This window comes from Cryobacterium sp. Y82 (assembly GCF_002929495.1).
Taxonomy (GTDB): Bacteria; Actinomycetota; Actinomycetes; order Actinomycetales; family Microbacteriaceae; genus Cryobacterium; species Cryobacterium serini.
In genome coordinates this window covers 56,959-139,777 of sequence record NZ_PJJJ01000026.1, presented here as the reverse complement: position 1 = coordinate 139,777, position 82,819 = coordinate 56,959, and the positions used below count along the sequence as shown (strand labels likewise).

At 64.9% G+C, this 82,819-nt stretch carries 77 protein-coding genes, 1 pseudogene and 1 riboswitch (1 of these 79 cut by a window edge); of the genes and pseudogenes, 40 read left to right on the top strand and 38 right to left on the bottom strand.

Translation table 11 applies throughout. The features are described from left to right. Positions 1-386: 386 nt before the first annotated feature. A pseudogene (locus CXY70_RS04705) lies at positions 387-1,518 on the bottom strand (transposase). A 280-nt stretch (positions 1,519-1,798) separates the two neighbouring features. On the opposite strand from CXY70_RS04705, the gene CXY70_RS04700 reads away from it, so the two are divergent. Then, positions 1,799-2,872 (top strand): tellurite resistance/C4-dicarboxylate transporter family protein, encoded by a 1,074-nt coding sequence (locus CXY70_RS04700; RefSeq protein WP_233205738.1) that lies wholly within the window; start codon positions 1,799-1,801, stop codon positions 2,870-2,872. A 154-nt stretch (positions 2,873-3,026) separates the two neighbouring features. Here CXY70_RS04700 and CXY70_RS04695 read toward each other — a convergent pair whose 3' ends face one another. From CXY70_RS04695 to arsM, 5 genes are all read right to left on the bottom strand, one after another. Next, entirely contained in the window at positions 3,027-3,851 is an 825-nt protein-coding gene (locus tag CXY70_RS04695) for a F510_1955 family glycosylhydrolase (protein WP_104191223.1), read from the bottom strand. A gap of 121 nt (positions 3,852-3,972) precedes the next feature. Continuing rightward, positions 3,973-4,824, bottom strand: a complete 852-nt coding sequence (locus tag CXY70_RS04690; RefSeq protein ID WP_146066053.1) for a M23 family metallopeptidase — start codon at positions 4,822-4,824, stop codon at positions 3,973-3,975. Positions 4,825-4,961: 137 nt separating this feature from the next. Continuing rightward, positions 4,962-5,555, bottom strand: a complete 594-nt coding sequence (locus CXY70_RS04685) for a DUF305 domain-containing protein (protein ID WP_104191221.1) — start codon at positions 5,553-5,555, stop codon at positions 4,962-4,964. A 94-nt stretch (positions 5,556-5,649) separates the two neighbouring features. Continuing rightward, positions 5,650-6,108, bottom strand: a complete 459-nt coding sequence (locus CXY70_RS04680; RefSeq protein ID WP_104191220.1) for a hypothetical protein — start codon at positions 6,106-6,108, stop codon at positions 5,650-5,652. Between the two features lie 156 nt (positions 6,109-6,264). After that, entirely contained in the window at positions 6,265-7,017 is a 753-nt protein-coding gene (gene arsM, locus CXY70_RS04675; protein ID WP_104191219.1) for an arsenite methyltransferase, read from the bottom strand. 95 nt (positions 7,018-7,112) lie between these two features. Here arsM and arsD point away from each other — a divergent pair, with 95 nt between their 5' ends. After that, the gene (gene arsD, locus CXY70_RS04670) at positions 7,113-7,505 is read left to right on the top strand and encodes an arsenite efflux transporter metallochaperone ArsD (protein WP_104191235.1); all 393 of its coding nucleotides are present in this window, start codon (positions 7,113-7,115) and stop codon (positions 7,503-7,505) included. 4 nt (positions 7,506-7,509) lie between these two features. Further along, the gene (gene arsA / locus CXY70_RS04665; protein WP_104191218.1) at positions 7,510-9,261 is read left to right on the top strand and encodes an arsenical pump-driving ATPase; all 1,752 of its coding nucleotides are present in this window, start codon (positions 7,510-7,512) and stop codon (positions 9,259-9,261) included. Here the strand turns inward: arsA and CXY70_RS04660 are convergent. Further along, positions 9,258-9,527: a hypothetical protein gene (locus CXY70_RS04660; RefSeq protein ID WP_104191217.1), complete on the bottom strand. Its 270-nt coding sequence runs from the start codon at positions 9,525-9,527 to the stop codon at positions 9,258-9,260. The two genes, arsA and CXY70_RS04660, sit on opposite strands and share 4 nt — an antisense overlap. 58 nt (positions 9,528-9,585) lie before the next feature. On the opposite strand from CXY70_RS04660, the gene CXY70_RS04655 reads away from it, so the two are divergent. From CXY70_RS04655 to CXY70_RS04635, 5 genes are read left to right on the top strand one after another with little or no spacing between them, the layout of a single operon-like run. Continuing rightward, on the top strand, positions 9,586-10,968 hold the full coding sequence (locus CXY70_RS04655) for a DHA2 family efflux MFS transporter permease subunit (protein ID WP_104191216.1): 1,383 nt from the start codon (positions 9,586-9,588) through the stop codon (positions 10,966-10,968). After that, positions 10,965-11,951 carry a Gfo/Idh/MocA family protein gene (locus CXY70_RS04650; protein WP_104191215.1) on the top strand — a complete coding sequence of 329 codons (987 nt, stop codon included), beginning with the start codon at positions 10,965-10,967 and terminating at the stop codon, positions 11,949-11,951. Before CXY70_RS04655 ends, CXY70_RS04650 begins: the two co-directional genes overlap by 4 nt. A gap of 32 nt (positions 11,952-11,983) precedes the next feature. Then, on the top strand, positions 11,984-13,462 hold the full coding sequence (gene dacB / locus CXY70_RS04645) for a D-alanyl-D-alanine carboxypeptidase/D-alanyl-D-alanine-endopeptidase (protein ID WP_233205737.1): 1,479 nt from the start codon (positions 11,984-11,986) through the stop codon (positions 13,460-13,462). A gap of 18 nt (positions 13,463-13,480) precedes the next feature. Beyond that, positions 13,481-14,071 (top strand): isochorismatase family protein, encoded by a 591-nt coding sequence (locus CXY70_RS04640; RefSeq protein WP_104191213.1) that lies wholly within the window; start codon positions 13,481-13,483, stop codon positions 14,069-14,071. Between the two features lie 26 nt (positions 14,072-14,097). Continuing rightward, on the top strand, positions 14,098-14,799 hold the full coding sequence (locus tag CXY70_RS04635) for an alpha/beta fold hydrolase (protein ID WP_104191234.1): 702 nt from the start codon (positions 14,098-14,100) through the stop codon (positions 14,797-14,799). 82 nt (positions 14,800-14,881) lie between these two features. Here the strand turns inward: CXY70_RS04635 and CXY70_RS04630 are convergent, their stop codons facing one another. Beyond that, complete coding sequence (locus CXY70_RS04630; RefSeq protein WP_104191212.1) at positions 14,882-16,228, bottom strand: MFS transporter; 1,347 nt, start codon at positions 16,226-16,228, stop codon at positions 14,882-14,884. Positions 16,229-16,848: 620 nt separating this feature from the next. On the opposite strand from CXY70_RS04630, the gene CXY70_RS04625 reads away from it, so the two are divergent. After that, complete coding sequence (locus CXY70_RS04625; protein WP_104191211.1) at positions 16,849-17,139, top strand: hypothetical protein; 291 nt, start codon at positions 16,849-16,851, stop codon at positions 17,137-17,139. Here the strand turns inward: CXY70_RS04625 and CXY70_RS04620 are convergent, their stop codons facing one another. The 7 genes from CXY70_RS04620 to CXY70_RS04590 all read right to left on the bottom strand — a co-directional run bounded on the left by CXY70_RS04620 (position 17,140) and on the right by CXY70_RS04590 (position 24,336). Further along, complete coding sequence (locus CXY70_RS04620; protein WP_233205736.1) at positions 17,140-17,880, bottom strand: IclR family transcriptional regulator; 741 nt, start codon at positions 17,878-17,880, stop codon at positions 17,140-17,142. Positions 17,881-17,925: 45 nt separating this feature from the next. Continuing rightward, complete coding sequence (locus CXY70_RS04615; RefSeq protein ID WP_104191210.1) at positions 17,926-18,747, bottom strand: HpcH/HpaI aldolase/citrate lyase family protein; 822 nt, start codon at positions 18,745-18,747, stop codon at positions 17,926-17,928. Beyond that, positions 18,732-19,517, bottom strand: a complete 786-nt coding sequence (gene hpaH, locus CXY70_RS04610) for a 2-oxo-hept-4-ene-1,7-dioate hydratase (RefSeq protein ID WP_104191209.1) — start codon at positions 19,515-19,517, stop codon at positions 18,732-18,734. The genes CXY70_RS04615 and hpaH overlap by 16 nt, the downstream gene beginning before the upstream one ends. 11 nt (positions 19,518-19,528) lie before the next feature. Further along, positions 19,529-20,605 (bottom strand): 3,4-dihydroxyphenylacetate 2,3-dioxygenase, encoded by a 1,077-nt coding sequence (gene hpaD, locus CXY70_RS04605; RefSeq protein ID WP_104191208.1) that lies wholly within the window; start codon positions 20,603-20,605, stop codon positions 19,529-19,531. Between the two features lie 61 nt (positions 20,606-20,666). Then, the gene (hpaE, locus tag CXY70_RS04600) at positions 20,667-22,181 is read right to left on the bottom strand and encodes a 5-carboxymethyl-2-hydroxymuconate semialdehyde dehydrogenase (RefSeq protein WP_104191207.1); all 1,515 of its coding nucleotides are present in this window, start codon (positions 22,179-22,181) and stop codon (positions 20,667-20,669) included. A 2-nt stretch (positions 22,182-22,183) separates the two neighbouring features. Beyond that, positions 22,184-22,891, bottom strand: a complete 708-nt coding sequence (locus tag CXY70_RS04595) for a GntR family transcriptional regulator (protein ID WP_104191206.1) — start codon at positions 22,889-22,891, stop codon at positions 22,184-22,186. After that, a complete protein-coding gene (locus tag CXY70_RS04590; RefSeq protein WP_104191205.1) occupies positions 22,879-24,336 on the bottom strand; it encodes a fumarylacetoacetate hydrolase family protein in 1,458 nt (485 codons plus the stop codon). Before CXY70_RS04590 ends, CXY70_RS04595 begins: the two co-directional genes overlap by 13 nt. A gap of 175 nt (positions 24,337-24,511) precedes the next feature. Between CXY70_RS04590 and CXY70_RS04585 the strand changes: the two genes are divergently transcribed. The 8 genes from CXY70_RS04585 (at position 24,512) to CXY70_RS04550 (ending at position 32,289) form a co-directional block, all read left to right on the top strand. After that, positions 24,512-25,993, top strand: a complete 1,482-nt coding sequence (locus CXY70_RS04585) for an NAD-dependent succinate-semialdehyde dehydrogenase (RefSeq protein ID WP_104191204.1) — start codon at positions 24,512-24,514, stop codon at positions 25,991-25,993. A 191-nt stretch (positions 25,994-26,184) separates the two neighbouring features. After that, positions 26,185-26,829 (top strand): RNA polymerase sigma factor, encoded by a 645-nt coding sequence (locus CXY70_RS04580; protein WP_104191203.1) that lies wholly within the window; start codon positions 26,185-26,187, stop codon positions 26,827-26,829. Next, positions 26,816-27,622, top strand: coding sequence for an anti-sigma factor (locus CXY70_RS04575; protein WP_104191202.1), 807 nt, complete (start codon positions 26,816-26,818; stop codon positions 27,620-27,622). Before CXY70_RS04580 ends, CXY70_RS04575 begins: the two co-directional genes overlap by 14 nt. 97 nt (positions 27,623-27,719) lie before the next feature. Further along, a complete protein-coding gene (locus CXY70_RS18260) occupies positions 27,720-29,033 on the top strand; it encodes a DUF4397 domain-containing protein (protein WP_233205735.1) in 1,314 nt (437 codons plus the stop codon). A 202-nt stretch (positions 29,034-29,235) separates the two neighbouring features. Then, positions 29,236-30,042, top strand: coding sequence for an RNA methyltransferase (locus tag CXY70_RS04565; RefSeq protein WP_104191201.1), 807 nt, complete (start codon positions 29,236-29,238; stop codon positions 30,040-30,042). A gap of 49 nt (positions 30,043-30,091) precedes the next feature. Beyond that, complete coding sequence (locus tag CXY70_RS04560; protein WP_104191200.1) at positions 30,092-31,276, top strand: thiolase family protein; 1,185 nt, start codon at positions 30,092-30,094, stop codon at positions 31,274-31,276. Beyond that, positions 31,276-32,058, top strand: coding sequence for a 3-hydroxyacyl-CoA dehydrogenase (locus tag CXY70_RS04555; RefSeq protein WP_104191199.1), 783 nt, complete (start codon positions 31,276-31,278; stop codon positions 32,056-32,058). Before CXY70_RS04560 ends, CXY70_RS04555 begins: the two co-directional genes overlap by 1 nt. A gap of 9 nt (positions 32,059-32,067) precedes the next feature. Then, positions 32,068-32,289, top strand: coding sequence for a hypothetical protein (locus CXY70_RS04550; RefSeq protein ID WP_104191198.1), 222 nt, complete (start codon positions 32,068-32,070; stop codon positions 32,287-32,289). Between the two features lie 111 nt (positions 32,290-32,400). On the opposite strand, the gene CXY70_RS04545 is transcribed toward CXY70_RS04550, so the two are convergent. From CXY70_RS04545 to CXY70_RS04535, 3 genes are read right to left on the bottom strand one after another with little or no spacing between them, the layout of a single operon-like run. Continuing rightward, on the bottom strand, positions 32,401-33,420 hold the full coding sequence (locus CXY70_RS04545) for an agmatine/peptidylarginine deiminase (protein WP_104191197.1): 1,020 nt from the start codon (positions 33,418-33,420) through the stop codon (positions 32,401-32,403). Continuing rightward, the gene (locus CXY70_RS04540; RefSeq protein ID WP_104191196.1) at positions 33,417-34,388 is read right to left on the bottom strand and encodes a nitrilase-related carbon-nitrogen hydrolase; all 972 of its coding nucleotides are present in this window, start codon (positions 34,386-34,388) and stop codon (positions 33,417-33,419) included. Before CXY70_RS04540 ends, CXY70_RS04545 begins: the two co-directional genes overlap by 4 nt. 56 nt (positions 34,389-34,444) lie before the next feature. Beyond that, positions 34,445-35,887: a helix-turn-helix domain-containing protein gene (locus CXY70_RS04535; RefSeq protein WP_104191195.1), complete on the bottom strand. Its 1,443-nt coding sequence runs from the start codon at positions 35,885-35,887 to the stop codon at positions 34,445-34,447. A gap of 179 nt (positions 35,888-36,066) precedes the next feature. Between CXY70_RS04535 and CXY70_RS04530 the strand changes: the two genes are divergently transcribed. Further along, positions 36,067-37,917: a phosphoenolpyruvate carboxykinase (GTP) gene (locus CXY70_RS04530; protein ID WP_104191194.1), complete on the top strand. Its 1,851-nt coding sequence runs from the start codon at positions 36,067-36,069 to the stop codon at positions 37,915-37,917. A gap of 178 nt (positions 37,918-38,095) precedes the next feature. Here the strand turns inward: CXY70_RS04530 and CXY70_RS04525 are convergent, their stop codons facing one another. Continuing rightward, positions 38,096-40,045: an ABC transporter ATP-binding protein gene (locus CXY70_RS04525; protein WP_104191193.1), complete on the bottom strand. Its 1,950-nt coding sequence runs from the start codon at positions 40,043-40,045 to the stop codon at positions 38,096-38,098. 67 nt (positions 40,046-40,112) lie between these two features. On the opposite strand from CXY70_RS04525, the gene CXY70_RS04520 reads away from it, so the two are divergent. From CXY70_RS04520 to CXY70_RS04510, 3 genes are read left to right on the top strand one after another with little or no spacing between them, the layout of a single operon-like run. Beyond that, positions 40,113-41,054, top strand: a complete 942-nt coding sequence (locus CXY70_RS04520; protein WP_104191192.1) for an ABC transporter ATP-binding protein — start codon at positions 40,113-40,115, stop codon at positions 41,052-41,054. Continuing rightward, complete coding sequence (locus CXY70_RS04515) at positions 41,051-41,914, top strand: ABC transporter permease (RefSeq protein WP_104191191.1); 864 nt, start codon at positions 41,051-41,053, stop codon at positions 41,912-41,914. Before CXY70_RS04520 ends, CXY70_RS04515 begins: the two co-directional genes overlap by 4 nt. Further along, positions 41,911-42,750 (top strand): ABC transporter permease, encoded by an 840-nt coding sequence (locus CXY70_RS04510; RefSeq protein ID WP_104191190.1) that lies wholly within the window; start codon positions 41,911-41,913, stop codon positions 42,748-42,750. The genes CXY70_RS04515 and CXY70_RS04510 overlap by 4 nt, the downstream gene beginning before the upstream one ends. A gap of 72 nt (positions 42,751-42,822) precedes the next feature. On the opposite strand, the gene CXY70_RS04505 is transcribed toward CXY70_RS04510, so the two are convergent. The 7 genes from CXY70_RS04505 to CXY70_RS04475 form a co-directional block, all read right to left on the bottom strand. Continuing rightward, positions 42,823-44,175, bottom strand: a complete 1,353-nt coding sequence (locus CXY70_RS04505) for an MFS transporter (protein WP_104191189.1) — start codon at positions 44,173-44,175, stop codon at positions 42,823-42,825. A gap of 153 nt (positions 44,176-44,328) precedes the next feature. Further along, the gene (locus tag CXY70_RS04500) at positions 44,329-44,685 is read right to left on the bottom strand and encodes a hypothetical protein (RefSeq protein WP_104191188.1); all 357 of its coding nucleotides are present in this window, start codon (positions 44,683-44,685) and stop codon (positions 44,329-44,331) included. A 33-nt stretch (positions 44,686-44,718) separates the two neighbouring features. After that, positions 44,719-45,195 carry a 6,7-dimethyl-8-ribityllumazine synthase gene (gene ribH / locus CXY70_RS04495; RefSeq protein ID WP_104191187.1) on the bottom strand — a complete coding sequence of 159 codons (477 nt, stop codon included), beginning with the start codon at positions 45,193-45,195 and terminating at the stop codon, positions 44,719-44,721. Beyond that, positions 45,195-46,454 carry a 3,4-dihydroxy-2-butanone-4-phosphate synthase gene (gene ribB / locus CXY70_RS04490; protein ID WP_104191186.1) on the bottom strand — a complete coding sequence of 420 codons (1,260 nt, stop codon included), beginning with the start codon at positions 46,452-46,454 and terminating at the stop codon, positions 45,195-45,197. The genes ribH and ribB overlap by 1 nt, the downstream gene beginning before the upstream one ends. Continuing rightward, entirely contained in the window at positions 46,451-47,110 is a 660-nt protein-coding gene (locus CXY70_RS04485; RefSeq protein ID WP_104191185.1) for a riboflavin synthase, read from the bottom strand. The genes ribB and CXY70_RS04485 overlap by 4 nt, the downstream gene beginning before the upstream one ends. An 8-nt stretch (positions 47,111-47,118) precedes the next feature. Then, entirely contained in the window at positions 47,119-48,162 is a 1,044-nt protein-coding gene (gene ribD / locus CXY70_RS04480) for a bifunctional diaminohydroxyphosphoribosylaminopyrimidine deaminase/5-amino-6-(5-phosphoribosylamino)uracil reductase RibD (protein WP_233205734.1), read from the bottom strand. An 87-nt stretch (positions 48,163-48,249) separates the two neighbouring features. Further along, a riboswitch (FMN riboswitch) is annotated at positions 48,250-48,391 on the bottom strand. Between the two features lie 84 nt (positions 48,392-48,475). Continuing rightward, on the bottom strand, positions 48,476-49,363 hold the full coding sequence (locus CXY70_RS04475) for a sugar-binding transcriptional regulator (RefSeq protein ID WP_233205742.1): 888 nt from the start codon (positions 49,361-49,363) through the stop codon (positions 48,476-48,478). A 209-nt stretch (positions 49,364-49,572) separates the two neighbouring features. On the opposite strand from CXY70_RS04475, the gene CXY70_RS04470 reads away from it, so the two are divergent. From CXY70_RS04470 to CXY70_RS04455, 4 genes are all read left to right on the top strand, one after another. Continuing rightward, positions 49,573-51,315, top strand: a complete 1,743-nt coding sequence (locus CXY70_RS04470; protein WP_104191183.1) for a glycerol-3-phosphate dehydrogenase/oxidase — start codon at positions 49,573-49,575, stop codon at positions 51,313-51,315. 182 nt (positions 51,316-51,497) lie between these two features. Continuing rightward, positions 51,498-52,232: an MIP/aquaporin family protein gene (locus tag CXY70_RS04465; protein WP_104191230.1), complete on the top strand. Its 735-nt coding sequence runs from the start codon at positions 51,498-51,500 to the stop codon at positions 52,230-52,232. 83 nt (positions 52,233-52,315) lie between these two features. After that, the gene (gene glpK, locus CXY70_RS04460; RefSeq protein WP_104191182.1) at positions 52,316-53,830 is read left to right on the top strand and encodes a glycerol kinase GlpK; all 1,515 of its coding nucleotides are present in this window, start codon (positions 52,316-52,318) and stop codon (positions 53,828-53,830) included. Between the two features lie 415 nt (positions 53,831-54,245). Continuing rightward, a complete protein-coding gene (locus tag CXY70_RS04455) occupies positions 54,246-55,187 on the top strand; it encodes an endonuclease domain-containing protein (protein WP_158250907.1) in 942 nt (313 codons plus the stop codon). A 79-nt stretch (positions 55,188-55,266) separates the two neighbouring features. Here CXY70_RS04455 and CXY70_RS04450 read toward each other — a convergent pair whose 3' ends face one another. The 10 genes from CXY70_RS04450 to CXY70_RS04405 form a co-directional block, all read right to left on the bottom strand. Then, positions 55,267-56,040, bottom strand: coding sequence for an HAD family hydrolase (locus tag CXY70_RS04450; RefSeq protein WP_104191180.1), 774 nt, complete (start codon positions 56,038-56,040; stop codon positions 55,267-55,269). Further along, positions 56,037-56,642, bottom strand: coding sequence for a GNAT family N-acetyltransferase (locus CXY70_RS04445; protein ID WP_104191179.1), 606 nt, complete (start codon positions 56,640-56,642; stop codon positions 56,037-56,039). Before CXY70_RS04445 ends, CXY70_RS04450 begins: the two co-directional genes overlap by 4 nt. Then, complete coding sequence (gene trpS, locus CXY70_RS04440; RefSeq protein WP_104191178.1) at positions 56,642-57,646, bottom strand: tryptophan--tRNA ligase; 1,005 nt, start codon at positions 57,644-57,646, stop codon at positions 56,642-56,644. The genes CXY70_RS04445 and trpS overlap by 1 nt, the downstream gene beginning before the upstream one ends. Next, complete coding sequence (locus CXY70_RS04435; protein ID WP_104191177.1) at positions 57,643-58,497, bottom strand: exodeoxyribonuclease III; 855 nt, start codon at positions 58,495-58,497, stop codon at positions 57,643-57,645. Before CXY70_RS04435 ends, trpS begins: the two co-directional genes overlap by 4 nt. 9 nt (positions 58,498-58,506) lie before the next feature. After that, entirely contained in the window at positions 58,507-59,580 is a 1,074-nt protein-coding gene (locus tag CXY70_RS04430; protein WP_146066052.1) for a YihY/virulence factor BrkB family protein, read from the bottom strand. 73 nt (positions 59,581-59,653) lie between these two features. Continuing rightward, on the bottom strand, positions 59,654-60,415 hold the full coding sequence (locus CXY70_RS04425) for a succinate dehydrogenase iron-sulfur subunit (RefSeq protein ID WP_104191175.1): 762 nt from the start codon (positions 60,413-60,415) through the stop codon (positions 59,654-59,656). Next, a complete protein-coding gene (sdhA, locus tag CXY70_RS04420) occupies positions 60,415-62,223 on the bottom strand; it encodes a succinate dehydrogenase flavoprotein subunit (protein WP_104191174.1) in 1,809 nt (602 codons plus the stop codon). The genes CXY70_RS04425 and sdhA overlap by 1 nt, the downstream gene beginning before the upstream one ends. 18 nt (positions 62,224-62,241) lie before the next feature. Further along, positions 62,242-62,694, bottom strand: a complete 453-nt coding sequence (locus tag CXY70_RS04415; RefSeq protein WP_104191173.1) for a succinate dehydrogenase hydrophobic membrane anchor subunit — start codon at positions 62,692-62,694, stop codon at positions 62,242-62,244. A gap of 11 nt (positions 62,695-62,705) precedes the next feature. Further along, positions 62,706-63,119, bottom strand: coding sequence for a succinate dehydrogenase, cytochrome b556 subunit (gene sdhC, locus CXY70_RS04410; protein WP_104191172.1), 414 nt, complete (start codon positions 63,117-63,119; stop codon positions 62,706-62,708). A 110-nt stretch (positions 63,120-63,229) separates the two neighbouring features. Further along, entirely contained in the window at positions 63,230-64,414 is a 1,185-nt protein-coding gene (locus CXY70_RS04405; RefSeq protein WP_104191171.1) for a glycosyltransferase family 1 protein, read from the bottom strand. A 96-nt stretch (positions 64,415-64,510) separates the two neighbouring features. On the opposite strand from CXY70_RS04405, the gene CXY70_RS04400 reads away from it, so the two are divergent. The 10 genes from CXY70_RS04400 (at position 64,511) to CXY70_RS04355 (ending at position 76,264) form a co-directional block, all read left to right on the top strand. Then, a complete protein-coding gene (locus CXY70_RS04400; RefSeq protein WP_104191170.1) occupies positions 64,511-65,632 on the top strand; it encodes a mannose-1-phosphate guanylyltransferase in 1,122 nt (373 codons plus the stop codon). 63 nt (positions 65,633-65,695) lie between these two features. Next, on the top strand, positions 65,696-66,757 hold the full coding sequence (locus CXY70_RS04395; protein WP_104191169.1) for a BMP family protein: 1,062 nt from the start codon (positions 65,696-65,698) through the stop codon (positions 66,755-66,757). Positions 66,758-66,899: 142 nt separating this feature from the next. Further along, positions 66,900-68,003 (top strand): BMP family protein, encoded by a 1,104-nt coding sequence (locus CXY70_RS04390; protein ID WP_104191168.1) that lies wholly within the window; start codon positions 66,900-66,902, stop codon positions 68,001-68,003. 97 nt (positions 68,004-68,100) lie between these two features. Beyond that, on the top strand, positions 68,101-69,621 hold the full coding sequence (locus CXY70_RS04385) for an ABC transporter ATP-binding protein (RefSeq protein ID WP_104191167.1): 1,521 nt from the start codon (positions 68,101-68,103) through the stop codon (positions 69,619-69,621). Next, positions 69,618-70,910, top strand: coding sequence for an ABC transporter permease (locus CXY70_RS04380; protein WP_369851759.1), 1,293 nt, complete (start codon positions 69,618-69,620; stop codon positions 70,908-70,910). The genes CXY70_RS04385 and CXY70_RS04380 overlap by 4 nt, the downstream gene beginning before the upstream one ends. Beyond that, positions 70,907-72,205, top strand: a complete 1,299-nt coding sequence (locus CXY70_RS04375) for an ABC transporter permease (protein ID WP_104191166.1) — start codon at positions 70,907-70,909, stop codon at positions 72,203-72,205. The genes CXY70_RS04380 and CXY70_RS04375 overlap by 4 nt, the downstream gene beginning before the upstream one ends. A gap of 5 nt (positions 72,206-72,210) precedes the next feature. Next, complete coding sequence (locus CXY70_RS04370; RefSeq protein ID WP_255412011.1) at positions 72,211-72,627, top strand: cytidine deaminase; 417 nt, start codon at positions 72,211-72,213, stop codon at positions 72,625-72,627. Continuing rightward, complete coding sequence (locus tag CXY70_RS04365; protein ID WP_104191164.1) at positions 72,624-73,928, top strand: thymidine phosphorylase; 1,305 nt, start codon at positions 72,624-72,626, stop codon at positions 73,926-73,928. The genes CXY70_RS04370 and CXY70_RS04365 overlap by 4 nt, the downstream gene beginning before the upstream one ends. 84 nt (positions 73,929-74,012) lie before the next feature. After that, entirely contained in the window at positions 74,013-74,999 is a 987-nt protein-coding gene (locus CXY70_RS04360; protein WP_104191163.1) for an aldo/keto reductase, read from the top strand. After that, the gene (locus tag CXY70_RS04355) at positions 74,999-76,264 is read left to right on the top strand and encodes an MFS transporter (protein WP_104191162.1); all 1,266 of its coding nucleotides are present in this window, start codon (positions 74,999-75,001) and stop codon (positions 76,262-76,264) included. Before CXY70_RS04360 ends, CXY70_RS04355 begins: the two co-directional genes overlap by 1 nt. 3 nt (positions 76,265-76,267) lie before the next feature. Here the strand turns inward: CXY70_RS04355 and CXY70_RS04350 are convergent, their stop codons facing one another. Continuing rightward, positions 76,268-77,083, bottom strand: coding sequence for an aldo/keto reductase (locus CXY70_RS04350; RefSeq protein ID WP_104191161.1), 816 nt, complete (start codon positions 77,081-77,083; stop codon positions 76,268-76,270). Between the two features lie 23 nt (positions 77,084-77,106). Beyond that, positions 77,107-78,315, bottom strand: coding sequence for an MFS transporter (locus tag CXY70_RS04345; RefSeq protein WP_104191160.1), 1,209 nt, complete (start codon positions 78,313-78,315; stop codon positions 77,107-77,109). A gap of 118 nt (positions 78,316-78,433) precedes the next feature. Here CXY70_RS04345 and CXY70_RS04340 point away from each other — a divergent pair, with 118 nt between their 5' ends. The 5 genes in view from CXY70_RS04340 to CXY70_RS04320 are tightly spaced (at most 57 nt apart) and all read left to right on the top strand, a layout consistent with a single transcriptional unit that may run on beyond the window. Continuing rightward, positions 78,434-79,411, top strand: coding sequence for a siderophore-interacting protein (locus CXY70_RS04340; RefSeq protein ID WP_104191159.1), 978 nt, complete (start codon positions 78,434-78,436; stop codon positions 79,409-79,411). Next, positions 79,408-80,445, top strand: coding sequence for an iron ABC transporter permease (locus CXY70_RS04335; RefSeq protein ID WP_104191158.1), 1,038 nt, complete (start codon positions 79,408-79,410; stop codon positions 80,443-80,445). Before CXY70_RS04340 ends, CXY70_RS04335 begins: the two co-directional genes overlap by 4 nt. Next, positions 80,442-81,509 (top strand): iron chelate uptake ABC transporter family permease subunit, encoded by a 1,068-nt coding sequence (locus CXY70_RS04330; RefSeq protein ID WP_233205733.1) that lies wholly within the window; start codon positions 80,442-80,444, stop codon positions 81,507-81,509. Before CXY70_RS04335 ends, CXY70_RS04330 begins: the two co-directional genes overlap by 4 nt. Continuing rightward, positions 81,509-82,360, top strand: a complete 852-nt coding sequence (locus tag CXY70_RS04325) for an ABC transporter ATP-binding protein (protein WP_104191157.1) — start codon at positions 81,509-81,511, stop codon at positions 82,358-82,360. The genes CXY70_RS04330 and CXY70_RS04325 overlap by 1 nt, the downstream gene beginning before the upstream one ends. 57 nt (positions 82,361-82,417) lie before the next feature. Beyond that, positions 82,418-82,819: the 5' end (the start) of an iron-siderophore ABC transporter substrate-binding protein gene (locus CXY70_RS04320; protein WP_104191156.1), read on the top strand. Its footprint extends 606 nt past the window's final position; 402 of the gene's 1,008 nt are visible here — the first part of the coding sequence; its start codon is at positions 82,418-82,420; the stop codon falls past the right edge of the window.

Genomic DNA, 82,819 nt, shown 5'->3' with positions numbered 1-82,819 from the left:
TAGTCACGGCGCTGACGCGAGGAGTCACCATGGATCATACGAAAATGCCCACGCCGACGACACCACCGATCTTTATGGCTAAATACTCTCGTTGACGGTCAACGACGAGACTGACAGCGCCGCAGAAGCGGCTATGAAATAGAGCAGAGGGCTCGCTATTTCATATCTCCTCCGGTCGGCTGCATAGGTAAGTCGCGATAGGGGTTTCCCTACCGGCACGGCCCAGGAGCCGTTGATGGTTTAACCTGAATCCACCGGTCGGTCTCTGCGGGATTCCTGATTTCGGCGTGGTCCTGTTTGGGTGTTTTGGGCGCGGTTGAGGTCCGGGTCTCGCTGCCCGGGGTGTTCCACTGGGGTTCCTGTTGATGCCGACGGGGGCTGGGTGGTTAGGTGGGGGCGGGTTTTCGTGGGTTGAAGTTCTGCTTGAACAGTGCCGTCCAGGGTTTCTCCCAGGGCCAGTGTTCGGGTAGGTGCAGGGTGATGCGACGTGCTGACAGGGCGATGCGGGCGGGGATGTTGACGAGTTTCCGGCGGATTGTCGCGGTGGTCGCTCGCGCGAGCCCGTTGCCGGCAATGGTCGCAGCGGCGCGGGTCAGGTTGAATGCCAGGACCGCCAGGATGAGCCATGCGGCGTTGGCGGTGAACACGCCCGAGGGCATGTGCGCCAGGGCGCTGCTTTTCAGGTCGGAATTGACCAGCTCGATCACCGCGTGGGCGCGGTGGGTTTTGTCGGCGGTGACGGTGTCGAGGGTGCTGATGGTGAAGAAGGCATGGAAGCGGTGCGTGTCAAACAGGGTCGGCTGGTCCAGGTTCGTTTTGTTCAGTTCCGGGATTCGCCGCACGACCAGGCGCCCGGTGATGTGATCGCTTTTCTTGCGGGAGGTGAACGCGGTGAAGGGGATGGTTTCAATCGCTCGTTTCACGGCAGGGTCCATGCGCGCGGGCGCCGCGCCGGAGTCGTTGGCCGATGATGATCGGCGCCGAAACGTCCGTTTTGACCGTCGCGAGGATCGCGTTCAGTCCGCGGACGCCGGAGTATCCGTAGCCGGAGCCTTGTTTCTGGTGCCCGTGAACTTCGATGATGGTGTCGTCGACGTCGAGGAAGATGTATCCGTCGGTGTCGTGCGCGAGCAGCGGAGTCTCGGTGGCGAGGCCGCGGACAAAGCGCGAGGCGACGGCGTCGAGTTGGCAGACATGACCACACGTGAACTCGCGCAGGAACGACCCCAGCGTTGAGGGCGCGTAGCAGTTGTTGAAGACCTTCCGCATGCCGCCATGGAGAAGAATCGCCATGTCATCGATCGAGTCCGCCCCGGCGACCATCCCGCCGACCAGCGAGGCAACTTTCAAGCCCGCGTTGGCGCCCTTGTCGGTGGGGACGGTCAGCCACTGATCGGCCAAGGTGGCCAGGCCGGCGCGGGCGGCCAATTTCATGATCGGGACCAAGCCAGCGGACGACACAAGATTTAGGTCGTCGAATGATGCAGAAACGGCACCATTGGTGTGGGAAACTTGCATATACGAGATGCCTCTCGAATCGTTGAAAATGCACCCCGGGGCTTGGGACCCGGACGCCTTCGAGCCTGTAAATGAACACGGCATGGTCATGCACCGCACGCACGTCTGAGCCGCGGTCCTGAATGTTGGCTGACGGGCGGTCGCTACGGATATCGATCCGGCTGATCCGTGGAGTTCGCCACCACCTGGCCGTCTCCGCTGGTCCACTTGACATAGATTGAGTCCGGCTCAGGGCCAGCGCGAGAGCCGCGAGTTCCGCTCGAAGGGCTAGCCTGTGATAGTGGCGTCCGAGCGAAGTGTGCGAGTGCGCGCCGCCGTACGCACGATGCCCCCTGGATATTTCGCCATGGTCATGGCCACCGGCATCCTCTCGATCGGCATGAACCTGATCGGGGTCGCCGGCCTCAGCTATGCGCTCCTGGTGGTCTGTGCCGGAGCTTATCTGGCGCTCCTGGTTCTGACTGCATGGCGGTTCGTGGCGTTCCGTCCAGACTTTCTCGATGACCTGCACGACCCGAACCGGGGATTCCAGTTCTTCACCTTCGTCGCCGGCACTAATGTGCTGGCTGCGCGTTTGGCCGTGGAAGGATGGTTTCTTGCGGCAACGGTGCTCCTGGGCGTGTCTGGTGTGGCCTGGGTCGTGCTCGGTTACGCGGTGCCCTGGCTCGCCGTACTGGGCCGCACGGCACGCCCCGTACTGGGGTCGGCAAACGGAACCTGGTTTATCTGGGTTGTTGCGAGCCAGTCGGTCGCCGTCGTGGCAGCGGCGCTCGAACCGGTCGCGGGCGATGCCAGGGCGCTGCTCGCGGTGCTGGCCGTATTGTCGTGGTCGGTCGGCATTTTTCTCTATGGAGCCGCTGGGATGTTCGTCTCACTGCGCCTGATGCTCTACGCACTGCGGCCGGAAGATCTCGATCCGCCCTACTGGGTATCGATGGGCGCCTGCGCGATCACAGTTCTGGCCGGCGCCCGCATCGTCGAAATGGCGGATGCTCCGATGGTAAGCGCGACTCGTGGACTGGTCGGCGGCATATCCGTGATGTTCTGGGCCTTCGCGACCTGGCTCATCCCCGTACTCATCGCCGTGGGGATTTGGCGTCACTTCAAGCGCCACGTACCACTGCGCTATCAAGCGACACTGTGGAGCATCGCGTTTCCCGTCGGAATGTATGCCGTCGCCGGAATCTATCTGGGTCAGGCCGACACGCTGCCGCTCGTCGGCCAGATTGGTACCGTCACGCTGTGGGCTGCGCTGGTGGTATGGCTCCTCGTTTTTACAGCGATGGCGCGCCAACCGATCCGGGCAGGTCGCATCCGACGTGATGCCCGACGGCACGAGAACGCCGTTCGGTAGCCGTCGGCGAGGGGCTGAAGTGCGCCGGGTCTATTCCGGCGAGAGGGTGCCGTTTCGACCTGAGATGGAAGGCGAACCGTGCGCGAGTATCCGTTTGCATGCGAGAAGCCATCTTTGGCCCCTTCGCCGACTTGCCTGCGGCGTGGTGTGCCTGCTAACCGGGCAGCGATACCAGTGCGGTCCAGGTGGTTCCGTAGTCACTGCTGGCGGCGATGCCGGTGGCGTCCGCGACGAGGATCCAGGGTGAGGATCCGCCGACGACGGTGAACGCTGCGGGGATGCGACCGGTCGTTCCGGTTTGCGTCCACGTCTGGCCGGCCTGGCGCCAGACTCCGCCGTTGGGATCGAGACCAATTAATTCTTCGGCGGCGGAATCCAGCAGGAGCAGCGCCGGTGCGCCGGCTAACGCGGTGAAGGTGCGCCCCGCATCGGTGCTCACCAGAACGCCCGACGCTGTCGTTGCGTAGAGCCGATCGACTTGGGATGGGTCGGCGCTCAGGTCGCGGAGTGCGAGCTGCGCTCCCGCTGACCAGGTTAGGCCGGAGTCGTCACTGACGGAAATGCCTCCGGCGCCCGCGTCGTAACCGTAGACGCGGAGGGTGCCGTCGTCGAGGGGAACGGCATCCAGATCGTGAAAATCGGTCTTGCCCGCCAACGACAGCGTCGTCCACGACAACGCACCGTCTGTGCTGGAAATGAGCCCCAAATTAGGCAGTGCCAGATCGCTGGGTTCGGTCGGATCGGGGTGACCCGATGCCATCAACTGGCCGGGCGCGGCCACGGTAAAGCCCATCGTGTCCTGTGCCAGGCCGGCGAGCTGCGTTGGTTGGCTCGTGTCGGCTTGTGGCGCTCCGGCCAGATAGGTCTCTGGCAGCACTCCGGTCGGGATGAGCCAGACCCCCTGATGGGTGGCCGCGTAGGTGTCTCCAGTAAGGGGGTCGGCGCCGAGGCCATGCACGTGTTCGAAAGCGTTGGCCATCGGGGCGATGCCTGGCGATACCGCCGTCGAATCTACATCGTTGGCGGAACACCCCGTCAACACCAAGAGGCCAACGAGGGGTACCGCCAAGGTAATGATTCGGCGCGTTGATCGCTTGCATTTAACCAAGAGTGACTCCTCTGACGCCCATGAATGATTCGGCGTTGATGCCTTCCCCGTCGACGCGAGTTTCAAAGTGCACGTGGCAGCCGCTTGACGCACCCGTTGACCCCACTATGGCAATAATTTCACCGGCTACAACAAGCTGCCCGGAGTCAACGAGGAGCTGGCTGTTGTGGGCATAACCCGTCTCAATGCCGTTGCCGTGGTCAATGAGAACCCAGTTGCCATAGGAGCCCTGATAGCCCGAGTCGACAACTTTTCCTCCGGAAGCCGCGAAGACGGGCTGACCGCAGGGAGCGGCAATATCGGTGCCGTTGTGAAAGTCGCCCACACCATCAACTGGCTTGTTCGGGCGAGAACCGAACGGGCTCGATATTCGGCCCAGAACCGGTAAGGCCCAGCCTTGATCGCTGAGCTGGCCCGGACTCAGGCTGGCGTATTCCCCGTTGCTGGCAGCCTCGGTATACGAGGCAGGTTCAGGCGCTTCCGTGATGGTGTAACCGCCACGTTTAAAGGGAACAGATGTTGTACCCGCGGCAGTGACGCTTTGGAGATCGGCCGTCTCCTCAGCGCTCGCGGCTGCGGTCTGCGGTGGTTCCGGGTTGACCGCGAGTGCAGGTAGGGATGCGCCGATCGCAAATAGCGCGATCATGACCATGGCACTGGCAGCGGCAGCACGCTGGCGCAGCGGGATGGGCCGGGCGGCAACGTTAGCCGGTGGCACAGTTTTCGGTGAGCCGGATCGACCCGCACGCACCATGCTCTCCATTGCGCGCATATCGCGGCGTGACATTTGTGGAACCGCACCGGAGATATGCGGCGCCGTGGCGACGTGGCCGGTGTTATCCACGGAGCACCGCCCCGGTAATACGCATCAGGTGAATAAATTGATGGCGATACATGAAGATGTCCTTGCAGGTGATTCAGAAAAAGAAGTGTGGTGTTCCGGTGCGGGCCTTCCAGAGAACCCGCCCCGAATGTGCCGCTCTAGAGCACGGTGAGAAGCTCGGTCATGACGGCGATTTCAGCCGTCTGCGTCTTGACGATGTTGGCAGCCATCGCCTGCGCATCCGCATTCTCACCATCATCAATTTCGAGCTGCGCCATCGCGACGGCGCCCTCGTGGTGCGCAGTCATCTGTTCCAGGAACAGGATGCTGGCCTCCGCTCCCGCGGCGTCCTGCAGCGCCATCATGTCGTCGTCGGACATCATGCCGTCAGAGCCGCCGCCCATGCCGCCCATGCCCGACATGCTGTTCTCATCTTCGCCCCATGCCGTCAACCAGTCTTTCAGCTGCGTGATCTCCGGTTCCTGGGCAGCCTTGATCTCGGTGGCGAGGTCGATCACGCTTTGATCGAGGCCGTCTTTGGCGAGTAGGTCATCGCTCATTTGAACAGCCTGTTCGTGGTGGGGGATCATCATCTGTGCAAAAGTCACGTCGGCAGAATTGAACGCCACTGTGCTTTGGCTGGCAGAGGGGCTCGCTGGATCTGCGGCGGGGCTGCCGCCAGCACATGAGGTGAGGGTGAGAGCTGCCGCCAGGGTCACAGCAGCGTACAAGAAGGTTCGTGATTTGAGCATCGTTCATCCATTCGTCGTTTAGCAGTAGAAACCGGGTGGCCGCGGGCGCGGCAAAGTCCCGAGGCCAGGTGCTGGCTCGGAACTGCATCTCGGTCTAAACGCGACAGATGGACAGCAGGGTGAGGCTGGGCCGCTGACTCGGTTGGGCGGTGGTGCGCCATGAGTTTGGAACCATGCCGCTATCGAGCAGGCGTCGATAGCGGGTCGGCGGTCGAGTCAGGAATACCATGACGACGAGAGTGAGGAGCAAAACGCACGTCATGGCCAGCAGAGCACAATCAAGCATCCCGCCGCGGTTTCCGGACGAGATTGCCGCAATGACGGGAGCAGCCATGACTGCAGCCATGCCCGTCACCGGAGTGTGGTGCTCAACAATAATCGCTGAAGCAGCAACGGGCGATGAAGCAGGGACCAGCGTGTGCATGGCATGCCCGGTAGCCTCGGAATGGATGGCAAAGACTGCAAAAAGCAGTGCGGCCAGAGCGAGCAAGGAGACGAAAGGCGACACAGAGACGGGTGCGACCAATCGTCGCACCGCACGATCCAGCGTCATTTCACCTACTTCTTTACCCGCAGCCCAAGACCGAGCTGCCAAATGTCTTCCCTCGCAGAATACCGCACGGCCATCGGCGAATCCTGAATGCCGTCAGGATTGCTTCTTGTGGGGTGCGATTGTGACCGGCTGCTCCGCGAAAGACAGCGTTCGAGACTAAACGCTGGGTTTGACGGCCTTGACGATGCTCCCGTGCATTTCAGGGGCGACTTCGTGGGTATACGCCACAGTCGAATTGACAAATCCTGCTGCGACGAGCGCGTCGAGGTACTCCCGGTTCGAAAGGGCCCCGGCGATACAACCGGTGTAACTGCCGCGCTCGATGCGGTCCTCTGCGCTCAGGTGGTTTTCGGCCACCACGTCGGAGATTCCGAGGCGCCCGCCAGGCTTCAAGACCCGGAACATCTCGGAGATGACCGCATTCTTGTCAACGGACAGGTTGATCACGCAGTTAGAGATGATGACGTCGATGCTGTCGTCGGCCAGGGGGATGGCTTCCATCTGCCCTTTGATGAACTCGACGTTGGTGGCGTCGGCCTTGGCCGCATTGGCCCGGGCGAGTGCGAGCATTTCATCGGTCATGTCGAGCCCGTAGGCAAAGCCGGTCGGACCCACCCGGCGGGCGGAGAGCAGCACGTCGATGCCGCCGCCAGAGCCGAGATCGAGCACCGTTTCGCCCGGGTGCAGGTCGGCGACGGCCGTCGGGTTGCCGCAGCCCAGGCTGGCCAGAAACGCTTCCTCGGGGATCTCTAAATTTTCGTTGCCGGTATACAGCGCGGAGCCGAACACGTCGCCGTTGCCCAAATCGGTCGGCACGCAGCACGATGTACTTGGGGCGTCGTTCAATTGCAGTGCGGCCGTCGCATAACGCTCGCGAACAAGCTCCGTGATCTCAGATTTCTCGGTCATGAATTGATCCTTTCGGTAGGTGCGGCCCCAGCCTACTGCTACATTGATACTTATCGATATAGCGAATGAAGACTGAACTTTTGAGGGAGATCGACATGGCTGCCATCCGAATCTACGAACCGGCACTGTGCTGCGACACCGGAGTCTGCGGCGTCGACGTCGACCAGTCCCTGGTCGAGGTAACGGCGACCGTGCGCAGTCTGCAGGACCTTGGTGCTGACATCCAGCGCCATAACCTGGCCACCGACCCCCTAGCCTTCACCACGGATGAGACCGTGCGCGCCTTCATGCACGTCGTCGGTTCGACCGGCCTGCCGCTCACCGTCGTCGACGGCGTCACCGTTGCGACCGGCACCTACCCCTCGAAAACCCAGCTGCTCGCCTTCGCCGGCCTCGCTCCCGTCACGAGCGAGCCAGCCCAGCGACTCCAGCTCGGCCTGACCGAGAAATCTGAAAGCGGATGCTGCGGCGCCACCGGCTGCTGCTAGCACCATGAAGTTTCTCAAGGACCCGCCTCGCTTTCTGTTTTTCACCGGCAAAGGCGGCGTTGGCAAAACATCCGTTGCCTGCGCCTCGGCCATTGAACTTGCTACCCGCGGCCGCCGCGTGTTGCTGGTGAGCACCGACCCGGCCTCCAACATCGGACAGGTCTTCGGTCTCACGATTGGCAACACGGTCACTGCGATTGACGCAATTGCCGGTCTCAATGCCCTTGAAATTGACCCGGAACAGGCCGCGGATGCCTATCGCGAACGCATCATCGCCCCGGTTCGGGGGCTCCTGCCGGAGCGTGAGCTCGCGAGCATCGCTGAGGGCTTGTCCGGTTCGTGCACTACCGAGGTTGCTTCATTCGACGAGTTCACGAACCTGCTGACCGATGACAGCCTGCTGGCGACCTACGACCACATTGTGTTTGACACGGCGCCGACCGGCCACACCATTCGTCTGCTGCAGTTGCCCGGTTCCTGGACCGAGTTCCTCGACTCGGGCAAGGGCGATCCGTCGTGCCTCGGCCCGCTGTCCGGGCTGGAGAAGCACAAGAAGGTGTACGCCGCTGCGGTCGCAGCGCTGGCCGACCGCGCGCGCACGCGGCTGGTGCTCGTGGCGCGCGCGCAGGCATCCGCTTTGAGCGAGATCGATCGCACCCACGGTGAGCTGGCACAGATCGGTATTCGCGGCGGCTATGTCGTGATCAACGGTGTGCTCCCCAAAGCGGCGGGAACACAGCCGATGGCACTGGCGATTCGCAGCCGCGAGCGAGCGGCGCTGAACGGTTTGCCAGCGTCGTTGGCCACCCTGCCGCTGGACACTCTCGAACTCAAGGCAGGCAACATGGTGGGTGTCGACGCGCTGCGTTCCCTGTTTCGCGCAGGTGGCAACGGCGCGGCAGAATCGCAGGCCGTGGCCGAAGTACCCGATGCCCCGCTCGGCCAGTTCGTCGACGAACTGGAACAGGCCGGGCACGGCCTGATTTTGTGCATGGGAAAAGGTGGCGTCGGCAAAACCACGATCGCTGCAGCAATCGCCGTTTCTCTCGCCCAGCGCGGCCATGCTGTGCACCTGACCACGACGGACCCGGCGGCCCACCTAGTTGAAACGCTGCACGGAACCCTGCCGGGGCTGCGCGTCTCGCGCATCGATCCCCAGGAGGCGATTCGGGAGTATCGGAATCACGTCATGACAACCAAGGGCAGGAATCTCGACGCCGACGGCCGGGCCGCACTCGCCGAAGACCTGCTCTCGCCGTGCACCGATGAAGTCGCGGTATTCCGGCAATTCTCCAGGGCCGTGCACGAATCGCGTCACGAATTCGTTGTCGTTGATACCGCTCCGACCGGCCACACCCTGCTGTTGCTCGATGCCACCGGGTCGTACCATCGTGAAATTGCCCGCCAAATAGGAGAGAGCATGTCGTTCGTGACCCCGCTGATGCGGCTGCAGGATCCGGAGCTGACCAAGGTGCTGCTCGTCACCCTGGCCGAGACGACGCCGGTGCTCGAAGCCGAGGAGCTTCAGCACGATCTCCAGCGAGCCGGAATCCAGCCGTGGGGCTGGATAGTCAACAACTCCATTGCCGCAGCGCGCCCCGAGACGCCGTTTTTGCAGGCGCGCGCAGCCAACGAAGTCGCCCAGATCGACAGGGTGTCCGACCGTGCCGATCGGGTCGCGATCGTGCCGTTATTGGCCGATGAACCGATCGGCGTTGACCGGCTGACCGCGCTGACGGCGCCCAGTCGCGGTTAAACGGCCATTCCGGGGTGCACCTTGACGACGGTGATGTTCTTCGTGGGCTGCACGGTTTTCGCCGGCGCCCGGGAAAAACCTTTTGCTCCCTCGAGACGGTTCTGCCCGCGAAACTCGGCCAGGGCGTCGTCAAAGATGGCGTTCAGCCGGGTTCCGCTGAATTCTTCCGAGGTCCCTTCGGTGAAGCTAATGCTGATGAGTGAGTTGTCGGGAAAGTGCCGGTTCATGCGGATGAAGCCATCGGCATCCTGCTGCAGGGTGATCATTGGTCTAGTCTGACCTATTAATTGCACGCCGTTGCGGCACGTGGGGTTAACTCAAGTCATGACTCGTTCCTCGCCCGATACCCAACGGCTCGTTCTCGTGGTTGCGGTGCTGGCCTCGTTCATTGCCTTCCTCGACGGCACCGTCATCAATGTGGCCCTCCCCGCAATCACCCGTGAACTTGGCGGAGGTATTTCAACCCAGCAGTGGGTCGTCGACGCCTACCTGATCACTCTCGGCGGCATTATTCTGCTGGCCGGTTCGCTCTCCGACGCGTTCGGGCGCAAGCGGGTGTTGTTATGGGGCCTGGTGGGCTTCGCCGCCGCATCCGTTCTCTGTGCGGTGGCTCCGAACGCTCCCCTCCTAATCAGCTCACGTGCCCTCCAGGGCGTTGCCGGTGCGCTGCTGGTGCCAAGCTCGCTCGCCCTCATCTTCAGCACGTTTTCAGGTGCTGGACAGGCCCGCGCGATCGGAACCTGGACTGCCTGGACCAGCACAGCCTTCATCGCCGGTCCACTCATCGGTGGTCTGCTGGTCGACCTGGTGTCGTGGCGACTGGTGTTCGCCATCAACATCGTGCCGATCGCGCTCACCCTGATTTTGTTGGCGCGGTTGCCGGGCGACCGGGCAGGGGATGTAGCGCCCCGCGTCGACGTCATCGGAGCGGTCCTTGGAGTGCTCGGCGTGGCGCTGCCGGTCTTCGCGCTGATCGAACAGGTCAACTTCGGCTGGGGCAGTCCGATCATTCTGGTACCGCTCATCGTCGGTCTGCTGAGTTTTGCGGTGTTTATCTGGCATGAGAACCTCGTAAAAGCACCAATGATGCCGCTCAGCCTGTTTCGGGTGCGCAACTTTTGGGTGGGAAACGTCGCGACGACTCTGATCTACGCCGCGCTGTCGCTCGGCACGTTCCTGCTCGCTGTCTTCCTGCAACAGGTCGGCGGGTACAGCGCGACGCTCGCCGGGTTGGCCCTGCTGCCAGTAAGTATTTTGAGCATCGTCCTATCCACTGTCATCGGCCGTCTGGCTGGCCGATTTGGCCCGCGCCTGTTCATGTGCGTCGGGCCGATCATCGCCGGTATTGGGTTTTTCGTCATGCTGCGCATCGACGCCAGCGTCGCCTATTCCAGCCAGGTTTTGCCCGGCGTCATCATCTTTGGCCTGGGCCTGACGATCACGGTCGCGCCGCTAACCTCCGCAATTCTGGGCGCGATAGAACCTGGCCGGGCGGGCATCGCCTCCGCGGTCAATAACGCGATCTCCCGGGTCGCCGGACTCGTGGCCATCGCCGCGGCGAGCATTATCGTGGGCCCGGTGCTCGACGTAGACGGGTTCCACCGCGCCGCTATCGTCACTGGAATTCTGCTGGTCGGAGGCGGAATAATTTCAGGCATCGGCATTCAGAACCCCGTGTCGGTGCCAGCCGATAAACTCCAGGCATGACCGATTTGATTCGCTGGGGAATCCTGGCCACGGGCGGCATCGCCCACCTGTTCACGAGTGACCTGGTACAGAACGGCCATACAGTGCAAGCCGTCGGGTCGCGCAGCCAGGCATCGGCGGACGCCTTCGCCGCCGAATTTGGCATCCCCACGGCACATGCCAGCTACGAAGCGCTAATCGACGATCCCGAGGTCGACGTCATCTACGTGTCGACGCCGCATCCGTTTCATGCCGAACACGCTGCCGCCGCGTTGAATGCCGGCAAACACGTGCTGATCGAGAAGCCGATCGCGCTCAACGCCCGGGAAGCCCGTCAGATAGTGGACCTGGCCGCGAGCAAGAATTTGCTCGTGCTCGAAGCCATGTGGACCCGGTTTCTGCCGCACATGGTTCGCATCCGCGAGATTCTGGCAGCCGGTACGCTCGGCGACGTGCGCAGCCTGCTCGCCGACCATACCCAGGACCTTCCCGACGACCCGGAACACCGGATCAATTCCTTGGCCCTGGGTGGCGGGGCACTCCTCGACCTAGGGGTCTATCCGGTGAATTTCGCGCACGCCGTCTTCGGGGCGCCCGAAACTATCCTGGCCAGTGCCTCGTTCAAGGCCACCGGAGCGGATGCTCAGGTCGCGACGATTTTTCGTTATGAAGGCGGACAGATCGCCACGACCTTCTCGGCGAGCGACACTCTCGGCCCCACCAGAGCGTCGATCGTCGGCACCGAGGGGCGCATCGACATCGACGCCGTCTGGTACGCACCGACCGGGTTTCGGGTACTGGACAACGTGGGCACCGTGCTCGAAACGTTTGTGTCGACCGAGTTCACCGGCCGCGGGATGCACTTCGAAGCAGTCGAAGCCGAGGCCCTGATTCGGGCCGGCAGGTTCTCGAGCGACATCATGCCGGCCGAAGAATCGGTCGCCATTATGCACACCCTCGACGCGATTCGGACCCGGATCGGCCTGCGCTACCCGGGTGAATAGCTGGCCCGAGGCGCGTCGGCTACCATACGGAGGTGGATGAACCCGTGCAGACACCCGTAGCCCCCGCGGTCGACCCTGCCCCGCGCAGCGGAATCGGCGCAGTCTTCGCCCGGTACCGCCGGGCCTGGCTGATCGCCGCCGGTGCTCTCGTCTTCGTGCTGCTGGGCAGTGGAGCCGTTTTTGCCGGAACCCAGACCGGCGCGGCGGCGCCGGCAGCGGCATCCGTTGTGGCGTCGCCCGCGGCCGCGCCGAGCCCCACTCCCACTGTTGACCCGGCGCGGCCGGTGCCCGCCGAGGTGACGACGGCCAGCCGACTGCGTACCTGCTCGGTCGCCGGGCTCGCCGCCGACACCCGCCTCGCCGATTTTCAGGCGCAGGTCGTCAATGCCAGCACCGGTGAGGTGCTCTTCAACCGCGGCGGCACAACGTCGTCGCGTACCGCGAGCGTCATGAAGGTGCTCACCTCGGCCGCCGCCCTCAATGTGCTCGGCAGCGACTACCGGGCCACGACCCGCGTAGTGAAGGGCGCCGAACCCGGTCAGGTCGTGCTCGTCGGCGGGGGAGACCTCACCCTGTCGCGGCTGCCCACCGGTCAGGAGCCGTTCTACACCGGCGCCGCCCACCTCGACGACCTCGCCACCCAGACCCGGGTCGCCTGGGCCGCCGACCCGACCAATCCGCCGATCACCTCGCTCGTGCTCGACGCATCGTACTTTTCCGGCCCTGACTGGGACGAGGGCTGGGCCCGCACCGAGCTCGGACTCGGCTCCATGCCCGAGATCACCGCGCTGATGGTCGACGGGGACCGCAACGACCCGACCCGCAGCACGTCGGCGCGCAGCGAAGACCCGATTGCCCGGGCCGGCCAGGCCTTTGCCGACGCGCTCGGCGGTGGCCTCAGCATCAGTTCGGCCACCGCCCCGGCCGACGCCGCCCAACTCGGTGCCGTGCAGTCCGCGCCGGTGTCAACGCTCATTCAGCAGTCCCTGATTGTGAGTGACAACACCATCGCCGAGATGCTCGCCCGCCTCGTGGCCATCGAAAACGGTGCCGGCAACTCGTTCTCCGCGCTGCAGCAGGGCATCGTCGATGGCCTCGCCGCCTACGGCATCGACACGACCGGCATGATCATCAAGGACGGCTCGGGCCTCAGCCCCCACAACGCTGTCTCGCCGGCCTACCTGACGGCCCTGTTTATCAAGGTCAACGCCCGCGAGGGCAACCTCGGCGTACTCTTTGACGGATTGCCGATCGCCGGCGGACCGCGCGGATCCCTCTCGTACAACGACCGTTTCGCCGGGGCGAATGCCGCCGCCGACGGCGCAGTGTTCGCCAAGACCGGCTGGATCGATACCGGATACACGCTCGCCGGGGTCGTTCGTGCCGCCGATGGTACCCCGCTCACCTTCGCCATTTACGCCATCGGCAACGTGAGCTCGAGCGCTAAAATCGCCATCGACACGCTGACCACCGGGTTTTTTCACTGCGGCGACAATCTGTCCAATAACTGACCATTCGAAGGAGACCGCGTGACCCGTGCACTGTTCATCATCGACGTTCAGAATGACTTCACCGAGGGCGGTGCGCTCGGCGTTGACGGGGGCAGCGCAGTAGCGGCGGGCGTGAGCGCGCTGCTGGCGCAGCATCCGCTCGCCTACAAATACGTGTTCGCCTCACGCGACTGGCACGATATCGGCAACGACAACGGCGGCCACTTCGCGCGCGATACGGCACCCGACTACGTCACGACCTGGCCCGTGCACTGTGTGGCCGGTACCGCGGGCGCCGAATACCACAAGGCTCTCACCACGGATGCCGTGACCTTCCATATTCGCAAGGGCCAGGGCAAGCCTGCATACTCCATCTTCGAGGGCACCACCGAAGCCGGGCAGACGGTGACGGAGTTGCTGACCGAGCACGGCGTGACCGAGATCGACATCGTCGGCCTCGCAACGGACCACTGCGTGCGGGCCTCCGTTCTCGACGCGCTCGAACATGGCCAGCGCGTGCGTGTGCTGACCGACCTGGTTGCCGGTGTCGCTGCGGAAGCCACGGCGACCGCCCTCGCTGAGATGGCGCACGCCGGCGCGGTCTTTGCCGCGAGTGACGCCGCCGAGTGACCTCGTTCGCGAGACGGCTCGACGGGGTGCGTGTTGCCTTTGATGCCGCGCCGGGGGAACGACCGGTTTTGCTCGTGCACGGTTTCGCGTCGACCGCAGCGGTCACCTGGATTGGCTCGGGGTGGGTGCGGGCGCTCGGGGAAGTGGGGCGGGGCGCGATCACGCCCGACCTGCGCGGACATGGGCGCAGCGACAAACCGCACCGCTCTGACGACTACCTACCGAGGCAGCTGGCCGCCGACCTCGTGGCTGTGCTCGACATGCTGGAGCTTGAGCGGGTCGATGTCATCGGCTATTCCCTGGGGTCGCGGGTCGTGGCCGCCATGGCCCGGCTTGCGCCCGAACGCGTGCGCAGCCTTGTGCTCGGCGGAGCCGGGCCGCTCGAACTATTCGATACCTGGGATCAGGGCGAGGTCAACCGGTTCCTGCGCTCTGGCGACCTTTCTTCCGACCCGACCATTGCCGCCGTACTCGGGCCGGCCCTCATCGCCGGAGCCGACCGGGAGGCGCTGATGGCGTGCGTGCAGGGGATGGCGGGAAGCACCCTGGACGTGCCAGTGGGCATCCGGCAATTGTTCGTGGCGGGCGGTGCCGACCAGATTCCGGCCGGGGTAGCGCTGATTGCGGCCGAGCGCGGTGCCGGGTACGTCGAACTGCCCGGCCGCACCCACCTCAGCGCGTTGACCGCTGGCGAGTTCAAGCAAGCCGCCCTGGAATTCTTGACCTGAGCCCGGGCTCGGTCCAAGGGAGCACGGAATAACCGTGCCGCCCGGATTTTACTCTCGGCGGCACGGTTCGGATTTGCGAGAGCTACTCGTGGGTGCTGATGCCCAGCGGAACTCCGCGCGTTTCCTTGACCAGGGTCACCGCGACGAAGGAGATTGTAGCGAGGGCCATGAGGTAGATGCCGATGGAGAAGGACTGGCCGGTCTCGTCGAGCAACAGTTGCGCGATGAGCGGAGCGAACGCGCCACCGAGGATCGCGCCGAGCGCGTAGCCGATTGAGACGCCGGAGTAGCGCACCTGGGCCGGGAACATTTCGGCGTAGAGCGCGGCCTGCGGGCCGTAGGAGAAGCCGAGTCCGCTCGCCAGGATGATGAGCGAGAGCGCGAACCAGACGATGTCGCCGGTATCGATGAGCAGGAACATCGGGATCGCCCAGATGAACAGAAAGGCGTAGCCGAGCTGGAAGGTGCGCACGCGGCCGATTTTGTCGGAGAGGATGCCACCGAGCATGGTCGACGCGAGCCAGAACACGGCGGCGACGGTGCTGGCGATGAGCACCGGGGTGCGCTCCATACCGAGTCCGCCAGCTTCGGCGGGCTTGGTGGCATATGAACTGAAGAAAGCGATGAGCATGTAACCGGCCGCATTGTTGGCGATGAAGATCAGTGCCGTGAGGATGACCTGTCGCGAGTGGTTCTGGAACAGTTGCTTGAGCGGGGCGGCAGACTCCTTCTTGCGAGTCTGCATCTCCTTGAAGACCGGGCTCTCAGCGACCGCGCGGCGGATGACCCAGCCAACAACGATGAGTAGCACGGAGACGAGGAACGGAATGCGCCAACCCCAGCTGAGGAACGCTTCTTCACTCATCGAGGTGGTGACCAGAATCATCACACCGGTGGCGAGGATGAGGCCGACTGGAACGCCGATCTGCGGGTAGGCACCGAAGAATCCGCGCTTGTTGATTGGTGCGTGCTCGACGCTCATGAGCGCGGCGCCGCCCCATTCGCCGCCGGCCGAGAAGCCCTGCAGGATGCGCAGCACGATCAGCAGGATCGGTGCCCAGACGCCGATCTGGTCGAAGGTTGGCAGCAGGCCGATGAGCGCGGTGGCCGCGCCCATCATGACGAGGGTGAAGACCAGCATGGCCTTGCGGCCGATGCGGTCACCGAGGTGTCCGGCGACGATGGCGCCGAGCGGGCGAAACAGGAAGCTGATGCCGAGCGAGGCCCAGGCGATCAGCTGGGCGAGCGGTTCGTTCTCTCCGGCGAGCGGTGCGAAAAACAGGCCGGCCAGCACGAGGCCGGCGGCCTGGGCGTAGATGAAGAAGTCGTACCACTCGATGGTGGTGCCCACCATCGTGCCGGCGAGGACCCGCCGTTCTTCGTTCCGTTTAGCGCTGGTTGCCTGCGTGCGCTCGGTCGTAAAAGCCATGGAATACTCCCTCGTATCTCACTGCGGTGCTGGGTCGGGTGCTGCGGCGAAGTGTGTGGATCGTGCGGAGAATATCGGCACTGGGGCAGTATGGCAGCTAAACCAAAGATTACCTACCTATTGGTCAGTATTGTGTGGTATCGATATGTTGCGGCTACCAGAGTGCGATTTTGCACCCTGCACGGGGGCGGCCACGAGCGATTTCGGCATGCAGACCGCTAGTTTGGAAGAAATGACTTCAGAGAAATCCGCCGTGCTGCGAGCCCGCAGCGTGTTCGGCGTGCTCATCGCCGGCTTGATCGTGACTCTGCTCTGGCCGATCGGCACGGCCACCTTCGTGCTCAACGCCTGGGACCCCTACGAGACGTGCGCGCGGGTACAAAGCCCGGGCGACCGCGTGCGCTACGATTTTTTTCCGCCCCGCATGCTCTGTTCTACCGGGCCCGATGCGTGGGCCAGCGCGACCGCTGAGGGCGTGACTATCGGCCTGTCCGTCGTGCTCGTGCTGGGCGTTGCGAGCATGATAATCGGGGTGATCGCGGGTGTCTGGTCGGTGCCGAGGGTCGCGCCGGCAGCATCCGAGGTGAACTTCGCCTACGTGGCCGGGAGGCTGCCCGGCCGTGGCGGCCGCGCCCTATGCATTCGACTGCCTGGGTACGGGAATCGGCTACGGCATGGAGCTCACGTTCTCCGGCGCGGACACCGACGACTGGGACGTCAACTACGACGCCGCGGCCGCCGCGTATCTTCGAATCACGACGGGATGGGCCACCGATGGCCACCCCAGCGCCCCCGAGAACAGCGAGTTCTACGCCTATGCCGACGAGCCCAGCGTCGTGTCGCAACTGCGCGCCCGGAACGTTGGTTCGACCGTGCGAGTGGGCATGCAAAGCCTGTGCATGGCCAAATAATCAGCGAAGCTCAGCGACGATCGTGCGCGCAGCCTCGGTGAGCGCTGCACCGATGTCGGTGGGGGAGTGCAAACTCGAGATGTACACGACGGCGAGCGAGGCGGGTGATTGCCCGGGTACAGCCAGGGGCACGGCGATCGACGACAGTCCGGGAACGACCTCGTCGTGGCTGGCGGCATAGCCGAGAGTGGCGACCTCACCGGCCTCGCTCCGGCGAACTTCGGCGAGACCGAGCGCGGCCCACTGACCGGCGTTCAGGCCTGACTGGATGGCGATTCCCGGTGCGCCCATATTCAGCGGATGCCGTGTGCCGGGCTGCTGTGCGACCGTCGCTTGGGCCTTCCGCGGTTCGATACTCACAAGCGTGACGACCTCGCTCTGGTCGAGCACCGCGATGAACGCGGTCATGCCGAGCTCGTTGGCGATGCGCGTGAGCACGGGCAGGGCAGCGGCCTGTAAGTCACGCGAGACACCCCGCGCCAAGGCGGCCAGGCGCGGGCCGAGCCGCACCAGTCCGGCCTGGTCGCGCACGACGAGGCCGTGATCTTCGAGGGTGCGGAGGATGCGATAGGCGATCGAACGGTGCACGTCGAGGGCGTTGGCGATATCGACGATGCTCATCGGCTCATCGGTGTCAGCGAGAATTTCCAGCACACGGATGCCGCGCGACAGCGTTTGCGAGTGCGCGGCGGGCGCCGAGGCGGGGTTGCCGGAGGTCTCGGCGAATTCTGGGATCGACACGCTCCTATTCTCGCATTCGGCTCTGTCGCTCAGTCATTCTGTCGCTCAGTAACTCCGCCGCGGAACCTCGGGTCCGGCCAGACCCGCTGGCCTGATGAAGGAGGTGGCGAGCTTCTCCGAGGCGCGGGCGAGGATGGCCACGTCGGCACCGACGAGCACGAAGCGGGCGCCCGCCGCGAGGTAACGCTCGGCGGTCGCGGGCGCGAAAGCATTGACACCAACGGGCTTACCGAGCGCCGTGACGGTGCGGATGCACTGCTCGACCGAGGCGACGACGTCGGGGTGGTCCTGCTGACCGAGCAGGCCCATCGAGGCGGCGAGGTCGGAGGGGCCGATGAACAGGCCGTCGACGCCGTCGACGGCGGCGATCTCGGCAATATTGGCCACGGCATCCATCGTCTCGATCTGCAAGAACAGGGAGATCGTCTCGTTGGCGCGGGCCAGGTAGTCGTCGATGCGGTTCCACCGGGACGCCCGGGCGAGGGCACTGCCGACGCCGCGAACGCCGTGTGGCGCATAACGCACCGCGGCCACCATGTCACGGGCTTGCTCGGCGGTGTCGACCATCGGAATGAGCAGGTTCTGCGCGCCGAGGTCGAGCAGCTGCTTCACGATGATCCGATCCCCGATCGGAGCGCGCACCAGCGGCATGATTGGATAGCCGTGTACGGCCTGCAGCTGGCTGAGCGTGGACTCGAGGCCATTCGGGCTGTGTTCGGTGTCGATCAAAAGCCAGTCCAGGCCGCTACCGGCACAGATTTCCGCGACCAGCGCGCTGCCGGAACACACCCACATGCCGATCTGCGCCCGTTCAGTGCCCCCGAGAACGTCTCGAAAGGTCGGCTCTGCTGCTACTCGAATCGGCATGTGATGGCTCCCAAGGGTCCGTAGTCGGCGTGCACGGTGTCGCCCTGCTGCACCCACATCGGACGGGTGAACGAGCCGGCCAAAATGATCTCGCCGGCCTCAAGGCTGGTTCCGTGCTGGGCGAGCTTGTTCGCCAGCCAGAAGACTCCGGCAGCGGGGTGGTTCAGTACGGCCGCGGCGACGCCTGATTCCTCGATGGTCTGGTTGCGGTACAGCAGTGCCGACACCCAGCGCAGGTCGATATCGCCAACCTTCACGGGAATGCCGCCCATCACTATCCCGCCCATCGCTGCGTTGTCGGAGATGGTGTCGACGATCGTGCGGCCGGGCATCTCAATGCGCGAACTGAGGATCTCCAACGCCGGAACGACGTAGTCCGTGGCATCGAGCACGTCGAACAAGGTGCAGTTGGGGCCGGACAGCGGCTTGCCCAGCACGAACGCCAGCTCGACTTCGATGCGCACGTTCGAGAAGCTGTCGAACCGGATGCTCGCGCCATTCTCGTAGACCTCGTCGGCGAAGATCACACCATAGTCGGGTTCGGTGATGCCGGTGGCGACCTGCATGACCTTGGAGGTCAGACCGATCTTGTGGCCGACGAGCCGGCGGCCAGCCGCGATGCCGCGCTCCTTCCACAGGCTCTGCACGGCGTAGGCGTCGTCGACGGTCATCCCGGGGTGGCGGGTGGTCAGAAGGGGAACCGTCGACCGGGTGAGCCCGGCCGCGACAAGTTCGTCGACGATTTCTTCAATGACTGAGTGATCAAGCATGGGCGCCGCTCCTAAAGGGTGGTGCCGAGTTTAAAGCCGGCCAGCTCGTCGTCTTTACGAGTGTACGAGAAGCCGTCGGCGCCGACGGTCACGGCCATTTCACTGGATTCGGTGCGTTCGATGACCGGCTGAGGGTTGCCGTCGAGGTCGAGCACGAGGGAGGCATCCGTGTACCAGCTGGGAACGACCGGGTTGCCCCACCAGTCCCGGCGCTGGTTGTCGTGCACGTCCCAGGTGACGACGGGGTTGTCGGGGTCGCCGGTGTAGTAGTCCTGCGTGTAGATCTCGACGCGGTGGCCGTCGGGGTCGCGCAGGTACAGGTAGAACGCGTTCGAGACGCCGTGGCGGCCCGGCCCGCGTTCGATCAGGTCGCTCTTGCGCAGCGCACCGAGCTTGTCGCAAATGTAGATGATGTTGTGCTTCTCGTGGGTTGAGAAGGCGATGTGGTGCATGCGCGGCCCGTTGCCGCCGGTGAGGGCGGTGTCGTGCACGGTGTCCTTGCGGCGCATCCAGGCGGCGTAGGTGACGCCGTCTTTGTCCTGGATGTCTTCGGTGACACGAAAGCCGAGGTCTTCAAGGTATTTACGGCCGCGGCCGACTTCGGGGGTGACCTGGTTGAAGTGGTCGAGGCGCACGAGCGCGCCCGGACCCTGCAGGTCGTAGCGCCAGGCGAGGCGTTCCACGTGGGTGCTCGCGTAAAAGAACTCATACGGAAAGCCGAGCGGGTCCTCGACGCGCACGCTGTCGCCGATGCCCGTCACGAAGCCCTCAGCGCGACGTTCGGTGCGGCAGCCGAGGTCCTGGTAATACGCCTCGGCGAGGTCGACGTCTTTGGGGCTGCGTACCCGAAACGCCATCGCGGCGACCGCGGCGATCGGCCCCTGGCGCAGCACGAGGTTGTGGTGGATGAACTCTTCGAAGCTGCGCAGGTAGATCTCGGTGTCGTTTTCCTCGGTGACGACGAGGCCGAGAATGTCGACGTAGAATTCGCGCGACTTGGCGAGGTCGGTCACGACGATGTCCATGTAGGCGCAGCGCAGGATGTCGGGCGCGGTAGCGGTGGGGGTGGGGATCGGGCTGAGTGTCATGGGGTTCTCCTCGTTGAGGGTGACGCGGTGTGCTGCGGTTTAAAGCTGATGCTCGGCGCGGCTAGTTGCCGCCGAAACGAGGCGTGTGCACCGGGGCGAGTGTGATGTGCACGGCCTGCGAGTCGGTGTAGAAATCGATCGATCGGTAGCCGCCCTCGTGGCCGAGGCCGGAAGCCTTGACGCCGCCGAACGGGGTGCGCAGGTCCCTCACGTTGTGCGAGTTGAGCCAGACCATCCCGGCATCGACCGACTGGGCGAAGGTGTGCGCGCGAACCAGGTCGGTGGTCCAGATGTAGGCCGCCAGTCCGTACTTCACGCCGTTGGCCAGCGCGAGCGCTTCGGCATCCGTTTCGAAGGGGGTGATGGCCACGACCGGGCCGAAGATCTCCTCCTGAAAGATGCGGGCGGTCGGGGCGACATCGGCGAAGACCGTGGGGGAGACGTAGTTTCCCTCTGGCAGTGTCTCGGGGCGGCCGCCGCCGGCGAGTAGTCGACCCTCGGTCTTGCCGATTTCGACGTAGCTCATGACCTTGGCGTAGTGCTCAGGGTGCACGAGCGCGCCGACCTCAGTCTTCGGGTCGTGCGGGTCGCCGACGACGATGCGTTGAGCGCGAGCCGCATAGCGGGCACAGAATTCGTCGTAGATGGAGCGCTCGACCAGAATGCGGCTCGACGCCGTGCAGCGCTCGCCGTTCAGCGAGAACACACCGAACAGGGTCGAGTCGATGGCGGCGTCGAGGTCGGCGTCGGCGAAGACGACGGCGGGCGACTTGCCGCCGAGCTCCATCGACATGCCCTTGAGGTTCGCCGCGCAGTTGCGGTAGATGGTCTGGCCGGTCGTCGTCTCACCGGTAAACGAGATGAGCGGCACGTCGGGATGCTTGACCAGCGCATCGCCGGCTTCCTCGCCGAGACCGTTGACCAGGTTGAATACGCCGTCTGGCACCCCGGCGGTGCGAAATATCTCCGCCCACAGGCTCGCCGACAGCGGCGTGAATTCGGCCGGTTTCAGCACGACGGTGCAGCCGGAGGCGAGCGCGGGGGCAAGCTTCCAGCTTTCGAGCATGAAGGGGGTGTTCCACGGCGTGATCAGCCCGGCGACACCGACCGGCTTACGGTTGACGTAGTTGATCTGTCGGCCTGGCACTTGGTAAGTGTCGTCGGCCTGCGCCACGATCAGGTCGGCGAAGAACCGAAAGTTTTCGGCCGCGCGCTGCGCCTGGCCGAGCGCCTGCGTGATCGGCAGCCCGGTGTCGAAGGTTTCCAGTTCGGCGAGCCGGGCATCCTGCGCCTCGACGGCGTCGGCGATGCGGTGCAGCACCCGGGCGCGGGCCCGGGGCAGCATGCGTGGCCAGGGTCCACTGGAGAAGGCGACCTTCGCGGCGGCGACGGCCAGGTCAATGTCGGCCTGCTGGCCGGCGGCTGCGATGGCGTAGGTCTGGTTCGACACCGGGTCGAGCACCTCGAACGTCTCACCATCGACGCTGTCGACGAATTTTCCACCGATGAAGTGACGAATGCTGGTGGGTAGGTCATCGGGAACATAGTGCGTTGTCTGGACAGACGTCTGCGTCATGGTCAGGCTTTCTCTCTCGGGGACGGTTCGACTTCGATGTGGAGATGATGCGACTTCTGGTAGGCGAGGAAGGCATCCAGCGTGCCGGTGCGGTGAGCGCGCGCGGCCAGCTCGAGCGTGAGCGCGTCGGCGCCCGCCTCGATCAGCTGAAGCAGGTTGTCATGTTCCGCTACCGAGTCGCGGGCGCGGCCGGGCACGAAGCTGAAGGTGGAGTCGCGCAACACCTTCATGCGGTTCCAGCCGCGGTGCACCAGATCGAGGATGTGCGGGTTCGGGCAGTTCTCGAACAGGATCGAGTGAAATTCAAGGTTGAGTTCGGTGAACCGGTGCGGGTTGAGGTCTTCGAGGGAGGCAGTCATGGCCTGGTTGACCGTGCGGGCGCGTTCAATGTCGGCGGTGGTGATGAACGGCGCCGACAGTGCGGTCGCGACGCCCTCGACGACACTCAGCGTTTGCATTGTATAGAGATATTCGGTCTCTTCGAGCATGGCGACCTGCGCCCCGACGTTGTGCTCGAAGGTGACCAGCCCCTCCGCTTCAAGGCGGCGGATAGCCTCGCGCACCGGTACGACACTCACGCCCAGGTCCTTACCGATCGCGCCTAGAACTAAACGGTAGCCCGGCGTGAACGTTCCGTCGGAGATGCGCGCCTTGATCCATTGATAGGCGAGTTCGGACTTGCTCACCGATAGCGCTATTACTGCAGCCATGCTCGGTACCGTTCCTTCCACTTGGCGTTCATCGGGTACAGCCCGTCGACACCTTCGCCCGCGGCAACCATCTGGGCGATAAACGTCTCCTCACGCTCCTGCTCGATCGCGTCGGTGACAACCTCTTCGATCACGTGTGGCGGAATCACGAGGACGCCGTCGGCATCGCCGACAATCACATCGCCGGGCTGCACCGCCGCACCGCCGCAGGCGATGGTGAGGTCCGTGTCCCACGGCACGTGCCTGCGGCCGAGAACGGCAGGATGCGCGTTGGCGAAGTAAGTGGGCATCTCGAGGGCGGCCACGGCGGTCACGTCGCGCACCCCGCCATCCGTCACGAGGCCGGCCGCGCCGTTGACCTGCGCGCGGAGGGCGAGGATGTCCCCGACCGTGCCGGTGCCGGTCTCGCCGCGGGCCTCGATCACGAGTACGTCTCCGGGGCGAAGCGAATCAAAGGCGCGCTTTTGCGCGTTGTAGCCGCCGCCGTGGGCGATAAAGAGGTCCTCCCGGTTGGGAATGAATCGCAGCGTTCGGGCGAGCCCCACCAGGCGTTTGGTGGGACGTGTGGACTGAAGTCCGTCGATCGAGACGTTATTCAGGCCGCGCTTGCGCAGTTGCGAGCTGAGCGTGGCGGTGCCGACCGAGTTGATCTTCGCTTTGAGCTCGTCGGTCAGAATGGTGGAACCGGCCTCCGGTAGTCCGGCTGCTTCGGCTGAACCCCAGGCCTCAGCTCGCTGCAGATCGTCGATCTTCGGACTGGCGCCGTATTCGGCCATCGCGACCGCGCCCGCGACGACCGGTGTGACCAGTCGTCCGCTGCTTGGCGCTCCCGGCGCGGTCGGGGCATCCACTTCGACCTCGACCACGTCGCCGGGCTGCACTACTGAAGACCCAGCGGGGGTTCCGGTGAGAATCACGTCGCCCGGCTCGAGCGTCATCAACTGGGAGAGATCGGCGACCAGGCGACCGAACGGGAAGACCAGCTCTGCAGTGCTCTCGTCCTGCACCAACTCGCCGTTGACCCAGGTGCGCACCCGCAGGGCATCGGGTTCAACGCCTCTGGCGTTGAGCACGTTCGGGCCGAGCGGGGTGAAGCCGTCTCCGCCCTTGGACTTCAAATTCGACCCCTTGTCGGCGTAGCGTAAATCGTAGACGCCGAAGTCATTCGCGGCGGTGACACCAGAGACAGCCGCCCAGCCCTGATCCGGGCTCACTCGACGGATGCTGCGGCCGATGATGAGGGCGATCTCGCCCTCGAAGGCGAGCAGTTCGGTGCCGGCCGGGCGTTCGATCGGGGTACCCGAGGCGCTCACCGAGGTGCCGGGCTTCAGGAAGTACGAGGGCTGCTCCGGCACGCGGCCGCGCTGGGCAATGCGGGAGGGATAGTTTAGATGCAGTGCAATCACCTTGCCGGGGGTGCCGGTAAATGGTGTGGGGTTCTGCATGTGAGGTCCTCTCGCAGCGCTGCGTGTGTATTTGAAATAATATACGATCACGCGAACGACGCAAGCCCGTCGAACAGCGGCTCGATCCCACACCGAGCGGCCTGCGACCTTGTCGGTGGGCAGAGCTAGGCTACTACCGTCAGATCGACGGGCAGACACAAGCATGGGAGATGCAATGACGGTTGTTACCGAAGCGCCAACGAACGAATCCAAACTGCTCGCTCGCGTGCCCAGCCAGCTCTACATCAACGGTAAATGGGTTGCCGCCACCGGCGGGCGCACCCTCGATGTCGTCGACCCGGCCACCGGCCGTGTCATCAAAACCATCGCCGACGCGAGCGTGGCCGACGGCGCTGCCGCCCTCGACGCCGCCGACGCCGCGCAGGCTGACTGGGCGGCGACCCCGGCCCGCGTACGTGGAGAAATTCTGCGCCGCACCTTCGACCTGTTGCAGGAGCGCAAGCAGGAATTTGCCCTGCTCATGACCCTCGAAATGGGTAAGCCGCTGCCCGAAGCGCTCGGCGAGGTCGGCTACGGCGGTGAATTCTTGCGCTGGTTCAGCGAAGAAGCCGTGCGCATCAGTGGTCGCTACGGCACCAACCCCGAGGGCACCGGTCGCACGATCGTCACCCAGCACCCGGTTGGACCCTGCCTCTTGATCACCCCGTGGAACTTTCCCCTGGCCATGGCGACCCGCAAGATCGCCCCGGCGCTCGCCGCCGGCTGCACCGTCGTAGTCAAGCCGGCCGCCCTCACACCGCTGACCACCCTGCACTTTGTGGCCCTGCTTGAAGAGGCTGGCCTGCCAGCCGGTGTCGTCAACGTCATCACGACGTCCCAGTCCGGCGCGGTGACCGAGCCGATCATCGCCGATCCACGCCTCCGCAAGCTCAGCTTCACCGGGTCGACCCCGGTCGGCAAGGCGCTCATCAAGCTCTCCGCCGAAAACGTGCTTCGCACGTCGATGGAGCTCGGCGGCAACGCCCCGTTCGTCATCTTCGCCGACGCCGACCTCGATAAAGCCGTCGATGGTGCACTCCTCGCGAAGTTTCGCAATATCGGCCAGGCCTGTACCGCGGCCAACCGCTTCATCGTGCACGAGTCCGTCGCCGCCGAATTCGCCCGCCGGGTCACCGAAAAGGTCGAAGCCTTTCAGATCGGGCGTGGTACCGAGGCCGGCATCACCATTGGCCCGCTGATCGATCAGAAAGCCGTCGCGAAGGCCGACTCCCTCGTGCAGGACGCGCTCACCCGCGGCGCGACCCTGCTCACCGGCGGCAGCGCCATCGAGCGTGAGGGCACCTTCTACGCACCCACCGTACTCACCGATGTCGCACCCGGCAGCGACATCCTGCGCGATGAGATCTTCGGCCCGGTGCTGGCAATCAGCACCTTCACCGATGAAGAGGATGCCGTGCGCCTCGCCAACGACACCGAGTTCGGCTTGATCAGCTACGTCTTCACGACCGATCTCGCCCGCGGCCAGCGCATGATCGACAAACTGCAGACCGGCATGATGGGCCTGAACACCGGCGTCGTCTCCAACGCGGCCGCGCCGTTCGGCGGTGTCAAGCAGTCCGGTCTCGGTCGCGAGGGCGGCCTCGAGGGCATCCAGGAGTACCTGTCGACGAAATACACGCTCACGCCCGTGTCCTAGCCGGCACGCGTAACGAGCGATGCCGCAACCCGCGCGCAGAATCGCGACCGGGTGCATCCGCTATGCGTTCGAGGCGAGAACTAGCAGGTTAGGTGATTTTCGTCGGGGAGGGCCGCAGCCGGCGACGTCGGGTTTGCTGCTGTGGCCCCTGCTGCGTGGTGAAGCTGCTGCCGAGTCGAAGGAAACTCACTATGCTGGTGGGCGCGGAGGTCGACACCGAAACGGTGCCGCAGCCGCGCCCCTGCCCGGTTCGAGTTTTGGCCCGAAGGACCCACCCCGACGTGAGCGCACCCATCGACGATGACGCAGCCCTGGCCGGCGCCTTTCAGGACGGCGATGAGCGGGCCCTGGCTGCCGCCTACGCCCGCTGGTCGTCGCTGGTCTTCACGATCGCCGTGCGCTCCCTCGCCAACGCGGCTGATGCCGAAGACGTCACCCAGAAGGTGTTCATCGCAGCCTGGCGCGGCCGTGCCGGGTTCGACCCGGCCCGATCCCGGCTGCCGGCCTGGCTGACCGGCATCACCCGGCACGTGATCGCCGACACCCACGAGGCGCGCAATCGACAACGGCGCATCGAGCAAGCGCTCGCCGCGACCGTACCCGCACACCGTGTCGACGACAGCATCAGCGTGGTCAACCGGGTACTGGTCGGCGACGAAATCGACCGGCTCGAGCCGGTCCCGCGCCAGGTGATGCGCCTGGCCTTCTTCGACGATCTCACCCAGGTGCAAATCGCCGACAGCCTCGGACTGCCGCTCGGCACCGTCAAGAGCCACATGCGCCGCAGCCTGACCCGGCTGCGCACCCGGCTGGAGGTGTCCGATGATTCCTACTGACCGCGCCCACCTCGACCGCACCCACATCGTCACCGATGACCTGCACCTGCACGCCCTGGCCGAACTCGACGTGAGCGATGCAGAACGCGTCCACCTCGCGGCCTGCGCCAAGTGTGCGGGCGAGTACCTGGCCCTGCGGCAGGTCGTGCAACTCGGTCGAGCGGCCAGGCCCGACCGTCTGCTCACGCCGCCCGAGGAGGTCTGGGCGAGCATCCACGCCGAACTCGCACTGAGCGACGCCGTACGCACACCGCCGCTGCCCCCGCCGCTTTCTTACCCGACGGACGCCGCGGCCGAGCCGCACGCATCCGCTGGCAAACGCGGCGAACCGGCCGCTTTCTCACCGGTTCGCCAGTTTCCTCATCTCCGGTGGGTGCTGGTCGCGGCGGCCGTCGGCCTGGTCGGGCTGGCCGGTGGCATCGCCATCGGCGTGGCGACCACCACCGGAGGCGCTGAGCGGGTTATGGCCGAAGCCACCCTCGGTGCACTGCCTGGCTGGACCGCGAGCGGATTGGCCAGGGTCGAAGAATCCGTCGACGGTCAGCGCTCGGTCGTCGTCGACCTCGACGCGCCGGCCGGCGCAAGCCTGCGCGAGGTCTGGCTGCTGAAAGCGGATGCCTCCGGCCTGGTCAGTCTCGGATTTCTGGACGGGTCCACCGGCCGTTTCACCGTTCCCGCCGGCGTCGACCTAGACCAGTACCCGCTCGTCGATGTGTCGGCCGAACCCGCCGACGGCGACCCGGCGCACTCCGGCGACTCGATCGTGCGCGGCGAACTGCTCGCGGGTTACTGAGAATTACTCACTGTCGGTGCATCCGAATCCCGCGGGGGCGGGGAAGGTGTTACCAAGGGAGGTAAGCCGCCTTCCGTAACGACCCATGGAGGTAGCAATGCGCAAGTCCATCGCCGTCGGAATATCCGCCGGCCTCCTCGTAGCTTTCGCCGGGCTCGCGCCGGCGCAGGCGGCCGTACCCGCGGCATCCACCTCGCCGGGCACCGGATCGGTGTCGGTGCTGCATGCCATCCCCGGCCTCACCCTCGACATCTCGGTCGACGGCCGCGTGGTCGTCGACGACTTCGAGCCGGGCACCCTGCTCGGGCCGTTGAAGATTGCGGCCGGCACGCACACCGTCGACATCTCCGCGTCGAACCCCCTCGAACTCGGCGGCAGCGCCAATGGCTCACCGTTGGTCGGCCTCGCACTGAGTGGTTCGAGCACCGTGACCGTCACGGCGAATCGCAGCTTCACGGCCGTCGCCCACCTGACTGACGCCGGTATACCCACCGCAACGCTGTTCAACGACAACACCGCGCCGCTGGCTGCCGGGCAGGGCCGCCTCACCGTGCGCCATGTCGCGGCCGCTCCCGCCGTGGACGTGCTCGCGAACGGCGCCGTCGCCGTCGCCGGCCTGACCAATCCGTCGGAGGCTGTGCTCGACCTGCCGGTCGGCACGATCAGCGCCGTCGTCGCTGCGGCCGGAACGACCGCGCCGCTGCTCGGCCCGGCCGATGTCATGATCGCCCCGCGCACCAACACCATCGTCTACGCCTGGGGCAGCCTAGCTGAGGGTGACCTGGCCCTGTTCGTACAGACGGTGCGCACGCGGGCCGCCGCGTCGGCATCCGTTTCGGTGCTGCATGCCATCCCCGGCGTCGTGGTCGATGTGTACGTCGATGACAAACTGGTCATCGACGACTTCGAGCCCGGCACCCTCACGAAGACGTTCCGCATCGCGGCCGGCACCTACACCCTCGCCATCACGGCAGCGGATGCCGCCGACGCGAGCGCCCCCGTGATCGGCCCGGTCGACCTCGCGGTCGCTTCCGGACTGAACTACACCGCGGTTGCCCACCTGAGCGAGGCCGGAGTTCCGACCGCCGCGCTGTTCACCAACGACACGTCCGCACCCGGTGACGGCCAGGGCCGCCTGACCGTGCGCCACGTTGCTGCCGCCCCGGCCGTCGACGTGCTCGCCAACGGCGCCCCCGCCATCACTGGCCTGACCAACCCCAACGAATCCCTGCTCGTGCTGCCGGTCGGCACCATCTCGGCAGCGGTTGCCGCTGCCGGAACCACGGCGGCGCTGATCGGGCCGGCCGACGTCGACATCGCCTCGAGCACGAACACCATCGTGTACGCCTGGGGCAGCCTCGCCGACGGCACGCTCGCCCTGGCCGTGCAGACGGTGCCCACTAAGAAGTAGTTCTACCTCCGCTGCGCCAGTTCGAGCCACCGTGGCGCATAACTCCTGCAATCTGCGGCGTGTAGCCGTTCGCCCCTCGGAAATTCGGGGGTCGAACGGCCTCGATTGGCAAATTGCAGGAGTTAGGCGCGAAGTGGCCCGGGCCGGGAGACCGAGCGCCCGGGCGAGGGGCGGCGTCCGGGTGGCTGGTTAGACTTTGCGGATGCCCCTGATCGCGATCGACGACCTGAGCGACCCGCGACTGGTCGACTATGCCCACCTCACCGATGTGGCGCTGAAGAAGGCCCGCGGCACCGAGCACGGACTCTACATCGCCGAATCGGCGCTCGTGCTGGAACGGGCTTTACGTGCCGGGCATGTTCCGCGGTCGGTGCTCGCGCTCGGCAATACGGCCGACGAGGCACTCTCGGTGCTCGGCCACTACGCGGCCGAGGTTCCCGTGTTCGTGGGCCCGGGAGAAATGCTCGCCGAACTCACCGGGTACATTCTGCACCGCGGCCTGATTGCCTCGATGCACCGGCCTGAGCTGCCGAACGCCGACACATTGCTGGCCGGTGCGCGCCGCATCGTCATTATCGAAAACGTGTCAGACCCCACCAACGTCGGCGCCATCTTTCGCTCCGCCGGCGCGATCGGAGCGGATGCCATTCTAGTCACGCCCCGCTGCTCAGACCCGTTCTACCGCCGGGCCATCCGGGTGTCCATGGGCACCGTGCTGCAGGTGCCGTGGACCCGTGTCGGTGACTGGACGACAACCCGCGCCCTGCTCACCCGGCACGGTTTTCACGTCGCCGCTCTCGCCCTGACCCCGGGTGCGGTCAGCCTGCGCGACTTCGACGGCACCGGGCATGAACGCCTGGCACTGCTGCTCGGCGCCGAAGGCGAGGGGCTCACATCCGAGGCGCTCACATCGTCGGACAGTGTTGTGCAGATTCCGATGAAGCACGGCATCGACTCGCTCAACGTCGCCGCGGCGAGTGCAGTGGCCATGTGGGCGCTCTCCGGGTAACCGAACACAGCGCCCGCTGAGGGCGCCCCGCCGGGCCTAGGCTGTGGTCATGAGCAATGAAGCTGTCATCGTGGATGTTTTGCGTACCCCGTCGGGCCGGGGCAAACCGGGGGGCGCTCTCGATGGCATTCATCCGACCGACCTCCTGGCCACTGTGCTGCGCGAACTGGTCGGCCGCAACAACCTCGACCCGGCGCTCGTTGACGACGTGATCGGAGGCTGCGTCAGCCAGGTCGGCGAGCAGAGCACCAACGTCACCCGCACCGCTCTGCTCAGCGCCGGGTTCCCCGACACCGTCCCCGGCACCACGATCGACCGGCAGTGCGGATCCAGCCAGCAGGCAACCGCCTTCGCCGCCCAGGCCGTCATGAGCGGCAGCGCTGACATCGTCATTGCCTGTGGCGTCGAGTCAATGAGCCGGGTTCCGCTCGGGTCATCGGCCGGCGGGCAGGACCCTTTCGGCACGCTCATGCATGCGCGCTACCCCGACGGCCTCGTCAACCAGGGCGTCTCCGCCGAGCTCATCAACCAAAAATGGAACCTCGGCCGCGACGCCCTCGACAATTACGCGGCACGCTCCCACCGGCTCGCCGCTGCGGCGACCGAACGGGGCGATTTCTCCGGTGAAATCGTGACCGTCACCCGGCCGGACGGCCGCGTGGTCAGCGAGGACGAGACCATTCGCGCCGGCACGTCGCACGCCTCGCTGGGCGGCCTGCGCCCCGCCTTTCGCACCGATGCCCTCGCCGCCCGGTTTCCGAATCTCGGCTGGCATGTCACGGCCGGCAACTCCTCGCCGCTGACCGACGGCGCCTCAGCGACCCTGATCATGAGCGCCAAGCGGGCGGCCCAGCTCGGTCTCAACGCCCGCGCCCGGTTTCACAGTTTCACCGTGTTAGGAAGTGACCCGCTGCTCATGCTGACCGGCGTGATTCCGGCGACCCAGCGCATCCTCTCTCGGGCTGGCCTGAATATCGACGACATCGACGCCTACGAGATCAACGAAGCCTTCGCGAGTGTGCCGCTGGCGTGGCTGCGCGAGCTTCACGCCGACCCCGATTGCCTCAACCCGCGGGGCGGCGCCATCGCCCTCGGCCACGCGCTCGGTTCCTCGGGCACCCGTCTGCTCGGTACCCTGCTCAACCACCTGGAAATGACCGGTGGCCGGTGGGGCCTGCAGGCCATGTGCGAGGGCGGCGGCATGGCCAACGCCACCCTGATCGAGAGGATTTAGTGAATATAAACGGATGCTCCGCCCTCATCACCGGAGGCGCCTCCGGCCTCGGCCTGGCCTGCGTTCGCACCCTGCACGAAGCCGGGGCATCCGTGGTGTTGCTGGATCTGCCTGGCGCTCCCGGGGAGGAGATCGCCGCGTCGCTTTGCGACAGGGCCCGGTTCGTCGCAGGTGATGTGACGAGCGCTGGCGACGTGCAGACCGCCGTCGACACCGCGATGGCGTTGAGCCCGCTCCGTATCGTGGTCAATTGCGCCGGCATCGCGCCCGGGGCTCGCACGGTGGGCCGCGACGGGCCGCTGCCGCTTGAAGACTTCGAGCGCGCCATTCGCATCAACCTTGTGGGTACGTTCAACGTCGTGCGACTGGCCGCCGCGGCGATGCAGCGCACCGAACCCGTGGGTGACCCACACCGCCAAGGCGGCGCCGAACGCGGCGTCATCGTCAACACGGCATCGGTCGCCGCGTTTGACGGGCAGATCGGGCAGGCGGCCTACGCTGCGTCCAAGGGTGGCGTCGCCGCGATGACCCTTCCGCTCGCCCGCGAATTTGCGCAGAGCCTGATTCGAGTCGTATCGATTGCGCCCGGCATCTTTGACACCCCCATGCTGCAGGGGCTGCCGCAGTCGGTGCGGGACTCCCTGGGCGCCCAGGTGCCACACCCGTCCCGGCTCGGAGACCCGAAGGAGTTCGCATTCCTGGTTCGGCATATCATTGAAAATCCCATGCTCAACGGAGAAACTATCCGTCTCGACGGGGCCATTAGGATGCAGCCGAAGTAGGGTTATTTCGTGGAGGTAGCGAGTCATCAGGGGAGCAAATCGCATGGCAGTCATCTTCGGCACCTCGTTCTCGCCGGGTTCGCCTGCGGCATCCTCGCTGTTCTCCACCTCGTCTGGGCAAACTTAGCCGTTCCGTTGCCGCTGTTCACCAGCCCGCCCAGCCGGCCGCGGGCATCCGTTCTACTGAACGTCGACGCCGTCGCTCTCGTGATCTGGGGGGCAACGTCATGACGCCGCAGCTCGGCGCCTGGGCCTTCGCGCTGCTCATCGTCGCCGTGCTGGTTCCATTCCTCGTGATTCGTGCCTGGCACAATCGCCGGGTAGCCGCAGCGCCCTGACCGGCTAAGACGGCTGCTGCTGCGTGATGCAGTGGATGCCGCCGCCGCGCGCGAACAGCGGCCGCGCGTCGACCGACACCACCCGTCGCCCCGGGTAGGCGGCTGCGAGAACCTCGCGGGCTGCTGCGTCGGTGCGCTCCTCGCCGAAACTGCAGGCAATGACGCCGCCGTTGACGACGAGATGGTTTACATAGTTGTAGTCCACGAACCCCTCATCGTCGCGCAGCACGGCTGGCGCCGGCAGATCGATGATCGTGAACGGTCGCCCGGCTGCATCGTGCGCGTCGGCCAAGAGTGCTCGAAATTCCCGGGTAAGCGCGTAGTCGGGATGCCCCGAATCGTTCTGCGCGTGCAGCAGAATCGTGCCGGGCGACGGCATCGCGGCGACCATGTCGATGTGACCGCGGGTGCCGAACCGCGCCTGGTCGCGGGTTAGGCCGCGCGGCAGCCAGACCACGTGTTCGGCACCGATCGTGCGGCGCAATTCAGCCTCGACCGAGGCCCGCGTGGCGCGGGGATTGCGCCCGGGGTCGAGCTGCACGCTTTTCGTCGCGAGAACCGTACCCGCACCGTCGACGTGGATTCCGCCGCCCTCGTTCACGAGGTGTGACGAGACGACAGCGGCACCGGCGGCATCCGCTACGAAACGGCCGATCGAGGCATCTTTGTCCCAGCTGGCCCAGTCCTGCGCGCCCCAGCCATTGAAGGTCCAGTCAATGGCGCCGAGGCGGCCTGCGTCATCGTGCACAAAGCTCGGGCCGATATCGCGCATCCAGCTGTCGTTCAGCGCGGCCTCGACAACCTCGATGCCGCTCCCCAGATAGTGGGCGGCGTCGGCGCGAGCAGCCGGGTCGACGACCATCGTCACCGGCTCGAAGTCGGCCACGGCGTGCGCCACGGCGGCCCAGGCACGTCGTGCCTCGTGCGCCGACTCCGCGCTGTCGCCGAGGGTGTAGTCGGCGGCTGGAAACGCCATCCAGACCCGGTCCTGCGGCGCGGTTTCGGCCGGCATCCGCCAGGTCATGCGCCCGGCCTGCCAAACGGATGCGCTGGGTCGACGGCCGCCGTCAGCCGCGCGTAACTGCCCGGGCGGCGGGTGGCCAGAAACGGGAACAGGCTGAGCCACTCCACGCGCTGGGCCAGGTCGAGATCCGCCACGAGCGCCACGGACTCCCCGCGCGGCGCCTCGACGAGCACCCGTCCGAACGGGTCGGAGATGAACGACGAGCCGTAGAACGTGAGGTCACCCTCGTCGCCGTGCCGGTTTGGCACGACCATGAAAAGTCCGCTCGTAATGCCGTTAGCCACGATGACCTGCTGCCAGATCGGCTGGGTGTCGAAGTCTGGAAAGAGGGGTTCGGATCCGATCGCGGTGGGATAGGCCAGAATCTCTGCTCCGCCGAGCGCGTACAGCCGGGAAACCTCGGGAAACCACTCGTCCCAGCAGGTCGGCAGGCCGAGGCGTGCGCCCGCCGCGGTGTAGACCGGGTAGGCGTCTTCGGCGGGCCCCGGCCGAAAGTAGGTGTCCTCGTAGTAGCCGGCGGTGACCGGGATGTGCATTTTGCGGGTGCGGCCGAGCAGCTCACCGGTCGGCGACACCAGGATGGCCGTGTTGTACCCGCGCGGGTCGTCGGGGGCGTCGGTTTCAGCCGGCTGTTCAAAGAGTGACGCGTGCACGATGACATTGTGCAGTCGCGCCTGGGCGGCCGCGAAGGCGAAGGTCGGGCCGTCCCGGAGCGGCTCGGCGTCCGCTTTGGGAATTCCGGTGGCACGCACATTCCCGGGATACTTGCTGAGGGTGAGCTCGGGCAGAAAAACGATGCGGGCACCGGCCTCGGCGACCAGACGGATGCCCTCGGTCAGCTCGGCCCGCAGCGTCACCTCATCAGCGTGCCAGCGATGCTGCACGAGGCCGACGCGCAGGGGAGCGCGGTCGGGCTGATGCACCCGAGTGGGCGAGGCGGGGCTGGTCGGGGCCGTAATCAGGCGCATGCTGTTCTCCTGAGGTTCTGGGCGATCAACTATCTGCTTCAAACTATATGGTCCGGCTACTCCGCCGCGTGCGCCTCCAAAAACGCGTACACCTCGGAGTCGTCAACGCCGGGAAAGGTTCCAGACGGCAGCGGCGACAGGACGTGCGCGTGCAGCCGCGCGCTTGGCCAGGCCCGTCCCGCCCACCGGGCGGCAGCATCCGAGTTGGGGCGCCGGCAGCATGACTCGTCTGGGCAGCGCGACACCGTGCGCTGCGTGGTCTCTCGTCCGCGAAACCACTTCGCCTGCGCAAACGGTACGCCGACGCTGATCGAGAACTCACCGGCGTCCGTTGACCCGGTCTGGGTGGCCGACCAGTACGTGCCGGCCGGGGTGTCGGTGTATTGGTAGTACTCGGTAGTGCGGTTGGTGTGGGTGAAGGCACTGCGGGCGCTCCACTGCTTGCAGACGTACTGTCCCTCAATCGACCCGGTGACGTCCACCGGAAACGGCAGGTCGTCATTTTCGTACCCCTTCTGCAGGGCGCCGTCCCCGTTGACCCGCAGAAAATGCAGCGTCATATCCAGGTGGGACGTCGCGAGGTTGGTCAACCGCAAAGCCGCCGCCTCGTGGGTGACGCCGAAGGCGTCACGAAAGTCTTCCACGGCCAACTCGCGCTCCTGCTTGGCATGGGAAAGAAAAGCAACGGATGCATCGCGCGGCATCAAACAGGCCGCCGCGAAGTAGTTGATCTCGAGTCGCTGCCAGAGGAATTCGGCGTAGCTGCGGGGCCGTTCGTGCCCGAGCAGCCGATGGCCCATCGCCTGCAACGCCATCGAACGCAGCCCGTGGCCGCCGGGAATCGAGGCCGGCGGCAGGTAGATGCGCCCGTTGGCGAGGTCGGTGACTGACCGGGTGGAGGCCGGCAGATCATTCACATAGATCAGGCTGAAGCCGAGCTGATCGGCCATGACACTGACCTCGCGGTGGGTGAGGGCACCCGACACGTGCCCGCTGGCGCGCACCCGCTCCTCGACGAGCTCCTCGATCTCGGGCATGTAGTTGCCCTGTTCGCGCATCCGCTCACGCAATTCGGTATTGGCGCGCCGCGCCTCCTCCGGCGTCGCGATGGCTTCGCTGGCCCGGCGGGACAGTTCGCGGTGCAGGCCGAGGAGCGACTCGATGGCCGGCAGCGGCATCCCCTTCGTGACTTTCACCATGGGCAGTCCCAGCGCTTTGTACAGCGGGTTTTTCTGCGCCCGATCCAGTTCGATCTCAAGGGCCGCCCGGTTATTTGGTGCTTCCCGGCGGAGCAGTTCGGCCAGGTCGACGGACAGGGCCGTCGCAAGCTCCTGCAGGGTGGAGAGTTTTGGTTCGCGACGGCCGTTCTCGATCAGTGACAGCTGGCTGCCGGCGAGGCTGACGCGCTCACCGAGTTGGTCGAGGGTTAGGCCGCGTTCGCTTCGAAAATGACGGATGCGATGGCCGAGGGTGATCAGATCGGAAGCTTGAGGTGCCATTCCTTAACGATATCTAAAGAACAGTGGTTTTTAACTCGCAATATCGCGGTTTCTCTTCTGGAGAGGGGGCCATCCTTGATTTGTAGCCAAAATTATGGCCGTACGCAACGCCACGTGAGCAACGCAGCCCGGCGTTCCACAACTTTGCACCTACCCGAGCAGAATAGAAAGGCCAGACGATGACCCTCACCAACTCTTCCCGCCAGACCACCGGGGACGCCGACTCGGCCCGCACGGGTAGCACCGACCCCAACCTGCAGGCCTGGGTCGACGAGATCGCGCGCCTGACCCAGCCCGACGCGATCGTCTGGTGCGACGGCTCCAAGCGCGAGGCCAACGAGCTGTCCAAACTGCTCGTCGCCTCCGGCCAGCTCATCCGGCTGAACCCGGAATGGCGCCCCAACAGCTTTCTCGCTCGCACCAATCCGAAGGACGTCGCCCGCGTCGAGAACCGCACCTTCATCTGCTCCAACGAGGAAGCGGATGCCGGCCCCACCAACAACTGGGCCGAACCGTCCGCCATGCGCGCCGAACTGCGCGGTGTCTTCGCCGGCTGCATGCGCGGACGCACCATGTACATTGTGCCGTTCTCGATGGGCCCGCTTGGCGGCCCCATCTCGCAGCTCGGCGTCGAGATCACCGACTCTCCCTATGTCGTACTCAACATGGGCATCATGACGCGCATGGGCGAGACCGTGCTGACCATGATCGAAGCGGGCGAACCGTGGGTGCACACCGTGCACAGCGTCGGCTACCCGCTCGTCGACCAGTCGGGCATCACTCGCCCTGAGGTGGAATGGCCCTGCAACGACGACAAGTACATCGTGCAGTTCCCCGACACCCGCGAGGTCTGGTCCTACGGTTCCGGCTACGGCGGAAACGCCCTGCTGTCGAAGAAGTCGTTTGCTCTGCGCATTGCGTCGGTCATGGGCCGTGACGAGGGCTGGCTGGCCGAGCACATGCTGCTCATCAAACTGATCTCGCCCGAGGGCGGCGTGTTCCACATGGCGGCCGCGTTCCCCTCGGCCTGCGGTAAGACGAACCTGTCGATGCTGCGCCCGACCATCCCCGGTTGGAAGGTCGAAACCATCGGCGACGACATCGCCTGGCTGCGCCAGGGCGAAGACGGTCGTCTCTGGGCGATCAATCCTGAGGCCGGCTTCTTTGGAGTCGCCCCCGGAACCGGTGAAACCACCAACCCGACCGCCGTCTCCACCATGTGGGGCAACACCATCTTCACCAACGTCGCCCTGCGCGACGACGGAGACGTCTGGTGGGAAGGCCTCACCGACAAGGCTCCCGACCACCTGATCGACTGGCAGGGCAAAGACTGGACGCCCGACTCCGGTCGTACCGCAGCCCACCCCAACTCGCGCTTCACCGTTGCAGCCGCTCAGTGCCCGTCCATCGCCGACGACTGGGAAGCCGCTGGCGGCGTGCCGATCGACGCCATCGTCTTCGGTGGTCGTCGGGCCACCAACGTTCCGCTGGTGGCGCAGGCCCGCAGCTGGAAGCACGGCGTTTTCATGGGTGCCACGATCTCATCCGAGAAGACCGCAGCCGCTGACGGTATCGTCGGCGAGCTGCGTCGCGACCCGTTCGCGATGCTCCCGTTCTGTGGGTACAACATGGCCGACTACTGGGGTCACTGGCTCAAGGTTGGCAAGGAACTCGGCACCAACGCCCCGGCGATCTTCCAGGTCAATTGGTTCCGTAAGGGCCCGAATGGCGGCTTCACCTGGCCTGGATTCGGCGAGAACTCGCGGGTCCTCGAATGGATGATTCGCCGCATCCAAGGCACAGCCGACGCCATCGACACTCCGATCGGGCTGCTGCCGGCCGAGGACGGTCTGAACCTCGACGGTCTCGACCTGTCGAAGGAAGCCGTTGACTCGCTGTTCGCGATCGACCAGACCAGCTGGCTCGCCGAGTGCGACCTCACCGAGGAGTACTTCGACAAGTTCGGCGATAAGGTGCCGCCAGCACTGCGCGCCGAACTCGCGAGCGTGCGCTACCACCTGAAGGACTAGTTTCGTACCGCGCAAATGGCCTCGTCACCTCCCGTGGCGGGGCCATTCGCGTCGTGCCAGCTGCTGACTCTGCGCTATCGGCGTACGTAACGCCGGTAGATTTCGCGACACGCCGTCACCTCAGTGCCGTTTGCCCGGCGTGTCGCACATTGACCGGCAATAGTACTGGCAGGCCGCGCTAGACGAGCAGCTGGTGCTTGGCGAGATCCCGGTAGAGCGGGGTCGAGACGACGAGCTCGGAGTGGGTGCCGACGCCGACCACCTCGCCGTGGTCGAGCACCACGATCTGGTCGCTGTCGACCACGGTCGACAGACGGTGCGCGATCACGATGAGCGTGCGATCGGCCGCGACGGCGTCGATGGCCTCCCGCATCATCTGCTCGTTCTTGCCGTCGAGGCTCGACGTGGATTCGTCGAGCAGCAGAATCGGCGGAGCCGCGAGCAGCGCCCGGGCGATTGCAAGCCGCTGGCGTTCGCCGCCGGAGAGTTTCACGCCCGATTCGCCGACAGCAGCTCCGAGCCCTGCCGGGTCGCGTTCGAGTACCTCGCCCAGGTTGACTGCGTGCAGCACCTTGATGCACTCGTCATCGGTGGCGTCAGGAGTTGCCAGGGTGAGGTTGTCGCGCAGCGATCCCGCCAGTACCGGGGCATCCTGCTCGACGTAACCGATCTGCGAGCGGAGCGCCGTGCGATCCAGCGAGCGGATGTCCAGCCCGCCGAGCCGCACAGTGCCATCGGTGACGTCGTAGAACCGTTCGATCAGGGCGAGGATCGTGCTCTTACCGGCACCGCTGGGCCCGACGAGCGCCGTGCGCAGCCCGCGCGGGGCATTGAAGGAGACTCCTTTGAGTACCGAACGGGCTTCGGCGGCGCCTGCGGGGGCGGCGGAAGTGACCGAGCCGGCAGCATCCGTTGTCGCTGGGCTGTCAGGATCTGCTTCGGCGTCAACCTCGACCGGCGCCGCAGCATACCCAAAGTGCACATCCTCGAAGCTGATTGCGGCCGCCTCGGGGCGAACTTTTTCGTTCGCGGCGCCAACCGTCATGGCGAGTGGAGCGATGTCGCGGTCGAACTGGTCCTCGGCGGGCAGATCGATGATTTCCTGGATGCGGCCGAGCGCGCCGAGCGCGGAGTTGACCGAGGTGATCGCGCCGAAGAACTGGCCGAGCGGCATGATCATCATGAAGAGAAAGAGAATGAACGCGACCAGATCGGCAATGGTGATGGCGTCGCTCGCGACCCGAAAACCGCCGACGCCGAGCACCACGAGAAAGGAGACCTGCATTGCAATGCCGGCGATCGGCACGACGAGGGCGCTGATCTTGGCGACCTTGATCCCCATGCGCCAGGCTCCGCGGGCATCCTCGTCGATCACGGCAACTTCACGTTCGGTTGCATTGGCGGCCCGGACGGTGCGGATGGCGCTGATCGCGCGTTCGACGCTGGCCGCGAGGTCGCCGACCTTGACCTGCGCGGCTGTGCTCGCGGTGCGAATGCGACGCGAGAGCAGGATAACGGTGACCACCGACACCGCGATGACGAGCACGGTCAGGCCGAGCAATACCGGGTCGATGATGAGCATTGCCACGAGCGCACCGATAAAGGTGAGCGATCCGCCGATGGCTTCGACCAGGCCCTGCGTGAGCACCGCACGCAACAGGGTGGTGTCGCTGCCGACGCGAGAGACGAGGTCTCCGGTGCGACGTGTGTCGAACTCGCTGATCGGCAGGCGCAGCAGGCGCCCGACCAGTTTGCGGCGGCTCGAGAGCACAACCCCCTCGCCGGTGCGCTGCAACAGATAATGCTGGTAGCCGCTGATCAAACCCGAAATGACTACGAGGGCGATCAGCAGGCCGACGAGGGATCCGAGCGGATCGCCAACCTGCACGATCGTAATGACTCGGCTGACGAGCAGAGGCTGGGCCAGGCTCGCGGCAGCGCCGAGCACGCTCAGCACGATGACGACGCTGAGCACCTTTTTGTGCTCGAACAGGTAGGGCAGCAACTGGCTGAACGTCGCTCTCGGCCCGGTGGGGGCTGGGCGACCGCGTCGGCCGCGCGGCGGCTTGACTGCGGTGGGAGAAGCGGAGGCAGCGGAGGTTTCGGGCGCACGGGTAGCGGAAGTCACTCGTAAATCTTAACCGCCGCAGATGCGAACCATGCCCACTGGAGCGGGGGCGGTCTAGGTTAGAACTGTGCCAGCGCCTGTCATCGCCACCCAGAATCTCGTCAAGAGTTATCCCGTCAAAAATTCGAAGGATTTCGTCGCTGTCGACGGCATCAGTTTTGAGGTCGCGCCGGGGGAGTCCTTCGGGCTGCTCGGGCCCAATGGCGCAGGCAAGTCCACGACGATGCGCATGATCGGCGCGGTCTCCACCCGCACCAGCGGTGACCTCGACGTGCTCGGTCTCGACCCCAATCGCTACGGTCCCGAGATTCGCTCGCAGCTCGGCGTCGTGCCGCAGGAAAACAACCTCGACCTGGAACTGAAGGTGCGCGAGAACCTGCTGGTTTACGGCCGCTACTTCGGGCTGCCACGCGCCCGCGTCGCCCGCCGCGCCGACGAACTGCTCGAATTCGCCCAACTTGCCGACAAAGCCGGCGCCAAGGTTGACGACCTCTCTGGCGGTATGAAACGCCGCCTCACTATCGCGAGGGCCCTCATCAACGACCCGCGCATCCTGCTGCTCGACGAACCGACGACCGGCCTCGACCCGCAGGCGCGCCACATTCTGTGGGACCGCTTATTCCGCCTCAAGGAACAGGGCACGACTCTGCTTCTCACCACCCACTACATGGACGAAGCCGAACAACTCTGCGACCGCCTCGTCGTCGTCGATAAGGGTCGCATCATGGCCGAGGGTTCGCCGGCCGACCTCATTCGCCGCTATTCCTCGCGTGAAGTACTCGAAGTGCGCTTCGGTTCTACCCAGAATGCCGAGGTCGCCGGTCGCATCCAGGGCTACGGTGAGCGGGTCGACGTGCTGCCCGACCGCATCCTGGTCTACAGCGACAGCGGTGAATACGAATTAGAACGGATGTCCGCGGCCGGCCTTCACCCGATCACCAGCCTCGTACGCCGCGCAAGCCTTGAAGACGTGTTCCTGCGTCTCACCGGCCGGAATTTGATCGAATGAGCAACTTTCAGCACGGCGTGAGCGACAGCATCCGCTCACAGACTCTGGCCGCGGCCGTCGCGGCGGCGGCGCGCACCCGGCGTTATGGCTCCTGGTACGTGGCCGAGCACCGGTTCCGGGTGATGCGGTCGTATACCCAGACCGTGCTCTTCACCGCGGTCGGCAGCCCGCTCGTCTACCTTTATGCGATGGGCGTCGGCCTGGCCAGCCTGGTGGACGGCAATCTCGGGAATGACGCCGTCACCGGGGTGAGCTATCTCGCTTTTTTGGCGCCGGCGCTGCTGGCGAGCAGTGCGATCGCCGTGGCCGCTGAGGAGTTCACCTACCCGATCATGCTCGGTTTCAAGTGGAACCCGACCTTTTTCGGTATGAACGCGAGTTCCATACAACCCGGCCAGATCATCAACGGCATCGTCATCTCGGTCGCCGCGCGCATGCTGCTCACCTGCACAATTTTCTACATCTTTATGCTGGCCTTCGGGGCAGTACCCGGTGCGCTCGGATTCGTGGCCGTGCTGGTGGCGCTGCTCACCGGCCTCGCCTTCGGCGCGCTCGTCATGGCCTACACGGCCACCCTCAAGGACGACACCGGTCAGCTCGCCATGGTGCAACGCTTCGTGATTTTACCGATGACCCTGTTCTCGGGCACGTTCTTTCCGCTCGACGTGCTGCCACCGTACCTGCACTGGATCGGTTGGATCTCGCCGCTCTGGCACGGCACGGAGCTCTCTCGCGTCTTCGCCTACGGCCTGCCGGAGCCGATCTGGCTGAGTCTGGTGCACGTGCTCTACCTCGCCGCCCTGTTGACCATCGGCTGGATCTGGGCGCGCCGTATTACCGTGCGCCGGTTGAACAAATGACCGGGCCGCAGCTCTCCCCGTCGACGATCGCGGCATCCGCTCGCTCGCCCCGACCATTTGGCAGTCTGTATGTCGGCAACGCGCGCAGTGTGATGGCGCGCGGCTGGCGGGCCACACGCAGCACTAATTCGCTCGTGGTGGTCAGCGGATTCGTCGAGCCCATCTTTTACCTGTTGTCAATGGGCCTCGGCCTCGGAGCCCTGATCGGCCAGGTGCAGACCGCTGACGGCACTCAGGTGACCTACGCGGCGTTCATTGCTCCGGCCCTGCTCGCCGTCGCCGCGATGAACGGTGCGATCTACGATTCAACCTGGAACGTGTTCTTTAAAATGCAGTTCGCCAAGCTCTACGAGGGCATGCTGTCCACGTCGCTCGGCCCGCTCGACGTAGCGCTGGGCGAGATCTCGCTCGCCCTGCTGCGCGGGCTGCTCTACGCGACCGGATTCCTGCTCGTCATGCAGGCGCTTGGACTCAATCTGTCGTGGTGGGCGCTGGTCGCATTGCCCGCGGTGCTCCTCATCGCGTTTGGTTTCGCGAGCGTGGGCATGGCGGTCACGAGCTACATGAAGACATTCCAGCAGATGGACTGGATCAACTTCGTGTTGCTGCCGATGTTTCTGTTCTCGGCTACGTTTTATCCGCTCAGCGTCTACCCGGCGGGTATCCAGTACGTGATCCAGGCATTGCCGCTCTGGCACGGCGTCGAGCTGGTGCGTGCTTTGACCACCGGGCAGATCGACCCGGGTCTGCTCTGGCACGTGCTCTACTACGTAGTGATGATCATCATCGGTCTGGTTTTGACCACGCGCCGCCTGCGCGCACTATTCCTCGACTAACGCGCGAAAGCGGGAAAATCGTTGCCGGAAGTATCTCGAGGCAACAATTTTCCCGCTCTTAAAACCAATCCGTTAGCGTTGCAGGTCGAGATCCTTGGTTTCTCGGCTCAACAGAAGCGCGATCAGTGTGATGACAGCCATGACCGAGAGATAAATGCCGACCCAGAACGGGCTTCCCTCACCGAGGGTCCACAGCCAGATGGCGATGAACGGGGCGACGGCTGCGCCGAGGATTGAACTCATGTTGTAGGCGAAAGCTGAGCCGGTGTAGCGCACGCTGGTCGGAAACAGTTCGGGCAGCAGCGCGCCCATCGGGCCGAAGGTCATCCCCATCAGCGAGAAGCCGACGATGAGAAACAGCATCACGCCGGGGAAGCCGGCGCCGAGCAGCGGCACGAACAGCGCACCGAACACGATGATGGCCAGGGTCACGATGATGAGTGTCTTACGCCGTCCGTGCTTGTCCGCCCAGGGTCCAGAGGCGAGGGTGAAGATTCCAAAGAACACGACGCCGAGAATCATCATGAGAATGAAGTTGTTGTAGCTGAAGCCGAGTCCCGGAACCAGGGCATCCGTCGCGGCCCGGCCGTAGCCGAGCGTGAACGTGGTCATCAGGTAAAACAGCACGTAGGTCGCGAGCATGATGAACGTGCCGAGGATGAGTTCGCGCCAGTTGGACTTGAACACGGCCGCGAGCGGCAGCTTCTCGACCCGGTCGGCTTTGACGACCTTGGTGAAGACTTCGCTCTCCACCAGGCGCAGACGCACCCAGAGTCCGATGATGACCATGACGGCCGAGAACAGGAACGGGATGCGCCAGGCCCATTCGAGGAACGCCTCTGAGGGACGGGTCGGGTCGGTCGACGGAAGGGCGAGGGCAAGGGCGAGAAACAGGCCGTTGGCGATGATGAAGCCGAGCGGTGCGCCGACCTGTGGGAAGGTGCCGTACCAGGCACGCTTGCCGACGGGTGCGTTCTCGGTTGCGACCAGGGCCGCGCCACTCCACTCCCCGCCGAGGGCGAAACCCTGCGCGAGACGCAGGAGGACGAGCATGAACGGCGCCCACCAGCCGATCATGTCGTAGGTCGGCAGCAGGCCGATCAAGAACGTTGCGATGCCCATCGTGAGCAGCGCGCCGACCAGGGTGGCCTTTCGTCCCTTGCGGTCACCGAAGTGGCCGAAGAACAGCGCGCCGATCGGGCGGGCGACCATGGCGGCGCCGAAGACGGCGAAGGAAGCGAGCAGCGCAGTGGTCTCGTTGCCCGTCGGAAAGAACAGGTGTGGAAAAACGAGCACGGCGGCCGTGGCGTAGACGTAGAAGTCGTAGAACTCGATGGTCGTGCCGATGAGGCTCGCCATAATGACGCGGCTCTTCGGATTGAGAGGCGTGGTCGGCGTCGAAACTGACGCTGTGGTTGTAGTCATGAGGGTGGAACGCTCCGCAAAGGTGGCTGGGCGCCGACGAAACCCGCAAGTCGATCTGACTTCCCGCGGAAGCGTTTACGCACGAATAGTGGTGTGGCCGCGTGTAGGGGACACCATCTGACTTTACCCCGGGGCTATCGCCTTCGAGACCGGTTATTTCCAGAGCACCGCAATCACGACGTTGGCGAAGGTCAGGGCGCCGATGGCCCACAGCACGAGGGACGACACGGTCGGCTTCTTGCGATTGACGATTACGAGCACGGTGATAACGATGAGAACGAGCAGCTTGATGCCGATTTTGGCGTTGTCGATGTGGCCGAGCGAGCCCATCTCGATGATGCCGACGAGCAGCAGACCGGTGACCAATTGCGTCAGTGCGCCGTGGAACATCGCGGTGACAATCGTGCCCTTGCCGGCAATGATCGGCTTGATCTGCACGAGGAAGCCACCCAGCAGCGAGGCCAAGCCGACGAAGTGCAGAATGAGCAGAATGTTGCGTAGAAGGTCCATGCGTTCAGCCTAGGGACTCAAACGCAGCCGCGGTTACCCGATGTGTCCGCGTAGCTCCTGCAGCACGAGTGCGGTGGCCAGAGCAGCGGATGCTGCCTCCGCGCCCTTGTCTTCCTTCGAACCGGGCAGTCCGGCCCGGTCGAGACCCTGTTGCTCATCGTCCAGCGTCAGCACCCCAAAGCCAACCGGCTTGCCGGTGTCGAGTGCGACCCGGGTGAGGCCATCCGTTGCCGCATTCGACACGAAATCGAAGTGGGGGGTGCCGCCGCGAATGATCACGCCGAGGGCGACGACAGCATCGGCCCCGCTGTCCAGGGCGACCTTGCAGGTGACGGGCAGTTCGAAGCTGCCCGGTACCCGCACGAGCGAGAACTCGGCGTTGCTTTCTTCAAGTACTCGGGTGGCACCGGCGATGAGACCGTCGGTGATCACGTCGTGCCAAAGACCTGCCACGATGACGACCCGCAGGCCCGCGGCGTCGACCGAGATTGTTGGTCCTGTTCCAGCCATTAGGCGATTCCATTCATGATTTCGATGTTGGAGATATGATGCCCCATCCGGTCACGTTTGGTAGCAACGTACTCCTCGTTGAACTCCCCGATGCCCACGACAAGCGGTACACGCTCGGTCACGGTGATGCCGTGCAGCTCGAGCTGGCGCACTTTTTCAGGATTGTTGGTCAGCAGTCGTACCTCGCGCAATCCCAGATCGTGCAAAATGCTTGTGGCCGCGCCATAGTCGCGGCTGTCACCGGGCAGACCCAGCGCCAGGTTGGCGTCCAGGGTGTCCATGCCGTCTTCCTGCAGTGCATAGGCCCGCAGCTTGTTGATGAGGCCGATGCCGCGGCCCTCCTGGCCGCGCAGATAGACGACCACGCCGCCCTCCGCCTGGATGATGTCGAGCGAAGCAGTCAGCTGCGGTCCGCACTCACACTTGAGCGAGCCGAAGGCTTCGCCGGTGAGGCACTCGGAGTGCACCCGCACGATGGCGCCGTCGACCGGGGTGCCCGCCACGAGAGCGACATGGTCGGCGCCGGTCGAGCGGTCCCGGTATGCGCGTACCCGGAAAGCGCCGTGCCGGGTGGGCACCGTGGTCTCTACCTCGAAGTCGACCCGTGGTGCCTCGGTGAGCGGCATGATCGTCGGTAGGGCTTCATTCGGGTGAAGCTCATTGAGGTAGCTGATCAGGTCTTTGATCGTGATCACGAGCAGACCCTCGCGCTCGCCGAGTTCGAGTAAGCCGGGGAGGCGCATCATCTCACCGTCTTCGCCGACGATTTCGGCGATCGCCGCGACGGGAACCAGACCGGCCAGTTTCATCAGGTCGACACCGGCTTCGGTATGGCCGCCGCGCTCGCGCACACCGCCGTCTTTGGCACGCAGTGGCAGGATGTGGCCGGGGCGGTGCAGGCTCGCCGGTGCCGACGCGGGGTCGGCGAGCACCCGCAGGGTGTGGGCGCGGTCAGCAGCGCTGATCCCGGTAGACAGTCGGTCGGCGGCGTCGACGCTCACCGTGTAGTTGGTGCCGAGCGGATCTTCGTTGTTCACGACCATCACCGGCAGATCGAGCCGGTCGGCAAGCTCGTTGGTCATCGGCGCGCAGATGAAACCGGAGGAGTAGCGCACGGTCCAGGCGATCCATTCCTGGGTAGCGAGCTGGGCCGAGATGATGACGTCACCCTCGTTTTCGCGGCCCTCGTCGTCGGCGACGATGACCGGTCGGCCGAGGCGCAGGGCGTCGAGTGCGGCGGGAATATCGGCGAGGCTCATGATGCGCTCCTTGGTGCGGTTGCGTTCTGGGGTTCTTTGGTCTTTGCGGCGGCGCTGAGGGCCAGCATTCGTTCAACGTGGCGGGCCAGAATGTCGGTCTCGATGTTGACGAGATCGCCGACCCGGCGCTCGCCGAGGGTCGTGGCGGCAAGGGTTTCGGGTATGAGTGACACCTCGAACCACTGGGCCTCGTCGGTGGCCGGGCTGATGTTGCTCACAGTAAGCGAGACGCCGTCGATTGCGATCGAGCCCTTGTCGACGACGAGCTTGGCAAGCTGGGCAGAGACGCTGAATCGCAGCACCCGCCAGGCGTTGCCCGGAGTAACAGCAAGTACGGTGCTCGTGCCGTCGATGTGGCCCTGCACGATGTGACCGCCGAGGCGCCCGCCGACGAGCGCTGCACGTTCGAGGTTGACCGGGGAGCCGACGTGAGCGTCGGACAGTGTCGACATGTGCAGGGTCTGCGCCATCACGTCGGCGGTGAAAGTCTCTGCGGTTCGCTCGACCACGGTGAGGCAGACCCCCGAGACGGCGATCGAGTCGCCATGGCCGGCGCCATCGACTACGAGCGCGCCACGGATGGTGAAGCGGGCGGCATCCGCTGTGTGCTCGATGCGCTCGATCTGGCCGAGCTCCTCGATTATTCCAGTGAACATGGGGTTCCTTAGGTAGTGAGGGGTCTGGCGACGATGAGAATATCGTCGCCAAGCCGATCGAGGGAATGGATGGAGAGACGGCGCTGGTCGCCGATGGTGGTCACGCCGAAATCGCCGAGAGCCAGCCGGGGGCCACCGAGGAGCGTTGGTGCGAGGTAGATGAGGTACTCGTCGACCAAGCCAGCGGCGACGAAGGCGCTCGCCACGGTAGGCCCGCCCTCGATGAACACGCTGCGCAGGCCCCGGCTGTGCAGGTCGGCCAACAGGCCAGGCAGGTCAAAGCCGTCGAAAAACAGTGGTGAGTGCGGGTGTGTGTGCACCGCAGCGGATGCCGGCAGTGCTCGTCGGCCGACGACCACGGGAATGGGCTGCCGGGCGAGGAGGTCGCCAGCGGAGTCGCGGGCAGTCAGCGCCGGGTCGTCGGCAAGCACGGTGCCGGTGCCGACCAGGATCGTGTCGTTGGCGGCACGACGCCGGTGCACGTCAACGCGTGCCGCCGCGCCCGTGATCCAACGGCTGGAGCCATCGAAAGCGGCCGCGCGACCGTCGAGGCTTGAGGCCCACTTCAGTGTGATGAAGGGGCGGCCAAGGCGGGCGGCGACAAGCCAGTCGCCGAGAAGGGCCTCGCCGTCATCCGCGAGCAGGCCACCCTCCACCGTGATTCCGGCCGTGCGCAGCCGCTTGGCACCGCCGCAGGCGTGCTCGCCGGGGTCGGTCACGGAGTAGACGACGCGTTCGACGCCGGCGTCGATGAGGGCGAGGGCGCACGGACTGGTCCGGCCGAAATGATTGCACGGTTCGAGGGTGACGACGACGGTGCTGCCGCGGGACAGGCCGGGGGCGAGCTGGGAGAGCGCATCGACTTCGGCGTGCCGGCTGCCGGCGCCGCGATGCCAGCCTTCGGCGAGCGTCTCGCCGTTGGCGTTCAGGATGACGCAGCCGACCCGTGGGTTCAAGCCGGTGGCCGGACCGCGGGCGGCGAGTTCGAGGGCACGGCGCATTGCGCTGGCCAAGATAGGGCGGTCAGGGCCGACTGCCGCGTTGTTGGTCATCCCGCCCTCATCCGTATCGGACGAGCTCCGGGGGGTGTGGGTGTACATCATGCACAAACCCGTCGGTCAACCGTAGGGGCCAACCAACTCGTGCGCCTCCCGTCCGGACTTTGACCGTCGGTGCTGGAGTTTCACCAGCTCAACCGCTGGTCCCTCGATGGTGCCGAGAAACTAGCGGGTCGCGGACTCTAACCGCCGGTTCGGAATTACGCCGACCCCGGAGCACGTGTATTGCAAGTTCTTCTTCTAGTTATAGTGCAACAGCCTGCGTGACGTGTTATTCCCGGCGACAAGCGCTGTCGTGATAATGACGTCAGGGTGCCTCGACCAACGCGCGGGCGGTGCTCTCATCGACGAATAGGTCGGTGATGAGCGACGCGGCGAGGGCGCCGCGCAGACTAGCGAGCTTGGAGCGGCCAGCCACGACGCAGATGCGGCGCGGTGTGCGGCGCAGCACGGTGAAGTCCGGGCCGGTGGACCGCTCGTTCAGAGCGATACCGTCGGCTGAACCGTCGGCGCGGTAGAACACTGTCGCCACGTCGCCGACCACGCCGGCTGCGCCGAGCGCATCGAATTCGGCCTGTTCAAGGTAGCCGCCCGCGTAGACGCGGCTGACCACGCCGGAGAAGGGAGAACCGAGACCGAATAAGGCGATGTCCATGATGGCCTGCATCTCAAGCAGGCGGCTGACGCTGCGCTCCCGCCACAATGCGTGCTTGGTCGCCGGGTCGTCGAAGAAGGCGGGCACCGGAAACTGCTGCACGTGCGCGCCGAACGCCGTGCCGAAACGGCCGAGAATTTCGCTCGCGTAACCCAGGCCGGTGGTGCGCATGTTTCCGGCACCGTTCAGTTGCACGATTTGGGAATTGTGGGTCTGTTTTGGGGTGATGTGCCGGCTGATGGCGTTCATGGTAGACCCCCAGGCGATGCCCATGGTCATGTTTGAGTCGAAATACTGTCCGAGAATCCGTGCAACCGACAGGGCGACACGCTCAAGCCGATCGACGTCACTCGCGCTGTCCGGAACCGGAACGACGTGAGCGGTGATCTGAAATCGAGCCTCGATCTGCTGCTCGAGGTGACTCGGGGCATCCAGTGGAGACTTGATCTGAATATCGACCAGGCCGGTCTCGCGCGCGTGGCTGAGCAGGCGAGAGACCGAGGAACGGGAGGTGTGCAGCTCCTGAGCGATGGCATCCATCGTGAGGTCCTGAATGTAATACAGGTGCGCGGCCGTGAGGGCGTCGCGGCTGCGATCAGACTGTGCGGGATCGGTCTCGAAGATCACGGGGCTCCTTGCACGTATGTTCAATCCAGTTGAGAAATTGTGTCGGACTGTCAGACTACAGGTATTCATACGGCTTGCCCCATGCAAATTTTGGGGCAATCCCCGAGACAAAGGTGACAACAATGTCGTTCCTCAACTCACAGACTTCGACCGCAATCGCCGATCGCCCGAGCGCCCAGGTGCTCATCATCGGTGCCGGTATCAACGGCATTGCCACCTTTCGTGATCTAGCCCTGCAGGGCGTCGATGTGGTCATCGTTGAGAAGAACGATTACGTCTCCGGAGCCTCGTCGGCCAGCTCGCACATGATTCACGGCGGCGTGCGCTACCTCGAAAATGGCGAATTTCGCCTGGTCAAGGAGTCGGTCGAGGAACGCAACGGCCTGCTCAAGATCGCGCCGCACTACGTCAAGCCATTGCAGACGACCATCCCCATCTTCTCGACCTTTTCGGGCGTGATGGCCGCGCCGCTGCGTTTCCTTACCCACAAGCAGGGCGCCAAGCACGTCGAACGCGGCGCGATGCTCATCAAAATCGGCATGATGATCTACGACGCCTTCTCCCGTGACGGCGGAACGGTACCCCGCCACGAATTCAGGGGCCGCACCAAGGCACTCGAAGCCTTGCCGCTGCTGAACCCGGGCCTGAAATACACGGCCACTTACTATGACGCCGCCATGCACGACCCCGAACGCCTCGCCCTCGATGTGCTGCGCGACGGCCTCGATGCCGGCCCGCACGCTCGTGCCGCCAACTATGTCGAAGCGGCCGGCATAACGGAAAACGGCGTGCTGCTTCGCAACAGCATCACCGGTGAAGAATTCTCCTTTCGAGCGGATATCATCGTCAACACGAGCGGGCCGTGGACCGACCTGACCAATGACGCCCTCGGCCAGCCGAGCACTTTCATGGGCGGCACCAAGGGGTCCCACGTCGTGCTCGACAATCCGGAACTGCTCGCGGCGACGGAAGGCCGAGAGATCTTCTTCGAGCACGAAGACGGCCGCATCGTGTTGATCTACCCGCTCAAGGGCCGCGTTCTCGTCGGCACCACCGACCTCGAGCACGACATCCACCAGCCCATTCGCTGCACCGAAGATGAGATCGATTACTTCTTCGATCTGGTCGCGCACGTTTTTCCAACGGTACCGGTCGATCGTTCGCACATCGTGTTCCGCTTCGCTGGCGTGCGTCCGCTACCGCGACACGACGATGAAACACCGGGTTTCGTTTCCCGTGACTACCGCATCGAGTCCCGTCCGCTGCCCCGCACCGACGCCGCTGATGGCACCCTGCTCAGCCTGGTCGGCGGCAAGTGGACCACCTTCCGCGCCCTCGCTGAGAATCTGAGCACGGACATCTTGAAACTGCTCGGCCTGCCGCGCACTGTCTCTACAGAAGGGCTCGCTATTGGTGGCGGCCGCGACTGGCCGGCCTCGGACTCCGCCCGCCTGGTTTGGGCCACAGCCCACGGCGACGAGGTGGGCACCGATCGCGCCGCAGCCCTGCTCGCCCGCTACGGCACCAGAGCGAGCGAGGTCATCGACTTTCTCATTGATCCGGCCGGTCCAGCAGATGCCCCCCTCGCGCACAACACCGACTACACGCGGCGTGAAATCGAGTTCTTGGCCGGGTTCGAGGGCGTCGTGCGGCTGAGTGACGTGCTGTTGCGCCGCACCAGCATGGCCTTCGTCGGCGCCGTGACCACTCCTCTGATCGAGGAGATCGCCCGCGTTGTCGCTCCTGTTCTCGGCTGGGATGCCGCACGCCGCGCTGAAGAAATCGAGCTGGCTCGCGCCACCCTGATGGACGTGCACGGGGTCAACCTCGCCCCGGTCGCCGAAGCCGGTGTTCTGATCGACTAACCCGCTCGGACTGACGATTATTGACAATCTGCACGAACGTGCACGAGAAACCTGCTCAGTCCGGCCCGGTCGCCGCTACGTTTTAGACAACACGCACGACAGCCGGACTCAACAACACTGTTGGGTGCGGTGAACAGCACTCCATCTGAAAGGTCAATGTGGACAATCTCGGTGTCGTCTTTATGTCAGAGGTCGTGGGAACGGCCATCCTTGTATTACTCGGCTGTGGTGTGGTGGCCAACGTCGCGCTCGCCAAGAACAAGGGCGTCGGCGGGGGCTTTCTCATGGTCACGATCGGCTGGGGCCTCGCGGTCTATGCCGGTGTGATCGCCGCCTACAACTCCGGTGCCCACCTGAACCCGGCCGTCACTCTCGGTCTCATCGCGAGTGGGACCGACACCTTCGGCTCGGGTGTTCCGGTCAACGTCGTATCGACGTTGACCTACATCGGGGCGCAGATGCTCGGCGCTATTCTCGGTGCCGTTGTGGTCTGGCTCGCCTACAAGCCGCACTTCGACCAGGAGCCGGACGCGGCAAACAAGCTCGGGGTCTTCTCGACCGGGCCGGCCATCCGCTCGTACGGGTGGAACCTTGTCACCGAGATCATCGGCACCTTCGTGCTCGTCTTCGTCGTCATCGGCTTCGGTCGCAACGGCGAGGCTGGCGGGCTCGCCGCGCTCGGCGCGCTGCCGGTGGCGCTGCTCGTGATCGCCATCGGTGCCTCACTCGGTGGGCCCACCGGGTACGCCATCAACCCTGCACGTGACCTCGGTCCCCGCATCGCGCACTTCCTGCTGCCGATCAAGGGCAAGGGCGGCAGCGACTGGTCCTACTCCTGGGTTCCGGTTCTCGGTCCTATCATCGGCGGGGTGCTCGCCGGCGCCTCATCGGGTGTGCTGCTGCCCGTCCTGGGCTAGGTCTGCCGACGTAGTCTGCGGCATCCGCTTTCGTTATCGTTTCAATACCGTATTTCTCACCTGGAACAACAAAGGAGTTACACATGGCCAAGTACATCCTCGCCATCGACCAGGGAACCACGAGCTCCCGCGCGATCATCTTCGACAAGGCCGGGTCGATTATTTCGACCGGTCAGCTTGAGCACGAACAGATTCTGCCGCAGGCCGGCTGGGTCGAACATGACCCGAAAGAGATCTGGGACAACACCCGTGAGGCCATCGGCCAAGCGCTGTCGAAGGCAAATATCACCCGCCACGACATCGAAGCCGTCGGCATCACCAACCAGCGCGAAACCGCTGTCGTCTGGGACAAGACCACCGGTGTGCCCGTCTACAACGCCATCGTCTGGCAAGACACCCGCACCCAGCCGATCGTCGACCGGTTGGCAGCGGATGGCGGCGTCGACCGGTTCAAGGCGACGGTCGGCCTACCGCTGGCCACCTATTTCTCCGGAACCAAGATCGTCTGGATCCTGGAAAACGTCGAGGGCGCCCGCGCCAAAGCGGATGCCGGCGACCTTCTGTTTGGCACCACCGACTCCTGGGTTCTCTGGAACCTGACCGGCGGCACCGAGGGAGGCGTGCACGCGACCGACGTCACCAACGCCAGCCGCACCATGTTCATGGACCTGAAAACCCTGCAGTGGGACGATGAGATCCTAGCCATCTTCAATGTGCCGAAGTCGATGCTGCCCGAGATCAAATCGTCCTCAGAAGTGTACGGCACTGCAAGCGGACACAGCCTGCTGCGCGAGGTGCCGATCGCCGGAATCCTCGGCGACCAGCAGGCCGCGACCTTCGGCCAGGCTGCCTTCGACCAAGGCGAGGCGAAGAACACCTACGGCACCGGTAACTTTTTGATCTTCAACACCGGAACCGACATCATCCACTCGAAGAACGGGCTGCTGACCACCGTGGGCTACAAGCTCGGCGACGCCCCGGTGCACTACGCGCTCGAGGGTTCGATCGCCGTCACCGGCTCGCTCGTGCAGTGGATGCGGGACCAGCTCGGCATCATCAAGAATGCCTCCGAGATCGAAGAGCTGGCCAAGACGGTCACCGACAATGGAGGAGCCTACTTCGTGCCGGCCTTCTCCGGCCTGTTCGCTCCGTACTGGAGGTCGGACGCCCGCGGAGCGCTCGTGGGGCTCACCCGCTATGTGAACAAGGGCCACATCGCCCGTGCTGCGCTTGAGGCCATCGCGTATCAGACCCGCGAGGTGCTCGATGCGGTCAACGCAGACTCCGGGGTGCCGCTGACCGAGTTGAAGGTCGACGGTGGTGCCACGGCCAACGACCTGCTCATGCAGTTCCAGGCCGACATCATCGGCGTACCCGTCGTTCGTCCGGTCGTCGCGGAGACCACCGCGCTCGGCGCCGCCTACGCGGCCGGCCTCGCGGTCGGCTTCTGGAGCGGGCTCGACGACCTCCGCGCCAACTGGCAGGAGGACTCCCGCTGGGAGCCTGCCCTGGATCCAGAGGAAGCCGCTCGTCTCTTGCGCAACTGGAAGAAAGCCGTAACGAAGACCCTCGACTGGGTAGACGACGACGTGCGGTAGACCTCACCCCTCTGAACGCCGGGCGCTTCTTCTCTGCCTGGCCGCATAACTCCTGCAATTTGCCGCGTGGAATTTTTGTAGGCCCGTGTTTTCGCGGTTCTCAACTACAACGCCTGCAATTTGCAGGAGTTATGCCCCGGTGTGCGCCCGGCGATCCGTGAATCCGGCTCGAGGGCCCTTTGGGTGACCGGCGTCACTCGGCGATGACCCGAACGCGTAACTCCTGCAAATTGATGTCGTGGTCCGGTCGACCCGCGTGTTTCCGGGCCAGATTGCGAACGGGGGCAGAGATTGCAGGAGTTACGCGCCCCACTTGTTAGGTGCGGAATGGAAGAGTAACCAAGGAAGAGTTATGCACAGGCGGCTCAAAGCGCTGTCCCCAGATTGGTTGCGGGGAGGTCACAGTGACTGGACAATGACGACGATCGTCTGCATGAACCCATTTCTCACCTCCCAGGCTGGCCAGTGCCGCATCGTCAGCCGACAGGACTTATTGAACAGCGGCATGCGACCCAAACACATCACGGCAGCAGTGCGTAGCAACACGCTCATCCGAGTGCGTCGCGATCATTATGCGTTGCCGGAAACTGACCGCCACACCCTGGAGGCGGTTCGCGTCGGTGGGCGCGAAGCGTGCGTATCGGCGGCCCGGGAGATCGGTTTTTTTGCCTTCGATTCGCAATTTACGCACGTGCACATTCCGCGGGAGGCATCCCGTCTGCGTAGCCCCCAAAGTCGGCACGTTCCGCTGGCTGCCGCGCCGCGGGACGGCGTCGAGCTGCACTGGTGGCCGCTCATCGACAGCGCGGATGGCACCGAATACTGCGTCGGGCCCCGTGACGCCCTCGCCCAGATTATCCAGTGTCAGGAACCTCGCTTCGCTTTGGCGGCGCTCGACACAGCTCTACACGAGCACAAGATTCGGCTAGCCGACCTCGATGAGATCTTCGCCCATATCCCCGATAAGCACAGCGGTCTTCGTTCCCGCATCGACGCACGAGTGGATGCAGGCCAAGAGTCCGTCGTTCGCGACTTGTTACGCTCCGCCGGGTACCGCTGCGACATCCAGGTGTACATCGACAGGGTCGGCCGGGTCGACATACTGGTTGAGGGCTGTGTAGTCGTTGAGGCGGACAGTCAGAGTCACCACAAAACCTGGGAGGAGCACATTCGCGATCGCACCCGAGATCGTTTGTTGGCAGCCCTCGGCTATGTGACACTCCGCGTGCTCTATCAGGACATCATGTTCGATCCGGAAGGCGTACTTCGGGCCCTTCAGAAGCTCGTCGACATTTGCCCGCATGGGAGCCCCCGAGTCTTCAGCATCGCCCAGGCAGCGGGCATCCGTGGCGCGTAACTCCTGCAGATTTTGCGCGAGCCGACACAGAAGCCCGCAATTCGGGCCCTCGACGAGCACAGCTGGCAATTTGCAGGAGTTATGCCCCGAGACGGGCGGCAAACAGGCCCGACAGGCTGGCGAGAGTGTCGATGCGAAGAACTCCGAGGCGGGCGGCATCGTTTGTGTCGGCCACGGCGGCAGCGGCCACGCCGGCAGCGGCGGCAGCGGATGCTCCGGCTCGGTCGAGCCAGACCCCTGTCAGCCCCGCGGCGGCCGCGCCCACGGCATCCGTGCGTAGTCGATCTCCCACGTAAACCGCCTCCTCGACCGGCACGCCGAAGAGCGCGCAGGCATGCTCGAAGATGCGGGCGTCGGGCTTGGCAAAGCCGAGCGCACCCGAGGTGACGACCTGCTCGAACCGATCGCCCAAGCCGACACGACGAATCTTATCGCCCTGAAAAACAGGGTCGCCGTTCGTGATGAGGCCAAAGCGCACCGCGGGAATCACCTCGGACAGCTCCTCGAAGCAGGGGAGCGCATCGTCGTGCAGCCGCCAACTAGAACGGTAGCTCTGGAAATACTCGTCGAACCACTGATCTGCTTCGGTGTCGGTCAGCACGATCTCGAACGAGGCGGCGAAGTCCTGGGCGCGGGCACGGCGCTGGCCGGCAAAGGTGAGGGCGCCAGCGAGGTACGAGTGATAGTGCTCCTCTTCGAGGGCATGCCAGAGCACCGTCGCCGCTGTGCGGTCGCTGGATGCGAAGGCGCCACCGACCCGGTCGAGGTGCAGCAGAATGCCGTCAGCGACCGCGGCGCGGTGCGCGAACAGGGTGTCGTCGAGGTCGAACAATACAACCCTCGGCGGCTTCATCGGGCGAGGGCCTCTGCGGGCCAACCGGGCTGCGGACTGCGGTCGTCTTCCGCGCAAAGGTGGCCCTGCCAGGAGTCGGGGTGACTTCCGTCCCGGTAGGCGGCGACGGATGGCCCCATGCCGGAATATCGAAATCCCGACTTCCACGCCGCTCGGGCTGACGCGACGTTTCCGAGCAGGCATTCCCAGTGCATCACATTGATGATTTGCGCCGCGAACGCCCAATCGGCGACGAGCCGCTGCGCCTCGGGCATGAGCCCGCGGCCACGGTGCGGGGCGCCCAGCCAGAATCCGATGGATCCCATTCGGTGAACGGAGGCGTCCGCAGCGACGGATTCGCCCGTCAAGCGCAGAGCGATCACGCCCAGCAGCTCTGACCCGGTGGGGTCCCGCAACGCCCAGGTATATTCCCGATCCGACATCCATCCGGCGGGAACATACTCACCGAGGAATCCTTCGGCGTGCTCCAAGCGGTAGGGCCACGGAACGGTCAGGTAGCGCTCAAAGAGCGGGTCCTGGCAGTACTCGAAGACCCGGTAGGTGTCTTTGGCCACGGGTGCATCAAGCAGCACCAGCGGTGAGGAAAGCGAGAACGGCTGCATCAGCGAGGGGGCAGAAAACCGACGCGGTCGTAGACGGTGGCCAGGGTTTCATTTGCGACATTAGAGGCCCGGGCTGCGTTGGATGCGAGAACCCGGTCGAGCTCGGCCGGATCACCCAGCAGCTCGGCCACACGCTGGCGGATTGGATCGAACGTACCCAGAACTACCTCGACGAGTCCCTTCTTCAGGTCGCCGTAGCCACGCCCGGCGTACTCGTTTTCCAGCGACTCGATTGATTGCGACGCCAGCACGGAGTAGATCGTGAGCAGGTTGGCCACGCCCGGTTTGTTCTCGCGGTCGAAGACCACGCCGCCATCGGCATCCGTCACGGCTCGCATGATCTTCTTCCTGGTGACGCCGGGCTCATCGAGCAGCCAGATGATACCGGCATGCGATTCGGCCGACTTGCTCATTTTTGATGTGGGATTTTGCAGGTCGTAGATCTTCGCGGTCTCCTTCACGATGGCCACTTCGGGAATCGTGAAGGTGTCGCCGAACCGTGAGTTGAAGCGCAGGGCGAGGTCGCGGGTGAGCTCCACGTGCTGACGCTGGTCTTCCCCAACCGGCACGACCGTAGTTTGGTACAGCAGAATATCCGCCGCCATCAGCGTCGGGTAGGCGAACAGTCCAACGGATGTCGCGTCGGCGCCGTGTCGCACGGACTTGTCCTTAAACTGCGTCATGCGACTCGCCTCACCGAACCCGGTGATCGTGTTGAGCACCCAGGCCAGCTGGGCGTGCGCGGCGACGTGCGACTGCACATACAGAGTCGACGCCGATGGGTCGATCCCGGCCGCAATGTACTGCGCCGCCGTGCCACGCGTGTTTTCGCGTAGCTTGGCCGGCTCCTGAGCGACGGTGATGGCGTGCAGGTCGACGATGGAGAAGAACGCATCGTGCGTCTGCTGCAGCGACTTCCAGTTCAGGAGCGCGCCAATATAGTTGCCAATCTGCAGAGACTCGGCGGAGGGCTGCATGCCCGAATACAAGCGTGGTTTGGTCATGACTTGTCTCCTGAAAGGTCATAGTCGACAACGACGGGGGAGTGGTCGCTCCAGCGCTGGTCGTACGCGGCGGCCCGGTCGACCGCATAATTCAGAACGGATGCCGCCAGCTCTGGGCTGGCCAGATGGTAGTCCAGGCGCCACCCGGTGTCGTTGTCGAAGGCCTGCCCGCGCTGGGACCACCACGTGTATGGTCCTTCGACCTCGCCGGCCCACTTGCGCCCGACATCGACCCAACCCAGTCCGGCACCCGCGTTGTAGCGCTCGTCACCTTCTGCCCCGAGGATACGGTCGAAATACTCACGCTCTTCCGGCAAAAAACCCGCGTGTTTCTTGTTACCGCGCCAGTTCTTGATGTCAAGCGTGCGATGGCCCACGTTGAGGTCGCCGAGCACGAGCGCGAGCGGGCTGTGCGCGGTCAGTTCGGGCAGCCGGGCGATCATGGCGTCGAGAAATTTATACTTCTCGATCTGCTTGGGGGTGTCGGTCTCGCCGGAGTGCACATAGGTGCTCACGACGGTAATGATCTGGCCATTGACTTCGTAGTCGGCCTCGAGCCAGCGGCCGGCACTGTCGAATTCCTCTGCCCCCAGAGTCACCCGGTGAATGGATGCGCCAGAACGGCTGGCGAGCGCGACCCCGGCCCGGCCCTTGGCCGTAGCGGCGTCGTGCAGAATGTTCCAGTCCGGCCCGAGCAACCCTTCAAGGTCTTCGGTGGAGGCGCGCACCTCCTGAATCGCAAGGATATCCACGTCGCGCTCGTTCAGCCACTCGCCCATACCCTTGCGGTAGGCGGCTCGCACCCCGTTTGTGTTGATGCTGGCAATGCGGAGCGGTTTGGCTTGAGGCATGGGTCAAGTCTACTTACGGGCGTCGGCCGCATCCGCCCTGGCATACCCGTCAACGACGTTTTCAGCCGCGCGGAGCCGTCGACGTACGCTCCAGCGGGCATACCAGGGCGATGCATCGAGGTCGGCCCTCGCGGCGGTCAGTTCGGAGTGCGCGGTCAGCCGCAGGGCATCGTGCATGCGCTGCTCCTGATTTTCGGCGGCTTCATCAGCACGGAGCGTGTGGGGCGGAATTCCCGCGTCGTTCATGCCGACCGCAATCCAGGACGCGGCGACCAACGTCACCGTGCTCACCAGATTGAACCAGATCAGCAGCCCGATGATCACGGCGAAGGTCGCGAGCAATGGATTGCGGCTGGCCCCGCCGAGTAGGGCACCGCCAAGAAACTTGAGCACGCCGAGTGCGATTCCGCCAAGCAGAGCGCCAGTGAACAGCCGCCGCAAGGGAATGCGCACCCGGGACAGCACCCGGAATAGACCGACCAGCGTGAGGGTGTCGATGACAAGTACGACGATTAGGCCGGTCACCCTGGCCGAAGCCTCGTAGAAAAACGAGTCCTGGGGTATCTGAAAGATTCCGAACAACGCGCCGAGCAGCGCGGTGCTCGCGAGTGAGACCAACGCCGACAGAATGAGGGCGAGGCCAAACACCAGCCCGAGGCCGAGCTCGCGCAACTTGACCCAGAGAAAAAATGTGGTCTGCTGGGGCATGTCGAACACGGTGCGCACGGCCTGCGCCGTTGCCGAGAGCCAGCCCAGTGCGGTCACGAGCAGTCCGACCAGTGCGATGGCACCGGTCCAGGTGAGAATGCCAGCGGTAGCGAGCAGCTCAGGGTCGATGATGCCGTTGGTACCGATAAGGCCGGGAACCGACTGGTTGATGATGGCGTACAGGGCATTCAGCAGTCCCTGGTTCGCGGTCAGGTACAAACCGGCAACGGAGAAGCCCACCCAGACGGCCGCGAAGATGGCGAAGATCGCCTGGTAGGACATTCCGGCGGCCAGGATGCCACCACCCACGGTGTTGAAATGGGTCACGACCCGCACGGGGCGCCAGGCAAAAACGCGCTCTACAAGCTCTTTCACCGTGTCAGCTTATTCGACTAACCAAAGCACCCCCGTCGAATCGACGGGGGTGTCTTCACAGCAGATCGGGCAGTTACGCCTTGCCGCGCATGATGGCTTGCTTGACCTCGGCGATGGCCTGGGTCACTTGGATCCCACGAGGGCAGGCTTCGGTGCAGTTGAAGGTCGTGCGGCAACGCCACACGCCCTCCTTGTCGTTGAGGATGTCGAGGCGCACGGCCGCATTCTCATCGCGGGAGTCGAAGATGAAACGGTGCGCGTTGACGATCGCGGCCGGCCCGAAATACTGGCCGTCGGTCCAGAACACCGGGCAGCTCGACGTGCACGCGGCGCACAGGATGCACTTGGTGGTGTCGTCGAAACGGGCGCGCTGGGCGACCGTCTGAATGCGTTCCTTACCCTTCTCCGGGGTGACGCTGTTCATGAGGAACGGCTGCACCGCCTTGAACGAGTCGAAGAACGGCTCCATGTCGACGATGAGGTCCTTCTCCAGCGGCAGGCCTTTGATGGCCTCCACGTAGATGGGCTTCGTGATGTCGAGGTCTTTCATGAGCGTTTTGCAGGCCAGGCGGTTGCGGCCGTTGATGCGCATGGCATCCGAGCCGCAGACGCCGTGGGCGCAAGAGCGACGGAAGGTCAGCGAACCGTCCTGGTCCCACTTGATCTTGTGCAGCGCGTCGAGCACACGGTCGGTCGGGTACATCTGCACGTCGAAGTCCTGCCAGTGCGGCTCGCTGTCGACCTCCGGGTTGAACCGACGAATAATGAGCGTGACCGTGAAGGACTTGATCTCCTCGGGAACGATGGGCTTCTGATCAATCGTGGCGGAACTCACTAGTACTTCCTCTCCATCGGCTGGTAGCGGGTGATGACAACCGGTTTCCAGTCGAGTTTGATGTGGTCGGCGGCATCCGCGCTCAGGGCGTCACCCTTCAGGTACGCCATGGTGTGCTTGAGGTAGTTCTCGTCGTCGCGCACGAGGTAATCCTCACGCTGGTGTCCGCCGCGGCTTTCCTTGCGGTTGCGGGCGGAGTAGACGACAACCTCAGCGAGGTCGAGCAGGAAGCCCAACTCAACGGCCTCGAGCAGGTCGGTGTTAAACCGTCGGCCCTTGTCCTGCACGCCGATGTTCTTGTAACGCTCACGCAGCAGGTGAATGGTCTCGGTGACCTCGGCGAGAGACTCGTCGGTGCGGAACACCTGGGCCTTCTTGTCCATTTCTTCCTGCAGAATCTTGCGCAGCACGGAAATGCGTTCGGTTCCGGTCGACGAACGGATGCCTTCCAGCAGTTCGCGCACTTCCTTGGCCGGGTCTTCCGGTAGAGGAGTGAACGAGGCCGTCTTGACGTATTCGACCGCGTTGTTGCCGGCGCGCTTGCCAAACACGTTGATGTCGAGCAGCGAGTTGGTGCCGAGGCGGTTGGAGCCGTGCACCGAGACGCAGGCGCATTCGCCGGCGGCGTACAGGCCGGGAACGACCTGCTCGTTATTGCGCCAGACTTCGGCCTTCACGTTGGTGGGGATTCCACCCATCGCGTAGTGCGCGGTCGGCATGACCGGCACCGGTTCGGTGACCGGGTCGACGCCGAGATAGGTGCGGGCGAACTCGGTGATGTCGGGCAGCTTGGTCTCGAGTAGCTCCTTGCCGAGGTGCGTGCAGTCGAGGTAGAGGTAGTCCTTCTCCGGCCCGGCGCCGCGACCCTCAGCGACCTCCTTGAGCATGCAGCGCGAGACGATGTCCCGCGGGGCGAGGTCTTTGATGGTCGGCGCGTAGCGTTCCATGAAGCGCTCACCGCTCGCGTTCCGCAGAATGGCTCCCTCGCCGCGGGCTCCCTCGGTCAAGAGGATGCCCAGCCCGGCCAGGCCGGTCGGGTGGAACTGGAAGAACTCCATGTCCTCGAGCGGAAGTCCCTTGCGCCAGACGATACCGACACCGTCACCGGTGAGGGTGTGCGCGTTGGAGGTGGTCTTGTAGATCTTGCCGAAACCGCCGGTGGCAAAGATGAACGCCTTGCCCTGGAACACGTGCAGCTCGCCGCTCGACAGGTCGAGGGCGACCACGGCCGACGGCTGGTCGACGCCGTCGACGTTGGTCATGACGAGGTCGAGCACGTAGTACTCGTTGAAGAAGTTGATGCCGCGCTTGACACAGTTCTGATAGAGCGTCTGCAGAATCATGTGGCCGGTGCGGTCGGCGGCGTAGCAGGAGCGGCGAACCGGGCTCTTGCCGTGGTCGCGGGTGTGGCCGCCGAAACGACGCTGGTCGATCTTGCCCTCTGGGGTGCGGTTGAAGGGCAGGCCCATGTTCTCGAGGTCGATGACCGCGTCGATGGCTTCCTTGGCCAGAATCTCGGCAGCGTCCTGGTCGACCAGGTAGTCGCCGCCCTTGATCGTGTCGAAGGTGTGCCACTCCCAGTTGTCTTCCTCGACGTTGGCCAGGGCCGCAGCCATGCCGCCCTGCGCTGCACCGGTGTGTGAACGCGTCGGGTAGAGCTTGGAGATGACTGCTGTGCTGGCGTGGGGGCCGGCTTCGATGGCGGCACGCATGCCAGCCCCACCTGCTCCCACGATCACGATGTCGAACTGGTGGTAGTGAACGCCGTCCACAAGGGTGGAGGTGGGCGCGGGTGCAGGTGTCGTCATGATGAGTTTGTGCAGCTCCTAAAGGGTTGAGCAGACAGCGGGAAGAAGGTCGGCGGGCGAACCGGCCGGGCAGGCATCGAATGTGTAAACCACAAGGGTCCCGAGAACGATCAGTGAGACGACGCTGACCAGAATCGCGACCTTCAGGATGCCGCGGCTGATTCGCGAGGTCGCGTAGTCATTGACGAGGGTGCGCATTCCGTTGCCGCCGTGAATAAGGGCGAGCCAAAGCATGAGTACGTCCCAGATCTGCCAGAATGGGCTCGCCAGCTTGCCGGCGACGAACGCGAAGTTTAGGGCGCTGACGCCCTCGCCGGTCATGAGGTTGACGAACAGGTGGCCGAAGATGAGCACGACCAGCACGACGCCGGAGACGCGCATGTAGATCCAGCCCCACTTTTCCCAGTTGACACCGCTCTTCCTGGTGGAGCGGGTGTACGGGCTGCGGGGAGCTTCGATTGTTGAAGTCATTTTGTCGCCCCCTAGTGGCTGAACACGTTGATGAGGTGGCGTGGCACGAAGCCCAGCATGGTGACGACCCAGAGGCCGATGACGACGTAGAACAGCACCCGCTGGTACTTGGCGTTCCAGAAGTCGATCAGAATGATGCGCAGTCCGTTGAACGCGTGGAACACGATGGCGCCAACGAGTGCGACTTCACCGAGTCCCATAATCGGCGTCTGGTACTGCGAGATGACCGCGTTGTATGCTTCGGGGCTGACTCGTACGAGTGCCGTATCGAGAATGTGAACGAGCAGAAAGAAGAAAATTGCGACGCCGGTGATGCGGTGCAATACCCACGACCACATGCCTGTGTTACCCCGATAAAGGGTGCCGGCGGGGCGACGTGACGTCGTCTTCTGCTGAGAATCTAGGGTTCCTGCCGTCTGTGGCATGAACAACCCTCCCTGGCTGAATAATGGCTCTTTAGTGAGACCGAGAATGCGCTATCCGCACCTGACGTTATTCTACAAGCGCTCCGCCCGCTTGTGCCGGTTAGGGTGACCTAACGCTGCATCGAGGGTGGCACGTGCGTGTCGGCGCGCACGGCCAGACGCTCGTCGACGGCCTGCTCGTAGTACTCGACGAGTTCCGCGCAGACCGTCGGCCAGGAGCGCCCGAGCACAGCGCGACGACCAGCTTCGCCCATGCGTGCGCGCAGCATGGGGTCACGCACGAGTTGGCACACCCAGTGCCGCAGGTCACCGTCGTCGTCCGGCCGAAACAGGTAGCCGTTTACGCCGTGCGTCACGAGGTCGATCGGTCCGCCAGCGTGCGGGGCAATCACGGGCAGGCCGGCGGAGTGCGCTTCCTGCAGCGTTTGTCCAAAGGTTTCCTCGGTGCCCGCGTGCACGAACACGTCAAAGCTCGCATAGGCAACGGCCAGTTCGCGGCCCGACAGGCGTCCCAGCCAGGTGACCGGCATGCCCGAGAGAGCGCGCCGAATAGAAGGAACGCTCGGCCCGTCTCCGACGAGGGCCAAGCGGATGCCCGGCACCCCGCGCAGCGCACGCAGTCGCTCCACCTGCTTTTCCGGGGCCATACGGCCGACATACCCGACAATCACGTCACGCTTCGCGCCGGAGCCCGTGGGGGCTTCGTCTTGCGGCGCAATTCGTTCCCGCAGGGCGGCGACCGCCGGGTCATTCTTCAGATTTGGGTGGAACCCGGCGAGGTCGACTCCGCGAGTCCACATCGCCAGCCGGGGAACGCCGAGGCGGAGCAGGGCAGCCATCGACGACGACGATGGAACGAGAGTGCGGGTGGCTCCCTCGTGCACCCACTTCACAAACCGCCAGGCCAGGGCTGTGGCGGGACCGAGGTGGTTTCGGTGTGCGTAGCCGGCGACATCCGTTTGAAAGATCGCGACCGAGGGAATGTCGAGCCGGTTGGCGGCGCTGATGCCCTGGGCGCCGAGCAGAAACGGCGAGGCGGCGTGCAGCACATCGGGGCGAAAGTCGGCGAGCAGCTTCTGCACCTGCGGGCTCGGCATACCCACCGGAAATTCGCGGTAGTGGACCGCGGAGACGGTGTGCACCGGAAAACCGGCGTACTCGGCGGGGGCGCCGTAGGGGGCGATGACCATGGCCTCGTGACCGGTGGCGGCCAGGTGCTCGAGCACCCTGCAGACGCTCGTGGTCACACCGCTCACGGTGGGGAGAAAACTTTCGCTGATTACTGCGATCCGCATGGTTTGAGAGTAAGCAACGAGCATTGCCGCAGAGTAACGGGCGCATGAACAGTGGTCGCGGGCCGTCGGAGTGCAGGCGCCGGATAGTCTGGGCCCATGATTACGTCCATTGAGCCCATCGACCGCCTGTATAGCGTCATCCCCGCCGGCGGCATCGGCTCAAGGCTGTGGCCGCTGTCGCGAGCGGATGCCCCCAAATTTCTGCACGACCTCACCGGGTCAGGGCACACCCTGCTGCGCGACACGTGGGACCGCCTCGTTCCGCTTTCGAACGAACAGCGCATCATGGTCGTCACCGGGCGGGCGCACCGTGCGGCCGTTGAACAGCAGTTGCCCGAACTGACCGACCCGAACGTCGTACTCGAGAGCGAACCGCGCGACTCGACCGCCGCGATTGGTCTCGCCGCGGCCATTTTAGAGCTGCGTGAACCCGGCGTGATCATCGGGTCGTTCCCTGCCGACCATGTCATCAAGGGCGACGCGCTGTTTCGCTCGGCGGTGACGGAGGCGGTTGTCGCAGCGGATGCCGGCTATATCGTCACGATCGGCATTCGGCCGACCGAGCCCGCGATCGGCTTCGGGTACATCAAAAGCGCCGCTTCTTTGGCTATCGAGGGGGCACCGAGTGCCCTGGCCGTTGACTCCTTTGTCGAAAAGCCCAGCCCCGACGTCGCTGAGCGCTACCTCGCTGATGGCTGTTACTTGTGGAACGCCGGCATTTTCATTGCCCGTGCCGACCGCCTGTTGGCCGAGATTGAGGCGGCCGAGCCCGAGCTGCACGCCGGGCTCCTCGAACTGGCCGCAGCGTGGGATACCCCGGCCCGTGGCGCCGTCGTCGATCAAGTCTGGCCGCGCCTGAAGAAAATCGCCATCGACTACTCGGTAGCCGAACCGGCCGCCGCCGCCGGCAAGCTTGTCGTGATTCCCGGCCAATTCGACTGGGACGACGTGGGTGACTTCGCCTCGATCGCCAAGCTGCACTCGGGCGGACGCAAAGCTAACCTTGCCATCCTCGGCGAAGGAGCACGGGTGCTCGCCGACTCGTCGAGCGGCATCGTGGTCAGCCACACCGGCCGCATGATCGCGTTGATCGGCGTCGAAGACATTGTCGTGATCGACACGCCCGACGCGTTGCTGGTCACCACGAGCGCGAACGCCCAGAAGGTCAAGGCGGTCGTCGACGCGCTAAAGCTGTCCGGGTCGAGCGATGTGCTCTAGTCCCGTACCGGTGTTGGGTTCGCACTGACTAGAATTCCAGTTCATGCTTAAGGGAGTGTCTCTATGCGTCACTTGATTGCTGTCTCTGCCCTCGCGGCATCTGCTCTGCTGCTGGTCGGGTGCGCGCAGGCGCCGACACCCACCGCGACAACGGATGCGACGGCGCCCGACTACTGCGCTCGCATGGTCACGAACTCGGGCGGTCTCGACGACCGGTCCTTCAACCAGTCCAGCTGGGAGGGGCTGCAGGAGGCGGCGACGAAGTACAGCATTGACACCGATGCGATCGTGTCGACATCGGAGACCGACCTGGCACCCAATGTGAGTCAGGCCGTCGCGACCGGATGCCAGTTCGTTCTCACCGTCGGCTTTGAACTCGCCGAGGCGACCCTCGCCGAGGCGACCGCCAACCCCGACGTACACTTCGCGATCGTCGACGAGGTCGTCGAAGCCCCCAACGTAAAACCGATCGTGTTCGATACCGCGCAGGCCTCGTTTCTGGCCGGCTATCTCGCCGCCGGCGTGAGCAAGACCGGCATAGTGGCCACCTTCGGTGGCGGCAACCAGCCGCCCGTCACCCTGTTCATGGATGGCTTCGTCGACGGCGTCGCCATGTACAACGACAAGCACCAGGTTGACGTGCAAGTTCTTGGCTGGAACAAGGACACCCAGGACGGCAGCTTCACCGGCGACTTCGAAGATGTCAACAAGGGGAAGGCTCTCGCCCAGTCGCTCATCGACCTGGGCGCAGACATCATTCTGCCGGTAGCGGGCCAGGTGGGGCAGGGCGCAGCCGCTGCTGCGATCGAGACACCGGGCGTCTCCATTATTTGGGTCGACAACGACGGATACGTCACCCTGCCGACCCAGTTTCAGTCGGTCGTGCTCACCAGCGTATTAAAAAATACGTCTGCTGCGGTCGTGGAAGCGATCGGCGCCGACCTGGACGGCAACTTCGACAATGAGCCGTTCGTCGGCACGCTCAAGAACGGCGGCGTCGAAATTGCTGATTTCCATGATCAGTCCGCCCTGGTCTCGGTGGAATTGGTCGACGAAATCGAGCAGATACGGTCTGCGATCATAGCGGGGATCATCGTCGTCGAGGGCCCCAGTTCGCCCCAATAAGAGAAGAATCGCTTAGTTATTGTCGCGGCTTGGTAACGACTCGGTCGCGCACCCACAATGCTCATCCGCGCAGCTTCACATTGGGTAACGTGGACCCCACCACGCCCGTGCGATCTCGCTGGGCAGCACCCTGGAGGTCCTCTTGACAATTTCGACCCGGAAGACCGTACTTACCGGTCTTGCAATGTTCGGTACCGTGGCGATGCTCGCCGCCTGTGCTCAGGCCCCCGCCACCACCGACAACAACTCCGCCGCGGCGAGCGATTTTCTGCCCTGCATGGTGTCTGACGAGGGTGGTTTCGACGACAAATCGTTCAACCAGCTCGGTTTTGAGGGGCTTACCGAGGCCTCCGAGACCCTTGGGGTTGAACCGATCACGGTCGAATCCGCCGCCGAGACCGATTATCAGTCCAACGTTCAGAACCTTGTCGACCAGGGCTGCAACCTGATCGTCACCGTCGGCTTCAACCTCGCTGCTGCGACCGTGGAGTCGGCCCTGGCCAACCCCGAGGTCAACTACGCGATCATCGATGACACGGCCGACCTCGACTTCAACGGTGAGATCGACGCTCCGAACATCAAGCCCATTGTCTTCGACACCGCTCCGGCCGCCTTCCTGGCCGGCTATGCGGCCGCTGGCTACAGCAAGACCGGCGTCGTTGGAACCTACGGTGGGCTGCAGATCCCGCCGGTCACCATCTTCATGGATGGCTTCGCTGACGGCGTCGCATATTACAACGAGCAGAACGACACCACCGTTCAGACCGTCGGCTGGGACGTCGCATCCCAGACGGGTTCGTTCACCGGTGGCTTCGCCGCCGGAGTCGACTCGCTCGCCAAGGCTCAGGCCCTGATCGACCAGAACGCCGACGTGCTTCTGCCCGTTGGTGGACCGATCTTCCTGAGCGCGATCGAGGCCGTCAAGAGCTCGGGTAAGGACATCGCCATGATCGGCGTGGACGCCGACCTCTACGAGACCTACCCAGACGGTGCTGACCTGTTTTTGACCAGCATCCTCAAGGGCATGAAGGTCGGTGTGGCCGAGGTGGTGGCAAAGGCTGGCGCCGACGATTTCGACGCCACCCCGTTCGTCGGGACCCTGGACAACGACGGCGTGGGCGTTGCTCCGTTCCACAACTTCGAATCCAAGGTTGCCGCGACCATGGTTGACGAGCTCGACGCGATCAAGGCCGGCATCATCGACGGTTCGATCACGGTCGAATCGCCCGCTTCGCCCAAGCAGTAATACGCTGTAGTGACCTGGGGAGGCCGAATTGTCGGCCTCCCCATTTCGTTCCCCCGCGCAGTGATCCCGCCGGCGCTACCCCAAGAATTCAGGATGAATGAAGCTCGAACTTCGCGGCATCACCAAGCGCTTTGGTGCGCTGGTCGCCAACAACAACATCTCCCTCACCGTCGAGTCGGGTGAAATTCACGCCCTGCTAGGCGAGAATGGCGCTGGCAAGTCCACCCTGATGAACGTGCTGTACGGACTGTATGTCGCCGAAGAGGGCGAAATTCTGCTGGACGACAAGGTCCAGAAGTTTGCCGGTCCGGGCGACGCCATGAAGGCCGGGATCGGCATGGTGCACCAGCACTTCATGCTCGTTCCGGTATTCACCGTGGCCGAGAACGTCGTTCTCGGCCACGAGCAAACCACCTTCGGTGGTCGACTTGATCTGAGCGCAGCCAGGGCCAAGGTGCGGGAGGTCTCTGACCGTTTCGGCTTTGACATCGACCCCGACGCGCTCATCGAAGACCTTCCGGTCGGTGTGCAGCAGCGAGTGGAAATCATTAAGGCGCTATCCCAGGACGCCCAGGTGCTGGTGTTCGACGAACCCACCGCCGTGCTCACCCCACAGGAAACTGACGAGCTCATGATCATCATGCGTCAGCTCGCCGAGTCCGGCACCTCGATCGTGTTCATCACGCACAAACTGCGGGAGGTGCGCGCCGTCGCTGACCGCATCACGGTCATCCGCTTGGGAACCGTGGTTGGTGAAGCTTCGCCGACCGCGACCAACGCGGAGCTTGCCTCCCTGATGGTCGGCCGTGCCGTCGAACTGACGGTGCACAAGAATTCACCCGAGTTGCGAGGCACCGCGCTATCGGTGCAGAACCTCTCGGTGGTCGATTCGCGCAACCAGATCGTCGTAAACAACGTCAGCTTCGACGTGCAGGCCGGCGAGGTGCTCGCCATTGCCGGAGTGCAGGGCAACGGCCAGACGGAACTTACCGAAGCGCTACTGGGCCTGCAGCACCACGTCACCGGGTCGATCGAGCTCGACGGCAAACCACTGCGCGGCTACAGCGTGCGGCACATTCTCGACTCCGGCGTCGGATTCGTACCCGAAGACCGCACCGAAGACGGTCTCGTCGCCGACTTCAGCATCGCCGAGAACCTCATGCTCGACCGCAGCTCGGGGGCACCGTTTGTGAAGGCCGGTAACCTGCAGCTGGGATTTCGGGCCAAGTTCGCCGCCGAGAAGATTGCGGAGTTCGACATTCGGTCGCAGGGCAGCGAGATGGAAGCCGGTCGGCTTTCCGGTGGCAACCAGCAGAAGGTCGTGCTCGCGCGCGAGCTAAGCCGCAACCTGCGCTTATTCGTCGCGGCGCAGCCGACCCGCGGGCTCGATGTCGGGTCGATCGAATTCGTGCACACCCGCATCATTGAAACCCGGGACTCCGGCATTCCGGTCATTGTCGTTTCCACCGAGCTCGACGAGGTCGTGGCTCTTGCCGACCGCATCGCGGTGATGTATCGAGGAGAAATAGTGGGCATCGTTCCCGGCAACACCCCCCGGGCCACGCTCGGCCTCATGATGGCTGGCGAGCCCGCCCCGGCAGCAGAGGCCGCGCGGTGAGTGACACGACAGCCGCCGCGCCGGCGCCAGGTCCCGATCCGGTACCCGGCGCTGTGAAGAAGGACGGCTCCGAACGGTGGACCCAGGCCCTGCGCGATATCACCGGCGGCAGCGCAATGATCTCCGTGCTCGCAGTGGTGCTCGCCCTCGTTGTCGGCGCGGTACTGATCGCGTTCACGAACGATCGCGTGCAGGAAACCGCCGGCTACTTTTTTTCCCGACCGACCGACCTGGTCGGGGCCGTCTGGGAGGCCGTTGCGGGTGCATACTCGGCGTTGTTTCAAGGGTCCATCTATAACTTTCGCGCCCCAAACTTCTTCAACGCTATTCGCCCCCTGACCGAGACCCTCACCTTTGCCACGCCGCTGATCGCGGCGGGTCTCGGCGTTGGCCTCGCCTTCCGGGTCGGCATGTTCAATATCGGTGGCCGCGGGCAGATGCTCATCGCTGCCGGCGCGGCCGGCTGGGTGGCCTTTGCAGTGGAACTGCCCGCCGGCATCCACTTGATCGTCGCGATTGTTGCCGGTCTGCTCGGTGGTGCGATCTGGGGTGGAATTGTCGGCCTGCTCAAAGCCCGCACCGGAGCCCACGAGGTGATCGTCACGATCATGCTGAACTTCGTGGCGCTGTACTTGATTCAGTTCCTGCTGCGCACCCCCGGTGCGCTGCAGGCTCCAGGCAGCAACAACCCGAAGACGCCGCCCATGGCAGCGACGGCGGTGTTCCCTGAACTGTTCGGCCCGCGCTACAACCTCCATGCCGGCTTTCTCACGGTCATCGCGGCCACAATCTTCGTGTGGTGGCTGCTCAGCCGGTCCAACCTGGGCTTTCAGTTTCGCGCCGTCGGACAAAACCCCAGCGCGGCCCGGGTAGCCGGCATCAACGTGAAGAACGTCTACCTGTACGCCATGGCCATCTCGGGCGCGCTCGTGGGCCTGGCTGGCATCAACCAAGTCCTGGGCACGGTGACCACCGGGTTCGGTGCCGGCATCGACGCCGGCATCGGCTTCGACGCCATCACCGTCGCGCTGCTCGGTCGTTCAAAACCCTGGGGCATCTTTGCCGCCGGTATCCTCTTCGGTGCTTTCAAGGCCGGCGGGTTCGCGATGCAGGCTGCTGAAGGGGTGCCGATCGATATCGTCGTGGTCGTGCAGGCGCTTATCGTGCTGTTCATCGCAGCCCCGCCGCTGGTGCGGGCCATATTCCACCTGCCGACTCCGGGCACCACCAAAGGACCCGAAATTCGCGACGTCAAGACGCGCAAGACCAATGAGGTGGTGGCGAAATGAGTACGATCACGCAAGATTCCGCGCCGCTGCCTTCGTCGGCCCCGATCGTCAAGCTGACGGCGCAGGTTCGCAGCTGGAAGATTCCGATCACGTTCGGCGCCTTTGCCATCGCCTCGGTGCTCCTGTTTGTCGGGCTCGGACGCGGTCAGCGGGGTGAGCTCAGCACCTTCCGACTGTCGGAGGCGCGTGACTTCATCCAACTCCCCGAGGTTGCCCTGCCGACCTTCGTGACCGGGGTGGTCGTCGCCATTGTGCTCGTGCTCATGGCGGTGGCGTCGGCCTGGCTGGTTTATCGCCACCGCAAGATCCCGATCGTGCTGACCATCGTGTTCGCGCTGCTGTTCCTGATCGGCTTTCTGGCCTGGGCGGCGTCCGGCTCGACCATTCCCGTTCCCGGACTGTTGATCGGCACCGTCACCCTCAGCGCCCCGCTCATCTTCGGTGCTCTAGGCGGCGTGCTATCGGAACGCGCCGGCGTCGTGAACGTAGCCATCGAGGCGCAGCTGCTTGCCGGGGCTTTCAGCTCCGCCGTTGTCGCCTCTGCCACGGGCAACCCCTACCTCGGCCTGCTCGCCGCCATGGTGGCCGGGGCGCTCGTGTCGATGGTATTGGCTGCCTTCGCACTCAAGTACCTCGTCGACCAGGTCATCGTCGGTGTCGTGCTGAACGTGCTCGTGATCGGGCTCACGAGCTTTCTCTACTCGCAGGTGCTCGCCCCGAGTGCCAACCTCAACTCACCGGATGTCTTTCCGCGGCTGAACATTCCGCTGCTCAGTGAAATCCCGATCATCGGCCCGGTTCTGTTTCGCCAGACCATCATCGTCTACGTCATGTATGTCGCTGTCGCCCTGGTGTTCTTCGGCCTGTTTCGCACCAAGTGGGGCCTACGCGTGCGGGCCGTGGGTGAGCATCCGCAAGCCGCCGACACGGTCGGCATCAACGTCAACCGCACCCGATTCATTGCCGTCACCCTGGGCGGCGTCGTCTCCGGATTCGGCGGGGCGTACTTCACTCTCGGCGCGGTCGGTGCGTTCAACAAGGAGATGACCAACGGTATGGGCTTCATCGCCCTCGCCGCGGTGATCTTCGGCCAGTGGCATCCGATCAAGGCCACCCTCGCGGCGCTGCTGTTCGGCTTCGCGACCAATCTGCAGAACGTGCTGGGCATCATCGGCTCGCCGGTACCGAGCGAGTTCATGCTCATGCTGCCCTACGTCGTGACGATCTTCGCCGTCGCCGGGTTCGTCGGCCGCTCGCGGGCACCCGCCGCCGACGGAAAGCCGTACATCAAGTGAGCACAGTGACCATCGACTGGGTGGCGTTGCGCTCGCAGGCCCTCGCTGCCATGAAGACCGCCTACGTGCCGTACTCGAAGTTTCCGGTGGGCGTTGCCGCGCTCGTAACGGACGGGCGAGTGATCAGCGGATGCAACGTGGAGAACGCCTCCTACGGCCTCACCCTCTGCGCCGAGTGCGGTCTGGTTTCCGCCCTGCACCGTAGCGGCGGCGGCCAGCTCGTGGCATTCACCTGCGTCGACGGCACTGGCAACATCCTCATGCCGTGCGGTCGCTGCCGACAGCTGCTCTACGAACACTCCGCGCCGGGCATGCTGCTTGAAACGGTGTCCGGCGTGAAAACCATCGACGAGGTACTGCCGGATGCCTTCGGGCCCCGCCAACTCGCCGACTACCGCGCTGCTGTGGGACCCACACCATGACCACCATCGAAGCGTTCGACGCCGTCGACCTGATCCACACCAAGCGCGACCGCGGCGAACTCAGCGAATCGCAAATCAACTGGCTGATCGACGCGTATACGCGTGGTTTTGTCGGTGACGAGCAGATGGCTGCCATGACCATGGCCATCTTTCTGAACGGCATGAGCCGGAGCGAGATTCGCGCCCTCACCATGGCCATGCTTGCGAGCGGCGAGCGGATGAGTTTTGCCGGCCTCGGCAAGCCGACCACCGACAAGCACTCCACCGGCGGTGTCGGCGACAAGATTACTCTGCCGCTGATGCCGCTCGTGGCGGTCTTCGGGGCTGCCGTTCCGCAACTCTCCGGCCGCGGGCTCGGCCACACCGGCGGCACCCTCGACAAGCTCGAGTCCATTCCGGGCTGGCGGGCCAACCTCACCAACGCCGAGATGCTCAAGCAGTTGCAGGAGATCGGTGGGGTGGTCTGTGCGGCCGGCAGCGGCCTGGCCCCCGCCGACGGCAAGCTCTACGCCCTGCGCGACATCACCGGCACGGTCGAGTCGATTCCGCTGATCGCGTCGTCCATCATGTCGAAGAAAATCGCCGAGGGCACCAGTGCGCTCGTACTCGATGTGAAGTTCGGCTCTGGCGCTTTTCTGAAAGACATCGAGCGGTCGCGGGAGCTGGCGCGCACGATGGTCGAGCTCGGTGAGGACGCCGGGGTGGCAACATCCGCTCTGCTGACCAACATGAACGTGCCGCTCGGTTTTGCCATCGGCAACGCCAACGAAGTGCGCGAATCGGTGGAGGTGCTCGCTGGCGGTGGGCCCGCCGATGTGGTCGAGCTCACGGTGGCCCTCGCCGAGGAAATGCTCTCGCTGGCCGGAATCACCGGCGTCGACGTGGCCGCGGCCCTCGCCGACGGCCGGGCCATGGACAAGTGGCGTGCCGTGATTCGGGCACAGGGCGGCGACCCGGATGCCACGCTGCCGGTCGCCCGCGAAACCCACGTCGTGCTCGCTGAGCGGAGCGGCGTATTGGTCGAACAGCAGGCGCTGCCGTTTGGGATCGGTGCCTGGCGGCTTGGCGCTGGCCGGGCGCGCAAGCAGGATCCGGTGCAGCATGCCGCCGGAATCGACCTGCACGCCAAGCCCGGTGACACCGTCGTGGCCGGCCAGCCGCTCTTCACACTCAGTGCCGACGAGCCGGCGCGGTTCGCCCGGGCGCTCGAGGCCGTCGCTGGTGCCTGGCGCATCGGCGACCCCGGCGAGCCCGTGCAGTATGGCGGGCCGCTGATCGCGGAGCGCATCGGGAGCCGCTAGCGACGTCACCCGCACCCGGCGTAAGTGGGCGAACGACGGCACGTGCTCCGGCGGCAAGGCCCGTCGGGTGCCTAAGCTGGGGACATGCAAAAACGCACCCTCGGACGAACTGGCCGCACTGTTTCCGTGATCGGCCTAGGCACTTGGCAGCTCGGGGGCGACTGGGGCGCCGTGTCCGACGCCGACGCCACCGCAGTGCTGGCGGCATCCGCTGATGCCGGTGTCACCTTTTTCGACACGGCGGATGTCTACGGTGACGGCCGCAGCGAGCGGCTGATCGGGCAGTTTCTGGCCCATGACGCGCTTGGTGCCGACGTCACCGTCGCCACCAAGATGGGCCGCCGCGTCGAACAAGTTCCCGAGAACTTCGTACTCGCCAATTTTCGGGAGTGGACCGACCGGTCCCGGGCAAACCTCGGCATGGACACCCTCGACCTCGTGCAGCTGCACTGCCCGCCGAGCGCGGTGTTCGACTCCGGCGAGGTGTACGACGCGCTCGACACCCTCGTCGGCGAGGGCGTCATGAAGAACTACGGTGTGAGCGTGGAGACCTGCGACCAGGCCCTCGGCGCGATCAGCCACCCGGGTATCGCCACGGTACAAATTATTTTGAACGCTTTTCGGCTCAAGCCGCTCGATCAGGTGCTGCCGGCTGCGCGCGCCGCCGGAGTCGGTATCATCGCCAGGGTTCCGCTGGCCAGCGGGCTGCTGACCGGCAAATATTCTCACGAGACCGTCTTCGCCGAAAGCGACCACCGAAACTTCAACCGTGACGGCAGCCACTTTGATGTCGGTGAGACCTTCTCCGGCGTCGACTTTGAGGTGGGCCTGCAGGCCGCCACCGAATTCGCAGCCCTGGCTCCGGCCGGCCTCACTCCGGCCCAGGCCGCACTGGCCTGGGTCGCCCAGATTGACGGCGTGAGCGCCGTCATCCCGGGGGCCCGCTCGGTCGCGCAGGCGCAGGGCAATGCCGCGGCGGGCGTGGCCGAGCCGCTCGGCATCACCTTCAACGAGGGCGTGCAGGACATCTACGACCGGCTCCTGCGGGAGCAGATCCACCCGCGCTGGTGATGCGTCGGCGGTCGTCGGGCAGCCTGGGACCGGCTTTCACCAACCTGTTCACCGCGAGCCTGGCGAGCAACCTCGGCGACGGAATCGCCCGCACGGCGCTGCCACTGTTAGCCGCCCGGCTGACCAACGATCCCTTGCTGATCAGCGGAATCGCTGCCATGGCGATGCTGCCCTGGCTCCTCTGCGCCATTTCTGCCGGAATCCTGGTCGACCGCATCGACCGCCGCATCGCGCTCGGGATGGCCAATACGGTACGGATGCTCCTGGCCGTCACCCTGTGTCTGCTTTCGATTACCGGCACCCTCAGCATCGTCTGGCTTTATGTCGTGATCTTCATTTATGGCGCCTTCGAGACGGTCTACGACGGGGCCACCAGAGCGGTGGTGCCGAGCATCGTCGGACGCAGCGACCTGCCTCGCGCCAACTCCCGCATCGAGGCTGGCGAGCTGGTCGTGCAGAATTTTCTGGCCGGACCGTTCACGTCCTTGTTATTCGCGGTGTCGGTCATCATCCCGCTCGGGGTGAACGCGCTCGCTTTTCTCGTGGCCGTCGTGCTGGCCTTGCTACTGCCGAAAATCGCGTCGGGGCGCCAGCACGTACTGATCGGGGCCAAGCCCGAATCGGCCTGGTACCGCCAGTTCGTCGATGGCTACCGGTTCATCGTGAAGAGCCGCATGCTCGTGACGCTCTGGCTGCTCAGCACCGTGGTCGGCCTCGCGTTCTCGTTCGCGACGGCGAGCTTTGTGTTGTTCGTGCTGGGACCGCTTGGGGTTCCAGAGCTCTGGTTCGGCCTGTTCATGCTGAGCGGGGCGGTCGGCGGTATCGTCGCATCCGTTTTCACTGCACCTCTGAAGAACCGGTTGAACGCGGGGCCAACTATGGCGCTCATGCTCGTATTGAGTGGCCTGTCATTTCTCGCGGTCGGACTGTGGCCGAACCTCTGGGTCACCGTCGTGTTCTTCGCGGTGAGCAGCGGCGCCGTCACGGTCTGGAATATCCTGGTGATGTCGCTGCGGCAGAGCATCATTCCTGGCCGTTTGCTCGGGCGGGTGCACGGCACCTGGCGTACCCTGCTCTGGGGTGCGATGCCGGTGGGTAGTGTGCTCGGTGGGTTGGTCGGCCGCATCGATCTCGCGTTGCCCTTCACCATGGGCGGCGTGGTCGCGACCGGGCTCGGCATCGTGTTCTACCGCTTTGTCAGTTCGCTGCCCAACCCGGAGGATGTGCCAGACCCCCTCGGGCCAGACGCGCTCGTGCCGCTGTAGGGTTCAGTCGAGGTCGTCGGGGTCTTTGCCGGTGCGCTCGCCGCTGTCGAGTGCCGCAATCGCCGCAAGATCCTGCGGGTCGAGCACAATGTCGAACACGTCGATATTGGCTCGAATACGCGCCGGCGTGACCGACTTGGGAATGACAATGTTGCCGAGTGACAGGTGCCAGGCGATCACGATCTGCGCGGCGGACTTGCCGTGCCTGGCTCCGATCGCATCCAGCGTGGGGTTGCCGATCGCCCGCCCGCGGGCCAGCGGCGACCACGCTTCGGTACGGATGCCGCGGGCCGTGTCATACGCGCGCACCTCGCTTTGCGGCAACCACGGGTGCAACTCCACCTGGTTGAGCACGGGCACGACCTCGGTCTCGGCCAAGAGCCGGTCGAGGTGGTGCGGGTGAAAATTGGAAACGCCGATCGAGCGGGCCCGGCCGGTGGCGCGGATCGCTTCGAGGGCGCGATAGGTGTCGACATAGCGGTTCTGCTTCGGCGCCGGCCAGTGGATCAGGTACAGGTCGACGTAGTCCAGGCCCAGCTTGGCGAGGCTCTCATCGAAGGCTTTCAACGTTTCGGCGTAGCCGTGGCGGTCATTCCAGACCTTGGTCGTCACGAACACGTCTTCCCGGGGCACGCCGGAACGCGCGAGCCCCAGCCCGACGCCGACCTCGTTCTCGTAGAGCGCAGCGGTGTCGACGTGACGGTACCCGGCGTCGAGCGCGACCTGCACGGTCTCGGCGGCGAGGTCATCCGCTACCTTGTAGACCCCGAGACCGAGCTGGGGAATCAGGTGGCCGTCGTTGAGGGTGAGTGAGTTCATCCCTTCATGCTAGGAGAACTGGGCTAAGAGACCTGCACCTGGATGGGCTCGGTGTCGGGAATGGGGCTGATGTCCCGGCCACGGAGGTCGGGGTGCCAGCGACGACCGAGCGCGGGAATGATGCAGCCGAGGGCGGCGAAGCCCACGGCGACATAGATCGCCGAGACCGGCCCGGACTGGTCGATCGAGAACCCGGCAATGGCGGAGCCCAGGGCGGCCCCGATCAGCTGGCCGGTACCGACCCAGCCATAGGCCTCGGCGGTGTCGCTGAACTTCACGCTCGCCGAGACGATGCCGAACAAGACCGCGAAGGCGGGAGCGATACCGACCCCCGCCACGAGCAAGGCCAGTGACAGCCACCAGAAGGTGAGCCAGAGGCTTGCCAGGGCGAGTCCGATCGTGACGATCAGCATGCGGGCGGCGAGTGCCCACGGTCCGATCGGGGCGTGGCCGAGTGCGAGCCCGCCGATCAGGGAGCCGATGGCGAAGATGCCCAGCACCCAGCCGGCATCGGCGCTGCCGTGCCCGAACACGGCGACCACTCCGGCCTCTACGGCGGCGCAGGCGGCTACGAGGGTGAACCCGACGATGGTGCTGAGCAGCACTTCAGGCTTCTTCAGCACCACACCGAGCTTGCGGCGGCTGCGCGGGATGCGCACCCGCCCCACCTCCGGCAGGGAGACGAACCAGATTCCGCCGGCGACCAGAAAAAATGCGGCGAGCAGGATGCCTGCCGTCGTCGACACCTGCAGCGCCACGAAGGTCGCGATGACGGGGCCGAGTACCCAGATGATCTCCTGCGCCGAAGCGTCGAGCGAAAACAGCGGGGTGAGCTGGCGGGAGTTGACGATCTTGGGATAGATGGTGCGCACGGCTGGCTGGATCGGCGGCGTCGACAGACCGGCCACGAATCCGATGAGCATGAGGCTCGGTACCGACAGCGGAACCAGCGCCATGACGATGATCGACACCGCGCAGATGAACATGGTCGCGATGATCACCGGGCGCATGCCGAGCCGACCCATCAGGCGACTGGTGAGAGGACCCGCGATGGCCTGGCCGATGCTCATTGCGCCGAGAACGAGCCCGGCAGCGCCATAGGAATCAAAGATCTGCTCGATGTGAATGAGAAAGGCGAGCGAGAGCATGCCGAACGGGAAACGGGCCGTCAGCTGCGCGCCAATCAGGCGGGACACGCCGGGTGTACGCAGGAGGGTCCAGTAACTTTTCACAATGATTTCAGTCTACGGTCGCGCGCGTCGAAATCTGGGGCACCCAACGTGACCCATGTGGGCCTGGCGATCTCGACCGCACCGCCCGTTGTGAGGACAGGCATGCCATACTAAGGTTATGCTTACCTTACCGATTCGGACCAGCCTGGGTGCCGCAGCGGTCACCGACCGCCCGGCCTACCGTCCTTATCGGGCCACCGTGGTCGGCATCCGCTCGCTGAGTGATCATTTCACCCGGGTGACGTTCTTCGGTGCGCAATTCGATATTTTCGGCACTGCCGGGCTCGATCAGCGCGTCAAGATCGTGCTGCCACTGCCCGGCTGCGGGCTTTCCGATATCGGCGCTGATGACGACAGCCCCGGTACCGGCGGCACGTGGTACGACCGCTGGCGCGCGCTGCCCGACGCCGACCGCAACCCGTTTCGCACCTACACAATTCGAGCAGTGCGCCCCGAACAACGCGAGATCGATGTGGATTTCGTGACCCACACCGGCCACGACACCCTCGGCCCGGCCGCGCGCTGGCTGCAGGCGGCGTCCATCGGGAGTGACGTTGTCATCGTCGGCCCCGACCAACGCAGCCCTGGTCGTGCGATCGGCCTCGACTGGCACCCCGCCCACGCGACCGACCTGCTGCTGGCCGGTGATGAAACCGCCGCCCCCGCTATCGGCAGCATCCTCGAGAGCCTGCCCGCTGGCCGCCGTGCCCGCGCCTTCATCGAAGTGCCCACCGAAGCGGATGCTCTGGCCTTCGTGCTGCCGAACGGTTGCGAGATCACGTGGCTGGCCCGCGACACAGCGCCGCACGGAGAACGCCTGGACGAAGCCGTGCGTGACTGGGTCGCCGACAACGGCGCGCTCGTCCACCTGGCGGTCGCTGCACACCCGGAGCCGTTCGCCGAGGTCGACGTGGACTGCGACCTGCTCTGGGAATCGCCGAACGACGAAGCCGGCACCGGTTTCTACGCCTGGCTCGCGGGCGAATCCTGCATGATCAAACTGCTTCGACGTTTTCTGGTGAGCGAGACGGGCATCGACCGTTCCAGGGTGGCCTTCATGGGCTACTGGCGGCTCGGCCGGTCCGAAGCTCAATGACCCTGATCCACGAACGCCCCACGCCCACCCGCACCCGTCCGCGTCGCGTCGTCATCGGCTTCGCGCTCGCGTTAGTGCTGCTCGGCCTGAGTATCGCCGCCTCGCTGCTGGTCGGCACCCGGGAGATCGCCCTCGGCACCGTTGTCGAGGCATTGCTCAGCCCCGACGACACCGTGACGGACCACACCGTCATCCTCGACCTGCGAGTGCCGCGCACCGTCGTCGGCCTCCTCGCCGGTCTCGCCCTCGGCATGGCCGGCGCCCTGATGCAGGGCGTCACCCGCAACCCGCTCGCCGACCCCGGTCTGCTGGGCGTTAATGCCGGGGCCTCACTGTTTGTCGTCGCCGGAATCGCCTGGTTCGGTGTGACGTCCTCGCTCGGCTACGTCTGGTTTGCCTTTATTGGAGCTGCCGTCGCCGCGACGATCGTGTACCTGATCGGTTCGCTCGGTCGGGAAGGCGCCACCCCGGTCAAGCTCGCGCTCGCCGGAACCGCGCTCACCGCCGCGTTCACCTCGCTCATCACCATCGTGCTGCTCGCCGACACCGAAACCTTCGACCGCTACCGGTTCTGGGCGGCCGGGTCTTTGGTGGCTCGCGGCCTTGACGCAGCCCTGCCACTCGCCCCCTTCATCCTGGTCGGCGCGGTTCTCGCCATCATGGCGGCCCGCATGCTCAATGCCCTCGCCCTCGGCGACGACCTCGCCAGGGGGCTCGGCCAGAACCTCGTGGTCGCCCGCATCGTCTGCGCTGTTGCAATCGTGCTGCTCTGTGGCTCGGCGACGGCGATGGCCGGCCCGATCGTGTTCGTCGGCCTGGCCGTACCGCACGTGGCCCGCTGGATCACCGGCCCCGACTACCGCCTCATCATCGCCTTCTCCGCCCTCTTTGGCCCCACCCTGCTCGTCGCGGCTGATGTGCTCGGTCGCCTCATCGCCCAGCCCGGCGAGATCGAGGCGGGCCTCGTCGTCGCGTTCCTCGGGGCTCCGGTGCTCATCGCCCTCGTACGCCGCGTGAAACTGGCCGGCCTGTGAAGTTCAGCGCGCAGAAAGCGGATGCCGCCCCCCGCGCCGTCCCCTCACTGGCCGCCGTGCACGCCGGCCGCAGTAGGCGCAACCGGAGCGTCATGCTCGTGCTGGTCGGCGCCCTCGTGGTCGTCGCCGCGTTCAACCTTGCCGTCGGCGCGTACTCACTCAGCGTGCCCGACCTGCTTCGCACCCTCACCGGGCAGGGCACGCAGAGCGAGAACTTCATCGTGCTCTCGCTGCGGCTGCCGCGGCTGACCCTCGCCCTGCTCGTGGGAGTGGCGTTCGCGCTGTCGGGAGCGCTGTTCCAGACCGTGCTGCGCAATCCGCTTGCGAGCCCCGACATCATCGGGGTGACCGGGGGAGCGAGTGCCGCCGCCGTCTTCGGTATGCTCATCCTCGGTTTCGGTGCCGTCGCCACCTCCCTCGCCGCGTTCGCCGGGGCCATCATCGTCGCCTGCGCCATCTATCTGCTGGCACGCCGCGGCGGCGTGGTCGGTTATCGCTTCGTACTGATCGGCGTGGGGATCGCGTTCATGGTGCAGGGCCTGCTCGGCTACCTGCTGTCCCGTGCCAATCTCAACGACGCGCAGGGCGCCCTGCTGTGGCTGGTCGGCAGCGTGAGCGGCGCCCGCTGGCAGGATACTGCGGTCGTCGCGGTCGTGCTGCTGGTGCTGCTGCCCGTCATTCGCGCACTGAGCAGCCGCCTGCGCGCCCTGCAACTCGGCGATGATCTCGCGACGAGCCTCGGTGTCGGCGCTGAAGGCACGCGGCTCATACTGCTCGTGATTGCTGTTGCGCTCGCCGCGACGGCGACCGCTGCCGTCGGTCCGCTCGCCTTCGTGGCCTTCGTGGCGGCGCCGATCGCCCGGCGAATTGTCGGCACCGGCGGACTCGCCCTCCTTCCCGCGGCCCTCGTCGGTGCGCTCATCACGACCGTGGCCGACTTCACCGCCCAACACCTGCTCCCCGGGCAACTCGAACTGCCCGCCGGAATCATCACGGGCGCGATCGGCGCCCCCTACCTGCTCTGGCTGCTCGCCAGCAGCAACAAAACCGGAAAGGGCGCCTGATGCCCCACCTGCTGCGCGCCGAGGGAATCAGCCTTGGCTACGACCAGACACCCATCATTGAGAACCTCGACCTCGAGGTCATTCCCGGGGCCATCACCGTCATCGTCGGTGCCAACGCTTCGGGCAAGTCCACCCTGCTCAAGGGGCTCTCGCGTCTGATTAAACCGGATGCCGGCCAGGTCACCCTCGGCGGCCGCAACATCGCCGCCCTGCCCGGTAAGACAGTCGCGACCATCGTCGGGCTCCTGCCGCAGCAGCCCGTAGCCCCGGATGGCATCACAGTGGCCGACCTCATCGGGCGTGGCCGCTACCCGCACCAGGGCTGGTTTCGGCAGTGGTCGAGCACCGACGACGAGATCGTCGCCGCAGCGATGACCGCCACCAACACCCACGAGCTCGCTCGGCGCCGCCTCGAAGACCTCTCCGGCGGGCAGCGCCAGCGTGTCTGGATTGCCATGGCGCTCGCCCAGGATCCCGAAATTCTGCTGCTCGACGAACCGACTACTTTTCTCGACGTGACCCACCAGATCGAGGTGCTCGACCTGCTGCTCGAGCGCAACCGTGTGCGCGGCACCACCGTCGTGATGGTGCTGCACGATCTCAACCTCGCGGCCCGCTACGCCGACCACCTCGTCGTCATGTGCGCCGGGCGCATCGTCGCCAACGGCACGCCGGCCGAGACGCTCACGGCCGAGATCGTGCAGCACGCCTTCGACCTCGAGGCGCGCATCGTTCCCGACCCGGTCTGCGGCGCCCCGATGGTGGTGCCGATCGGCCGGTTCCACGGGCGGGTGCCAACGGCGCACACCGAGGCCGTGAATCGAAGTCGAAAAGGTCTTAAATTAGGGTAGGCTACCCTTAGAACGCAGGGCTGTCAGGTCGCCTGCGACCGACGACTGGAGAACCACGTGTCCCGACGCCTTACCCTCGCGCTCGCTGCCGCCGCGAGCATCCTCGCCCTCGGCCTCAGCGGTTGCACGGCCGCCGCCAATGACGCGACTGCTCCGGCTGCCGATGCCGCGGCATCCGGCAGCTTTCCCGTCACCATCGAGCATGCCTTCGGCGAAACTACAATCGACCAGCAGCCGACCCGCGTCGTGGCCTGGGGCTGGGGCAGCGCCGACGACGCGATCGCGCTCGGCGTGATTCCAGTGGCCATCCCCTTCCAAAGCTACGGCGGCGACGAGAACGGCGTGCTGCCGTGGATCAGCGAGGCACTGGAAGGCGAAGAGGTGCCGGTCATATTGCCAGACACCCAGGAGCCGCCCTACGAGGACATCGCCGCGGCCGCCCCCGACGTGATCCTGGCC

Coding starts and splice junctions, on each gene's coding strand:
- CXY70_RS04695 (WP_104191223.1), bottom strand. CDS start 3,851: ATGGCCAACGCTTTCGAACACGTGCATGGCCTCGGCGCCGACCCCCTT.
- CXY70_RS04685 (WP_104191221.1), bottom strand. CDS start 5,555: ATGCTCAAATCACGAACCTTCTTGTACGCTGCTGTGACCCTGGCGGCA.
- CXY70_RS04680 (WP_104191220.1), bottom strand. CDS start 6,108: ATGACGCTGGATCGTGCGGTGCGACGATTGGTCGCACCCGTCTCTGTG.
- arsM (WP_104191219.1), bottom strand. CDS start 7,017: ATGACCGAGAAATCTGAGATCACGGAGCTTGTTCGCGAGCGTTATGCG.
- arsD (WP_104191235.1), top strand. CDS start 7,113: ATGGCTGCCATCCGAATCTACGAACCGGCACTGTGCTGCGACACCGGA.
- arsA (WP_104191218.1), top strand. CDS start 7,510: ATGAAGTTTCTCAAGGACCCGCCTCGCTTTCTGTTTTTCACCGGCAAA.
- CXY70_RS04660 (WP_104191217.1), bottom strand. CDS start 9,527: ATGATCACCCTGCAGCAGGATGCCGATGGCTTCATCCGCATGAACCGG.
- CXY70_RS04655 (WP_104191216.1), top strand. CDS start 9,586: ATGACTCGTTCCTCGCCCGATACCCAACGGCTCGTTCTCGTGGTTGCG.
- CXY70_RS04650 (WP_104191215.1), top strand. CDS start 10,965: ATGACCGATTTGATTCGCTGGGGAATCCTGGCCACGGGCGGCATCGCC.
- CXY70_RS04630 (WP_104191212.1), bottom strand. CDS start 16,228: ATGGCTTTTACGACCGAGCGCACGCAGGCAACCAGCGCTAAACGGAAC.
- CXY70_RS04615 (WP_104191210.1), bottom strand. CDS start 18,747: ATGCCGATTCGAGTAGCAGCAGAGCCGACCTTTCGAGACGTTCTCGGG.
- hpaH (WP_104191209.1), bottom strand. CDS start 19,517: ATGCTTGATCACTCAGTCATTGAAGAAATCGTCGACGAACTTGTCGCG.
- hpaD (WP_104191208.1), bottom strand. CDS start 20,605: ATGACACTCAGCCCGATCCCCACCCCCACCGCTACCGCGCCCGACATC.
- hpaE (WP_104191207.1), bottom strand. CDS start 22,181: ATGACGCAGACGTCTGTCCAGACAACGCACTATGTTCCCGATGACCTA.
- CXY70_RS04595 (WP_104191206.1), bottom strand. CDS start 22,891: ATGGCTGCAGTAATAGCGCTATCGGTGAGCAAGTCCGAACTCGCCTAT.
- CXY70_RS04590 (WP_104191205.1), bottom strand. CDS start 24,336: ATGCAGAACCCCACACCATTTACCGGCACCCCCGGCAAGGTGATTGCA.
- CXY70_RS04585 (WP_104191204.1), top strand. CDS start 24,512: ATGACGGTTGTTACCGAAGCGCCAACGAACGAATCCAAACTGCTCGCT.
- CXY70_RS04580 (WP_104191203.1), top strand. CDS start 26,185: ATGCTGGTGGGCGCGGAGGTCGACACCGAAACGGTGCCGCAGCCGCGC.
- CXY70_RS04575 (WP_104191202.1), top strand. CDS start 26,816: ATGATTCCTACTGACCGCGCCCACCTCGACCGCACCCACATCGTCACC.
- CXY70_RS18260 (WP_233205735.1), top strand. CDS start 27,720: ATGCGCAAGTCCATCGCCGTCGGAATATCCGCCGGCCTCCTCGTAGCT.
- CXY70_RS04565 (WP_104191201.1), top strand. CDS start 29,236: ATGCCCCTGATCGCGATCGACGACCTGAGCGACCCGCGACTGGTCGAC.
- CXY70_RS04560 (WP_104191200.1), top strand. CDS start 30,092: ATGAGCAATGAAGCTGTCATCGTGGATGTTTTGCGTACCCCGTCGGGC.
- CXY70_RS04545 (WP_104191197.1), bottom strand. CDS start 33,420: ATGACCTGGCGGATGCCGGCCGAAACCGCGCCGCAGGACCGGGTCTGG.
- CXY70_RS04540 (WP_104191196.1), bottom strand. CDS start 34,388: ATGCGCCTGATTACGGCCCCGACCAGCCCCGCCTCGCCCACTCGGGTG.
- CXY70_RS04535 (WP_104191195.1), bottom strand. CDS start 35,887: ATGGCACCTCAAGCTTCCGATCTGATCACCCTCGGCCATCGCATCCGT.
- CXY70_RS04530 (WP_104191194.1), top strand. CDS start 36,067: ATGACCCTCACCAACTCTTCCCGCCAGACCACCGGGGACGCCGACTCG.
- CXY70_RS04515 (WP_104191191.1), top strand. CDS start 41,051: ATGAGCAACTTTCAGCACGGCGTGAGCGACAGCATCCGCTCACAGACT.
- CXY70_RS04510 (WP_104191190.1), top strand. CDS start 41,911: ATGACCGGGCCGCAGCTCTCCCCGTCGACGATCGCGGCATCCGCTCGC.
- CXY70_RS04505 (WP_104191189.1), bottom strand. CDS start 44,175: ATGACTACAACCACAGCGTCAGTTTCGACGCCGACCACGCCTCTCAAT.
- CXY70_RS04500 (WP_104191188.1), bottom strand. CDS start 44,685: ATGGACCTTCTACGCAACATTCTGCTCATTCTGCACTTCGTCGGCTTG.
- ribH (WP_104191187.1), bottom strand. CDS start 45,195: ATGGCTGGAACAGGACCAACAATCTCGGTCGACGCCGCGGGCCTGCGG.
- ribB (WP_104191186.1), bottom strand. CDS start 46,454: ATGAGCCTCGCCGATATTCCCGCCGCACTCGACGCCCTGCGCCTCGGC.
- CXY70_RS04485 (WP_104191185.1), bottom strand. CDS start 47,110: ATGTTCACTGGAATAATCGAGGAGCTCGGCCAGATCGAGCGCATCGAG.
- ribD (WP_233205734.1), bottom strand. CDS start 48,162: ATGACCAACAACGCGGCAGTCGGCCCTGACCGCCCTATCTTGGCCAGC.
- CXY70_RS04475 (WP_233205742.1), bottom strand. CDS start 49,363: ATGGATGCCATCGCTCAGGAGCTGCACACCTCCCGTTCCTCGGTCTCT.
- CXY70_RS04470 (WP_104191183.1), top strand. CDS start 49,573: ATGTCGTTCCTCAACTCACAGACTTCGACCGCAATCGCCGATCGCCCG.
- CXY70_RS04465 (WP_104191230.1), top strand. CDS start 51,498: ATGTCAGAGGTCGTGGGAACGGCCATCCTTGTATTACTCGGCTGTGGT.
- glpK (WP_104191182.1), top strand. CDS start 52,316: ATGGCCAAGTACATCCTCGCCATCGACCAGGGAACCACGAGCTCCCGC.
- CXY70_RS04455 (WP_158250907.1), top strand. CDS start 54,246: ATGACGACGATCGTCTGCATGAACCCATTTCTCACCTCCCAGGCTGGC.
- CXY70_RS04450 (WP_104191180.1), bottom strand. CDS start 56,040: ATGAAGCCGCCGAGGGTTGTATTGTTCGACCTCGACGACACCCTGTTC.
- CXY70_RS04445 (WP_104191179.1), bottom strand. CDS start 56,642: ATGCAGCCGTTCTCGCTTTCCTCACCGCTGGTGCTGCTTGATGCACCC.
- trpS (WP_104191178.1), bottom strand. CDS start 57,646: ATGACCAAACCACGCTTGTATTCGGGCATGCAGCCCTCCGCCGAGTCT.
- CXY70_RS04435 (WP_104191177.1), bottom strand. CDS start 58,497: ATGCCTCAAGCCAAACCGCTCCGCATTGCCAGCATCAACACAAACGGG.
- sdhA (WP_104191174.1), bottom strand. CDS start 62,223: ATGACGACACCTGCACCCGCGCCCACCTCCACCCTTGTGGACGGCGTT.
- CXY70_RS04415 (WP_104191173.1), bottom strand. CDS start 62,694: ATGACTTCAACAATCGAAGCTCCCCGCAGCCCGTACACCCGCTCCACC.
- sdhC (WP_104191172.1), bottom strand. CDS start 63,119: ATGCCACAGACGGCAGGAACCCTAGATTCTCAGCAGAAGACGACGTCA.
- CXY70_RS04405 (WP_104191171.1), bottom strand. CDS start 64,414: ATGCGGATCGCAGTAATCAGCGAAAGTTTTCTCCCCACCGTGAGCGGT.
- CXY70_RS04400 (WP_104191170.1), top strand. CDS start 64,511: ATGATTACGTCCATTGAGCCCATCGACCGCCTGTATAGCGTCATCCCC.
- CXY70_RS04395 (WP_104191169.1), top strand. CDS start 65,696: ATGCGTCACTTGATTGCTGTCTCTGCCCTCGCGGCATCTGCTCTGCTG.
- CXY70_RS04385 (WP_104191167.1), top strand. CDS start 68,101: ATGAAGCTCGAACTTCGCGGCATCACCAAGCGCTTTGGTGCGCTGGTC.
- CXY70_RS04375 (WP_104191166.1), top strand. CDS start 70,907: ATGAGTACGATCACGCAAGATTCCGCGCCGCTGCCTTCGTCGGCCCCG.
- CXY70_RS04365 (WP_104191164.1), top strand. CDS start 72,624: ATGACCACCATCGAAGCGTTCGACGCCGTCGACCTGATCCACACCAAG.
- CXY70_RS04360 (WP_104191163.1), top strand. CDS start 74,013: ATGCAAAAACGCACCCTCGGACGAACTGGCCGCACTGTTTCCGTGATC.
- CXY70_RS04355 (WP_104191162.1), top strand. CDS start 74,999: ATGCGTCGGCGGTCGTCGGGCAGCCTGGGACCGGCTTTCACCAACCTG.
- CXY70_RS04350 (WP_104191161.1), bottom strand. CDS start 77,083: ATGAACTCACTCACCCTCAACGACGGCCACCTGATTCCCCAGCTCGGT.
- CXY70_RS04340 (WP_104191159.1), top strand. CDS start 78,434: ATGCTTACCTTACCGATTCGGACCAGCCTGGGTGCCGCAGCGGTCACC.
- CXY70_RS04335 (WP_104191158.1), top strand. CDS start 79,408: ATGACCCTGATCCACGAACGCCCCACGCCCACCCGCACCCGTCCGCGT.
- CXY70_RS04325 (WP_104191157.1), top strand. CDS start 81,509: ATGCCCCACCTGCTGCGCGCCGAGGGAATCAGCCTTGGCTACGACCAG.